Source organism: Solirubrobacter ginsenosidimutans, from assembly GCF_027587205.1.
Genome location: NZ_JAPDOD010000015.1, coordinates 1 through 111696 on the forward strand (window position 1 = coordinate 1; position 111696 = coordinate 111696).

A 111696-nucleotide genomic window follows, 5' to 3' on the forward strand; every position below is an offset into this window, starting at 1 on the left:
GCGGGCGCGTCATACCTCCAGGGTGATTTCCGCACGCGGGGGGTAGATGGAGCTCTCCAGGAGTCCGGCCTCGACGGCACGCTCGATCGCCTCGCTGCGCGACGCGGCGCCGAGCTTTCGGTAGATCGCGACCGCTTCGCTCTTGACGGTGTTGCGCGTGATGAACAGCCGGGTCGCGATCTGCGGGAACGTGAGATGGGTGGCGAGGTAGGGAAGCAGCCGCAGCTCCGCGGCCGTCAGGCTCATCGCCCACGCGCCGGCCGACCCGGAGGTGGCGGCCACGCGCTCGTGTAGCTCCCGCGCCTCATCGACCAGGGAACCCAGATCCGGGCGCAGCTCGAGTACGCGCTCGGTCTCGGCGAGAATCGTGCGAGCGGCGCTCGCGTCGGCGAGCGCGAGGTGAGCGCGCGTGAGCTCGAGGCCGACTTCGACGGCCATCCAGGGCATCCCGTAGTCGAGCATCGGCCGCAGACGGTGCGCGCGCGCCAGCGCCGCGCGCGCCTCGTCGCGTCGCGCCTCGTGGAGGGCGACCCGCGCCGTCGCGGCATGCACGATCGCGGTGCCCGCGTAGTCACCGAGACCCTTCTCGTCGACGATTGCCTGTGCCGCCCGTGCGCGTTCGGCGGCCATGCCCCAGGCCCCGTGCTTGGCCGCGCGGAGCGCGATCAGTGCGTGGGCCACGGGGACATCGTCGCCCCTCGCGCCGAGAGCCTGCGAAGCAGCAATGGACGCGTTCAGGTCATCCAGCTCACGATCGGGTGCGCCGAGCAGCCCGTTCGCAACCCCTCGCATACGGAGCGCGCCGGCGATCCACCAACTTCCCGGTGGAAGCCGATCGAGCGCCAGGTCGGCGTCGGCGAGCGCGCGTCCGACACCGTTCCACATCATGTGCGCGCGCAACGTCGCGATCCATGGCTCGATCGTGGCGCTGCCATCCGCCAGAGGGCCCGTCGGGGTCGCCGCCTGTGCGAGCGCCAGCAACCGCTCAGCATCCTCGGGGCGCCCGGTCAGCACCCGGATCCACGCGCCGTAGACGGCGAGTGAAGGATGCCGCCCCAGCTCTTCCTCGCCGAACCACCCGAACCACTCCTCCGCGGTCTCCAGGCGGCCGTCGAAGTAGAGCGGAAGCATGACGCCCTCGAGCAAGCCCGCGACGGTGTCGGTCTCACCGGCGGCGTGCCCGTAGACGACCGCCGCTTCGGTGAGGTCGTTGGCGATGCACCACGCCATCGCGCGCGCGTTGAGCTCAGGCACCATGTGTGGCTCGCTGCGCTCGAGCTCGGTGCGGAGCAACTCGGCGAACAGGTGGTGGTAGCGATACCACCAGGCTCGCCGATCGAGCGGCACGACGAAACAGTTCGTCCGCTCCAGCGTCTCGAGCGTGCGCGCCGATCGAGTCGTCTGCAAGACGGCATCGCAGAGGCCGCCACACAGGTGATCCAGCACCGACGTGTACTTGAGAAATGTCGCTTCGGCCGCCGGCAGCCGGGACAGCAGCTCGAGGCGGAAATAGTCCGACACGTAGCGATCGTCGCCCCTGAAGCCCGTCGCGCTCGCCGAGCTCGGCGCGCCCGCCTGCAACGAGAGCGCGGCAAGGTACAGGCCTGCGGGCCAGCCTTCCGCGCGCGCGGTCAGGTCCGACAACTCGCCCGCGTCGAGCTCCACGCCCGCTGCCTCCAGCAGCGCTCCGGCTTCCTGCTCGTCCAGGCGGAGGTCGGCGACGCCGATCTCCAGCGCCCATCCCTGCGCCCGCCAACGGGCCAACGGGAGTGCCGGCTCCTCTCGGCTTGCGACGGCGATCTGCGAGCCGGCCGGCACGTACTCAAACAGCGCCCCGAGCACGTCCAGACACGACGGATTGGCGACGGCGTGCAGATCGTCGAGCACCAGCACCAGCGGGCGCTCGAGCTCGGCCAGCGCGCGCCCGAGCGCCGGGACGCGACGTGGCCAGATCTGTCCCGTTGAGCCTGACAGCGCGTCGAACACCGAGGGTGGGAGCCGGTGCACGCTGTGAATCGCAGCCGCGATGTAGCGCAGGAACAGGACGGCGTCGTCGTCTCGGCCGTCGAGTGCGACCCACGCGAACGGACGCGGATCGGCCTCGGCCCACCGGGCAAGCAGCGTCGTCTTGCCGTACCCGGCCGGCGCGACCACAGCCGCAAACGGCGCGGGCGACGCGCACAACCGCGCGACCACGTCGGCCTTCGCCACGGTGCCGGGCCGGATCAACGGCGCCGCGAGTTTGACCTCCATCAGGTCAAACGGCACGTCCAGGACGGGCATCGGTCAATGCTAGGTGGCCGCACACGAGCGCTGTGTCATCCCGATCGGGTGATACGAATGGCGCGAAATCGCCTGCGCGCGTTGCCGCCCGGCCGGCGATCTGAAAGCCCACCGGCAGGCGGTCGGAGAGCCCGTTGCGGCACCCGCGTCCCTTGCCCGGGTCGTCAGGCCCCGTAGCCGGCCAGCCCGAGGTCCAATTGCGCGTAGACGCGCTCGGCCTCGGCGCGCAGATCGCGCGCGACGTCGGCCGGATCCTCGCCCCCGATGAGGCGCCGCATCGCGGCCCGGAAGACCACCCGGTTCGCCCACACGAGCGACCGGACCGCCGCCGCGGCGATGAGGTCGTCCTCGTCGTCGGTGACCGCGGCGGTCAAGGTGGCCGCCTCAAGCTCCCAGGCCAGCATGAGCCGGCCGCGCAGCGCCGGCGAGGCGCGCACGAGCCGGGGGACGGTCATGGCCCGATCGACCTCACCGGCCTCGATGGCATCGAGGAACCGGAGTGTGTCGGCGAGGAACACGCGCGACAGCGGCGTGCCGGGCGACCGCAGGCGGATGGCCTCCGCGCGTTCGAAGAGCTTCTCCTCCGCGTTGGCGAAGACCAGGTCCTCCTTCGTGGCGAAGTAGTTGAAAACGGTCTTCTCGGACACGTTGGCGGCCACCGCCACGTCGACGACGGTCACCGCGTCGAAGCCGCGCTCGAGGAAGAGCGCGAGCGCCGCCGCCGCGATCGCGTCCCGGGTCTCCCGCTTCTTGCGCTCGCGCAGTCCTTCCATGAGAGCCCGGATTGTACATTTCTTTCAGTCGCTGTACTTTTACAGTCACATGATCGAAGTCAACGAACTACGGAAAACGTTCGGAGACGTCGAGGCCGTCCGCGGTGTCTCGTTCTCCGTCGAGCCTGGCGAGGTCTTCGGATTCCTCGGCCCCAACGGCGCCGGGAAGACGACGACGATCAACATGCTCTGCACGCTGGCGAAGCCCACCTCGGGCTTCGCGACCGTCGCCGGTCACGACGTCATGACCGCGCGCGACGACGTGCGCCGCCACATCGGCCTGGTCTTCCAGGACCCCACGCTCGACGGCTATCTGACCGCGGAGCAGAACCTCAAGCTGCACGCCGAGCTCTACGGCGTGGAACGCGCGCTGGTGCCCGGCCGCATGAAGCAGGTGCTCGAGATGGTCGGGCTCTATGACCGCAAGGACTCGGTCGTCGGCACGTTCTCCGGCGGCATGCGCCGGCGGCTGGAGATCGCGCGCGGGCTGATGCACTCGCCGCGGGTGCTCTTCCTCGACGAGCCGACCATCGGACTCGATCCGCAGACGCGCAGCTCGATCTGGCGCTACATCCACGAGCTGCGCGAGCGCGAGGAGATCACGATCTTCATGACCACGCACTACATGGACGAGGCCGAGTTCTGCGACCGGATCGCGATCATGGACCAGGGCGAGATCGTCGCCTTGGACACGCCCGCGGCACTGAAGGCCCAGGTGGGCGCGGATCGCGTCCGGATCGGCACCGAGGACAACGACGTGGCGATCGCCGCGTTGCGCGAGGCTTTCGGGCTGGACGCGACGGTCTCCGAGGGCGAGGTGACGTTCTACGTCGAGGAGGGCGCGCAGTTCGTCCCGCGCCTGTTCAACGAGCTCGACGTCGCGATCACGAGCGTGAGCGTCTCGCGGCCGAGCCTCGATGACGTCTTCATGTCGTTCACCGGTAAGACCATCCGCGACGCCGAGGAGGACTCCTCGAAGATGCGCAACCGGATCATGATGCAGATGGCGACGCGCCGATGAGCACCGTCGCCGACGTCGTTCGCGTCCACGTCCCGCAGCGCTCGTACAAGAGCGAGCTGCGCGCGATCAAGATCGTCTGGTCGCGCGAGCTGATCCGCTTCCGCAAGGACCGCATGCGGATCGTGACCTCGCTGATCCAGCCGCTGCTGTTCCTGTTCGTCCTCGGCTCCGGTCTGAACACCGTGGTCCAGGGCGACATCGACCTGCGGACCTTCATCTACCCCGGCGTGCTCTGCATCGCGGTCATGTTCACCGCGATCTTCAGCGCCGCGTCGATCGTCTGGGACCGCGAGTTCGGCTTCATGCGCGAGATGATGGTCGCGCCCGTCCGTCGCAGCTCGATCGTGATCGGCAAGTGCCTCGGCGGCGCGACCGTCGCGAGCCTGCAGGGCGTGATCCTGGTCGCGCTCGCCTGGGCCGTCGACGTGCCCTACAGCGTGGCGTTCGTCCTCGGCGTGCTCGGGATGATGCTGCTGCTGGCGTTCGCCATGACCGCGTTCGGCGTGATGGTCGCGGTCCGCATCAAGCAGATGCAGGCCTTCATGGGCGTCACGCAGATGGTCGTGATGCCGATGTTCTTCATCTCCGGCGCGCTGTTCCCCGTCAGCGGCCTGCCCGGCTGGCTCGCGGTCCTGAACCGCCTCGACCCGATCACCTACGCCGTCGACCCGATGCGCAAGCTCGTCTTCAGCCGCCTCGACGTCAGCGTCCCGGGCGTGACCTGGTTCGGCTGGCACGTGCCCGTCGCGCTCGAAGTGCTGATGGTCCTCGCACTCGGCCTCGTGATGCTGGGCATCGCGATCTGGGAGTTCTCTACGACGGAGTAAGTCGCCGGGCGTGCACGTCGAGTTGCTTGACCGACATGTGGCAAGAGTTACGATCCGGCACTGATGCGGCTGATGGGGACCGCCGTGCTGCTCGGAGCGTGCCTGCTGACGCTGCTGGTTCCCGCGGGCGCGTCCGCCGACCGGCCGTTCGCGGTCCGCTACACGGTCAACGACGCGGGCTCGATCACGTTCGCGGCGAACACGCTGATGACGTGCCCGGCCGCGGCGACCGGGTGCGCCGCCGCGCAGGCCGGGACCCAGGGCGGGACGCTGGGCAACAACAACGGGTACGCGATGACGCGCGTGGACGTCGACGGCGTGCCTGGAACGTTCGACTCGTCCTCGGCCGATCTGAGCCTGCCGGCGGATGCGCTCGTGCTGTGGGCCGGCCTGTACTGGGCCGGCGACACCGCGGCGGGCTCGGGCGGGGCCGCGGCGCCGAGCCCCGCGGCCAGGAACACGGTGAGCCTGCGCGCGCCCGGCGCGGGCGCCTACACCACGATCACCGCGCAGACCCTCGACACGAACGGCAGCCGCTTCAGCGGCTTCGCCGAGGTGACGGCTCAGGTCCGCGCGGCGGGGGTGGGCGCGTACACGGTGGCCAACGTGCAGGCCGCCACCGGCGAGGACCGCTACGCGGCCTGGGACCTGATCGTGGTCTACCGCGATGCGACCGAGCCGCCGCGCAACCTCACGGTGTTCGACGGGCTCGCGACCATCAGCCGCTCGACGCCCGCCGCGAGCGTCAGCCTGTCGGGCTTCACGACGCCTCCGTTCGGGCCGGTGCGCAGCACGGTCGGCCTGTGGAGCAGCGAAGGCGACCGCACCTCCACGGGCGACAGCGCGACGCTGAACTCGTCGCCGATCTTTGATCCGGCGAACCCCGCGGACAACGTGTTCAACTCGTCCATCAGCCGCTTCGGCGTCAACGTCACCGACAAGAACCCCAACTACGTCAACCAGCTCGGCTCGGACATGAACCTCTTCCGCGAGGACGGGGTGCTGGCCAACGGGGCGACCAGCGCGACGATCCGGCTCACGACCGGAGGCGAGACCTACTACCCGGCCGGTGCGTTCTTCACGACCGACATCTTCGCGCCGGAGATCCGGCCGGTGAAGTCGGTGGTCGACGTCAACGGCGGCGCCATCGAGCGCGGCGACCAGCTGGAATACACCGTCCGGCTGACGAATACCGGGCAGGACCCGGCCGTGAGCCTGCGGTTCTTGGACCCGATCCCCGCCCAGACGGCGTACGTGCCGAACAGCCTCGCGGTCACGCCCGTGACGTCGCCCGGGGGCGCCTGCGGCCTGTTCGTCGCGCAATCGGATGCCATCAACGACGGTCTGGCCGAGTACGACCCGGCCGCGGGACGGACGGTCTTCCGCCTCGGAACCGGCGCGAACGACACGCAGGGCGGGCGGCTCGAGCCCGGGCAGACCGCGTGCGCGCGCTTCCGGGTCGGGGTCGCGCCCGACGCCCAGCTGAGCAGCGCGATCGTCAACCAGGGCGCCGCGGCCTTCGTCGGGCTGACGCTCGGCACCCAGTTCCCCGAGGAGTTGTCGAACGCCACGACGAGCATCGTCGCCGGCGCCGACCTCGTGCCGGCCAAGACGCACGCGGGCGGGGTGTTCGTCGGCGGCCGGGCCTACAACTTCACGATCGGCGTCGCCAACGCCGGCAACCTCCCCACGACGGGCACCGTGACCGTCCAGGACCCGCTCGACCCGGCGCAGTTCTCCTCGGTCAACTCCGCCGCCGGCGCCGGGTGGGCGTGCACGATCGCCGCGAGCACCGTGACCTGCACACGCCCCGACCCGCTCCCAGCCGGGCAGTCGTATCCGCCGATCGTCGTCAACGCGACGGTCCAAGACCCCGCGCCGGCGACCGTCGTCAACACGGCGACCGTGTCCGGCGGCGGCGACAGCGACGACACCAACAACTCGGCGACCGACGCGGGCGGCGCGACGGCGCAGGCCGACCTGACGATCGCGAAGGCCGCGGACCAGCGCGTGGTGCCGGCCCGCGGCGAGGTCACCTTCACGTTGGACGTCCTCAACCGCGGCCCCTCGACGGCGACCGCCGCCCAGGTCACCGACACGCTGACCCCGAACTTCGCCGCACTCGAGGTGACCAGCGACCGCGGCACATGCACCACCGCGGTCGTCTGCACGCTCGGCGCAATGGCGCCGGGGCAGGCGGCGACGATCACGATCCGGGCGCGCGTCCTCGACGCCGCCGTCGCGTCCACCGTCACCAACGCCGCCACCGTCACGGACACCGGAACCAGCGAGGATCCCGCGCCGGGCAACAACCGCTCGGAGGTCGATCTCGACGTGCCGGTGAGCAGCGACCTACAGGTCGACAAGAGCTTCGCCCCGACGCCGAACCCGACCGCCGGCGACCTCGTGACCTACACGATCGCCGTGAGCAACGCCGGCCCGTCGACCGCCCACAACGTCTCCACCCGCGACGTTCTCCCGGCCGAGTTCTACGCGCCGGCGCCCGTCCCGACCGGCACCTTCACCGGCGGCGGCACCTGTGTCTGGTTGCCGTTGGTGCGCAACCTGCGCTGCGCCATCGACTCGCTCGCACCCGGCCAGACCGAGACGATCACGATCGTCGCTCGGCTGGCGCCGGACAGCCGCGGCAAGACCGTGCTCAACAACATCGGCGCGATCTCCGACTCGGTCGACCCGAACCCCGCCCTCGCGACCGACACCGTCTCCTTCGTGCCGATCCCCGCCGCCGACCTCGAGCTGACCAAGGCCGCGCCGCCCGACCCGGTGACGCCCGGCGGCGTGGCGCGCTTCACGTTCCAGGTCGCCAACCACGGACCGAGCTCCGCGCCGGACGTGATGCTCCACGACACCTTGCCCGACGGGCTCACGTTCGTCGCCGACACGGCCGGGGCGTGCTCGGCCGCAGGCCAGGCCGTCACCTGCGCGCTCGGCGCCCTGAGCGCCGGCGGCTCACTCGAGCTCGGCATCGACGTCCGCGTCGACCCGTCCAAAGCCGGGCAGACCGTGCGCAACACCGCGTCGATCGCCTCTGAGCCGGCCGACCCGGCGCTCGCGCCGGCGGAGGTCATCCCCTCGAGCAACTTCGACTCCGCCGCCCTGAGCGTCGCCCCACTCGTCGAGTCCACGCCGCCCGAGCCCGCGCCACCGGTGCCGGTCGCGGCGCCGGCTCAGCCGTCGCCCGCGCAGGTCGTCACGCAGTGCCCGTCGCTGCGGCGATTCACGATCAGGCTGCGAGAGCGAAAGGGGCGTGCCGTGCGGAGCGCCGCGATCCGCGTGAACGGACGCGTCGTCGCGATCATGCGCCGCCGCTCCGATCACCGTCTCGTCGCCGTCGTCGATCTACGCGGCCTGCCGAAAGGCACCTACCAGGTCGAGATCACCGCTCGCCTGCGCAACGGTCGCCGTGCCCGATGGGTGCGCTCCTACCGCACCTGCATCGACCGGCTCCCGCCATCGAACCACCTCACCGATCGCGGGGCGCTGTAGCCGCGAGCGCCCGGATGCGGGCGAGTTCTGCGCGCGCCGCCTGGGCGTCACCTCCGTCGGGATCGTCGGTGGCGGCGATCGCGGCTGCGAGTTCGGTCTCCGCGTCGAGGATGTGCCGGGCGTGGCGAGCGGCGGGCCGGCCGTGCTGCCGGCGGATGCGCTTGAGGTACTCCTTGCGGTCCTTGCTGCGCCCGGTCAGCGCGGCCAGTTCTTCGGCGGTGATCGTCCCGGCCTGGGTGTCCGGTGCGAGCAGCGTGTCGATCCAGGTGCGCTGGCGGCGGTCGGCGAAGCGCCAGACGAGCACGATCCCGAGCGTGCCGGCGATGACCGTGAACGGGATCGTGGCCGCGCCGACCGCGGCCACGGCGTCGAGCGAGCCGTGGAGGACCATGGCGACGGCGAGGAGGCCGGCCGCGACAGCGACGCGATGGCCGCGCGAGCGATCGGTGGCCCCGATCACGTAGCCGAGCCCGGCGCCCGCGATCGCGGTGTAGAGCGCGTGCGACCACGGACCCGTGGCGGCGCGCATGGCGAACACCGTGACGACGTCCTGAACGGGGCTGGCGCCGAAGTTGTTCAGGACGGCGTTGGACATGTACTGGAAGTTCTCGAAGACCTGAAACCCGAGGCCGGTGAACGCGCCGAGCAGCAGCCCGTCATACGCCGAGCGGACGTGGTTGCGCGCGAGCAGGAACAGCAGGATGAGGCCGACGTACTTCGAGCTCTCTTCGACGAACGGCGCGGTCAGCGGCGGTCCCCAGGAGGCGGCGAAATCGACGCCGAACAGCTTCGAGTAGATCGACAGCACCGCGGCGTTGCCGGGCAGGGCCATCACCCAGGTGGCGGCGAGCCCGCCCCACAAGAAGCCGAGCAGCGCGAGCTTGGCCGGCTCGCGCTCGTAGCGGTCGGCATGGGCGATGAACCACACGAACGGCAGCGTGAACAGCGTCAGCAGCGCGACCGAGAGCACGACCGCGGTGGGGTAGGCGCCGACGTCGCCGACCAGGCCGTAGAACGTGAACGCGCCACCCGCGACGAGAAAGGCGTAGACCCAGAAGGCGGGATTGCGCGCCTGCAGGATGCGGACGGGGTAGGCCCAGCCTGAAGCGCTGATCGCTTCCGCGCGGGCGGTGTCGGTCGGCATCATGGCCGTGCCGAGCCGGTGTCGAAGCGGATGCCGGCGATCATCTCGGCGACGTCGCGCGTGTGGCGCGTAACCGCGCCGACGGGGCCTTCGGCGATCGCGGTCACACCCGTGCCCTCGTGGGCGATGGCAAACAGCGCGCCGCTGAAATCACCGCCGTGGATCTCGGTCGCCGAACCGGGGAAACCTTGCCCGGACTGGAACGCCCGCGCATCGCCACGGGTCGTCCAGTCGTCGTCGTGACTCGTGACCTGCGCCAAGAGCTGTTCGGAGCTGCCGTCGAAGCGACCGCTCTGCACGGTGAAGCTGACGCCGTCGGCAAAGAGCTTCACGGACTGCGCGTCCGGGAACGGCGGCTCGTCATAGACCCACCCCTGCGCGGGCGAGAACGTCACGCCCCGGCTGAGCGACACCGTCGTCCCCGCAGGGATCTCGTCCTTGGAGATCGACTCGTCGATCGCCGGCATGACGACCGCCCACAACAGCGCCACCCCGACGACCGCGAGCAGCGCCGGCAGATACCGCCGGTCGAACACGCCCCACACGCGGTGCTCCACCGGCACGCGCTGCTGCAAGTCCCACGCTCCCACCGCACACCCCTACGTCCGCCGCCTCGGCAAAGGTACCGCCGCCGATTCCTTTGAGCGATCAGCGCGGTCTACATCGCCATGAGCCTTCCTTTGACCATGCGCGCCCTGCAGCAGACCTCGTTGAAGGGTCCGCAGGACGTACGTCTGATCACCGACGCACCGGTTCCGAGCCCTGGCGAGGACGAGGTCCTGATCCGGGTCACCGCCGCCGGCGTCAACTTCGCGGACATCTCGAAGTCCTATGGCGCGTTCCTGGGCGGCCCGCAGCCGCCGTACCTGGCGGGGTTCGAGGCCGCCGGCGAGGTCGTGGCGGCGGGTGAGGCGGTGACCGGCCCGCCACCCGGGACGCGCGTCATCGGCGTCGGGGACGGGGCGTTCGCCGAGTACATGGTCCTGCCCGCGGCGGCGGCGATGCCGGTGCCGCCCGGCTGGACGGCCGAGCAGGCGCTGGGTCTGGTCGTGAACTGGCCCACCGCGCTGGCCGCGCTCAAGCCCCTGGGCCGGATCGCCGCCGGGGAGACCGTGCTGGTTCACGCGGCGGCGGGCGCGACCGGCCAGGCCGCGGTGACCGTGGCCAAGCACTTCGGCGCGACGGTCATCGCCACCGCGTCGCCGGGCAAGCACGCGACGGTGCTGGCACTGGGCGCCGACCACGTCCTGGACTCCGTCGACGGCGACCTCGCCGCCGAGGTGCTGCGGCTGACGGGCGGCGCGGGTGCCGATCTGGTGCTCGAGTCGGCGGGCGGCGCCACGTTCCACGCCAGCCTCGCCGCGGCCAAGCGGGTCACCGGCCGGGTCGTCGTCTACGGCGTGGCCGGCGGCGAAGCCGCGATCACCAACTGGGAGCTGGTGTACAAGCACCAGGTCCAGATCATCGGGTTCAACCTCGGCGTGCTGATCGGCGCCGCACCCCAGATCTTCGGCGAGCTCATGGGCGAGCTGTCCGGCCTCATCGCCGCCGGCGTCCTCACCCCCGCTCGCCCCACGGCCTACGACTTGACGGACGGCCCGCGAGCCCTCGGGGAACTCCAAGCCCGCGCCACGATCGGCAAGCTGGCCCTGCTTCCCTAAGCACCCGATGGACGATCGGTTCACCGCCGAGACCGAGCGGTTCCGCCGGGAGCTGCTGGCGCACTGCTACCGGATGGTCGGCTCGGCGCACGACGCCGAGGACCACGTGCAGGAGACGTACCTCCGGGCATGGCGCTCCTACGGCGGCTTCGAGGGCCGTGCGTCGCTTCGCTCCTGGCTCTACACGATCGCCACCAACGTCTGCCTGACCGCGTTGGCGCCGCGCCGGATCCGGGTGCTGCCTTCCGGCCTGACCGGTCCTCAGGACGCGCCCGATCGTCCGCCGATGCAGGTCGCGCCGGGCGAGGTCTCCTGGCTGGAACCGTTCCCGGACCCGTGGACCGCCGCCGGCGGCGACGATCCGGCCGAGACGGTTGTCGCGCGCGAATCGCTCCGGCTGGCGCTGATCGCGAGCCTGCAGCACCTGCCCGCCCGCCAGCGCGCGATCCTGATCCTGCGCGAGGTGCTGGCGTTCTCCGCGGCCGAGACCGCGGACATCCTCGGCACCACGACGGTGGCGGTCAAGAGCGGCCTGCAGCGCGCCCGGGCACGGCTGGGCGAGCTGGAGGCGGCGCCCGAGGAGCTGCTCGAACCGACCGACCAGCGAGCGCGGGCGCTGCTCGACGGCTACATCGCGGCCTTCGAGCGCTCCGACGCGGGCCTGCTGGAACAGGTGTTGCGCTCGGACGCCCTGCTGGAGGCGACGCCGTTCCGCGACTGGCAGGCGGGCCGGGCGAACTGCATCCGCATGCTCGGCGCGTACGTGATGGGCGCGCCGGGCGACTGGCGGATGCTCGCGACCACCGCCAACGGCCAGCCCGCCGCCGTCGTGTACCACCGCGACGCGGACGGCACGCTGCAGGCCAACGGCATCGTGGTGCTCGCCCCAACGGCCACCGGCGTGTCGCGCGTGACCGCGTTTCACGCCGATCCGTCGCTGGTCACGATGTTCGGCTTCCCCGACGCTCTTTCCTAGCGTCGCCTGGGGTCAGCCGGCGCGCCTGCGTTTCGCGCGATAGAGCGCGCCGTCGGCGCGTGAGATCAGCGCTTCGAGGTCGTCGTCGTCGTTGAGCTCCGCAAGCCCGGCGCTGATCGATGCACCGTGGCGGAGCCCGTCGAGGGCGTGTTGGATCGCGGTGATGCGTGTGGTCGCGACGTCGAGCGTGGCGTCGGAAAGGGCGCAGACGAACTCGTCGCCGCCCCAGCGGACCACGACGTCGTAAGCGCGCATGATCGAAGTCGTGGCCGTGGCGACATCGCGCACGAGCGCGTCGCCGGCGGCGTGTCCGTCGACGTCGTTGACGTGTTTGAGGGCGTCAATGTCGATCACGGCCAGGATCAGGGGCCGCTGTGAGCGGCGCGAACGCGCGATCTCGCGCGTGAGGGCCAGCTCTCCTGTGCCGCGCCGGGACACGCCGGTGAGTTCGTCCAGGCCGGCATGGCGGCGGTCCTCGGCGGCTTGCCGGCGATCTGTGGCGGCCGCGACGCGGTCTGCGGCCGCCATGGCCCGCTCGTGCACGGAGCGCTCGTGCAGCGCGACGTCGACGGCCCCGCGATCACGTTCGGCGGCCGTCTTGTCGCGGGCCGCCGCGGTGAGATCGCGGGCCTGGGCCACGTGATCGCGCTGGTCTGCGGCGACCAGCCGATGCTCGGTCTCTCGCGATCGCATCGCGGCCGTGGAGCCGCGGTCCAGCGCGGCCGCGTCGCGCGCGAAGCGCGTGGCCTGATGCGTCCGAGCGGGCGGCGGGGCGGCCGCGGGCTGGTCGTCGTCAGCGGCGGGCTGATCGCGATCAGGCTGCCGCGGGTCGGCGTCGAAGTCGCGTTCGACGATCGCGAGGAAGGCGTCCAGAACGGCTGGGTCAAAGGCGGTGCCGCGGCCTGCGATGAGGTAGCGGATGACTTCAGCGTGCGGGAGCCGCGGACGGTAGACGCGGTCGCGGGTGAGCGCGTCGTAGACGTCGGCGACAGACGCGATGCGGCCGTCAAGCGGGATCTCCTCGCCGGCGAGGCCCCGTGGGTATCCCGCGCCGTCGTAGCGTTCATGGTGCGTCCACGCGATCTGGGCTGCGATCTGGAGCAGCTCTGACCGTGAGCCGGCCAAGATGCGGTAGCCGATCTCGGCGTGTAGCTGCATGGCGCTGCGCTCGGCACCGGTGAGCGGACCGGGTTTGAGCAGGATCTCGTCAGAGACGCCCACTTTGCCGACGTCATGCATCGGACTGGCCGTGCGCAGCAGGTCGCAGTGCTCGCGTGGAAGCCCGAGTTCTCGTGCGATCTGCCAGCAGTGCTCGCTCATGCGGGCGATGTGTGCGGCGGTGTCGACGTCACGCGCCTCGACGGCGACGCACAGTCGCCGGATCGTGTCCTCGCCCATGCCGCTCGGGTCGTCGGTCGCGGCGCGGCGATGCCGGAGCGCGCCGAGGACGGCGATCAGGACGTCGTTGATGCTGAACGGCTTGACGACGTAGCCGTAGGCGCCGATGCGCAACGCGCGGTCGGCGAGCGCGATGTCGTCGAGGCCGCTGACCATCAGCGCGGCCATGCGCTCGTGGCGCCGAACGGCGTCTTCGACGAGGTCCAGGCCAGATTCACCCGGCATCGCGACATCGCACACGATCAGGTCATAGGGCGCGCGCTGCAGCGCCTCGCGGGCGCTCGCGGCGTCTTCGGCGAGCGTGCAGCGATAGCCCTCGCGCCCGAGGATATGTCCGAGCAGCGCCCGCAGCCCCTCGTCGTCGTCGACGACCAGGATCCGCTCCCGGATCGGGCCGACGTCAGGCATGAGCGGCCACGAAGACGATGCCGTCCGCGGCGAGCCCCGGACACTGCTCATAACGCTCCGCAGGCGCGACCTGTACGCCGACAGGCGCACCAGGCGGGCGCATCTACCCAACATAGCCCGCCATGCGTCACTAATCAATAGACCCTGCAAGGACAAAGCTCGCGAGCCCCTCGGCGCGCTTTCTGGTGCGTCGTATAGTAAGGATTTCCACGCCGATCAAGGCCGTGGTTGCGAGTCGAGAGACGCTTGGTTTGAGCGCGTGGACGACACAGTCGTTGCCCGCGTTAACCGGCTCGACGCCTCCCGAGGAAGGAGCACGCGATGCTCGCCGAGGCGATCAAGGCCGGGATGGCCACAGGGCCGGACGGTCGATTGGGAGTGCTTCCGAAGACGCCTACGGGCATCAGCGGCTTGGACGAGGTGACGGGCGGCGGGCTGCCGCGGGGGCGTCCGACGCTGGTCTGCGGCCCTGCGGGGTGTGGCAAGACGCTGCTGGCGATGGAGTTCCTGGTGCGCGGGATCACGGAGTTCGACGAGCCGGGGGTGTTCGTCGCGTTCGAGGAGACGGCCGAAGATCTGATCGCCAACGTGGCGTCGATGGGTTTTGACCTCGCGAAATTCGAGGCCGACGGCCGGATGGTGATCGACCACGTCGCGATCGCCGGTGGAGAGATCGAGGATGCGGGGGAGTGGGACCTGGAGGGGCTGTTCGTGCGCCTCGGGGCGGCGATCGATGCGGTCGGTGCCAAGCGGGTGGTGATCGACACGATCGAGACGATGTTCGGCGCGTTCTCGAACACGGCCGTGCTTCGCTCCGAGTTGCGCCGGCTGTTCGGTTGGCTCAAGGACCGCGGCGTGACGGCGGTGATCACCGCCGAGCGCGGCGACGGGACGCTGACGCGCTACGGCATCGAGGAGTACGTCTCAGACTGCGTGATCGTGCTCGATCACCGCGTGTCCGAGCAGGCCTCGACGCGGCGGCTGCGCATCCTGAAGTACCGCGGCTCGCTGCATGGGACCAACGAGTACCCGTTCCTGATCGGTGAGTCGGGCATGTCGGTCCTGCCGATCACCGCGCACGGCTTGCAACACGGCGTCTGTACCGAGCGGGTGTCGACCGGCGTGCCGCGGCTTGACGCGATGCTCGGCGAGGGCGGTTTCTACAAGGGCAGCACGGTGCTCGTCAGCGGTACCGCGGGCACCGGCAAGTCGACGCTGGCGGCACAGTTCTGCGACGCCGCGTGCAGCCGTGGCGAGCGGACGATGTATTTCGCGTTCGAGGAGTCAGAGGCGGAGATCATCCGCAACATGGCCTCGGTCGGGATGGACTTGCGACGCTGGGTGGACGCCGGCCTGCTGCGGTTCCATTGCTTCCGTCCGACGCTCCTCGGCCTCGAGGCGCATCTGTTCGCGATGCAGAAGTACGTCCGCGAGTTCGACCCTGCCGTGATCGTCAAGGACCCGATCTCAGACCTCGTGCGTGTAGGGACCGGAGCGGACGTGTCCTCGATGCTGACGCGTCAGGTCGACTTCTTGAAGTCCAGGGGCGTCACGGCGCTCTTCACCAGCCTCAACCCCGAGGTGGCCACGGCCCAGGCGGACCAGCAGATCGCGTCGCTCGTCGACACGTGGCTGCGGGTCAAGACGATGGAGGGCAACGGCGAGCTCAACCGGGTCCTGTACGTGCTCAAGTCGCGCGGGGTGGCGAACTCCAACCAGATCCGCGAGTTCATGCTCACGAGCCACGGGATCGAGCTCGCCGACGTCTACGTCGGCCCGCAGGGGGTGCTCACCGGCTCAGCCCGCCAGGCCCAGGAGGCCCAGGAGACCGCGGAGTCAACCGCGCGGTCGGAGGACCTCGAGCAGCGCAAGCTCAACCTCGAACGCCGGCGCAAGTTCGTCGAAGCGCAGACCGGAATGTTGTGGCGCGAATTCGAGGACGAAGCCGCGGGCGTGGAGCGCCTGATCATCCACGGCTCGACGGGCGCTGACGATCGCGCCGGCCAGCGCGCCGCGCAGGGCCGGCTCCGTCGCGCCGACGCTGCCCTGCCGGGGCTCTTCGACCGCCCGAGCGACATCGTCGCCGGTGTGTCATGAGCGAGATCGATTCCGAGCTCGGCGTCATCGCGGACCGCGAGCTCTGGTGCCTGCGCTTGTATGTCGCCGGTCAGTCACCCAAGTCGCTGCGGGCGTTCGCGAACCTCAAGACGCTCTGCGAAGAGCATCTGCCCGGGTGCCATGAGATCGAGATCATCGACCTGATCGAGCAGCCGGCGCTGGCGCGCATCGACGACATCGTCGCGATCCCGACGCTCGTCCGCCGCCTCCCGATACCGCTACGCAGGATCATCGGCGACCTCTCAAACACAGAACGCGTCCTGATCGGACTCCACCTGCGGCCCGAGGCGCCGCTATGACCGCACCCCAACCGCCGTGCGGCGCCTTGACCCTCTACGTCAGCGGCGCTTCAAAGCTCTCGGCGCGCGCGATCGCCGACGCCACCGAATTGTGTGACGTCCTCCTGCGCGGCCGCTATGACCTGGCGATCATCGACGTGCACGAGAACCCCGCAGCCGTCGTGAGCAGCCAGGTGATCGCGGCGCCCACGCTGATCAGGAACCTGCCGCTGCCAGAGCTGAGGCTCGTCGGCGACCTCTCAGACACCGAGAAGGTCCTCGAGGCGCTCGAGCTTCCGACTGCAACGACCGTCGGCTAGGCGCCCCTTGCCCACTTCGCAGACAACACGCTCCGGCGCCGCGGGTCGGATGACGGCGGCCGAAGACGCGCTGCGCGCGATCGGCGCCGGCGAGGTCGACGCCTTCGTCGTCTCCGATGGCGGGTCGGACCCGCGCGTGTTCACGCTGTCGACCGCCGACCGGCCGTACCGGATCTTCGTCGAGAACATGCGCGACGGAGCCGCGACGCTCTCCTCGGGCGGCCTGATCCTGTACGCCAACCACCGCTTGGCCCAGCTGCTGTCATGCCCGCGCGAGGTGATCGTGGGATCCTCGCTCGCGCGATTCCTCGCCGGCGGCCTCCCGATCGCGCCGAAACAGCTCAAAGGTCCCGACGGGCTCGGCGCCACGCTCGAGCTCGATCTCCTCGACGACAACGGTGTCGCCGTATCCGTCCTGGTGGGCGCCTCGCCGCTCGACGTCGACGGCGACCAGCTCACCTGCCTGACCTTCACCGACCTGCGCGCCCAGAAGGCCCAGGAGCAGGAGATCGCGCGGCTCAGCCACGCGCAGGCCAAGCAGATCGCCGACGTTCGGCAGGAGTTCGCGCTCGACCTCGCGGAGTCCCAGAAGCTCGAAGCGCTGGGCGTGCTCGCGGGCGGCATCGCGCACGACTTCAACAACCTGCTGACCGTGATCCTCGGAAACGCCGGCGTGGCACTCAGCACCCTGGCCCCCGAGGCGCGCGAGCGTGGGCCGCTGGCGCAGGTCGAGCTCGCCGCGACCCGATGCGCCGAGCTGGCGCGGCAAATGCTGGCCTACTCGGGCAAGGGCAAATTCGTCGTCGAGATCCTCAACCTCGGCGAAATCTTGAGCGGCCAGGCCGAGCTCATCGAGGCCGCGGTCTCGAAGACGGCCGTCGTGGCGATCGAAGTCGCCCACGACACACCGATGGTCGAAGCCGACGCGACCCAGTTGCGCCAGGTGGTCCTGAATCTGATCACCAACGCCTCGGAGGCCATCGGGGACGCGACCGGGACCATCAGTGTCCGCTGCGGCCCGATCGACGCCGACCGGGCGTTTCTTTCCGACTACGACTTCGCCGGGCAACTTCCCGCCGGGAAATACGCGTTCTTCGAGGTCGCCGACACCGGCGCGGGAATGGACACCGAAACCAAGGAGAAGATCTTCGACCCGTTCTTCACCACGAAGTTCACGGGGCGAGGACTCGGCCTCGCCGCGGTCCAGGGGATCGTTCGCGGGCACGGCGGCGGGATGAAGGTCCGCTCGGCGCCGGGTCAGGGCACGGCGTTCACGCTCATCATCCCTGCGTCCAAGAAGTCCGCATCCCCGGCCGCACCCAGCGCCGCGCCCGTGATCGGACATACGATCGGCACCGTCCTCGTCGCCGAGGACAACGACGCGATCCGACGCATGACGGTGATGATGCTCGAGTCGATCGGGCTCACCGTCGTGTCCGCGTCCGACGGCGCCGAAGCGCTGCACCTGTTCGAGCAGCGCGCGGATGAGTTCGCGTTCGTGCTCCTCGACCTCATGATGCCCGGAATGAGCGGCGAGGAAGTCATAACGGAACTCGGACGCATCGGTACGGCGACCCCGATCGTTCTGACGAGTGGGTACGACGCGCAGGAACTCAGCCAGCGCTTCGTGGGGCGCGGCGTCGCGGCCTTCCTCCAGAAGCCATATCAGTTGAGCCAGCTGCGAGCGACCGTGCTCGAAGTACTCACGGCCCAGGTGCCCGGATAGAGCTGTAGCCTCCCGCCATGGGTCTTACGGAGGGCATTGAACGCACTGACGAGTTCCGCGTTGAAGGCGACCTGCTGACCGACGTGGACGGGACGTTGCCGCTGCCCGTCCTCTCGACGCCGGGCATGATCGGGATGATGGAGTGGGCGGCGACGAGCCTCGTCCGTGACGAGCTGCCGCCCGGCCACGCCACGGTCGGCTTCGAGGTCTGCATCAAGCACGTGGGCGGGGCGCTCGAGGGCGCCCTGTGCACCGTGACCGCGCATCTGCGCGAGGTGATCGAGGAGCGCAAGCTGCGCTTCGACGTCGAGGTCAAGGAAGGCGAGCGCACGATCGGGGTCGGCACGCACGAGCGGCGCGTCATCCCCGTTACCGGCTGAAGTCCTGGGCGCGATCTGCCGATACGCGCGCGTGTCGACGTCGATGCCGCGGGTCCTGTTGTCAGCCTGAAGGTTTTCCCGCTATTTGCCGATAAGTCGGGTCACTGCTCCCGACCGAAAGTGGCTCTTGCCACGAAAGGCAAACCAGCCGTGTCCAGCATCCCCGCATCTCCCGCTCGTAAGGCCCATCGTCGCCGTCTGACCGCGTGGCTCGCCTTCGGTGCGGTCGGACTCGCGACCGGCGCCGTCTGGGCGACCGGCTTCGCGTCGGGCTCCGGCGCCAACGGCACCACCGCCATCTCGCCGGCGCTGACGAAGACCGCGCCCTCGACCGCGACGTCCGCGCTCGCGTCCACGACGTCCGCGGTCACGCCGCTCGCGTTCGACTGGCAAGGTCGCTGGGGCTCGATCGCTGCTGACACGACGATGTTCAAGGTCGACCTCAGCGGGTTCGCGTTCGCGGGCAAGAGCTACAACCTCGCGGTCCTGCTGGCCAACACGTCGGACATGAGCGGCTGGGCCTCGATGCAGCTCAAGCTCGAGCGCGTCGACGTCGCCGCGTCCGGCAGCTGCACCGCGTCGGCCTTCGACGGCGCCCAGCACGCGAAGGTCCTCAACTTCGACGACGAGGACGCGGGCGTCTACTGGAACGCCGTCCCGGGTGACGCGGTCTACTGCCTCGGGCTCGCCGCGAGCACGGGCGACGACGCCGCCGGGACGTTCCTGCGCGCCGCCCAGGACACGCCGCCGACGGCGTTCCCGACGTTCATCACCACCGTCGACCGCGCGTCGTAGGACGCTCCGGCCGGGGCGGGCGTGTGCCTGCCCCGGCTGATTGACCGCCGTACCCCTCCCTCCAGCCATGCCGCCGACCGTCCTCCTCGCAGATCCCGCCATCCGGCTCGCCGGCGTGCGGACCGCTGGGCGTCGCGCCGCCGTCGTGCGGCGACGGCCGGTGCGCTGGGGGCGCGTGTTGATCGGCGCGCTGCTCACGGCGGTCGTGCTCGGACTCGCGTTCCTGCACACGTGGCCGCCGCTGGCGACGGTGATGTCGGGCAGCATGGCGCCGACGATCGACACCGGTGACGTCGTCCTGCTCAAGCGCCTGGATCGGCCGGCGCGTGTCGGCGACATCGTCTCCGTCTCGGTCCCGGACGAGGCGCGCACCCGCTTCGGCTACCCGCCCGTGGTCATCCACCGCATCGTCGTGATCGCGCGCGACGGCGCGATCACGACCAAGGGCGACGCCCACCGGACCCCCGATCCGTTCTCCGTCCCGAGCACGGCGGTGACGACGCGGGTCTTCGCGACCGTCCCGGCCGCCGGCCGCATCGTCGCCTTCCTCGGCAGCACGCTCGGCCTACTCTGGCTCGCGGCGGGCGGCGCACTGCTGCTCGGCCTGCCGCTGCTCGACCGCTACCGCGACGCCCAGCGCCGCGACATGGACGAACGCGAGACCCTGCAGTCCGCGCTCGAGGCGATCACGGACGAGCTGGAGCGTGCGCGAGAGGCTCGCGGGCGCGAGGCCGAGGAGCTTGCGCGGACCCGCGCGGCGCGCGAGCGTGAGACGGAGGAACTGGCGCGCACGCGCGAGGCAGCCGACCGCGAACTGGCGACGCTCGCCGCCGAGTTGCGACGCACCCAGGAAGCGCGCGAGCGCGAGACGGAGGCGCTCGCCGCGGAGCTGGCGCGAACCCGCGAGGCGCGTGACCTCGAGGTCGCGGAGGCCAAGCACGAGCTCCGGCTCGTCACCGCCGCGTTCAACGTCCGCCTGCTGCAGTTGCCGGCGCAGATCGAGCGCGCCATCGCCGAGGCGTTCGCCGCCGCGGGGCAGGTGCCGCCTCCCCCGCCGCCGATCGCGCCCGCCCCGCCCGTGCCCACGCCCGATCCCTTCGCCCGCCGCTTCGTCGCCGCATCCCAGTTCACTCCGACGCCAGACCTGTTGGGCGCGCTCAAACCGGCGCCACCTCCGCTCCCATGGGATGCACCTCCATCAGGTGCGGCGGCCGCGAAGGTTTTCGCCACGTAGGTGTCGATCGGGGCGGGGCCCGTTCGTCTTAACCGCGATCATCCGGCAAGACGAAGGAGGCACCGCCATGAAGTACATGATGCTGATCCACCAGGGCACGACCCCGACGCCGCAGGACCCGGAGGCGTGGGGGAAGCTCTCCAAGGAGGAGCAGGGCGCGGTGTTCGCCGCGTACCAGCAGCTCAACGAGACGCCCGGCGTGACCACGGGCCACGGGCTGCAGTCGCCGGAGACCGCGACCACGGTCCGGGTACAGGACGGCAAGACGCTGACGACGGATGGGCCGTTCGTGGAGCTCAAGGAGGCGCTCGGCGGCTACTTCATCTTCGACGGCGAGGACCTCGACGCCGCGATCGCGGTCGCGGCCAAGGTGCCCGCGGCGAGCATGGGCGGCGGGATCGAGATCCGCCCGATCCAGGAGTGGTAGCGATCCTCGATCGCGTCTTCAGGGAGCAGCGGGGGCAGATCCTCGCCGCGCTGATCGGCTTCCTCGGCGATTTCGACCTCGCCGAGGAAGCCGCCCAGGAGGCGTTCGCGGTGGCGGCCGAGCGCTGGCCGAAGGAGGGCGTTCCGTCCGCGCCGGCCGTCTGGATCATCACGACCGCCAAGCGCCGCGCGATCGACCGCATCCGCCGCGACCAGACGCTCGCGGTCAAGACCCGCCTGCTCGAGCTGCCGCCCGAGGGCGTGGAGGACGAGATGGACGAGACCACCTTCCAAGACGAACGGCTCGAGCTGATCTTCACGTGCTGCCACCCCGCGCTCGCCACCGACGCGCAGGTCGCACTCACGCTGCGCACGCTCGGCGGGCTCACGACCCCCGAGATCGCCCGCGCCTTTCTCGTCCCCGAGCCCACGATGGCCCAGCGACTCGTCCGCGCCAAGAAGAAGATCAAGGCCGCCGGCATCCCGTTCCGCGTGCCGCCGGATCATCTCCTGCCGGACCGCCTGAACGCCGTGCTGGCCGTCGTCTACCTGATCTTCAACGAGGGCTACAGCGGCCGCAACGACCTCGCGGCGGAGGCGATCCGGCTCGGCCGCGCGCTCGCCGAGCTGATGCCCGACGAGCCCGAGGTCCACGCGCTGCTGGCCATGATGCTGCTGCACGACTCGCGCCGTGGCGCCCGCTTCGACGCCGACGGTGAGCTCGTGCTGCTCGCCGACCAGGACCGCTCGCGCTGGAACGCGACGCTGATCGCCGAGGGCAAGGCCCGGCTGGACCGCGCGCTCGCCCTGCGCGGCCGCGGTCCGTACGTCCTCCAGGCCGCCATCGCCGCGCTGCATGCCGACGACGAGCCGGACTGGAGCGAGATCGCCGCGCTCTACGGCGAGCTGGCCCGGCTCACCGACTCGCCGGTGGTCGAGCTGAGCCGCGCCGTCGCGGTCGCGGAGGCCGAAGGCCCCGAGCACGGCCTCGCGCTCGTCGACGCGCTCGACCTCGACGACTACCGCTACCTGCACTCCACGCGCGCCGAGCTGCTGCACCGCCTCGGCCGGACGGCCGACGCCCGCGACGCCTACCGACGCGCGCTCACGCTCGTCCACGACGGCGCCGAACGCCGCCTGCTGGAGCGAAAGCTCGCCGAGCTCTAGCTCGGGGGGTGGAGCCCTTGCTCCGTGCTCTGGAGGCTGCCCCGGAAGTCGGAGATCCAGGTCCCGGTCTCGGCGGCGACGACGTCATTGACGTCGGCCACGAGCTTGCGCGCCAGCCCGAGCAGCACCGCGACCTCCGCGTCGGTCGGCGGGCTCGCCGTGCGCGTGCGCTCGATGTTCCACGCGTACTCGAACTCCTGGCGCAGGTTGGCGATCTGGGTCTCCGCGGTCATGTACCGCATCCAGGCGTTCGACGCCCCGAGATAGCGATCGACCGCGATCAACGCCGCGGCGATCACGAGGGCGACGGACGCCCAACCGGGCGCGAACGCCGGCTTGTCGCCGGTTGTGAAGATCTCCGACAGGATCGGCAGCAACGCCGCAGCCGTCCCGAGCAGCAGCGCCAACACCCGCAACACCCGCCCGGCCACGCGCTTCGGTGGACGATTCGCCGCGTACCAGCGCTCACTCGCGACGGCGAGGCCCTGAGCGTGGACGTAGACCTTCGACAGCGACGCAGCCCGTTCGGCGGCCCCCCAGTCGAGCTCAGGAAGATCGGAGCGTGCGATGTCGCCTGACACGAGCGGCAGTCTGACGCGCTTCGCCGCTGTAACCAAGTTCTCATACAAACGTGCGGATCGGCACGAAGCGCGATACGATCCGCTGCATGGAACCGAACCGGTTCGACGATGTCGACACCCGGATCGTGGAGGAGCCCGCGGAGCGAGTCGCGCCGCGGCGCCGGTGGCGGGTCGGCCCCGCCGTGCTGGCGCTGACGGCGGCGCTCTCGTTGACGGGCTCGCTGGCGGCAGGCGCATCGGCGCTGACCAGCACCGCTCAGGCACCGACGGTCCAGAAGTCTGGGCACGTCGCGAAGCAGGGCCAGCGGTGGGGTCACCGTCACGGGCTGTGCGACAAGGACGACCAGAGCCGTTCGGCTCCGGCCGCCCTGAGCTACTGACTCCTAGGGATTCGTCGTCGACAACGTGAAGGTCAGCGTCCGCGTGTAAGCGCCGGTGCGGAGCGCGTCGGTGGCGCCGATGTGCTGGCGGAACGTGATCGCGACCGCCGCGTTGGACACCGGGCCGGTCCAGGTCGCGGGCGCGATCTCCACCCGCAGCGTCTCTGGCAGCGCGAACGTGCCGTTCATCAGATGGCCGGGATCGCTCACGGTCAGCGCGGCGTCGCCGGCGGTGCTGATGACGTTCGCGGTGGTCGCGGCCGTGTACTCGCGGTCGACGCCGGGCGTGAACGCGCCGAACGTCGCCGGCGCGCCCATCGTCAGTGAGAGCGTGGCGCCGACGGTGCCGCCCGCGCTCCCGCCCGCCTCGGTCACGTAGTCGCGGGCGAGCTTGTCACCCGCCGGCACGAGCTTCGCCGCCGGCGTGGCGACGGTCACGCCGTTGCCGAGGTTGCTGCCCGGCGCGTCGACCACCGGCAGCCGCAGCTGCAGCGCGGACACGCCGATCGACTGCTGCGGCGCCGCCGAACCGGGCGTGCGCAGGTACGTCGAGTCCTGGGCGAGCAGCTCGAGCTTGAGCACGTGGCCCGGCTGGACCGTCCAGGCCTGCGGGTGCAGCTGGAAGACCTGCTGCGTCGGGCCGGCACCCGCGCCCACCGGGCGCTGCACGCCGCGCGCGATCAGCCGCTGGGTCGCGCCGTCGACGTCGTAGAGCCGCGCCGCGACCATGTCGTTGGCGCCCTTGACGTCCAACGTGGCCACGATCGTGGGCGAACCGGCGAGCGTGTAGGCGGTGGTCGCCGCCGGGACCTTGTAGGTCGCGGCGCTCGCGTTGTCCGCGCTCGCCGTCGTCGTGCAGACGTCGCCGGAGGTGAACGCGTTGCTCGGCGCGGTGCCGGGTGCGACGATCGTCTGCGCCGCGCCACCGTCGAGCCGGATCTCCCCCGGCGCGAGCAACGCCCAGGACGCGGCGTGGTAGCGCGTGCCCGCCCCGCTGACCGGGCACTTGGAGGTGAGGATGTCGACGCCGCCGCGCGCATCCGCGGGCTCGGACCCGACGCCGCGCACGTAGTAGTCCAGCCACGCGTTCTCGGCGACCGTGAGCGCGGCACGGTCGGCCGCGGAGATCGCGCCGGCGCGCGGGCTGTGGCCGAAGTCGAGGTGGAACATCGAGATCGGCGCGTTCGGGTACTTCGCGCGGACCTTGTTGTAGTAGCGCAGCGACTCGTCGACCGGGAAGAGGTCGTCGTTCCAGCCGTTCGCCAGCAATGCGGGCGCGGGAGCGACGCTGTCGTCGATGGAGAAGGCCGAGTGGTTCGCGGTCAGTTCGCTCACCATGTCCGCCGCGGCGGAGACGCCGTCGAACGGCCCACCGGTGTCGGTCAGGTTCTTCCAGCCCGTGATGTCGGCGCTGGAATCCGTGCCGACCGGTGCGTAGAAGCCGGCCAGCGCGCCACCGAGGTAGAGCGTGGTGTTCCAGCTCTGCTTCTGCACGCCGACGCGATGGCCGCCGCTCAGGTAGGACGCGTTGGCGACGTAGTCGAGGTTGCTGCCGTTGGGCGTCAGCGCGTAGGCGATGTCGCTCCACGTGTACTCCGGCACCGTCGCGGCGATCGTCATCGGCTTGCCGAGCGGGCTCGTCCAGGGCACGAGCGTGCCGTTGGGCAGCTGCGTGCGGTTGCGCAGCGCGCCGAGCGCGATCGACATGCCGCCGCCGTAGGACCCGCCGGTGGCGCCGATCTTCGCCGGATCGACGACGCCGTCGTCGGCGAGCTGGCCGAGCGCGTACTGCGCGTCACGCACCTCGTAGCCGTTGTGCATGAGGTGGATGTAGCCCTTGCCGACGCAGCGCGCGTCGGTGCGCATCGCCGCGCCGCAGGAGGCGCCCCAGCCGCGGTCGGTCATCGTGAACACGGCGTACCCGCGGGTGAGGGCGCGCTGGGCGTCGGTGCCGTTCAGCGCGAGCTTCGACCCGCCCCACCCGTGGTAGATCCCGATCACCGGCCACGCGCCGTCCGGCGCCGCCTCCGGCGGGAACCCGACGTTGACGTCGAGCGGGATCCCGTCCCAGGACAGGATCGAGCCGCTACAGAACCGCTGCCCGTTCGCCTGGACGGTGCAGTTGAGCGGCGTGGTGGTCTTCGTGAAGACCTGCGAGATCGCGGCGTCCGCCGACGGCGTCGCGATCAGCCCGGCGGCGATGACCGCGACCGCGGACAGCTTCCTGCGCATTTGAGACCCTCCTCCTCCGTGAACCCGCCGCCAATGACAGCACGTCAACAGGAGGGAAACAACTCAACCCCCGCGTAGGTCTGCGATCACCTCGGACGCGATCCGCAGACGCAGGGCGAGGATCCGCGCGAGGTCGCGCAGCATCGCGTTGGCCAGCGCGGGCTCGTGCTCGAGCAGCCGGTCGAACCCCGCGGTGTCGAGCCGCACCACTTCGACGTCCGTGACCGCATCAAGCGTCGCCGAACGCGGCTTGGCGTCGAAGAACGCGAGCTCGCCGAGCACCGACGGCGCGTCGATCGTCTTGAAGGCCCCTTCGTCGCGCGGCAACCGCACACCGACGGTGCCCTCGGTCAGCAGGTAGAGCGCGCGATCCAGCTCACCCGCCTGCACGAGCGCCAAGCCGGCGCCGATCTGGCGGACCTCGGCGTGGGAGAAGATCGCCGCCCAGTCGGACGCGGTCGCCTCGGGCAGGAACAGCAGGTCGGCCGAGTTCTCGTGGGCTTCCTCGGCGAAGACGATGAAGGGACCGGCGTGCACGGCCCCAACGTACAGGGTCAGGCGGAGAATGCGGCCAAGCGCGCGGCCTCGGCCTCGACCTGCTTGCGGTGCTTCGCGCTCAAGTCCGCAAACGGCTCGATCGTCCCGTCCGGCCGCCACGCGCCCGCCACCGCGCCGTCGACCAGGAACGTCCCGACCGACTGCGGCATCTTGGTGTTGAAGATCCGCGGCCGGTGGGCCTCGGGCAGGATCAGCGCGCGCCGCGCATGGACGAGCAGGCAGGCGTCCCACGTGCCGAGGAAGCGCACCGGGGCGGACGTGTCGGCGTCCGGGAGCGGGAGGTCCGGCAGGTCGAGCAGCTCGGTGCCGTCCTCGGCCGCGAAGCGGCGGAGCTCCAAGCGCCCCAGCGCCGGCTCGACGTCCTTCGCGGTCATCCCGGCCCAGTTGGCGATCTCCGCCTTCGCCGCTGGCCCGAACCCGGTCAGGTACCGCGTGACGAGGTGGTCGAGCGCTGCCTCGGGATCGATCGGCGGCCTCGGGACCCACTCCTCAGCAAGCCCGTAGAGGTCCGCGCGGCGGCGCTCCCACGTGCCCGACGGCGGCACCCGCACCATGTCCACCCACAGCCCGATCCCATGCGCGACCGGCTTGCCCAGCAGCTCGTCGATCGCTTTCTTGCGCAGCGGGCCTTCCCGCAACGCGGCGCGCAGCGTCTCCGCCGCCGCCTCCATCTCAACGTCGCTCGGCCCCTTGGTCGCGCGCGACCACCACGTGCGGCGGGCGGCGCGGACCGGGAGGGTCAGCGGCCAGTAGTCCGCGCGCGAGCACAGATGGATCGTCACCCGCATGAGCGTGGCCTGGACCACCTCGCGCTCCTGGAGCGCCCGCGTCAGCGAGTCCCGCTCGAAGCCGGCGAGGCGCGACCACAGCCCGACGTACATCGACGGCGCATATTGCGCCTGCAGCGTGCCCATCGCGTCGAGCATCTCGGGGATCGAGCGCTCGGTGCGCTCGAGCAGCCCCTGGCGCGCGAGCAGGGCGCGATTGAGCTCGCGGGCTTTCAGCGTGGGGGGCATCCGGGTAGCTTCCCCGACCATGGCACTCGAACGTCCGCAGGCACCGGATCCGTACGACCACCTGCCGTCCAAGCCCGAGTTCACGCTCGAGAGCGACGAGGTCACCGACGGCGAGTTGATGGACAAGAGCTTCATCGCGCCGATGGCGGGGGGTGAGAGCGACCATTCGCCGCAGTTGCGCTGGTCGGGCTTCCCGGAGGAGACGAAGGGCTTCGCGGTCACCTGCTTCGACCCTGATGCCCCGACGCACAGCGGGTTCTGGCACTGGGTCCTGATCAACCTGCCCGCCTCGACCACGGAGCTCGCGAGCGGCGCCGGCAGCGGCGGGGAGCTGCCCGCGGGCGCCTTCCACGTGCGCAACGACTTTGGCGAGAGGGCGTGGGGCGGGGCGGCTCCGCCCGAGGGCGACCCGCCGCACCGCTACGTGTTCGCCGTCCACGCGCTCGACGTGGAGACGCTGGAGGGCGTGACCGAGGACGCGACACCGGCGATCGTCGGCTTCAACCTCGCGTTCCACACGCTCGCTCGCGGCGTGATGCGACCGCTCTTCGCCGCTTGATCACGCAGCGCGAGGCGTCTGGCGCAGGCCTCGCGCTGACCGTCTGGGGCCGGCGACGGCTGATCGCCGCCGCCGCGCTCGCCCTCGCCGCCCTGGCGTTGTTCGTCAGCGTCCCGGCGTACTCGGCGTTCGACTCGATCTACTCGCTCGCGTGGGGCCAGGAGCTGCTGCACGGCCGGCTCCCGAGCTTCGACGCCTACCGCGCACCCACCCAGCACCCGCTCTGGGTCGCCATCACGACGGTGCTCGCGACGCTGGGCGAGGACGGCAGTCGCGCCGTCGTCGGCGTGTGCGTGGCCGCGTTCGTCGCGCTCGTGATCGGCGGCTTCCGCCTCGCCAACGCACTCTTCGGTGAGGTCGTCGGCTGGATCTTCGCGCTGCTGTTGCTGTCGCGGCTGGACTACGGGTTCCTGGCGGCGCGCGGGTACGTGGACGTCCCGTTCCTCGCGCTCGTGGTGTGGGCGGCGGCGCTCGAGGCCGAGCGCCCGCGGCGTGGCGGCGCCGTCTGGCCGCTGCTCGCCTGCGCGGGTCTGCTGCGGCCCGAGGCGTGGCTGCTCAGCGGCGCTTACGCGCTTTATCTCCTGCTGGCCGACCGCCGGCTCCCGCGGCTCTCCGAGGTCTTTTGGGTGCTCGTGGCGCCGGTCGTCTGGACCGCCTCGGACTGGCTGGTGACGGGCGACCCGCTGTACTCGTCGAATTACACGACGCGCTCGGCGCTCTCGCTCGGCCGCCGCGTGCCGATCGAGCGGCTCCCCGAGCGCCTCGTGCACTTCATGAACGACCTGACCAAGCCGCCGGTGCTGATCGCGGGGGTGATCGGCATCGGCCTCGCGTTCGCGCTCGTCCGCCCGCGGGCGCGCCTGGCGTTGCCGAGCTTCCTGTTCGTCTTCGGCATCGCGACCTTCCTCGCGCTCTCGATCCGCGGGTTCGCGGTGATCAACCGCTACCTCGTCGTCTCAGCGCTCGCGCTGACGCTGTTCGCCGCGTTCACGCTCGGCGGGTGGTCGGTGCTGCGCACGCGGGCGCGCTGGATCTGGGCGGCGGGCGCGGGGCTGGTGATCGTGCTCGGCGCCGGCTGGACGGTCTCGCGCTTCCACTTCGAGCACATCCGCTGGGAGTTGCACAGCCGGCAGGTCGTGCACGCCGACATGGTCCGCCTGCTCGCGGACCCGCGCGTCGTCGCCGGCCGCCGCTGCGGCCCCGTGACCGTCCCGAACCACAAGCTCGTCCCCGACGTCCGCTATCTGCTCGACGCGGGCGTGGACGACGTCCTCCCGCGCACCCGCCTGCCGCATGCCGGGCAGACGACGCGCGGCGTGGCGCTGTTCGTCACCGGCGGACGCCGCTTCCTCGTCCACCCCGCCTACGGCCCGTTCGACCAGCTCGACGACGACCCGCTGATCCAGGTCCCCGGCCCGGACTTCCAGCTCGTCGCCCGCGGGACCTACCTCGCGGCGTACGTGAGCTGCGCCTGACGCACCCGCCGCCGGGCGGGCGCCTCGACCAGCCGCCAGGACGCGTAGCCGGCGGCGAGCGAGCCCGCGACCCCGGCGAGCAGCAGCACCACGAAGTCCCGGTTCGTCCCCCGCCCGAACCCCAGCGTGTTCAGGCAGAAGAGCATGACCATGAAGTGGAAGAGGAAGACGCCGAACGAGACCTTCCCGAGCCAGCGCGCGACCGGGTTGTCGGCCCACTTCACGTTCGCCCCGGCGGCCGTCAGGACCAGCGCGCCGAACGCGGCGGGGGTCGCGACGGCCAGCCAGAGCGACTGGCGCGCACCGAGCCGCGCGGCGTCGGCCGTGGCGGCGCCCGAGGCCCACAGCACGGCCAGCGCCGCCGCCAGCGCGACCACGGCCATCCAGCCGCGGATCGTGACGCCGCGCGCGTAGAGCCACGCACCCGCCATCCCCGCCGCGAAGTCGGCCGCGTACATCGGCGGGAGCGAAAGCAGACGGTCCGCGGTGGACGTGTCGGCGAGGTGCAGCGCCAGCGCCCGGAGCACGACGGTGCCCGCGACCGCCGCGACGAGCCACAGCAGCGGCCGCTTCAGGAAGGCGATGACCACGAACGGCAGCGCCACATAGAACGCGACCTCGACCGACAGCGTCCACAGCGGCGGGTCCACGCGGAAGCCGAGCGTGCCGTCGTAGCCGGGGATCAGGCGCGCCTCGACCTGCAGGAAGCTGAGGTGGGCGAGCAGCCCGTCGACGGTCGGCGGGCGCCGGTCCGCCGCCGGGCCGGCGAGCGGGTGAAAGAGGATCAGGGCGGTCGCCAGCGCGACGTAGTAGGCCGGGACGATCCGGGCGGCGCGCCGGATCGCGTAGTCCCGCCAGGCGCCGAACTCGCCGCTCCGCGCCGCGGGGAGCGTGAGCACGAACGCGCTCAGGACGAAGAACAGGTCGACGGCGAGGAACCCGCCTGAGAGCACTGCGCGTCCCCCGCCGAGCAGCGGGCCGCCGGTCAGCACCCACGCGTGGTAGACGACCATCAGGAGGGCCGCGTACCCGCGCAGCCCTTCAAGGGCGCCGACGAACCTCACCGCGCCGCGGCGGCGATGATGTCGACGACGGTCTCGTTCGAGAGCGCGGTCGAGTCGATCACGAGGTGGTAGAGCGCCGGGTCGCGGGAGTCGCAGCCGTAGAAGTGGCGCACGTAGGCCTCCCTCGCCCGGTCCCCGCTCTTGCGTAGCCGCGTCGCGTCCTCCGCCCCCAGAGCCTCCAGCCGCATCGCGTTCGCCTCACGCCGCTCGGGAGGGCCGTCGAGCCGGACGTGCAGCGCGTCGGGATGATCGCGCAGGATCACCGCGCCGGCGCGCCCGAGGATCACGGCGCCGCCCTCGGTGTGCTCCCGGATCAGCCGCTCGGTCTCGCGCCGGTAGTCCTCGCCCGCGACATAGCCCGCCTGGACCATCGCGCCCGCCAGCTCCGGCAGCAGCGCGAACGTCGACACGAGCCGGCCGATCGCGTCGCCGAGCGACTCGTCGTGGGCGAGCGCCTCGTCGAGCGGGACCTGCAGCCGATCCGCGACCCGCGTCGGAATCGCGCGGTCGAGGAACTCGACCCCGAGGCGCTTGGCCACTGCGGGGCCGATCTGGCTCCCGCCGGCCCCATAGGACGCGGAAATGGTGACGAGCGGCGGCGTGCGCGGAGGTTAGCTGTGCCAGATGACAGTGGGCGTTCCGGGGAGGCGGGCGGCTTCCGCCTCGGCGGCGTCGCGGTCGACGGCGGCGAACGGCTCGATCGTCACCGTGTCCCCGTCGCGGGCCCACACGCCCGCCATCACGCCGTCCACCAGCAGGACGGGAGAGAACCAGCCGCCGGGCCGGTAGATGCGCTCGGGTGCCGGCGTCGCGCGGTCATCGCGCGGCGCGGCGACGACGTACTGGTCGAACGCGGGCAGCAATCTGACCACGCCTTCCGGCTCGGCCGCCTCGCAGGCGGCGACGTCGGCGCCGAGCATCCACCCGAACGCGGTCTCGGTCACCTCGGCGCCGAGCGCCTTGATCCAGCGGCCGGGCGCGGCGGGTGACGGCGCGCCGAACCACTTCGCGAAGTCCTCGCGCGTGGCCGGGCCGTAGCGCGTGAGGAAGCGACGGGCGAGCTCCTTCGTCGCCGCCTCGACCGGCATCCGCTCGAACGGCTTTGGGAGCGCGAACCGCACGTTCTGGCCGGCGGACTCGGCGAAGATCAGGTCGCCGCGGAACGCGACCGGCTTGAGCAGGTCGCCGTACCCGCGGCTCAGGCCGGCGTGGACGCGGTCGCTGAGCTCGTCGCGGGTGAGCGGGCCGGCGCGCAGCGCGTTCGGGACGTCGACCAGGATCGACTGCGCCTCCTCAGCCGTGAGCTCGAAGTGCCTGAGCCACGCGTTCTGCTCGTACCGGGGCTTCAATCCGCCCTGCGCGCCCACATAGAGCGGCAGCTCGTCGGTGCGCAGCAGGTGCAGCGTGCCGCGCATCGCCCAGGTCTTGACGAGGCGCTGCGGGTCCTTCCAGAGCAGATCCTCGACGTCCGGCGGCTCCTGCACCCGCGCCCACAACGTCAGCTGGGCGGAGGACAGCACCTGGGCGTGCAGGCCGCAGATGTCGGAGATGACCTGCAGCGGGTCGGTGGAGCGGCGGGCGAGATGCTGGCGGGCGACCCGCCAGGCGAGGACCGACTCCCAGCGCACCGGCTAGGCGGCGATCGAGGCCTCGAGGCGGTGCTCGGCTCCCACCAGCGCCTGGATCGAGGTCGCACCGGCGGTGTGGGCGCGGCGGGCGAGCTCGTCGTTGAGGCGCTTGGGCCAGAGCGGGCCGCCGTAGACGAACCCCGTGTAGCCCTGGACGAGCGTCGCGCCGGCGAGGATGCGATCCCACGCGTCCTGGGCCGTCTCGATCCCGCCGACGGACACGAGCGGCAGCTCGTCGCCGACGCGGGCGTACAGGCGCCGCAGCACCTCCAGCGAGCGGGCCTTCAGCGGCGCGCCGGACACGCCGCCGGGCAGTCCGGGGTCGGTGGTGAGGCCGTCGCGTGAGATCGTCGTATTGGTGGCGATCAGCCCGCCGACCTTGCGGGCGACGGCGAAGTCCGCGACCGCGTCGAGCTCGTCGTCGCCGAGGTCGGGCGCGATCTTGATCAGCACGGGCTTGGAGAGGTGCAGGGCGGCGAGCTCGGCCTCGACGGCGTCCAGGAGCTCACCGAGATGCTCGACGGTCTGCAGCTCGCGCAGACCCGGGGTGTTGGGCGAGCTGACGTTGAGGACGATGAAGTCGGCGAGCGGGGCGAGTTGGGAGACCGTCGCCCGGTAGTCGGCGGCGGCCTCGTCGAGCGGCGCGACCTTGGACTTGCCGACGTTGACGGCGACGATCCCCCGCGGGCCGCGGCGGGCGAGGTGCTGGGCGGCGAGTTTGGCGCCCGGATTCGGGAAGCCCATCGCGTTGAGCAGGCCGCGGTCCTCAATCAGCCGGTGCACGCGCGGGCGCGGGTTGCCTTGCTGCGGGACCGCCGTGATCGTCCCGATCTCGACGAACCCGAAGCCGAGCGCATTGAGACCCTCGAACGCCGTGACCTCCTTGTCCATGCCGGCGGGCACGCCCAGCGGGCTCGCGAAGGACAACCCGAACGCCTGGACGCGGAGCACCGGGTCGCGCGGCGCGAGCGCGCGGCGCATGAGCCCGAGGACCGGCGGGAATCTCGCGGTGAAGGCCAGCGCGGACATTCCGAGGCGATGCGCCGATTCCGCGTCCAGCCGCCGGAGCAGGTGCTTGAAGAGGAGCTCGTACGGGCGCACGCAAGGTCAGCGTATCGGCACGCTGCCACCCTAAGTGCGGTGCTCCGCCTCCGCGTCGCGCTGGTCGCCGCCGTTCTCGCCGCCTGCGTGGTCATCGCGCTGGTCCTGCGCCCGACCACCAAGGGAGACGAGAACGTCCCCGTCATCCCGACCCCTCCCGGCGCCAAGAACGGGCGGGCGGTGTCGGACCCGTTCGCGTGGACTCAGAACCGCTCGGCCGACCTTTCCGCGCGCGCCGCCGCGGGGACCGCGCACCTGCTCTACACCCGCTCTCCCAACGGCGCGGCGGTGACCGCGGAGCGCGTCGCGCGCTACCGCAAGCCGATCGAGCGCGCCGCCAAGGCCGCGGGCGTGGACCCGAACCGGCTCGAGGCGCTCGTGTTCCTGGAGAGCGCCGGGCGGCCCGAAGCGCAGGCGCCGGGCGGCGTGCAGAGCGCCGCGGGGCTGACGCAGATCCTCGCCGAGACCGCGACGGGCCTGCTCGGAATGAAGGTCGACACGGTGAAGAGCGCGAGCTACACGCGGCGGTTCAACCAGGCGCTGCGCGACGGGAACTTGCCGCGAGCGGCGGCCTTGAACCGCGCGCGGCGGCGGGTCGACGATCGCTTCGATCCCGCGAAGGCTTTGGCCGGGACGGCGCGCTACCTGAAGATCGCGCGGGAGCGGTTCGGGCGCCAGGACCTCGCGTTCGTCTCCTACCACATGGGGATCGGGAACCTCGAGAACGTCCTGAAGGCGTTCGGCGGCGGCCGCCGCTCGTACGCCGAGCTGTACTTCGACTCGACGCCGTTGCGCCACGCGAAGGCGTACGCGAAGCTGGCGAGCTTCGGGGACGATTCCTCCAACTACTACTGGAAGCTCTCCGCCGCGATGCAGATCATGCACCTCGCCCGCACCGACAAGGACCGCCTCGTCCGGACCGCGCAGCTGCAGACGGCCGACGACAGCGCCCGCACGCTCCTGCTCGACGGTGCACCACAGGGCGATCTGCGCTCGCTGCCCAACGTCACCGCCGACACATCGCTGGCCGCCGCGCCCGGCGTGAAGCTGCGACCGGAGGCGCTCGGCGCCGCGCTCTACGCCGCGGCGCAGGTGCGCGAGATCTCCAAGGCGCCGACGCTCCGCGTGACCGGCGCCGACGACGGCGGCTGGACCTTCCGCGTCTCGCGCACGTACTCGTCGCCGGAGCAGGCGCAGGCCTTCCAGTTCGCGCTCGACCGCCTCCAGGTCCTCAACGTGATCGCGTGGTCGCGCGCGGCCAGCTCGATCTCCATCACCGCCTCCCGCGACGCGAAGGTGCTCGAACCGCTGCTCGACCGACTCGGAGGCAAAGCCAAGTGACCGACGCCATCCGGACCCCCGACGTCCTGCTCGACGGGCTGGACGGCTTCGACTGGGCGCCGGCGTTCCGCTCGTGGGACGGCCTGCGGCTCGCCCACGTCGACCTCGGCGACGGCGCCCCCGTGGTGATGCTGCACGGCGAGCCCACGTGGAGCTACCTCTGGCGCAACGTCGCCCCGCCGGTCGTCGCCGCCGGGCACCGCGTGATCCTCCCGGACCTGGTGGGCTTCGGCCGCTCGGACAAGCCGATCGACGAGCGCTGGTACTCCTACGACCGCCACACCGCGGCCATCGGCGCGCTCCTCGAGCACCTCGACCTGCGCGACGCCACGTTCGTCCTGCACGACTGGGGCGGCCCGATCGGCCTCCGGCTCGCGGTCGAGCACCGCGCGCGGGTCTCCCGCCTCGTGCTGATGGACACCGGCATCTTCACCGGCCAGCACGGGATGAGCGACGCCTGGCACCGCTTCGCGGACTTCGTCGACCGCGTGGACGAGCTACCGGTGGGCCTGGTGGTGCGCCGCGGGTGCGCGGTCGACCCGGGCGACGAGGTCGCCGCCGCCTACGACGCGCCGTTTCCGTCGGAGGCGAGCAAGGCGGGTGCGCGGGCGTTCCCGGGGCTCGTGCCTTTGACGCCGGCCGATGTGGGTGCGACGACGGGCCACGAGGTCTTGACCGCTCTGCGGGACGATCAGCGGCCGACTTTGCTGCTCTGGGGTGCGGAGGACCGGCCGCTGCCTCTGTCGGCGGGTGAGCGGTTTGCCTCCGAGCTCGGTGTCCCGGCGCCGCGGGTGATCGCGGGTGCCGGACACTTCCTCCAGGAGGACCGGGGCGACGAGGTCGGCGCGATCATCGCTGACTGGCTGGTGGGCTGAAAGGCCGAACGTGCGCGTTTAAGGCGCGCATCTTGGGTTTCGATCAGGTTCGCACCGTATCCCAGCACGACATTTCGAGCCGACTGAGCCGCGCACCGAGCGAACACACGGCAGGCAGCAACGAAGGGCGCGCCACTCCCCCTCCCCCACCCGGCGCAGTTGACTTTCGTCCCTACGCCGCGTCCTCGAGCAACACTTCGTCCGCCCCCGGAGCGCTCGCATTCGCCCGCGCCTCGTACGCCGCCCGCGCCCGCGGATCCGTCGCCACGACCCGGTTGGAGTTCATCCCCCGCGACACCGCCTCGCGCCACGTGCGCGGCAGCACAGCGCCGAGCCACATGATCGCCGACAGGCGGCGCGGCGCCCAGACGTCGAAGCGCGGGACCTTGATCGCGGCGATCGTCGAGGCGGCGATCTCCTCCGGCGTGACCCGCTTGACCATGCGCAGGTCCGGGACGCCGGAGGCGAGCTCGGTCTTGGCGAAGCCGGGCATGACCACGGTGACCTCGACGCCGGTGCCGCGCAGCTCGGCGCGGACGGATTCCGAGAGGCCGATGACGGCGTGCTTGGTCGCGACGTAGGTGGCGAGGCCCGGGGCGGCGGCGCGGCCGGCCAGCGAGGCGATGTTGACGATGTGGCCGGTGCCGCGCGGCTTCATGCGCCGCATCGCCTCCTGCGTGCCGTGGATGACTGCATGCAGGTTGATCTCGAGCTGGCGGGTGATGCTCGCGTCGGTCTCTTCGTCCAGCGGCGTGACCATCATGATCCCGGCGTTGTTGATCATGATGTCGAGCGGGCCGAGACGGCGCTCGACCTCGTCGAGGAACGCGGTGAAGCCGGGACGATCGGTGACGTCGAGGGCGAGGCCGATGGAGCCGTTGCCGAGCTCGGCTGCCGCGGCGGAGGCGGCGCCGGCGTCGAGGTCGCCGATCGCGACGACGACCCCCTCTCGTGCGAGCGCGCGGGCCAGCGCCTGACCGATGCCGCGGGCGCCGCCCGTGACGACGGCGACCTTGCCGCTCAGCGAGCGGGGAGATTTGGACATGACGTCAATTATGGAGGCCGATTTGGCCAATCAGGGGCAACTTGTGTCGAGACTCACAGGAAGGCGCCGCTCGGCAGATAGGGATGGAACCCGCCGACGTCACCGCCCAGGAAGAGCAGGCCGTTCGCGCCCCTGACGTCGAGACCGGCCTCGAGCAGCACGGGTACCGCCCACTGCTGGGCCGCGTCCAGGTAACCGACCCGCGTCTGACCGGTCACGCGAGAGAGCACGCCGCGCAGCACCGCGGCCGCGCTGTCCTCGTCGAGTGCGGCCATCGTGCGCAGGGACTCTTCGCCGAAGAAGGCGTACCCGCGCTCGGGCAACACATACAGGGTCTGGCCCATCGCCAGCAGCGTCTCGATGCTCGAGCGGCGCGCTCCGCCGCGGGCGAAGCGGTCCACGGTCTCGCAGAACCCGATGTCGTCGGCGGTGCCGACGCGGAACCCGGCAGGCGCCGTCACGCCCTTCGGAGTGCCGGTGGCCAGGAAGCATGGGTGCAGGTCGAGCCCGAGGCGCGAGTAGGCGCGGACCGCGCGCGCGTCGGCCGAGGAGAGGATGATCCGGCCCTTCGCGTCGCTCGCGTACGCATGGGCGCGGCGCAGGAGCTCGGAGCCGACGCCGGCGGACTGCGTCCCGGGGCGGACGATCAGGAGCGAGAGGCCCCAGATGCCCTCGCGCTTGGTCGCCAGCGCACAGCCCGCGAGGCCCTGCTCGTCCTCGGCGACCCACGAGCCTTCAGGGTCCTGGGTCACGAACATGCGGTAGCGCAATGCGGCCGCGTCCAGGTCCGGCGGAGGCGGTTCGGGCTCCTCGCCCATGCGCCGTGAGAGATCGTCGAACGTCGCACCGGTCAGCTCCATCGCGGCACGGACGTCATCCAGGGTCATCGGTCGGATCACCGGCATGCGGCCTAGCCTAAAGACGATGAGCAGCTTCTCGCTCGACGGCCAGCGTCTCGCCTATACCGTCCACGGCGAAGGCCCGCGCCTGACGATCCTCCTGCATGGACTGCTGTTCTCGCAGTACATGCACGAGTCGCTCGCACAGTCATTGGCGGAGCGCGGGCACCGCGTGGTCACGCTCGATCTGCTCGGGCACGGCGAGTCCGACCGCCCGACCGACAAGTGGCGCTACTCGATGCCGGCCTTCGGCGCCCAGATCGTGGCGCTGCTCGACCACCTCGGCGAGCCGGAGGCGGTCGTGATGGGCACGTCGCTGGGCGCGAACGCGGCGCTGGAGGCGGTCGCGCGCGCGCCGGAGCGCTTCCGCGGCATGGTCATCGAGATGCCGGTGCTCGACCACGCGCTGCTCGGGGCCGCGCTCGCCTTCACGCCGCTGATGCTCGCGCTGACCGCGGGAGAGCCGGCGATGCGGCTGCTGGCACGGGCGGCGCGGCTCATCCCGCGGCGGACGCTGCCGTGGCAGGCCGACATCCTGCTCGACTGGATCCGCCAGGACCCCGAGCCGAGCGCCGCGGTGCTCCAAGGCCTGTTCTTCGGCCGCACCGCGCCGCCGCGCGAGGAGCGGCGGAAGCTGGAGACGCCGGCGCTGGTGATCGGCCACCAGTACGACCTCATCCACCCGTTCTCGGACGCGGGTATGTTGGTCAGCGAGCTGCCCAACGCACGGCTGTTGGAAGCCAGCTCGCTGCTCGAGCTCCGGGTGGCGCCGCGCCGTCTGACGGGCGAGATCGCGGGTTTCGCCGAGCAGTGCTGGCGCCCGCGCGCGGCGCGTTCGCGCGCTCGCGCGTCGTAAACACAGAATTCGTCGCTACCCTCACGCACCGGATGTCGAGTCGCCAAGAGGAGAAGGAGCGCCGCAAGCGCGAGCGCCAGGAACGCGAAGCCGCCGAACAGGCAGGCGCCGCCCGACGCAAGCGGATGCAGCTCGTATTCGGCGGGGTGCTCGGCTCCGTCGCCGTGATCGCGGTCGTGCTCGTCCTCGTCTTCGTGGTCGGCAACAGCAGCAGCGACGATCCCGCCGCCAGCGTGCCCAAGGGCTCCGCGGCGATCCCGGCGCAGCAGATCTCCGACATCAAGAAGGCCGCCGCGGCCGCCGGCTGCACGCTCAAGGACGCCCCCAACGAGGGCGCCGGGCACATCGAGAAGGAATTCAAGCCGTCGGACTACAAGCAGAACCCGCCGACGTCGGGCAACCACTTCCCCGAGTGGTACCAGGACGGGATCTACAACCCGGGTGACACGCCGGAGCTCGGCAAGCTCGTGCACACGCTCGAGCACGGCCGGATCGACGTCCAGTACGCGCCCGGCACGCCGGCCACGACCGTGGCCCAGCTCGAGACGTTCTTCAAGGAGAACGAGGACGGCTACCACATGCTGCTCTTCCAGAACGGCACCAAGATGCCGTTCGCGGTCGCGGCCACCGCGTGGGATCACCAGCTCGGCTGCAAGACCATGAACCCCAAGGTCTTCGACGCGCTGCGGACCTTCCGCGAGACCTACATCGACAAGGGTCCCGAGGTCGTGCCGTAGGGACTACTGGCGCCAGCCACCGGTCTCGCCTCGATAGAGGCCGTGACCGGTGAGCGCCATGCGGGCCGAGAGGTAGAGGATCCGCAGGTCGAGCCGCAGCGACGCGTGCTCGAGGTACCAGATGTCCAGCTCGATCCGTTCGGGCCAGGGCAGTGACGCGCGGCCGTTGACCTGCGCCCAGCCGCCGAGGCCAGGGCGCACCGCGAGCCGCCGGCGCTGCCGGTCGGTGTAGGCGTCGACCTGCTTGCGCAGCGTCGGGCGCGGCCCGATCAGCGACATCTCGCCGCGGAGCACGTTGACCAGGTTCGGCAGCTCGTCGATCGACGTCCGGCGCAGCAGCGCGCCCACGCGGGTGATGCGCGCGTCGCCCTCGTCGACCGCCATCCCCGCGCCGATGTGCTCGGCGCCGGAGACCATCGTCCGCAGCTTGATGACCTCGAAGTCGTGTCCGTCCTTGCCCACCCGCGGCTGGCGGTAGATCGGGTGGCCGTGGGACTCGAGCCTCACCGCCGCCGCGGCGAGCGCGATGACCGGCGCGGCGACGAGCAGCGCTCCACCCGAGAGCGCCACGTCGAGCGCGCGCTTGCGGCGCGAGTACAGGTATGGCGCGACCGTCACCGCGTGCCCTCCGGCGCGTCCCACCCGGCGGGCGTGCCGTGGCGCAGCCAGTCGTACAGGCCGGCGGCGAGCGCCGCGGTCGTGAGCACGTAGTAGCGGGCGACCAGCGTCGGCTTCGCCTTCACTCCGGAGAAGGCGGCGAGCACCAGCGCCGCCTGGGCCGCCGCCGCGAGCCGGTAGATGCGCCCTGAGCGCAGCAGGGCGAGCGTCGCGAGGCCCGTGAGGAGGTGCAGGAACGGCGTGCCGTAGCGCAGCAGGCGGTGGCTGACGATCATCAGCGCGTAGAGCGGCGAGTAGCCGCGCGGGTCGGCGAGGCCGCCCTTGATCACGATCGGCCAGCCGTGGGACATCATGCGGCGCTTGCGCGCCCACTCGCCCTCGATCGACGGGACCATCTTCTCCTCCGCGCGCGCCGCCGGCTGGTAGACCGCCCGCCAGCCGTTCTTGACCATCCGGAAGGGGAACGAGAGGTCGTGGCCCATGATCGGGTCGACCTCGACGTAGGCCTCCTTGCGCACCGCGTAGATCGCGCCGTTGCCCCCCGTGACCGACGCCAGCGCGGACTCCTGCGCGCGCAGGAACATCTCGTAGCGCCAGTACAGGCCCTCCTGGTTGGTCCCGGCCTCGTTGGTGAATGTCACCTGGCCGCAGACGTAGCCGACGTCCGCGTCCGCGAACGGCTTGACCAGCTGCGTGAGGGCGTCCGGCGCCCACAGCGCGTTGGCGTCGCCGAACGCGACGACCTCCCCGCGCGCCGCGCGCACCGCGGCGTCCTGCGCGCGGATCTTGCCGCCCCGGGGGAGCTCGAGCACGAGGTCCGCGCCGGCCGCGCGGGCGCGCGCGGCGGTCGCGTCGCTCGCCCCGTCGACGGCGACGATCACCTCGAGCCGCTCTCGCGGCCAGTACAGCGCGAGCGCGTTGGCGACCTTCGCCGCGATCACCGACTCCTCGTTGTAGGCCGCGACCACCAGCGAGACCGAGGGTTCGAACTCGCCGGTCGGCGCGACCGGCGGCGAGCCCTTCAGGCGGCGCAGCAGCGCCAAGGCGGGTGCGTAGAGCACCTGCGTCCAGGCGATCAATCCGGCGGAGATCCAGAACAGTGCGCGCAAGGCGGCGAGCATGGTGGCAGGTGCGGCACAATCCCCGCTGTGCTGACCGACGGCGTGATCACCCTCCGCCCGCCCCGCGACGACGACGCGGAGGCGCTCTTCGTCGCCTGCCAGGACCCCGAGATCCAGCGCTGGACCGGCGTCCCCAAGCCCTACCTGCGCGAGCACGCCGACGCCTACCTCGCGCGGGTCGTCGCCGAGCGCGAGGCCGGGAAGTCGCACGCGTTCCTGGCGATCGGCCAGGACGGCGCCCTGCTGGGCAACATCAGCGTGATGGAGCTCGACCGGGCGCCCGGCTACGGCGAGCTCGGCTACTGGGTCGCCCGCGACGCGCGCGGCAAGGGCGTCGCGTCAGCCGCGGTCACGCTCCTGCGCGACTGGTCGGCCGCCGAGCTCGGGCTCGAGCTGATCGAGCTGCTGATCGACATCGAGAACATCGGCTCGCAGCGGGTGGCCGAGAGCACCGGGTTCCTCGACACCGGCGAGCGGCGCCCCGCCCCGCGCCAGACGGAATCTGCCGAGCCGACCCACGCGGTCTACGCCTGGAGCCCCGCGTAGAGCTCCAGCGTGCGCTGGGCGATGGCGTCCCAGCCCAGCGGGCCGTCGGCCGCCGCGCGTGACGCCGCGGCCATGCGGTCGAGCTTCGACGGATCCGCCAGCAGCGCGGTGAGCGCGGCGGCGAGGGCGTGCGAATCGCCCGGCGGGACGAGCTCGGCGCCGTCGATCTCCGGGAACCCGCCGACGGACGTCAGCAGCAGCGGCTTGCCGAAGGCCAGCGCGGTGAACAGCACGCCGGACTGGTCGATCTCGCGGTACGGGAGCACGACGAGGTCCGCGGCCTCGAACGCACCCGCCAGCTCCGCCCCTGAGACGAAGCGCAGCGCGGTGCGCACGTTGGGGCCGTGGATGAACGAGGCATCCATGCGCGGCATGCCCACCACCCACAGCTCGGCGTCCGGCGCCGCCTCCCGCCACGCCTCCAGCAGCACGTCGAGGCCCTTGTAGGGCCGGATCAGGCCGAAGAAGAGCACCACCGGCTTGGTCTTGGCGAACAGCGGCTCGGGCGCGGTGCGCGCGAGGTTGTCGAGCACGCCGTGCGGGATCACGTGGACCTTCCCCGGGTCGAGCCGCAGCTCGTCGCGCAGCCGCGCGGCGCCGTGTTCGGAGTGCACGACGATCGCGTCCATCCGCTCATAGAGCCTGCGCTGCCCGCTCAGCTGGCTCGGCTTGGGCTCGCGCGGGAGGACGTCGTGGGCGGTGAGCACGCGCGGGCGCCTGCGGGGGAGCAGGTGGGCGTCGAGCGCCTGCACGGGCAGCCACTGGAAGTGCACGACGTCGGCGCGTGCCGCGCTGCGCCGGTAGCGGAGCATGTCCGGCACGTGCTGCGCCAGCCGGGCGTAGCGGCGGCCGGCGGGCGGCGCCCAGCGGTAGAACGCCTCGCGCACGGTCACGCCTTCGGCCTCCGGCACGTCGCCGTAGCCGAAGCGGCTCGTGATCAGCTCGACCTCGGCACCTGCGCGGGCGAGCGCCGACGCGAGGGCCCGGTCGTAGGGCGGCGTGAAGGCCGCCGGATCGACCAGGTGGACGCGCACGGGTTCCAGACTACGAACCCGTCAACATGAGAACGTCCGCATGTCAACAGGGGCCCCGTACGGCAAGATGCAAACCGCCTTGTCCGTCGAGATCAGCTTCTGCGTCGTCAATACCGAGCAGCGTGGCCTCCTGCGCTACTGCCTCGACGCGATCGCGCGCGAACGCGCGACGGTCGACTTCGAAACCGAGGTCCTGGTGCTCGACAACGCCTCACGGGACGGCTCGGCGGACGTGGCGCGCCAGCACCCGGTCACCACGGAGGTGATCGCGCTCACCGAGCGCCGAGGCAAAGGCGTCAACGACTCAGAGCTCCTGCGGCGCGCCCGAGGGCGGTTCTGCCTGCTGCTCAACGAGGACTCCGAGCTCGAACCGGGCGCGACGGTCGCGCTGCACGCCGCGCTCGCCTCCGACGAGCGTGCCGGAGCGGCGGGGGCGATGCTCGTTCGCCCCGACGGCGAGCAGCAACCCTCGGCCTGGCGCTTTCCCTCCCCGGGCAGCGCGCTGATGACGGCGATGTTCCTGCACAAGGCGTTCGTGGTGCAGAGCACGGGCGAGGACGTGCGGTCGGTCGACTGGGTGCAGTCGGCGGCGATGCTCGTCCGCCGCGAGGCCGCGGTCCAGATCGGCTACTTCGACCCGCAGTTCTTCGTGTACTCCGACGAGGTCGACTTCTGCCGGCGGCTGGCCGGCGCCGGCTGGCACACGCTCTACGTGCCGAGCGCGAGGGCCGTGCATCACGAGCAGCTCTCGACCGGCAACGTCCCGACGCGCCGGATCGTCGAGTTCTCGCGCAACCGCGACCGCTACATGCGCAAGCACCACTCCGCGGTGTCGGCGGCGCTGGTGCGCTACCTCACGGCCTACGCGTACGCGCTGCGGGCGGCGGGTGCGCTGGTCCTCCCGGGGCACGACCCCAAGCGCTACGCCAAGCACGTCACGGCGACGCTGCGCCCGAATCGCGGCGAGGGCCTCGCCGAGGGCGCGGAGGAGTTCAACCGGCAACTGAAGCCCGGGCCCTGAGCACGAGCTTGCGGGCGGCCAGCAGTTCGCCCGGGCGGAAGAAGCGGGCGGCGTAGAGGACGGGTGGGATGGCGGCGAGCGCGAGCGCGCGGGTGATGAAGCCGACGGCGCCGCTCGTGGGCAGCAGCAGTTCCCCCGCGACCGCGATCCCACCCGCGACGAGCGTGAAGCGCGCCAGCCGTCCCCACTCGAACGCGACCGGGAACAGGTTCCGGATCAGCGCCCACATCACGACGAGCATCACCACGTAGGCACCGGCGAGGGCGATGCCGGCGCCGGCGATGCCCAGCGGCGGGACCAGCAGGGCGAGCAGCGCGACGTTCACGATCAGCCCGACGAGGGCCGCGGGCGCGTTGCGGACCGTGACCTGCGCGCGCCCGGCCATCGCCACGAGGACCAGGAACAGGCCATAGAGCGCCCAGCCGAGGCTCACCCAGGGCAGAGCCTCATGCGCCTGGAAGTACTCGGGAGCGGCGAAGACGCGCACGAGCCAGCGGCCGAGAAGGACGAGACCCGCGACGACGACGCCCGTGAAGAGCACGTAGTAGGTGGTGATGCGGGCGTAGACGCGGCTCGCCTCGGCGTCGTCCTCGATGCTGTAGGCGAGTGGGGGCCAGGCGTACTGGAACGCCCTGACCGTGAAAACGACGATGCCGGCGAGCTTGACCGAGATCGAGTACAGACCCGCCTCGGCGGCGTCCTCGAAGCGGAACAGCCAGAAGCGGTCGATGAAGAACAGCGCGAAGACCGAGACCTCCGCGGGAACGGTCGGGAGCCCGAAGCGCAGCATCGGGCCGAGCTGGGCGCGATCGATTCCGCCCGGCCGGAAGCCGAAGGCGTCGCGCTGCGTCCACCACAGGCCGATCACGACGACGGCGCTGGCGACGTAGTTGCCGAGCAGGAGGCCGACCGCGCCTTCGTCGCGGATGACCACGAGGTAGATCGTGAGCAGGACGGTCAGCGCCACGTTGATCAGCGAGGCGGTCGCGAACGCCCGCGCGTTCTCCTCCACCCTCAGCAGCGCGTACGCGAGCTCGAGGTTCGTGAACGCCCACAGGCCGAGCGCCGCGGCGCGGATCACGCCGGGCTGGTCGGTGTCGAGCAGCGCGTGGCTGATCGGGTCCGCGAGCAGGCTGATCGCGATCGCCGCGAGGGTGGTCGCGATGAACAGCGAGCCGGTGGCGGTTCGCGCGAGCTTGCGGCGCCGCTCCGGATCCGTGTCGAGGAAGTGGAAGCGCACCAGCGCCTCCCCGAGCCCCAGGCGCAGGATGATGCTGACGAGGATGATCGTCGTCAGCATCAGCTCCGCGGTGCCGTAATCGGCGGGCGTGAGGTGGTGCGTATAGATCGGCAGCAGCGCGAGCGCGACCACCTTCGAGACCGCGTCGGCGAGCTGGTACGCCGCCCCGGCGCGCAGCAGCCGTCGCAGATAGCTCGTCATCGCGCTGCAAGACGCTAGCGTCAAGGCATGACCGACCCCGCTGGCGGCTTCGGATGGCGTGCCGGCAGCACGCCCTACACGCTCGGCGGAATCGCCGAGCGGGCCGCGCGCGCGACCGGCGAAGAGCCGCCGCTGATCTGCGTCCTGCTGCTCCCCCGCCAGCTCGAGCACTTCATCCTGCGCGACCAGGCGCAGGACCTGCTCGACGCCCCGGGCGTGGTCGCCGTCGAGCCCGCCCGCGTGCCTTACGGCGCCTACTTGCGGCTGCCCGCGTCAGTCGCCGACGGGCTCGCCGCGACCCAGGCCCGGCGGCTGCGCCTCCCGGGCGTGCCGCGCGCGATCGTCATCTTCCACCCGCTCCAGTACCCGCTCGCCCGCGGCCTGATCGCCATGCATCCCGACGCCGAGCTCTGGTACTGGCGCTGGGACCGCTACGAGGTCGCCTACGACGCCTCCCCGCGCCAGCGGGCGCGGCTGGAGGAACTGCACCTGGCCGCGTCGCTGCGGGCGGCCGTGACGGTCGTAGTGTCCGAGGCTCTGGGCGACCTCGCCCGCGAGGAGGGCGGGACGCCGCTGCTCGTCCCGCTCGCCGCCGACTCCTTTCCAGCACCCGCGCCGGGCTCGGCGGTGGTCGCCGTGTCGCTCGGGCACCTCGGCCACCGCACCGACTGGAAGCTGCTGCGCGAGATCTCCGAGGCGATGCCCGAGCTCGTCCTGCTGCTGATCGGCGAGTGGCACGAGGACGAGTCCGGCCGCGACCCCGACTTCCAAGCGTGCCGCCGAGCGCCGAACCTCGTCTGGCTCGGCCGGCGATCCGACGAGGAGGCCGCGCGCCTGATCCTGCTGGCGGACGTGGGGATCGTGCCGTTCGAGCGCTCCGAGTTCAACGACACCGCCCTGCCGTACCGGATCCTCAAGTACGCGCGACTCGGGCGGCGGACGATCTCGCCCGACCTGGCGGGGGTGCGGACGTGGGAGCGGGCGGTGACGATCGCGTCGTCCGTCGACGAGTGGGTGGTCGCTTTGCGGGCGTGCGCGGGGGTGCGCACGGCGCCTGACCTGGAGTTGCGCGAGTGGGCGTTTGCCCAGTCGGCGCATACGCAGAACAAGCCGCTGTGGGAGCGGATGGAGGCGCTGGGGATCGAGAGTGGGCGGTTGGGGTCTGAGCGGGTGTGAGTGGGTGAAAGTCAACTGCGCCGGGTGGGGGAGGGGGAAGTGGCGCGCCCTTCGGGTCTGACTCCCGTGCACCACACCTTGTCCGCCTGCCCACGCTGAGACGCCGCGCCGGGACACCGACAGTTACGGGCGTGGTGCTGACACCCCCGTCCGCGCCGGGCCTTCCGGTGATCGGTTACGGCGAGCAAAGAAGTCATGCGCGAGGGGGTGATGAACAAATGCGTCCTGTGAGGACTCAATTGTTCGTCACCCCTACCAGCGCGCCAACTCGACCAGTGCGAACCTGATCGAAACCCGCGATCTGTCCCTCAAACGCGCACGGTCAACCACGGCGACCGGGACAACCGCGAGTGCGGGACACACTGACCAGCCCACGCCCGTAACTGTCGGTATCCCAGCACCACACTTCGACCCAACAGAGCCGTGCCGCGACCCGGACTCACGGCGAGTCAGACCCGGAGGGTGCGCCACTCCCCCCTCCCCCACCCGGCGCAGTTGACTTTCGTCAACACCGCCGATACGCAGCCAACAGACCGTGCCGCGCCACCGGCGAGAACCCGGGACTCGGCAGGTTCACCGACGGCGACGTCCCCGCCGCGAACCCGTACCGCATCAACGCCTTCTGGCCCAGCGCGAAGACCTCCACGCCCGACGACCGGCGCTGCGCGGATCGTGCCCCGACGACGGCGTCCGGAAGATGCCACTTCGAGTCCGGCACCAAGCGGTAGGTCGGGAACGTCAGCGGCCCGCAGCGCAGCCCCGCCCGCACCTGCGGGTCGTCGAGCGTGGCGATCAGGGAGTCGTGGGTCGCGCGGATGAAGCGCAGCTCCTCGCGCACGTTCGACAGCGACGGCGCGAGGATGAGCAGGCCGATCGCGCCCACGACCGTCGCCGCGGCCGACCCGCGCGCCCACCACAGCCGCCAAGGATGATCGTGCGCCAAAGCCGTGAACCCCACGAGCGCGTAGCCCGCGAACAGGCACAGCGCGACCGACGGGACGGTCAGGTAGCGCGGGAGGATCGAGAGGCCCAGGGCACCGGTGCCGACGAACGTGATCACGCCCGCCGCGAACAGCGCCAGCGGCACCCGCATGCGCTCCCACCCCATGATCCGCCACGCCAGCACGAAGCCGATCGGCGCCAGCGCCGCGACCGGCGGCCGGACCGTCGCGCCGACGAACGAGACGAACGAGCCGGGGACGTGCTGCAACCCGCGCACGCGCCCGAGGTCGTCGGCGAGGTCGGAGGTCGCGTGCAGGGAGTGCAGCGGGTCGCCGGTGACGATCCAATCCGACAGCGCCCAGACCACAGGCGCGAACACCACGGCCACCGTGATCCACACGCGCCGCTCTGACCCCCGCACGTACCAGAGCCAGGCCAGACCCGCCAGCACCCACGCCTCGGGCCGCAGCAGGCCCGCAAGGACCAGCAGGACCCACGGCGAGCGGTCAGTCGCCGCCAGCACACCCGCCCAGACGACCAGGGCGAGGAACGGCGCGTCGACGTACCCGCGCGCCGCGTAGAGCAGGAACGACGCGCTCGCGGCGACGAAGAGCGCCGCGACGAGCCCGCTCCAGCGCCCGAAGACCGCCGCGCCGAGCCGGTAGGTCCCGAAGACCAGCGCCGCGTGCGAGAGCAGGCACACGAGCACCAGGGCGCGATCCGCGCTCTCGCCGAAGACCAAGCCCAGCACGGCGCCGAGCGCCACGTAGAGCGGGTGCTGCGTCGGCGCGGCGTACGCGGTGAAGGTCGGCTCCATCCCGTGCAGCAACTGCCGCCCCCACACCAGGTGGTAGTAGGAGTCGTAGTTGGGATAGGTGCGCGTGATCGCCCACACGAGCACCGCGACGCCCACTGCCAGCGCCGCCGCCGCGTACTCGACCGGCCGCGCGAAGCGGCTGCCGGTCACTGGAGCGAGCGCGCCACGACCGCCGGCTCGCGTCGGTGGCCGTTGAGGGCCGCCGCGACGTCCTCGTCCGCCTCGCCTCGCTCACCGGGCGGGAACGCGAGGGCGGTGCCGAGGGCGAGCAGTGTCCACGTCACCGGATCCTCGAGGAACGCGGCGTAGAGCCACGTGTGCAACACCAGCGCGGCGAAGCCGGCGGCGATCGCCGCTCGGACGGGCGACCCCCGCGCGCCCCGCAGCAGCCGGACGAACGCGAGCGCCAACAGCGCCACGTAGGCGAGGAAGCCGACGATCCCCTGCTCAGCCGCGACCGTGATCGGGATCGTGTGCGACGCGGCGACCGCCTCGCGGCCGGAGCTCTTCTCGTGACCGCGGTACTCGGCGGCGAACGACCCCGAGCCCCAACCGAGGAGCGGCTTCTCGCGGGCGAGGTCGATGCCGCCGCGCATCAGGTCAAAGCGCCCGGAGGTCGCCTTGTCGACGGACCCCGAGTCGCCGAGGTCCAGCCGCAGCGCGTGCGGGAACGCGAAGACGATGACGGCGCCCGCCACGACCGCCACCGCCACCGGCGCCGCCACGACACGACCACCCCAGCGCAGCCAGGCCAGCACCGTGAGGCCCAGCAACAGTGCCGCGAAGCTCGACTGCGAGAGCGTCGTGATCAGCCCGCCCCACAGGATGACGAGCGCCACGATCGTCAACCAGATCGACCGCGCCCGCTTGGCCCAGATCAGCACCGACGCCAACCCGATCATCACCAACGCGAGGAAGCGCCCGTAGATGTTCGGATCGAAGAACAGCGAGTTGACGCGGAAGTACTCCTCCACCTGGTTGGAGGCGATGACCTTCGGGTTCAGCAGCAGGCTGCGCGTCTGGAACTCCCAGAAGCCGATCGCGGTGAAGATCAGCGCGAGCGCCACGAGCGCGCCCCCGCCCCAGGCCAGTTGCTGCGGCGTCCACGGCAGCCCGCGCAGGAGCGCGAAGAGCAGCATGAACGGCACGTAGAAGAACACCACCTGCTCGAGCGCCTTGGCCGAGTCGTCCGCGTAGACGCTCTGCAACGCGTAGAGCACGATGCCGCCGACCAGCACCCACTCCAGCGCTCCGGCCCGCTCCGCCGGCACCTCACCCGCCCGCCGGGTCCCGAGCCGCGGTACGAGCCACGCCACCGCGCCCGCCCCGATCACGACGTAGAGCGGCACCAGGAGGTTCGACGTCGACCCACCCGACTGCACGGGCACGCGGAACGGCAAGGCCGCCAGCGCCGCCACGCCCAGCACCCCCGGGCGACGGGCGAACAACCACGCCAACGCGCCCATGCACGCCAACCCCACGCACGCCGCCACCAGCGCCAGCGCGCCACGGTTGCGCACGGACTCAAGCTGCGGCGAGTTCCAGATCTCCGAGAGCAGCAGGACCGGCGTCAGGACGAGCGCGCCGAGCATCGCCCACGCGCGCCCGCGCACCGTCCGTGCGACCACGGCACCCGCCGCGCACGTGGCCGCGAGCACCATGCCGCCGACGAGCACCCCGTCGCTGAAGGCTGCCGTATCGCTCATTTGGTCGACCGGATCCGTGGTTGCACGCCGCGCAGGATGTCGATGATGTTGCGCGTCACCTGTGAGACATTGCTGTCAGCGAGCTTGGATGTCCACTCCGGCAGGCCGACGCGGATGACGACGCCCTTGCCGAGCTGGGTCGCAGCCAGGGCGGGGCGGATCTCTCGCGGGTCCTTGCCCGAGGACACCGACGCGGCCTCTTCCTCCGGCGTCAGCGGCTGCCCGACGGACGCGAGGTCGGCCTTGCCGTCCACCAGCGTCGACTCCTGCAGCACCTTGAACCCCGGCAGGTCGTTCGCGCCCTCCATCAGCCCGTACTCCGTCGAGCCGTCGAACTGCGAGAGCGTCGCCGGCGCCGCGAGCGTGCGCGTCTTGCCGATCCGCGCGCCGAAGGGATCCGTCGACGTCGGCTGCGTGGCCCGCGACAGCGTCCCGGAGTCCTCGGCGTCGAACACCCGCAGCCGCACGCCGCGGAGCATCGTGTCGCCGCCGAAGAGCGCGACGTGGCCGCCGTCGGTCACGTAGCGGCGCAAGCGCTTCGCCAGGGTCCGCGTGATCCAGCGCTCGCTGCCCGCGAACAGCACGCCCGGGCGGTCGGAAGCGCGGGGATTGCGCGTGAGGTCGAGGTCCAGGTCACTCGTGAGGTCGTAGCGGATCCGCTGGCGATCGAGGAAGACGAGCAGCGGCGCGATCTGCGTCGCGAAGCCGGCCGGGAGGCCGTCGTCGCCCACGAACGCCCGCGGCCAGCGAACGGTGCCGCCGTCGGTCAGCGTGTTCGGGAGCCCGTCGAACGGCCGGTCGTCGACCTTGTCGGTGCCCAGCCACGACACCGCGGGGACGACCACGAGCACGCTCGAACGCTTCTCGGCCTGGACCAGGAACGGCACGGTCGTGTGCCAGCGCCCGGCGCGCAGCTCGAGCAGGTACACGCCCGACGGACCCTTGGGTGCGCGGAACGCGAGCACCGGCGCGGTCTCGGTGCCGCGCTTGCGGACCGCCGAGTCGCCTACGCGGCGCACACGCCAGCGATAGGCGGCGCCGCGCGCGTCGACGTGGACCTCGACCCGCTGCCCTTCGGTCACGGGCCGCAGCGGCGGCTGGGCGGCCAACCCGCGCACGGTGATGCCCGGGCGGCCGCGGATCGCGCCCACCGCGAACTCGGCGGGCGAGACGCCGACGTTGCGCGCCGTGTCGCGCACGCGCACCTGCACCAGATAGGTCCCCGGGGGCAGCGGCTTGCCGTCGACCAGCCCGTCCCAGACCTTGCGGTTGAACCCGCCCTTGAGCGGCGGCAGGTCGGCGATCTTGCGCGGCTTGCCCTCGTCCGTGCGGTAGAGCGAGAAGCGCGTCGGGAAGCGCGACACACCGCGGACGTAGATCAGCACCCGCCGGTCGCCCTGCGAGATGACGTTGCCCATGTGCTTCGTGTCCGAGCACTTGAACCCGATGCAGGCCACGGGGTCCGGCGCCTTGGTGTCGACCGTCATCGTCTTCTGGATCGTCGCCGAGCGCCCCTCGTTGCGCATCGCCACCCGCAGCCGGTAGCGCCCGTCGGGCACGCGCCCGCCGGCGTCGTCGGTGCCGTCCCACTTCAGGCGCAGCGGGCGATAGCGCTGCACCGCGACGTTCTCGGCCAGCCGCTTGACGCGGTCGCCGTCGAGATTGACCACGTCGACCGTGGCGTCATCGGCCACGCGCAGCGTGATCGAGAACTGGTTGACGTCGCGCTGTCCGTCGCCGTTGGGCGAGAAGTAGCGATCGACCGAGGCGGCCTCGATGTACGGAGGCGTGCTCTTGAGCCGCTGCGCCACGAAGAAGGCAGAGAACGAGGCGCCGACGAGCACCAGGAAGGTGACCCTGGCGACGAGCGTCACGACGCCCTCACGGGGTTAATTCGTCTTGTCGCTGCCGACGATGACGACCACGTTCCACTTCTTCGGCGCGTTCGCGATCAACGTCTGGGTGGCCTGGTCGAGCTGCTGCACGGCGTTGATGCCGAGCGACTCCGCCACGCCTTGTGCGGCGGTCTTGGCGCCGCGGCGGTACATCACGACCGAAGTGGTGCGCTGCTGCTCGGGCGGGGCGGTATCCGCGCCGAGGTGGTTGTCGGGGTAGCCGTCCGTGCGCAGCTGGTCGCGGATCGTCCCCGCCAGGCCGTCCTGCGAGGTGCCGTTGTACACGGCGATCAACGCGGTCGCCTTCGTCGGCGCGGCCGTCTGCGTAGGCGTCCTGGTCGCCTTGGCCTCGGGCGTCGCGGTCGCGATGACCTTGCCCGTCGCGGGCGCCTGGTTATCGTCGCCGCCACCGCTGCGCAGGACGAAGAAGAGGGTGCCGCCGACGACGATCACGCCGATGATCGCGACGACGATGACCGCGACCATGCTCGACCCCTCACGGCGCGGGGGCGGCGGGGTCGGGCGGCGGCCCTGGACGGCGGCGCGACGCGGCGGAAGTGGCGGAGGAGGCGGAACGTCGGCGCGGCGCGCGGCGGGCGTCGCCGGTGCGGGCACGGCGCGCGAGCCGTTGCCACCGCCGTTGAGGGCCTGCGCGGCGGCAGGCTCGCCCGCGGCGACGGCGGCGCCGGCAGCGGCGACCTCCGTGGGCGGGGCGGCGACGGCGGCGACCGGATGCGCCTTCGGCTCGTGCGGCTCGTGGACGCCGGCGGAGCGCGCGAACGCGAGCGCCGCGACCTCTTCAGGCTTGAGCTTGACCGCGCCATTGGTCGCGGCCACCGCGACCGACTGCGAGAGCGGCTGGGCGACGGGCTGCGGCCGCGGGACGGGCGTCACGGGCGCGCGCCGGACCTCCTGCGCATGCTCGGCGACGGCCATCTCGAGCTCGGCCGCGCGCTCGGGCGCACGGCCCGCCCATTCGCGCAGGCGTTTGACTTCGCGCGCCTGGGCGAAGTAGAGCAAGGAGAGAATGGCCAGGCCGAAGAAGGCGCCGATGCCGACGTAGGCACCGTACTTCTCAACCTGGTCCTGGAGCGAGAACGCGATCAGCACCATGGAGCCGAGCAGAACAGTCTAGGAGGCCGGATGAGCCGGGGACTCCGCGGAAGCTTCGACAACTGCCCGGCGACCCCCTGCAAGCTCTTCGACGGCGGCCGCCAGGCTGACCGCGTCGCCCTCGCCGACGAGCATCCCGATCTTGTCGAAGACATAGTCCACCCACGCCGGGTCGACGGCCGGCCGCGCGGCGCGCAGGATCTTCTTCGCCGCCGTCGTCTCAGGCCGCTCGTAGGCGTTGAAGAGCTCCTCGTGGAGCTTCTCGCCGTGACGCCTGCCGACGATCTCGATCGCGATGTCGCGCCCGGGCTCCAAGCCCGAGAAGCTGATCATGTCCTGGGCCAGATCCATGATGCGGACGGGGTCGCCCATCTCGAGCGCGTAGACCTCGCCGCCCTGGGCGAGCGAGCCGGAGCGGATCACGAGCTGAACCGCTTCAGGGATCGTCATGAAGAAGCGCGTCATCTGCGGGTCGGTCACCGTGACCGGGCCGCCCTGCTGGATCTGGCGGCGGAAGATCGGGACGACCGAGCCCGAGGAACCGAGCACGTTGCCGAAGCGCACGGCACAGAACGCCGTCTTCTCATAGCTCGAGTCGGCGGCCTCGACCGCCCACTCGGCCAGCGCCTTGGACGCGCCCATGACCGTCGCCGGGGCGACCGCCTTGTCGGTCGAGACGAGGACGAACGCCCGGACGCCGTAGTCGCCCGCGACCGCGGTGAGCGCCCGGGTGGCCAGCGCGTTGTTGCGCACCGCCTCGATCGGGTTGTCCTCCATCAGCCCCACGTGCTTGTACGCGGCGGCGTGGAACACGACCTCGGGACGGAAGTCGGCGAAGACCTCGCGCATCCGCTCCTCGTCGCGCACGTCGGCCATCACGGCCTTCGTGAAGCCGATGTGGCGCTCACCGACGAGCTCGCGCTCGATCTCGAAGAGGTTCGCCTCGCCGTTGTCGACCAGGACGAGGACGCTGGGATTGACCCGCGCGATCTGGCGGCAGAGCTCGGAGCCGATCGACCCGCCCGCGCCGGTGACGAGCACGCTCGAGCCGGTGAGATAGCCGCCGACGGACTCGATCTCCATCCGCACGGGATCGCGGCCCAGGACGTCCTCGATGCGCACCTCGCGCAGCTGCCGGGCGAGCGCTCCGCCCGTCTGCAGCAGCTCGAAGACCGTGGGCATGGTGCGCACGGTGATGTTCCGCGCGCGGCAAGCGCTGACGACCTTGGCGCGCAGGGCGCCGGGGGCGGACGGGATCGCGATCAGGACCTCGTCGGGCTCGACGTCCTCGAGCACCTCCGCCAGGTCGTCGGTGGTGCCGAGCACCATGCCCTTCTTCTTCGGGTCGTCGTCGATGAACCCGACCGGGCGGTAACCGAGCTCGGGACTCTTGCGCAGCTCGTGCAGCAACTGGTGGCCGCCGTCGCCGGCGCCGACGATCAGCACCGAGCGGGCGTCGCGCCGCGTGCGGAGATTGTTCAGGCCCTGCCCGTAGGCGAGGTGCACGAGAAAGCGCGTGCCGGTCAGCATCGCGCCCAGCAGCAGCCCGAAGAGCGTCAGGACGCCGGTCGGGATCGAGCGGGCGACGAACCCGGAGCCGGTGGAGATCAGCTGCGGCTGGACGACCGCGACATACCCGATGAGCGCGAGGACGGCGAGGAGCACGCCCTGCGCGATCTTGAGGTACTCGCGCTGCGACGAGTACCGCATCCAATGGCGGTACATGCCGACGCCGATGAAACACAGCAGCGACCCGACGATGGCGAACGCGATCGTCCGCCAGAACAGGTCCATGTACACGGTCGGGATGCCACCGTCGAACCTGAGCCGATAGGCCAGGTAGTAGGCGAGCGCGACCAGCCCCGCGTCCAGCGCCAGCTGCGGAAGCGCGTGGCGATGGATCGGAAAGGCCGCAGTGCGAAGCCGGCGGCGCATCCGGGGCAGTGTATTGGGCTCGGCGGCGCGAAGACCCGCGCCTAACGCGCCTTCACGAACAGATCCGTGAAGACTGCCGGGTCGCGGCGGACCCGTTCCGGCGCCGTTGCGCCGTTATCGCGGTGTTCGAGCACCACGTCGCCGGCGCTCATGAGCCGGTGCATCCGGCCGTCGGCGATCAGGCGCTCGTCGACCGCGCCGAGCTGTCCCTCGAACGTCGTCCAGACCGGCGTGCCGAGCGCGACCGCCTCGCGGTTCATCGTTCCCCCGCCGGAGATGACGAGGTCGGCGAACGCGATCAGCGACTGCGCGTCGATCGCCTGCTCGGGGACGATGAACCCGCCCTCGCGGGCGAGCTCGGCGCGCTGCTCGTCCGTGCGCGGGAGCACGACGACCTGCTCGCCCTTGAGCTTGTGCAGCACCTCGGTGAACACCGGCGCGTCGAAGCGGTGATAGAGCGAGACGGCAGGGGGCGTGCGCACCACGGCCAGCGGGCGCTCGCGCGTGAGCCCGAGCTCGCGCAGGACCGCCTCGTCGGGCTCGAAGTCCGCGAGGTAGTACTCCTCCTTGAGCCCCTCGTACGGGCGCAGCTTGGCGGGCGTCATGCCGTAGCGCGCGACCCGCTCCGGCGGGATGACGTCCGGCAGCACCACCCGGGTCGCCAGGTGGCCGTTGATCGTGTGCTGCACGCGGGCGAACTCGTAGTCGAAGGCGGTCGCGCTCGGGATCCGCAGCAGCTTGGCCGCGACCGAGATGTCGTTGGAGCCGTGGCCGAGCGCGACGTCGATCCTGCGGCCGCTCGCCCAGCGGGTGAGCGCGCCCGAGCGCTGGGCGAGCCCGAGCCCCTTGGCCGAGAGCCGGCCGCCGCGGTGGTGGCCGATCGCGGTGTGGTCGATCTGGAAGCGCTCGAGCAGGCCGAGCGTCTGCGCGAAGTCACGCGCCGTGACCAGCACCTCGTCCCCGCGGGCGCGCAGCACGTCGATGACCGGCCGCATGACCAGGACGTGCGGCGAGTTGGTGAGGTCGATCCAGACGCGCAAGGTGCAGCAGGCTACTTAGGACAAGTTTTCCGGCGCGTCGTCGTTCGTGCGGATATGCGCAAGACCCTTCTCATCGGACTCGTCCTCGCCGCATCGCTCGGGGCCGCGTCCTCCGCCTCCGCCTGGGCCCCGGCCTCGACGGCCGCCGTGCACCCGGGCGTCATGACCTACACCGCCGGCGCCCAGTGCACGGCGAACTTCATCTACACCGACGCGTCCGGCGCGGTGTACATCGGCCAGGCCGCCCACTGCTCCGGCACCGGCGGGCAGACCGACACCGACGGCTGCACGACCCAGAGCCTGCCCAACGGGACGCCGGTCGAGGTCACGGGCGCGTCCAAGCCCGGCACGCTCGTCTACAACTCGTGGACGGCGATGCAGGCCGCCGGCGAGACCGACGCCGACACCTGCGCCTACAACGACATCGGGCTGATCAAGCTCGACCCGGCCGACTACGCCAAGGTCAACCCATCGGTCCCGACCCTCGGCGGCCCGACCGCGCTCGGCGAGACGACCGCGCAGCTCGACGACGTCTACACCTACGGCAACTCGTCGCTGCGCCAGGGCATCACGGTGCTCTCGCCCAAGCTCGGCAAGAGCCTCGGCGCCTCCGGCGGCGGCTGGACGCACCTCGTCTACACCGTCTCCCCCGGCATCCCGGGCGACTCGGGCTCGGGTTTCATGGACGCCCAGGGCCGCGCGTTCGGCGTCCTGAGCACGCTCCAGCTGGCGCCGGTCGTGCTCTCCAACGGCGTCTCCGATCTGCGCAAGATGCTCGCCTACATGCGCTCCCACGGCGGTCCGGACGTCACCCTCGCCGCCGGCACCGAGAAGTTCACGGGGTCGATCATCGGTTGATCGGTCAATTGCAGGCTTGACGGGCTCGCGGCGTGGGAAATATCTTCTGTACCGCGCCGCGCGTTCCCGGTCCAGCCCATGTTCACCTCTCAATCCTTGCGTGCCGTAGCCAAGCCAGGCTCGCTGGCCTTCCGTGAGCACCGGCTGGACGACGTCGTGCACCAGATCGAGGTGACCGGGGCGTTGAACGAGAGCGGGGAGCTGCGGCGCCGAGTGGAGTCCGCGCTGGACGGCGGCGTGCGCTGGCTGATCCTCGATCTCGCCGAGGCCTTCGACATCACCGACCCGGTGCTCGGCGCGCTCGTCGACGTCGCGGCGGCGCTGCGGGCGCGCAAGGGCGAGCTGATCGTCGCGGGCGCGACGCAGTCCGTCGCCCAGCGCCTCGCCGCCTACGACGTGGCCCACCGCCCGGCCGTCGCCGCCAACGTCGACCAGGCCGTGATGATCCTCAAGATGCTGCGGCCCAAGACGGATATCCGGCGCCCGCCGCAGCGTGCAAAGCAGCGGATTTCTTCACTGACTTTGCCGCGAATCGAACCACAGCCGTAACTTCGCGGCTACCGTAAAGCGCCGTGCTCTTCGGATCCATCACGGACCCGCTGGTCCAGTTCGCCGTCGATGTGATCGACAAGCTGGGCCTCGTCGGCGTCTTCCTGCTCATGGTCGGCGAGAGCGCCTGCCTGCCGATCCCCTCCGAGGGGACGATGCTGTTCGCCGGCTTCAACGTCGCCAACGGCGAGTACTCGCTGCTGACGGTCGTCACCGTCGGCGTCGTCGCGAACCTGATCGGTTCCTGGATCGCGTACGGGATCGGCTACTTCGGCCGCGTGGACCTGCTCGAGAAGCACGGCCGCAAGGTGTTCATCAAGCCGCACCACCTGCACAAGGCCGACGACTGGTTCGAGCGCTACGGCGACGCCACCGTCTTCTTCTCGCGCATGCTCCCGATCGTGCGGACGTTCATCTCGCTCCCCGCGGGCGTGGCGCGGATGCCGTTCCTGCGCTTCACGGTCTTCACGGTCCTCGGCTGCATCCCCTGGGTCTTCCTGATCGCGTTCATCGGCCAGCAGGCCGGCGACCGCTGGGAGGATTGGAAGGAGCACCTGCACTACGTCGATTACGTCGTCGTCGTGGCGATCGCGGTCTGCGTGGTGTGGCTGTTCGTGCGCTACCGCCGGCGGCGCGGGTCGGAACCCGCCGCCGTCGATGCCGCCTGAGTCGCTGCAAGTCGTCGCGCTCGGGCTGATCCAGGGCGCGACCGAGCTTCTGCCGGTCTCGTCCTCCGCCCACATCGCGGCGATCCCGCAACTGCTGGGCTGGTCGGTGGCGTCGTGGCCCGACGAACGCCGCAAAGAGCTGGAGGTCGCGCTGCACGCGGGAGCGTTGCTGGCGCTCTCGCCGTCGTTGTGGCGGGTGCGGCCGGACCTGCGGACGCTGGTGCTCTCGCTGGCCCCGCCGGTGATCGTGGGCTACGCACTGGAGAAGCCGATCGAGGCGCGCCTGGGCGGGCCGCGCGGGTTGGCGGCGGGGCTGCTCTTCGGCGCGGCGGCGCTGGCGACCGCCGATCGCGCGGGGGGTGCCACGTCTGACTCTCGCGGAGCGACACTTTCCCGGGGCACCCCCGGCCTCGCGCTCGGCGCGGCGCAGGCCTGCGCGCTCTTCCCCGGCGTGTCGCGGACCGGAGCGACGCTCGCCGCGGCGCGGGCGCTCGGCTACGACCGGGCCGGCGCCTCGCGGCTGAGCTTCGGCGTCGCCGGGCCCGTGCTCGCCGGCGCGACCGCACTCAAGGCCTGGCGGGGGCGCAGGGACGCGGACCTGCGGCTCGTGGCCACCGGCGCGGGCGCCGCGTTCGCCGGCACGGCCGTGGCACTCAAGCTCCTCGGCCTCGAGCGCCGGCGGCCACTGTGGCCGTACGCGGCGGAGCGGGTGGCGCTCGCGGGCGGCATCCTCGCCTTGCGCTACCGTCGAGCGCCGTGAGCACTGACGCGTACGCACGGTCCGGCGTGGACCAGCACGCCGCGGATCGCGCGGTCGCCGCGCTCGTCGGCGTCCTCAAGACCATCGACACCGGCAAGGCCAGCCGCTCCGTCCTCGCCTCCGGCCACTACGCGGCCGTGCTGGAGATCGCGCCCAACCTCGGCATCGCCGTCGGCACCGACGGCGTCGGCTCCAAGCTGATCCTGGCCGAGCAGACCGGCCGCTACGACACCGTCGGCATCGACTGCGTGGCGATGAACGTCAATGACGTCGTGTGCGTCGGGGCGGAGCCGATCGCGCTGCTGGACTACCTCGCGGTCGAGCAGGCCAACCCCGAGGTGATGGAACAGATCGGCCGCGGGCTGAAGGCCGGCGCCGAGCTGGCCGGCGTGGAGATCCCCGGCGGCGAGGTCGCGATCCTGCCCGAGCTGATCAAGGGTCACCCGTCGCCCAACGGCTTCGATCTGACCGCGACGTGCTTCGGCACGGTCGCGCTGGACCAGATGATCACGGGCACGAAGATCGCCCCGGGCGACGCGCTGATCGGCCTCCCGAGCAGCGGCCTGCACTCGAACTCCTATTCGCTGGCCCGCCGCGCGACGCAGGATCTCCCGCTCGACGGCGCCTTCGAGGACGGCACGCTGGCCGACGCGCTGCTCGCGCCGACGGTGATCTACGTCCGCGCGGCGCTCGAGCTGATCCGCTCCGGCATCCCGGTGCACGGCCTCGCCCACATCACCGGCGGCGGCCTGCTGAACCTGCTGCGCCTCAACGAGGCCGCGGGCTTCGCGATCACCGACCCGCTGCCCGTCCCGCCGATCATCGACCTCGTGCGCGAGCGCGGGGCGGTCTCCGACGCCGAGGCGTGGGCGGTCTTCAACATGGGCTGCGGCTTCGTCGCCGTCGTTCCCGAGGCGCACGCGGACGCGGCGACCGCGCTGCTCGCCCGCCACCACGCAGGCACGCGCCGGATCGGCATCGTCACCGACCAGGCCGGGCACGTGAGCGCGCCCGGCGTCACCGGCACCGCCGAAGGCCTGAAAGCCGTCTAGTCGGTCTCGTCGGGCTCCGGGGGCGGGAGCTCAGACCCGGACTCGCCCCGCGGCGCGCCCTGCGCGCCCGGAACCTTGTCGTCGGCCTTCTTGCGCTCCCAGTCCTCGCGGGCCTCGGCAATGTCGTCGCCGACCTGCTCGGAGAGCTCCTGCAACTCGTCGGCCTGCTGTTCGTGCTCGGTCACGGGCAGGGCCTACCCGTTTTCGTCCTCCGAGCGCGCACGCTCGGCCAGCTTCTCTCGCAGGTACTCGTGCTTATCGGCACGGCGCTCGTGGGTGCGCTCCTCGGGCGGCAAGTCCGCCTCGTCGGCCTGCTTGCGCTCGGCGAGCTCGCGCTGGACCTGCTCGAGCTGGAGCTCTTTGGTCTCGGGATCCGCCATACACGGAGGCTACCCCGCCGTGACGGGGCTCAGCCTCAGCGCCGCGTGCGCTTCTTGCTCCCGCCGGAGCGCTGGCGCGGTGGAGGCGCGGACGCCTTCGAGCGCTCGGCCATGATCCCGAGCAGGCGCTGGTCGAGTTGCTCGCGCAGCTCGGTCAGGTCGCGCTCCGGCGCCAGCTCGCCCAGCCGCATCAGCGCCTGATAGCGCATCGCCGCGTCCTGGACGACCGTGTAGACGTCGCGGTCGTGCTGGTTGTGGTAGCGCTCGCGGCCCTGATCGAAGTACCCGATCGGCTCGCCGGCGACGTACAGGACCGGGTGGCGCAGGGCGATCTGCATCGACGCCTGCCAGTCGGAGACGAACGGGTGGTGGCCGAACTCGAGGTTCGCGACGACGTCGCGATGCACCAGCAGGCCGACGGGCCCTCCGAGCCAGTTGCCCTGGACCGCGAAACGCTCCGCTGACTCGACCGGCTGCACGACCCGCGTCTCGGGCAACGAGCAGAACGGCACGACGACGCCGTCGGCCCGGCGCCAGTCGTACTGGAAGGAGATCAGCTTGATGTTCCCGTGCGCAGCGAGCGCGCGGTCCAGGATGCCGGCGGCGCCCGGCAGCAGCCCGTCGCCCGCGAACACCCACTTCATCCACTCGGCGTCGGTGCGCTCGAGGAACGCGTTCGCCGCCCGGGCCCAGTTGTCGACGCGCCCGACCCGCTCGGTCTCGCGCACGACGTCGGCCCCGCGCTCGACCAGGATGTCCGCCGTCCCGTCGTCGGACGCGTTGTCGATGACGAGGTGCCGGAACCCCGGCTCGGGCTCGAACGTCTGCGCCCACGCCGCCTGGTTGAGGACCGGCGTAACCGCGACGTAGCGCGCGAACTGCTCGCGCAGCCGGTGCGGCGCCGAGGCGCCCGCCCCGAGCAGCCGGTCGCTTTCCGGCACGTCGGCGGGCACGCTGCCCGTGTAGATGACGATGTCCGGCAGCCACGCCCAGCGTTCGACGATCCGCGGCGTCGAGCGGGCGAGGGCGACGAAGCGCTCGCCCGCCTCGGCCTCGGTCAGCGCTCCGGCCGTGACCGCCAGCTCCACGGGGTCGCCGTCGCGGATACTCCGCAGGTAGGCGGCGAGCGCGTCGAGACTGGCCTGCGGCGCGTCCCAGTCGAACTCGAGCCAGAGCTTGCGCTTGCTCACGACGACACCTGCTCCGCACCGGCGGCGCGCCGCGAGATCGGGAGCGAGACGAACTGCTCGTAGTCGGCGGGGATGCCGAGCCCGTACATGCCGTCTCCGACGGAGCCGACGTTGTCGATCCCGATCCGCGCGCCCGCGGCGATCAGCTGGTTGTAGACCGGAGCGACGTAGAACTCGCCGTTGACGCGCTCGTCGGCCGCGATCATCGCCTTCGCGGCGCGGACGAAGTCGCCGCCGCGGGCGAAGGTGTAGATGCCGACGGTGGCCTCGTCGGAGATGACCACCTTCTCGACGACCTCGGTGACGCGGCCGTCGTCGCCCAGACGCACGAACGACCACTTCGGGTCGTCGGCCGTCATGGTCATGATCAGCCCGTCGAGGTCGTCACGCCGCAGCGCGGCGAGGTGGACGTCCATCGTGCGATCGACCCACTGGTCGCTGTTGGCGATCACCAGCACGTCGTCGGGGTCGATGACTTCCTCGGCGAGCAGCACCGTGCACGCGGCCCCTTCGGTGATGCCGTCGACCGGCACGATCTCGCACCCGGGCGCGGCCTGGCGCAGGTCCGCCTCGAACGCGAACGTCCGCAGATGCTCGGCCTGGCAGAGGAAGACGAAGCGCGCCGGCTCGCTCGGGGCGAGGTTGCGCACGACGACCTCGATCATCGGCACGCCGTGGATCGGGATCAGCGGTTTGGGCAACTCGTAGCCGGCGTCGGCGAAGCGGCTGCCGCGCCCGGCCATCGGAATCACGATCGTCAGCACGAAGGTCAGTCCTCCACGAGGTACTTGTCGCCGGCGACGGCCGGCAGCTTGACGGCCACGACGGTCGCGTCGGTCAGGGCAAGGAAGTCGCTCGGCTCGCCCGGACGCAGCTCGGCGATGTCGCCGGGCCCGAGCTCGACACCGTCCATCCGCACGCGGCCCGTGACCACGGCGGTCAGCTCGGTCGCGATCTTGTGCACGTGACGCTCCTCGCGCTCACCCGCGACGTAGGACTTCACGGCGACCTCGACCTCCGACGTGCGGTGGACGGCGGGCTCGAAGTCCCCGACGAACCAGCCGCGGACCATCCCGTCGAGCTTGTGGACGTTCACGACGCCACCGCTCCCCGGCGCACGTTCGCGAGGTGCTCCTCGTACGCGTTGACCCCGTGCATCGAGGAGAGCGAGAAGTAGCGCTCGCGGTCGACGTGATGGATGCCGATCGACAGCCCGTTGAGGATCATCTCGTTGTAGGCGGGGCAGACGTAGAACGCGCCCTCCACCGAAGCGTCCTTGCGGATCATCTCCATCACCGAGTCCAGGAAGTCGCCGCCGCGCGCGAACCAGTAGATGCCCGCGGTGGCGTAGCGGCTGATCGGGCGCTTCTCGGCCGCCTCGAGCACGAACCCGTCGGCGTCGACGCGGACGTAGGACCAGCGCGGGTGGACCGCGTCGAAGGTGATCACGCCGCCGTCGAGCCCGGCCGCCTCGAAGCCGGCGAGGATGTTCGGCAGGTCGTCGTCGAGCACGTGGTCGCCGTTGAAGACCAGCAGCGGCTCGTCGCGGTCGATGTGGCTGATCGCGTGCAGCGCCGTGCACGCCGCGCCGCTGGCCAGCGCGGGGACGCCGAGCACGGTGGCGTCCGGCGCCAGCAGGCGGATCACGTCGTCGGTGTGATGGCGCCGGTTCTCCTCCTCGCGCACGAGGAAGATGGCCTCCGAGGCGGTGTCCATGACCTCGCCGAGGCCTTCGATCACCCGCTGCACCAGCGGCTTGCCGTCGATCTCGACGAGGTTCTTCGGGTACTTGAACCCGGCGACCTCGAACAGCGCGCTGTCACCGGCCATCAGGACGAGCAGCCTCACGCGACCACGCTCCCCTCGACCGCCGCGATCCGCGTCGTGACGCGTTCGAGGTTCACGTCGCCCGGATCCTCCACGACGAGGACGTGCGCGCCTGCGGCCGTGGCGGCCTTGATGCCGTTCTCATTGTCCTCCACGATCAGCGTCTGCTCCGGCGCGACGTCGAGCATCGACATCGCCTTGACGTAGATCTCCGGGTCGGGCTTGCCGCGGGAGACGTCCTGGTTTGAGACCATCACGTCGAGGTAGCGCGCGAGGTCGGAGCGCTCCATCATCTCCTCGACCGTCCGGCGCACGGAATTGGAGGCCACGCCCAGCGCGTACCCGGCCTGCGCGAGGCGGGCGAGCATGTACTGGTGCTGGAAGACCGGCTTGCAGCGGGTGGCGACGAACTCGAGCGTGTACTGCTGCTTGAGGCCGTTGAGGAACGAATGCAGCTCCCGCGGCAGGCCGTGCTCCACACTGAGCATCTCGAGCTTGCGACCGGTCGGCAGGCCGTCGTAGGCGCTGAGGTGCTCGTAGCGGGTGATCTCGTAACCGAGCAGCCCGAGCGCGCGATTGAGGGCTTCGTAGTGCCAGTCGCGCGCGTCGATGAGCACGCCGTCCATGTCGAACAGCACGGCTTTGATCATGCGAAGACCTCCTGCGCCTCCAGCGGATGGTCGGTGCACAGGTGCACGCGCGGATCGGCCCAGACGTCCCAACGGGCCCACTGCTCCCACGTCTCGCGATGCTCGCGGCGGTGCAACTCGGGCGAGACCACGGCGACGTGCTTGCCGGCGGCCAGGTGCGCGGCGATCTTCGGCTCGTCGATGAACCCGCCCGCGAAGTCGTCCAGCCAGACACCGCCGGCCGCGTCGTAGAGCGACGGGTCGGCCTCGAGGTCGCTGTGGCGGGTGTAGAACGGGAGCGCCGACTGCGCGTAGCCGCGCGTGTCCGGCACCGACATGTCGAAGGCGAACCAGCGCTCGGCCGGCACGCGCGCCAGCGCCTCGGTCAGCAGCGCATGCAGGCCGTCGGCCTTGACGTTGACGGCCAGCAGGCCTGGTGTGCCCTGCGCCAGGTACTCGTCCAGGACCGCGTCGAAGCCCAGCGCGCCGGCGACGGGCGGATCGTGGCTGACCACGAGCTCACCCGCGAGGTCGCGAACGTCGATCTCGATCCCGAAGCCGTTGACGAAGGCGTCGCGAAACGCCTCGAGCGTGTTGCGCTGGCTGGCCACGACCCAAAGGCCGCGATGAGCGAGCAAAGTCATGAGCCGCTGCGCACCTCTCGGCGCATGCTAACTCAGCCGAGCCGCACGTAGCCGATAGCCGGGCGCTGGCCCGGGGCGTACGAGCGCCGCGAGACCTGATCGGAGGAGTTGCCCTCGATCGTGTTGATGGTGCCATCAGTGCCGACGGACTCGACGACGCCGATGTGCTCGTCCCAGACGATCAGATCGCCGGGCTGGGGCTTGACGTCTGCGCCCGTGTTCGGGATCGCCTTGCCGGCCTTCTGCGCCCACGCGTACACGTCGTCGACGCGGCCGAAGCCCTGACCGTTGTCGCCGAGCGGGACACCCGTCTCGCGCGCCGCCCACGAGGTGAAGTACGCGCACCACGGGCCGACGCCTGAACCGGCGGTGGCCTGGCGGTACTGAGCGATGCGGGGGGAGTCGTTGGAGCCGGGAGGCTGCTCGGCGACGCCGACCTCGTTGCTGACGAGGTTGACGATGGCCTGGCCGGCGCTGGAGGCGGGCTGCTGCGCCGCCGTCGTGCCCGCGAGCGTGGCGGTCCCGGCGCTCTGGAGCGCGGTCGAGAAGGTCGTCGTCGACGCGGGAGGAGTGGTGGCGGTGGCGGCCGGAGCGGCTGCCGCAGGAGCCGCGAAGAGCGATTGCAGCTGGGCGATCCGGGCGAGGGCGACGTCGTAACTCATGCACGGTCTGCTTCGACACTCGTCCAGAGAAACTTGAGGTCTTAACGCAGACGGGCGGCCTCGTAAGAGGCCGCCCGTTAGCGATCCGTCCCTCGGTGGGGTATGTGTGGGTTGCCCTCCAGCAACCCGTATGTACCTCGAACTACGAGAGTGGGAGGGGGCGGGGATGCCCTGTATGGCTCCTACAGTCGCCGTCCTTGGCTAACCGTGGTATTCGGCAGCCGCAGATGAACCTGTAGGAACTTCTTCAGGCCGTGACCGGCGCGAACTCCATCAGCACGTCGCGCCAGGCCTCCGCCGTCACCTGGACGCGGCGGTGCTCGGTGACGTAGGCGCGGGCCTGGGCCCCGATGCGCTCGCGCAGCTCACGGTCGTCGACCAGCTCGAGCAGCGCGGCCTCGGCCTCGGCCGGCGTGCGCGCGTGCATGCCGGTGACGCGGTCCTCGATCTCGGGGTAGACCTCGGGATCGGCGATCAGCGGGACGCCGGCGGCGCTCGCCTCGAGCCAGCGCAGGTCGCTCTTGCCCCGGAACAGGTTGTTCTCGGCCGACGGCGCGATGGCCATGTCGAACAGGCTCAGCGTCGCCGGGTAGACCTCGAGCTTGGCCGGCAGCACCGGGATCGCCCGCTCGGCCCCGAACTCCTCGATGTACTCCAGCGCGGCGAGGTGACCCGCCGACATGAAGCGGGCCTCCGGGCGACTGCGCAGCACGGAACGGAGCGCGGGCTCCCAGCGCGCGAGCGAGGCCTTGTGGCCGACGCCGCCCGACCAGCCGATCGTCACGCCTTCGCGCTCGATGCGGGGATGCGAGTAGCGCGGCAGGTCGATGCCGTTGGGGCAGGTCCACGTGCGCGGGTTGTGCGCCCGGTAGCGCCGGGCGAGGTAGTCGGTCGAGCAGATGATGCCGTCGGCGACGTGCATCGAGAGCTCCATCTGGCGCACGAACTCCGCGTCGAGCGTCTCGCTCATCTCGTGCGACTTGATCTTGCGCGCGGACTGGACGTAGTCGTCGATCTCGTAGAGCACGGTGACGCCCGCGTCCTGCAGCTCGCGGATCAGCTTCAGCCAGACCTTGCCCCGCGCCTGCTGCACGACGACGACCTCGTAGTCGAAGAGGTCGTCGAGCTGCGGCGGAGTGGCGTCGAAGCCGGTCACGAGGCGAAGGGCCGAGACCTTGATGTCAGAGACCCAGGCCGCGTAGTCGGCACCGAGCGCGACCGCGGGCAGGAAGCACCGGTAGTACGAGATCATGTCGGGTCCGTACCCGACGAACATGGTCTTGGGCAGCGGCTTCATCAGATGATCTCCGCGACCCAGGGCCGGAAGTCGGTGGTGGCGTGCTTGGAGCGCAACAGGCCCGCGCTGGTCGTCCCGCTCTTGGGCTCGACATCGACGACGACGAGCGACTCGGCGCGGACGCTGTGCTCGAGGATGCACTCGCCGCCGGCCTGGCTGACGCGCAGGCAGTAGTCCAGCGCGGCATCGGAGCCCTCGAGCTGCTCGTCGAAGAGCCCGACCGGGTTGATCCACTCGCGGCGGATCAGCTGCAGGTCGGTGCCGACCGGGCAGAGCACCGGCTTCTGCACGTCGAGCAGCTGGCGCGGCACGTTGCGCAGCCGAGCGCTCCACGAGCGGCGGAAGAAGGAGAAGAAGTAGCCCGCGTGGCGGATCATGCCCTCTGGGTTCACGACGGCGCCGCCGACCACGGCCGCGGGGCGACCGTCGGTGCCGGTGCGGGCCTTCAGGCGGGCGAGCCAGCCCGGGGAGTCGAGCACGAGGCCTTGCCCGACGAGGCACACGTCCATGCCGTGCTCGGCCGCGGCGATCAGGCCGACGTTGAACGCCGCTGAAGTGCCGCTGCCGTCCTGCTGGAGAACGTACGCGCAGCCCAGCTCGGACGCGGCGACCTCGATCATCTGCGCGAACGGCGCGGGTGAGCGGTCGTCGACCACGAGAACCATCGACTCGGCCGCGGTCGTGGTGAGGGAGACGAGCGTTTGGAGGAGGGGCTCGATCTCTTCGTCGCTTTCCGCGCGAGCGGGCACGACGAGTAGCGTTGGGACGGATTCCACGTGGGCTGTATCGGCACCCCACCCACGCGGCTTTAGGCCGTCACAACGACGAACGCGGGGCCTCGTCGCCGAGGCCCCGCTGGTCGCGAATCGCTGCTTAGCGCAGGAGCGAGAGAACGCTCTGCGGGGCCTGGTTGGCCTGCGCGAGCATGCTCGTGCCGGCCTGCTGCAGGATGTTGAGCTTCGTGAACTTCGTCATCTCCTCCGCCATGTCCACGTCGCGGATACGCGACTCCGAAGCGGTGAGGTTCTCCTGGTAGGTCGCCAGGTTGTTCAGGCGATGCTCGAGGCGGTTCTGCACGGCGCCGAACGCGGCACGCGCGGTGGAGACGTCCTTGATGGCGTTGTCGATGTCGGAGACCGTGACGGCCGACAGCGCGGCCGCGTCGGACGCGCCGAGGACCACCGAGACGGCCGAGCCGCCGGCCAGGTCGATGGCGCTGGCGGCGATGGTCTCGCCGTCGTTGGCGCCGACCTGGAAGTTCAGCGTCGAAGCGGCGTTGAGCAGCTTGGTGCCGTTGAATGCCGTGTCGGAGCTGATCGCCGTGATTTCGGTGCCGAGCTGGTTGACCTCGGCGGCGATGGCGTCCTTGTCCTCGGTAGCGAGGGTGTCGTTGAGCGACTGGACCTTCAGGTCACGGATGCGCTGCAGCATCGAGTGAACCTCGGTCAGCGCGCCTTCCGCCGTCTGGACGAGCGAGACGCCGTCCTGGGCGTTGCGCTGCGCCTGGGCGAGGCCGCCGATCTGACCGCGCATCTTCTCGGAGATCGCGAGACCCGCGGCGTCATCGGCGGCGCGGTTGATGCGGTAGCCGCTGGAAAGCTTCTCCATCGACTTCGACGCGGCGGACGCCGTGGCCGTCAGCTGACGGTGGGTGTTGAACGCTTCGACGTTGTTCTGAATACGAAGGCCCATGATTCAACGCTCCTTGTTGATCGGGTGAAGGGCTGCCTCGAGGCGACTCCATGTCGCCTCAATCACGGTGATCGGCCCGCCGGCCGCGTTCTTTAATGCGGACGGGCGGCCAGTGGCCGCCCGTCGAGGAGGGAGGAGTGCGCGCTAGCGCTTTACTGGCGCAGCAGCGACAGGACGCTCTGCGGGGCCTGGTTGGCCTGCGCGAGCATGCTCGTGCCGGCCTGCTGCAGGATGTTGAGCTTCGTGAACTTCGTCATCTCCTCCGCCATGTCCACGTCGCGGATACGCGACTCCGAAGCGGTGAGGTTCTCCTGGTAGGTCGCCAGGTTGTTCAGGCGATGCTCGAGACGGTTCTGCACCGCGCCGAAGGCCGCGCGGCCGGTCGAGACGTCCTTGATGGCCGCGTCGATGTCGGAGATGGCGATCGCCGAGAGCGTGGCCTGGTCGGATGCGCCGAGGACCACCGAGACCGACGAGCCGCCGGCCAGGTCGATCTTGGACGCCGAGATCGACTCGCCGTCGTTGGCGCCGACCTGGAAGTTCAGGGTCGCGGTGCCGTCGAGCAGGGTCGTGCCGTTGAACGCGGTGGTGGTGCCGATCTTCGTGATCTCGTCGCTGAGCTGGCCGACTTCGGCCGCGATCGCGTCCTTGTCCTCAGAAGCGAGCGTGTCGTTGAGCGACTGGACCTTCAGGTCACGGATGCGCTGCAGCATCGAGTGAACCTCGGTCAGCGCGCCTTCCGCCGTCTGAACGAGCGAGATGCCGTCCTGGGCGTTGCGCTGGGCCTGGGCGAGACCGCCGATCTGACCACGCATCTTCTCGGAGATCGCGAGACCCGCGGCGTCATCGGCGGCGCGGTTGATGCGGTAGCCGCTGGAAAGCTTCTCCATCGACTTCGAAGCAGCAGCGCTCGTCGCGGAGAGCTGACGGTGTGTGTTGAAGGCTTCGACGTTGTTCTGAATGCGAAGGCCCATGGCCAAGACTCCTTGTAAGGAACGGCCGCTCCATGCGGCCCGGACGGATACGGGAAGTTTCGGCAGCCCAATCGAGCGGCTTTAGCGCTTAAACGCGTCCGGGTCCGTACCCGCCAGGCCGAAGCCTGGAGAACACGGACCCGAGAAGGCGTTTAGCGGGGTCTGCCTAGCGCAGGAGCGAGAGAACGCTCTGCGGGGCCTGGTTGGCCTGCGCGAGCATGCTCGTGCCGGCCTGCTGCAGGATGTTGAGCTTCGTGAACTTCGTCATCTCCTCCGCCATGTCCACGTCGCGAATCCGCGACTCGGAGGCGGTGAGGTTCTCCTGGTAGGTCGCCAGGTTGTTCAGGCGATGCTCGAGGCGGTTCTGCACCGCGCCGAACCCGGCGCGAGCGGTCGAAACGTCCTTGATGGCCGCGTCGATGTCGGAGACCGTGACCGACGACAGCGACGACGCGTCGGACGCGGTGAGGACCTTGGAGACGGCCGAGCCGCCGGCCAGGTCGATCTGGCTCGCCGTGATCGTCTCGCTGTCGTTGGCGCCGACCTGGAAGTTCAGCGTGCCCGAAGCGCTGTTGAGCAGCTTGATGCCGTTGAACGCCGTGTCGGAGCTGATGGCCGTGATCTCGGTGCCGAGCTGGGAGACCTCGGCCGCGATCGCGTCCTTGTCCTCAGAAGCGAGCGTGTCGTTGAGCGACTGGACCTTCAGGTCACGGATGCGCTGCAGCATCGAGTGAACCTCGGTCAGCGCGCCTTCCGCCGTCTGAACGAGCGAGATGCCGTCCTGGGCGTTGCGCTGGGCCTGGGCGAGACCGCCGATCTGACCACGCATCTTCTCCGAGATGGCAAGGCCGGCAGCGTCGTCCGCAGCGCGGTTGATGCGGTAGCCGCTGGAGAGCTTCTCCATCGACTTCGAAGCGGCGGTCGCCGTCGTGGTGAGCTGACGGTGAGTGTTGAACGCCTCGACGTTGTTCTGGATACGAAGGCCCATGATTCAACGCTCCTTGTTGATCGGGTGAGAGGGCTTACGACGAAGCGACTCCATGTCGCTTCAGCCAAGCTAATCGGCGCTCGCCGATGAGACTTGAGGGAGTTGCTTAGACCGTTCGGGCCTGGCGCTCGGCCGCTTCGCGCTCGCGCTCTTCGCGCTGGGCCTTGAGCTTCTCTTCGCGCTCTTCCTCGAGCTGGCGCACCTCGGAGATGACGATGTGGCGCCAGATGACGATCGCGAAGCGCCAGACGACCACGTTGGCCACGATGCCGGCCAGCAATGCGCGCCAGACGGCGTCGAACAAGTCCTGGTCGCCGACGATGTTCAGGGCGAGGACGAGCGCGAAGACGATCAGCGCCGCGCGCGTGCGGGCGCGGCGGATACCGGCCTTCGCGCGCGGGTGCGCGGCGATCGACACGACCAATTCGGGCTTCTCGCCCTTCTCGGACTTGCCCTTGCCCTTGTCCTTTTCCTTGGCCATCAGCCTCGGGAGGCCCGCAGCGCTTTGACCTCGCGGTCGCGGATGTAGCGCATCAGACGATCCTCGTCGGGACGCGACACGCTGTCAAAGCGAATGCCCTTCTGGTGCTCATCGGAGCCGACGCGCACCACACGCCCAAGGGCTTCCAGCGGCGGGCCGTCCGGCATCTGAAGCACGATGCGGACGTCGATCTCCAGCGGCAGGCTGAACTTGTCGGCGATGCGCATACCGCGGCAGGAGAGATCGAGCGTGGTCGTCTCGCCGCCGACATCCTCGTCGATGCCGCGGATCGTGACATCCAGGTGCGCCGCGACGCGGACGAACTCGCGCCGCTGGATGCGTTCGACGTCGCCGCTGAGCGCGATGGTGAGCGAGCCCGCCTTCTGCGCGGAGAGCGCGCCGGTGTAGCGGTGGATCCCGCGCCCGGAGGTGATCTCGACCGCGATCTCGTGCCCGACGAGCCGTTCGATGCGGTCGTCCTTGACCGCCAGGGCGACGGTGACCGACGCCGCGTCGGCCTTCTCGATCGTCGCCGGGAGGATGCCCACGTGGACGTTGCGCACGATCACGTGCTGGCCCGGGGTCAGGGTCGGCGCTGAGGCGGGCACGGAGCTCATGTGATCAGGGAAGCAGCTGGGCCGCCAGCTCGGCGGGATCGGCGGGGCTGACGCCCGAGCGGGCGCAAATATAGGACAGCGGGTGCCCGGCCTTGAGCGCGAGCTCGATCGGGGCGCCCGGGCGCTTGGTCTCGTCGGCGTGCGAGAGCACCACGTGGGTCGCGCCGAGCGGGGCGAGCGCCTCGGAGAGCTCTTCGGCGGCGGCGGCGCTGAGCGTCGCCGGCAGCGCGAGGTGGACCTCGTTGACGTCGAGCAGCTTGAGCTCCGCCGCGAGCGTCTTGATCTCCGCCGGGGAGCTCGACAGACCGACCGCCGGGGTGTCGATCAGCGTGATCAGCGGGCGGGCGGCGCCGAGGCGCTTCTTGGCCTGCTCGCCGTCCTTGGCCTGGATGACCGCGACGCCCAGCGGCTGCAGGCGGGCGGCGAGCGTCGTGTCCCCGCGCAGGGAGATCACCGCGACGTCGGCGCCGACGGCGACGTAGGACGCGGCGATGTAGGCGACCGTCGACGTCTTACCGGCACCGCCGCCACCCACCAGCGCGATCGTGCGCGGCTCGGTGCCGAGCTTACGGAACACGTCGATCCGTCCCGCGAGCACGTTGCGCACGAGCTTCTTGATGTTGCGTGGCGAGGTGAACGGCAGGCCGTGCACGACGGCCTCGCGGACGACGTCGGCGGCGAGCGCCTGGCTCAGCCCGGCGGCCACCAGCCGCTGCTCGGCCGCGTCGGCGGCCTGCGGGCGATCGGGCAGCAGCGGGTCCGAGCCCGGCCCGGCCGGGCGCGGCGCCTGCGGGATGGCGAACCCGGTGGGCGCGTCGAAGGTGAACGCGGGCGCGTCCGGCTCCGCCTCGGGCTCCTCGAGCTCGGGCTCGGGCTCCTCGTCTTCGAGGACCGGTTCGGGCTCAGGCTCCGGTTCCGGCTTGGCCTGCACGGGCACGACGGGCGGCTCGGGTACGGCCTCGGGCTCCGGCATCGGCTCGGCGACCGGCGGCTTGGGCGCCGCGCGGCGGATGGCGTCCTGGTTCGGCTGCGGGCCGTAGAGCCCGGTCGGGCCGGAGATGTTCGCCGGATCGAAGAAGTCCTCGTCGAACGAGACGGCCGCTTCGCCGCGCGGCGGGTCCAGCCGGCGGTCCTCCGAGACGGTCGCGGAGAAGAAGTCATCCTGCGGACTCGTCCCGCGCGCGGCGGCCGCGAGCGCGTCGGCGAACGGCGTCGCCTGCTCGAACAACGCCTGAACGGCCGGGGACGAGAGTCCCTCGGCCGTGGCACGGTCGTTGCGGATCTCCAACGCGCGCTCCTCCCCGAGTGGACCGCGCGCATCGACCTCGACGTAGGGGCGCTGGAAGAAGCCTCCGACTCCACCGGTCAGACCCTCGCGCCGCCGGAGCACGATCGCGTCCGGCCCCAGTTCCTCCCTGATCTGCGGGAGGATCTCCTCCAGGCTGCGCCCGCGGAAGGTCTTGACGTCCGGATCGTTGCTCGTGGAGGCTTCCATTCATGCGCTCCTAGTTGTCGGACACTAGGCGGCCACGGCCTGCGCCGCGCCGATCACTCCAGTGGTCTCTACCCCGATTCCCGGGCTGATCTCGTTGTACGAGCAGACCGCCAACTGTGGCAGCCGCTGCTCGCACAACTGTCGCAGATGCCGGCGGACTCGCGCCGAGCAGAGCAGCACCGGACGGCCGCCCGCGGCGATCGCGTACTCGACCTGTTCGGCCGCTGACTCGACGACCTGCGCGGCCAGATTCGGGTCCATCGCGAGGAACTCGCCGTCGGCGGTCTGGACGAGCGCTTCGGCCATCGCCTGCTCGAGCGACGGGTCGAGCGCGATGACGCGCAGCGTGCCCTCCGCGTCCAGGAACGGGGCGGTGATCGTGCGGCCCAGCGCCTGCCGGGCGTACTCGGCCAGCATCGAGGGATCGCGGGTGAGGCGGGCCTTGTCGCCGATCGCCTCGAGCACGGCGCCCAGGTCGCGGATCGAGACGCCCTCGCGCAGCAGCGACTGCAGCACGCGCTGGACCTCGCCGAGCGACAGGACGTCCGGCACGATCTCCTCGACGACCGCCTGGTTGAACTCCTTGAGCTGGTCCAGCAGGTGACGCGTCTCCTGGCGGGTGAGCAGCTCGGAGGCGTGCGCGCGGATCATCTCGGTCAGGTGGGTCACGACGACCGACTCGGCGTCGACCACGGTCCAGCCCAGCGCCTCAGCCTCGGCGCGGCCGGACTCCGGAATCCACACCGCGGGCAGGCCGAAGGCCGGCTCGGTGGTCGGGATGCCCGGCAGCTGACCCATGGCGTCGCCGGGGTTCATGGCCATATGGTGCCCCGCCATCACGCCGCCGCGTGCAACTTCTGAGCCACGCACGCGCATGACGTACTCGTGCGAGTCCAGGCCGACGTCGTCGCGGATGCGGACCGGCGGGATGACGACGCCGAGCTCCGAAGCGATCTGGCGGCGGATCGTGCCGACGCGGGCGAGCAGCGTTCCGCCCGCGCCCTTGTCGACGAGCGGCACCAGGCCGAAGCCGATGGCGAGCTCGAGCGGGTCGACGGCGAGCGCGTCCAGTGCAGCGTCGCGCGGCGCGGGCAGCTGCCCCTGGTCGGGCGCCGCGGCGGCCGCGGCCACGTCGAGGACTTCCTGCTGACGGGTGTTCGGCTTGTTGCGCAGGCTCCAGCCGACGGCGAAGAAGATGCCGCCGATGACGAAGAACGGCAGCTTCGGCAGGCCGGGCACGAGGCCGAACGCGATGATCATGACGCCCGCGACGAGCGGCGCCTTGCGCTGGTCGAGGATCTGCTTGGAGACCGTCGAGCCGAGGTCCTGATCGGAGCCCGCGGAGCGGGTGACGAGGATGCCCGTGGCGACCGAGATCAGCAGCGCCGGGATCTGCGCGCAGAGGCCGTCGCCGATCGAGAGCAGCGAGAAGTGGTGGCCGGCCTCGGCGAACGGCATGCCCTGCTGGACCACGCCGATGACGATGCCGCCGAGCAGGTTGATGCCGGTGATCAGGATGCCGGCCATCGCGTCGCCCTTGACGAACTTCGAGGCACCGTCCATCGCGCCGTAGAAGTCCGCCTCCTGGGCGACCTCCGCGCGACGCTTGCGCGCCTCCTCGTCGGTGATCTGGCCGGTGTTGAGGTCGGCGTCGATCGCCATCTGCTTACCGGGCATGGCGTCGAGGGTGAAGCGCGCCCCGACCTCGGCCACGCGGCCGGCGCCGTTGGTGATGACGACGAACTGGATCACGATCAGGATCAGGAAGACGACGAGGCCGACGACGATGTTGCCGCCCACGACGAAGTTGCCGAACGCCTCGACCACGTGACCCGCGTCGCCGTGGAGCAGGATCAGTCGCGTCACCGACACGTTGATCGCCAGGCGGAAGAGCGTGGTCAGCAGCAGGATCGTCGGAAACGACGAGAAGTCCAGCGCCCGCGGCACGTACATCGTCGCGACGACGATCATCAGCGCCGCGGAGATATTCAGGGTGATGAAGAAGTCCAGCAACACCGGCGGCAGCGGGATGATCAGCATCGCCACGATCAGGACGACGCCACCCGCGGCTGCGAGATCGGCATGCTTGCCGAGCTTGGACAGGACGTTGTTCATGCTGCAACCTTCCGGGCGCCGGCGACGCGGTAGACGTAGGCGAGGAGCTGCGCCACGGCGTGGAACATGTCCTCGGGGATCTGACGCCCGATCTCGACGTTGGCGTACAGCGTGCGCGCCAGCGGTGGGTCGGGGACGATCATGACGCCGGCGTCCTTGGCGGCTTCACGGATCTTGAACGCGAGGTTGTCGACACCCTTGGCGACCACGATGGGCGCCGAGCTCCCGCTCGAGTACTTGAGCGCGACGGAGTAGTGGGTGGGGTTCGTGACGATCACGTCTGCGGTGGGAACTGCGTCCATCATGCGTGCGCGGGAGAGCTCCATTGCCCGTCTGCGCTGCGCAGATTTGATTTCGGCAGGGAGGCCTTGCTGCTTGAACTCCTGCTTGATCTCCTCCTTGTCCATCTTCAGACCCTTGTTGTGCTTGTGCTTCTGGTACGCGTAGTCGATGGCGGCGATCAGCAGGTAGGCGATCGCGGCGCGGGTCGCGATGGTCATGACCATCGAGCCGACCAGCGGGATCAGCTCTTGCGGCGGCATCCCCACCAGCGCGGCCATCTCGTCGAGCTTCGGGAAGACCGCGAAGGCGGCGATCGCGCCGACGATCGCGGTCTTGATCAGGTTCTTGCCCGACTCGAACGCGAAGTGCTGCGGGTTGAAGAGGTTCTTCAGGCCTGAGGCCGGGTTGAGCTTCTTGAAGTCGGGCTTGATCGCCTGCGGCGTCGGCTTCAGGCCGACCTGGGCGGTGGCGGCGACGAGGCCGGCGACGAAGCACGTGCCGACGATCGGCAGGATCGCCAGGCCGATGTGCTGCCCGACCATCATGAAGAGCGTTCCGACGCCCTGGCGGTCGACGACCTGCGGATGCGCCATCAGGTCGATGACCTGCGTCATCGCGATCTTCATCTGCTGCATGGCCTTGGGGCCCGCGGCGGAGAGCGCGATCAGGCCGGCGAGGAGGATCGCGGCGCCGTTGATGTCGGCGGACTTCGCGACCTGGCCCTTCTTGCGCGAATCCTCCTTCTTCTTGGGTGTTGCCTTCTCGGTCTTGTCGTTGGCCATGGCGCTAGGCGGCCTTCAAGAAGTGCAGGGCCTCGACGACGGAGTCGTGCAGCGAGCCGATGAAGAAGTTCGAGACGAAGGGCAGCGACGCCCCCAGCAGCACCAGGCCGACGATCATCTTGGCCGGGAAGCCGACCGCGAAGATGTTCATCTGCGGCACGACGCGCGAGACCACGCCGAAGGCGGCGTCCGTGATCGTCAGCGCGATGATCACCGGCGCGCCGATCATGAACGCGGAGGCGAAGATGCCCGAGAACGCGATCTGCGCGCCCTCCACCATCGAGCCGATGGCCGGCGCGTCCAGCAGCGGGACGGCTTCGTAGGTGCGGCCGAGGCCCCTGATGATCCAGGCGTCGCCCCCGATCGCGATCAGGATCGCGACGCCGAAGAGTGAGTACAGCTGGGCGATGACGGTCGACTGGTTGCCCGTGACGGGGTCGACCAGCGAGCCGAACGAGAACCCGATCAGCGTGTCCAGCAGCGAGCCCGCGACCTGCAGGCCGGCGAACATCGCCGCAAGGGCGTAGGCGAAGGCGAGACCGACAACGACCTCCTTCACGATCAGGCCGCCGTAGGCGAGCGGATCGAGATCGATCGTGCCGTGCTTGACGACCGGCATCAGGCCGACCGCGAGGCCGACGGCGATGATCGAGCGCACGCGCCCCGGGATCATCTTGCTCGAGAACAGCGGAGCGAGGATGAAGAGCGGGGAGACCCTGGCGAGGACCAGGAAGAAGGCAGCGACCTGCTGCTCGGAGAACCGAGCGAGGAGTTCATTGGCGGTCATCCGTCAGCTCCCGACGTAAAGCGGGATCTGCTGCCACAGCTCGGTCGTCCAATCGACGATCGTGCTGAGCATCCACGGGCCGGCGATCGCGATGACCGCGACGAGGCCGAGGATCTTCGGGATGAAGGAGAGCGTCTGCTCCTGGATCTGCGTCACTGCCTGCAGGATCGAGATCAGCAGGCCGACGACCAGGCCGACGAGGAGCATCGGGAGGGCGATCTTCATGGTGACGCCCATGGCGTCGACGATGAGGGAGACGACCTTGTCCTGGCTCATGACATGTGGAAGCTCTGAACGAGCGACGAAGTGACGAGGTTCCAGCCGTCCACGAGGATGAACAGCAGGATCTTGAACGGCAGGGAGATGAAGACAGGAGGCAGCATCATCATCCCCATCGACATCAGCGTGGACGAGACCACGAGGTCGATGATCAGGAACGGCAGGAAGATCAGGAAGCCGATCTGGAAGGCCGTCTTGAGCTCGGAGATGATGAACGCCGGGATCAGGACCTGCGTCGGGACGTCGGCGCGAGTCTTGACGTTCTTGGTGTCGGAGAGCTTGACGAAGAGCGCGACGTCTTTGTCGCGGGTCTGCTTCCACATGAAGTCGCGCAGCGGCAATTCGGCGCGCTTGAGCGCCACCGTCTGGGAGATCGAGCCCTTCTGCAGCGGGTCGTAGGCGTCGTGCTTGATCGTCTTCAGCGTGGGGCTCATGACGAACAGCGTCAGGAAGAAGGCGATGCCCACGAGGACCTGGTTCGGCGGTGCCGTGGGCGTGCCGAGGCCGGTGCGAATGAAGCTGAGGACGATCAGGATGCGCGTGAAGCCGGTGACCGTGAACAGCAGCGCGGGGACCAGCGAGATGCCGCCGACGAACAGCAGCAGCTGGACCGCGTTGGAGCCGTCGGTCTTCACTTGACCACCGTCTTGGAGCGCAGCGCGTTCATGAAGCCCTTGGGGGCCGCGGCGGGCTCGAGGCTGGCGAGCGTCGCGCCCATCGGCACGGTGACGGTCGGCGGGCCCTCGATCAGGCCCAGCGCGCGGGCCTCGGCCTCGCTGTAGCGGCGGATCGGGGCGATCGCGTTCTCCGCGGTGCCGAGCAGGACGATCTCGCGGCCGGCGCGCACCAGGTGCAGCGACTTGTGGGCGCCGAGCGGCAGCGTGGCCAGCGTCTCCAGACCCTCACCGGCGGAGGCGGTGTCCTTGGAGCTCTTGACCTGCTTGAGCACCCAGTAGAGGCCGTAGATGACGCCCAGGACGACCGCGAGGCCGATGATGGTGCGCACGAGGCCGCCGCTGGAGTTCGCGGTGTGCGAAGTCGTGTCCTTGGCGGTCGAGCTGAACGCTTTCGGGTCCAGCGTGGTGTTCTCACCGGTGCCCGCCGCGAACGCGGCAGGGGCGGTGAGCAGGCAGCCGAAGACGGCCGCGGGAAGAATGGCGTGGAGGGTCCGCATCTTTACCGAGGAGGTGGAGGTGAGCCCGGATCAGGCTCACGGCTCGTATCGGCCGGTGGGTAGCGAAACTTGAACGTCGACTTCCGGTCGTTTGACTCAGGACATCCGGGCCGATGCCGACCACGCGCGTAACTGATGGCATGCGCGGATGGCTGAAACTACGTCGTCTCATTCGCGTCCTCCGACGCATCGGACCTATCCCCGCGTGCCCGCGAAGCCGGGGTCGGTGATGGAGCGGCGGGTCGAGACTTGGCAACGCGCGGTGCCGGCAAGTCGACGGTTCCCCCGCTCGAGCGCACCCGTTCAAACCGCAGCTCGTTGATCACCGCGCCGGCGAGCACCACGAGCGCCAGCACGTAGAACCAGACGAGCGCGATCAGCACGAAGACCGCGCTCGTCCCGATCCGCAACGTCGAGACGTTCGAGAGATACAGCGGGAACGTCGCGTCGACCAGACCCATGGCGAGCGTCGCGCTGATCGCTCCCGGCCACACGCACGACCACGGGATCGCGCCCTTGGGCACCGCCGCGTACGTGATGCACAGCGCGAGGAACAGGACCAGCAGGCCGACCGCGATCCCGCCGGAGTAGACGAGGTCGCGGCCGTCGCCGAGGCCGAACGGCAGGTCCTTGGCGCCTGAGGCGGCGATCGCCTGCACGGTTGGCACCGCGACGCTCGCGGCGATGAAGATCAGGACCACGAACAGCATCCCGAAGCCGAACAGCTTCTGCCGGACCCACGAGCGGCACGGCAGGTGGTAGATGCGGCAGAACGCGGTGTCGAGCGCCCCCCAGAAGGAGGCGCCGACCCACAGCGATGAGACCAGGGCGACGATGCCGACCGTGGTCGAGGACTGCTGCAGCCGGCGGACGCCCTCCACCAGCGTGCTCTGCGCCGCGGTGGGAAAGATCGTGCGTGCGTCGTTGATGACCGACGCGGCCAGCTCGGGGCTGCGCAGCACCCGCCCGGCGACGAACAGGGCGATCAGCGCGAGCGGGAAGATCGACAGCAGCAGGTTGTACGCCACCATCGCGGCGAGGCCGGTCAGACCGTCCTCGTACGCCTTGCGCCAGAAGGAAGCGACGGCTCGGGCGGCGCGATGCACACCGCCCGTATACCGCGTCTCGCCAGGTTTAGGCGTCGTGGGCGGCTTCCGCCGCCTCGGTCGCGCTCTTGGGCGCGAGCACCTCGGTGACCCGGAGGCCGAATTCCTCGTCGATCACGACGACCTCGCCGCGGGCGATCGGCTTGCCGTTGACCAGCAGGTCGACGGGCTCGCCGGCGAGCCGGTTGAGGGTCACGATCGACCCCGGGCCCAGCGCGAGCGCCTCGCGGATCGTCATCTGGGTCCGGCCGACCTCGACCGCGAGCTCCACCGACACGTCGTGCAGGCGGGAGAGCTCTTCGGCCGTGACCGGGTGCGGAGCCGCAGGCGGCTCCACGGGCCCGGCCGTGGTGGTCTCGAAGGGTGCGTAATCGACGGTTTCAGCCATGGGGTCTCTACTGAACGGTTAGGTCTGAGAACAGGACGTGCTCGACCTTTACATCGGTGTACTTCTTCAAGGACTTGAGGATCTTCTCCTTGAGCTTGTCGCGACCGCTCTCACCGATGAGGTCCTTGTCGGTCGCGTCGGTCAGCTCAGCGGTGATGAGATCGCGGACGATGCCCTCCTGGGACATCGCGCCGTAGCCCTCGGGCGGCGTCGACGTCTCGTGGCCGCCCGCGGCGACGGTCGAGGTGTCGTCGTGGGCGAGGACGAGGCCGATCTGCATCTTGGCGAAGCGGCCGTCGGCCAGGTTGATCAGGAACTCCTTCTGGAGCATGTAGACCGTGCCCTGGACGTGCGGCTTGGGCTCCGCCTTGGCCGGCTTGGCGAGGACGAACTTGTACACGCCGCCGAGCACGGCGAGCAGAGCGATGACTGGGACGATTTTCTTGACCATGGAATTAGCGCCTCCATGCGCTAGGGAGTTGACTCCGTGTCGGTGCTGCTTGTGTGGATCCGGGAGAGGACGATCTCCACCCGCCGGTTCCGGGCACGGCCTTCCGCCGTGGAATTCGTGTCGATCGGGATCTGGCTGCCGAAGCCCTGCACGGTCATCCGGTTCGCGAGGACGCCGATCTCGGCGAAGTCGTTGACCACTGCGGCGGCGCGATCGCCGGACAGGTTCCAGTTGGACTGGTAGCGCGAGTTCGAGATCGGCTGCGAGTCCGTGTAGCCCTCCACGACGACGGGATGGCTGTGCTCGTCGCGCACGATCTGGCCGATCTTGGCGACCAGGCGGTGCGCCTCGGGGTGCAGGACCGCCTCACCCGAGGAGAAGAAGACCTTGTCCGTGAGCAGCTGGATCACCAGGCCGCGCCGGCGCACGGTCACATTGACCTTGCCCGAGACGCCGGCCTCCTTGGCGAGCTTGTCCACGCGCCGCTTGAGCGCGCGGAAGTCCTGCTCCTCCTGCTTGGCCAGCTTCGCTTCCTCGGCGACGTTGTGCTGGCGACTCGTGTTGTTGATCGCGGTCAGCGGGCGCAACGACGGCAGGGGCGGCTCAACCGCGGACTGCTTGGTCTTCTTCTCGTCCGAGCCCGAGTTGAGCATCGAATGACCGCCGTCGAGCACGGCCCCCGAGAACGCGTCCTTGAGGGACTTCTGGAGCGCCTCGAATTTGGACGTGTTCACGGAGGAGATCGCGAAGAGCACCATGAAGAGGCAGAACAGGAGCGTCATCATGTCCGCGAAGGACACGAGCCAGCGTTCCTCGTTCTCGTGCTCCTCCTCATGGTGAGCCCGCTTCTGTCGCTTGTGCCCAGCCATGACGGACTACGCGGCCGCCTTCTCGGCGTTCGCGGCCTTGGCCGCTTCCGGATCGACGCGCAGCGCCGGCGGGACGAAGGTGATGAGCTTCTCCTGGACCACGCGCGGGTTGTCGCCGGCCTGGATGGACAGGATGCCCTCGACGATCAGCGCGCGGGCGTGAAGCTCTTCCTGGGAGAGCTGCTTCAGGCGCGAGCTGATCGGGAGGTAGAGCACGTTCGCGGACGCCACGCCGAGCAGCGTGGCCACGAACGCCGCGGAGATCGACGGGCCGAGGGTCGCCGGCTTGTCGAGGTTGGCGAGCACGTGGATCAGGCCGAAGACGGTGCCGATGATGCCCATGGTCGGGGCGTAGCCGCCGGCCTTGTCGAACGGCTGCACGCTGGCGATGTGACGCTTGCGCATCGCGTCGTTCTCGGACTCGAGGATGTCGGCGACGAGGTCGGGGTCGGTGCCGTCGACGACCAGCTGCAGGCCCTTGCGGGTGTAGGGGTCCTCGATCGTGGACGTGACCTCGTCGAGGGCAAGCAGGCCGTCGCGGCGCGCGGCCTCGGCGTACCCGACCAGCTCGGCGACCTTCGCGTTGAGGTCGTGCTGGGGCGGGTTGAACGCCTTCATGAACATCTTCGGGATGTTCGTGATGCTGGCGAAGCTGGTGCCGATGATCACGGCACCGAGCGTTCCGCCGAGCACGATGCTCATCGCGGAAGGGGACAGGACCGCCATGGGGTTGGAACCCTCCATGGTCGCTCCGAGATACAGGCCGACGATCGCGACGACCAGGCCGATTGCGGATGAGGCCTTCATCGGTCGCTCTCCTCGTCATGGTTGATGGGTGGATTGGCGGCGGTCGCGGCGACGAGCGTGAGGCCCGCTTCGCTGCGGCGCTTGGGGGTGCTGGGCATGGCGCCGGCGAGGATCGAGGAGCGCCACTTCTGGATGGCGGCGACGACGTCGTCGGCCTTGTCGGCCACGAGCACCTTCTGATGCGTGGTCAGGGTCACCACCGTGTCCGGCGTCGAGTCGATGGCGACGATCAGGTCGGGGTTGAGGTAGAAGACCTCAGCCCGCGCGGATAGGCGGTGGAGACGGATCACACCCCTAAGATCGGCATATGTCCTAGGGTCTTAAACGGAAAAGGCTCCCCGAGGGGAGCCTTTCGCCGTGGAGTCAGGACTGCGACCAGCGCGGTTAGCGCTTGAGGTTGACCAGGTCCTGCAGCATCTCGTCGGCCGTCGAGATGACGCGCGAGTTGGCCTGGAAGCCGCGCTGCGCGGTGATCATGTTGGTGAACGTCGACGCCAGGTCGACGTTGGACATCTCGACCGCGCCGGCGGTCGTGGTGCCGAGGCCGTTGATGCCCGGGGTGCTGATGGTCTTCTGCCCCGAGTTGGCCGAAGTGACCCAGCGGTTGCCGCCCTCGCGCTCGAGGCCGGCGGAGTTCGAGAACGTCGCCAGGGTGATGCGGTACGGGGTGACGCGCGTCTGGGACGTCGGGTCGATGTAGGACACGCCGCCCGACTGGTCGATGGCGACGCCGGTCGCGCCGGCCGGGACCTTGATCGCGACGTCGGTCGGGATCGGGTTGCCGGTGCCGTCGAGCGCGTAGCCGGTCACGTACTGGCCGGTCTGCGTCGTCAGGAAGCCCTTGTTGGAGATCGAGAAGTTGCCGGCGCGCGTGTAGGCCGTCGGCGTGATCGGATCGTTCGTGCCCGACGGGTTGCCCTCGCCGATCTGGAAGAACCCGTCGCCCTGGATCGCGACGTCGAGCGGGTTGCCGGTCGTCTGGACCGCGCCGCTGGTCATCAGGTTGTCGATCGAGCCGAGGCCGACGCCGAGACCGACCTGGGCGCCGTTGGAGCCGCCGGTGGCGGTCGTCGCGCCGGCGGCACCGCGCTGGAGCTGGTTCAGCGAATCCGAGAACGTCACGCGCGCGGACTTGTAGCCGATCGTGTTGACGTTCGCGATGTCGTTGGCCGTGACATCCAGCATGACCTGGTGCTGCTTGAGGCCGCTGATGGCGGCGAACATGCCTCGCATCATGAGGGGGAGTGCTCCTTGTTAGGGCGCCGCCGGATCAGGCGACTTCGGTGATGGTGGAGGGATCGATGCCGGTCTGGCCGGCGACGGTGATGGTCGAGACGCCGTCCTTGGACGTCGCGACGCGCTCGACCTTGCCCGTGTGCGGCGCCTTGTCGGTGCCGGTGTAGGTCACCGTGCGACCGATCAGGCCGACCGCGGAAGAGGTGTTCAGCGACTGGGCGATCTGCGTGTTCGTGGACGCCATGTTCGTGATCTGCTCGACCATGGAGAACGACGACATCTGCTGCATCGACTCGTTGGAGTCCATCGGCTTGGTGGGGTCCTGATGCTGCAGCTGGGCGATGAACATCTTCAGGAAGCCGTCTTTGTCCAGCGCCGCCTTGGGGTTCGAGACGTTGGTCGAGCCCGTCTGGGGCCCGGCCGTGGTCGTCATGGGCGGAACGGTCGTCGTGTCAGGCATTGGAGAGGGTCCGATCGGAGGGTGTGTCAGGCCAGGACGTCGACGTGGACGCCGTCAGGAAGGACAAGAGTGGTTTCGGCATTGGCCGGCGCATCCATGAGGAGAGCGCTCTCATTTGCGCTGGAACGGCGGGTGTTCTGACCGAATCCGGGCTTGTAGCGGTCATCGCCGAAGCCGTCCGTGCTGAAGCCGGCGGGCTGGTCCTGACGCTTGTCGGACGTCGAGACGTCCAGCGAGAGCAGGGTGACGTTCTTGTCCTCGAGCTGACGCTTGAGATCGTCGCCCGCCGACGCGAGCATGCGCGCGGCCTCGGGGGAGTCGGCGACGAGCATCGCGTGGAGGCCGGCGCTGGTGCTGCGCAGCCGGACCTCGATCCCGCCGAGCTCGGCCGGCTTGAGGTTCAGCCGGGCGTGCTCGACGCCCTTGCTCGACATCATGTGGACCATCACGCCCGTGGTCGCGACCGCGCGGCTGAGCGGCACGGCGCGCTGGACGCTGGGCGTCGAGGGCATCGCGGGTGCGGCGTTCGGAGCGATCGGGCTCGTGGTGATCGGCTGGGGCGCGGAAGGCGCGGGGGCTTCGGCCGGCTTGGCGGTGTGCTGCGCGGGCGTGGCCGGCTGCGCAGGCGCCGTGTCCTGCGGCTGAGGCTGGGACTGCGCGTCGTCCGGGTTCTGCTGCGGCTGCGACGCCGCGTCCTGCGCCGGGGCGGCGGGAGCGTCGGTCGCGGGCGCCTGGACCTGCGGCTTGGTGAGGTCGATGCCCGCGGGCAACGTGGTGTCGGCGGTCGCCTCGGCCGGGAGGCCTTCGAGCGCGATGGCGCCCGGTGTGGCCGTCGCGGTCGTGGCCGTGGCCGCCGCGTCGGCAGCGGTCGTAGCCGCGGTTGCGGTCGCATCGGCCGCGGTGGCGGCGATCGCGTCGACGGTGCCCGAGAGGGTCGCCTGTGCGGTGGTGGCCGCGGCGACCGAGGCGGGGACCTGGCCGGCGAAGGCCGGAAGCGTGGGTCCGGTGGCGGGCGTCTCAGCCGCGGGCGTGCCCTGCGGAGGCAGCGGGGAGGTGAGCTGCAGCGCGAAGAGGTTCGGCGCGATCGTCACCGTCGGCTTCTGCTCGGTGTTCGCGTCCTGCGTCGCTTCGTCGGTGGGCGCCGGTGCGTCGGCCGGCGGCGGCGCATCGTCAGTCTGGTTGGCCGGCTTGCGCTTGTCGCCCGCGCGGTGCGCGTCGTCGCTGCGGCGCTGCTTGTCGATGTGCCCGTGGTCGTCGTCGCGACGGTTCGCCGGGTTGTCGTCGCGACGGACGGGCTGGTCGCCCTTCTTCGGCGTCGCGGCGCCCAGGAGCGCGGAGAACATGTCGGTCGGCGGAGCCGGGGTGCGTCCCGCGGCCGAAGCCGGGCGGTCAGCAAGTGCCGTGCTGCGCGAGGGCGCAGCGGTGCGGTCGGTGGTCATGGGCCTCTAGATCTCGGAGGGGAGCGCGCCGATGGAGCCGGCGGTGGAGGGGGACGGAGTCGGAGTCGTTTCGGCACCGGCGCGGTAGGCCGCGGCGTTGGCCTGCACGATGCGGACGTAGTTCTGGGTCTCGGCGTACGGCGGCACGCCGCCGAAGCGCTGCACCGCGCCCGGGCCCGCGTTGTAGGCCGCGAGCGCCTTGGTCACGTCGCCGCCGAAGGTGTCGAGCTGCTGCTTGAGGTACTTGGCGCCGCCGTTGAGCGACTGCACGGGGTCGAGCACGTTGCTCACGCCGAGGCCGGAGGCCGTCGACGGCATCAGCTGCGTGAGGCCGCGGGCGCCCGCGCCGGAGCCGGCGTTGGGGTTGAAGCCGGACTCCTGCTTGACCAGGCCCGCCAGCAGGGCGGGATCGACGCCGTTGGCGGTCGCGGCTGCCGTGATCTCGGCGGCGTAGGGCGTGCCAGCGGGGAGGCTCGAGCTGCTCGAGATGGCGCTCGCCGTGGTGGCGGCGGGTGTGCCCGTCGCGAGCGAGGAGAAGGCCGTCGGGGTGGCGCTCGTCGTCGCGTTCTGCAGTGCCGTCGAGAAGCTGGTGGAGGTCGGGGTGGTCGCGGTCGTCGCGGCCGGCTGCGGGCTACCGGAAGCCAGCATCGCTTGCAGCTGGCTGACACGGCTGATCACGGCTTCGATACTCATGCGGCGAGGGCCCCTCCACGTCGGTGAACGGCGAGCGCGAGCTCGTCCAGGGTGTTTTGGGACTTCCTTGCCCACTCTGCGTCGTGCTCGGCCTTCTGGCGTTCCTTGAGCTTGTCGATGGCCTGCCGGTCGCGGGCGGCGGCGGCGAGCACCTCCCGGCGCACGGCCACTTCCGCCTCACGGCGCGCCAGCTCGATCGACGCGTCGATCCGCAGGCGTTCGGTCCGCTCGATGAAGGCCTGCGCCGAGAGAAAGTCAGATGAAGAGAGCCGCTGCGACTGAACGGTCGCGCGAGAGTGATCGCGAGCGGCGATCGCGGCGTCGGTGGCCTGCTCGAGCATGGCTTCACCTTCCGCGCGTACACGCAGTTCGTTGCTGAGGTTCTCGCGGGCGCGATCTTCCGCGCGTTCACGGATCGTTCGGACTCGCTCGAGCCGGAACGTGAACGAGGGCGTCTCCACGAAAGGAGCTATCGGCACATGGGGTCCAGACCTGAAGTGGCCACCGACAAGCGTCCAGCCGTGCTGCATCTCGCGCGCGCTCGCGCGCGAGGACCTCTCGGGCGGCGCGGATCGTAGTTCGGGCGATGCGCGTCTGCGCGACCCTCCTCCTGAGTGCTCTGGCGCTGCTCGTCACTCCGGCCGCACCGGCGGTCCCGCCGCCGAGCAGCCGCGTGCTGTCGGCCGACCTGCGGGTGAGCGCGCCCACGTCGAAGCTGATCCTGCGGGTGCCGCGCGTGGGACGCTGGACCGCGACCTGCCCGGCGGCGTCCGGGACGGTCGGCGTGCGCTTCGTCGCCGACCACCTCTTGGCGACCTCCGACATCGTCGTCGCGCGCTCCTCCGGACCGCCGCTCGGCCTGCGCGTCGACGCGGGCGACACGGTGCTCGCGGAGCCACCCGCCGCCGTGCTCTCGCAACGCTGGCAGATCGCTCCCTTCGCGTCCGCCCAGGTCCACGTGACCGCGGCGACGGTCGTCGCGCGCCGCGTGGACGAGTCGCAGTGCTCCGCCTCCGTCGTCGCGGTGATCGGCCCGGACCAGGGCGCGACGGTGACGGGATGACCGCGCGCCGCGCCCTGACCTGCGCGGTTTTGGCGGCCGCCGCCGCGACCGCGCCGCTCTCCGCGGCCGCGCGCCCGGCCGCAACGACCCTCGCCACCCTCGCGCCCCACGCCGCCGCCACGCTGCTCACCGCCCCCACGCGCCGTCTCGCGGCGTCACTCGCCGCGCCGACGCGCGCGGCCCCCACGCCGCCCGCCGCCTCGGATCCCGCCGCGGGGCTGAGCTGGACGCTTCCCGCCGGGTGGGAGCCGGTGCGGTCGCAGCTCACCGCGCTCGTGCAGCCGGTGCACCGGCTCGCCGCCGCGACCTTCCCGTTGCGACAGGACGCGCCCGATCGGGACTGCGGGCCGGAGACGGCGCGGGCGCAGATTCCGGCCGGTGGGGCGCTCGTGTACCTGCTCGAGGATCGCGAGGCCGAGGCGAGGCCGAAGCGGCTCGCCCACTATCCGGCGCGGCCGCGGCACTTCCGGGTCGCCCGCGCGCGCACGTACGAGTGTCTGGGGCTCGGCGCGATCGTGTGGTGGACCGAGCAGGGTCGCGCATTGCAGGCGCAGGTCGTGCTCGGGCCGCGCGCGGGCGCCGCCCGCCGGCACCAGGTCGAGGCGCTGCTGGACTCGCTCGTCGTCCAGGCGATCGCTCCTCCCGCGCCACCCACCGGCTGGCGCTCCGTGGTCTCGGGCGCGTACGACTCGATGCGCGTCCCGCCCGGCTGGCAGGCGCATGCGCTCAAACGCGTTCACACGACGCCACGCTCGCGCCGCCTGTTCCGGGTCGCCAACCCCGCCGACACGGTCGTCGTGCGGGTCACCGAGCAAACGCGCGGGCGGCCTTCGCCGGCCTTCCCGCCCGCCGCGTCCGCGCTCGTCTTCGACGCCCACCGCCGCGCCGGCCTCAGCTTCCGCGGCTTCCGCTTCTCGATCCGCATCTTCACCCGCCCGGGGTCGAGCGCGAGCGACCTCGCGTGGGCGGAGATCAGCGCGCGCTCACTGGGCGTGTCGGGTGTCGGACGGGGTTAGGCTTGCGATGTCGACCGAGGAGCACGCGGTGCAGGATGTGGTCGCCGGGAGGTTGCGTGTGGCGCGGCCACTGAGCCGCCGCGGCGACGCCGCGCTCGTGCGCGCCGCCCAGGGCGGTTCCGCCGAAGCCGTCGAGGAGCTGTTCCGGCGCCACTGGCCTTCGGTCCACCGCTCCGCCTGGCTGGTCGTGCACGACGCCGCGGCCGCCGAGGACATCGCGCAAGAGGCGTTCGTCAGCGCGCTGCGGGCGCTGGACCGCTTCGATCGCCGCCGGCCGCTCGCCCCGTGGCTGCATCGCATCGTCGTCAACCGCGCGATCGACTGGTCGCGCGCCCGCGCACTGCGCCCCGAGACCGGCGCCGACACGCTGCCCGAGCCGGTCGCACCGGAGACCTCGGTCGAGCTCGGCGACGAGCTCGTGGCCGCGCTCGCCGACCTCGGGCCCGAGCATCGCGCGGTCGTCGTCCTGCGCCACCTCCTCGGCTACACGCCGGGTGAGATCGCGACGATGCTCGACCTCCCACGCGGGACCGTGAACTCGCGCCTGCGCCGCGCCCTGGACGCGCTCTCGCTCGCGCTGGAGGAGGAGCGATGACCCGCGACCAGGTCGACGCCCTCGAGCGGGCGCTGCGCGAGGCCGAGCCGCCCGACGCCGGGCCCGCCCGCGAGCGTGCGCGCCGGACCGTTCTCGCCGCCCACGACGCCACGCGGACGCGGCGGCGGGCGCGGCGGGCGGTGCCGCTCGTCTGCACGGCGCTGGCGGCGATCCTCGCGGCGCTCTTCGTCACCCAGCGCGACAGCGGTCCCGCGCAGGCGGTCGAGCGGCTCGTGCGCGAGATCGTGCGCGAGCCGAAGGCCACGCCGGTGCCGGTACCGAAGAGCGAGTTCGCGCTCCCCGCCGCCGGCCGGCTGCTGGTCAGCGGCGCCGACGGCCTCTTCGTGGTCAGCCGCAACGGCCACCGGACCGCGCTCGGCGACTACGAAGACGCCGACTGGTCGCCGCGCGGATGGTTCGTCGCCGCGACCAACGCCCGCACGCTCACCGCGCTGAACCCGGCCAACGGCCACGTGCGCTGGAAGGTGCAGCCTGGTGGCCCGGTCTCGCTCCCGCGCTGGGCGCCGGACGGCTTGCACATCGCCTACCGCGCCGGCCACACGCTCCGGATCGTCTACGGCAACGGCGAGCATGACGTCATCGCGGGCCGTGACATGGCCGCGGTCGCGCCCGCGTGGCGGCCGAACACGCCCCGCACCGTCGCGTGGGCGGCCGGCGACGGCACCGTGACGGTCGAGGACGCCGACACCGCGAAGGTCCTGTGGACGTTCCGCAGCGGCGCCGTGCGCCACCTCGCCTGGTCCGACGACGGCCGCACACTCCTGATCGCGGGGCGCCGCCACGGCACCGTCCGCGACCTCGTTGCCGGCACCAGCACGCCCCTCCGGCTCGACGGCGACCTGCTCGCGGTCGCCGCCGCCCGCGGCCGGTTCGCGTTTGCGGTCCGGCGCGGGACGCGCACCGAGATCCGCCTGCGCGGCACGGTGCTCGTCTCCGCCGCGGGCCGCCTTGACGACCTCGCCTGGTCGCCGGACGGCCGCTGGCTCCTCGCGGGCGACGCTACGACGGGAGAGTGGCTGCTCGCCCGCGCAACGGGACGAGCGTCCGTGTCCTCGCTCAGCGTCGCCCCGCGTTTCGGCTCCGGAGCGAGGACCCGGGGGTGGTGCTGCTAGTGGATCGCCGGGTCCGCGCCGAGGGCGACGCGGCCGACGAGGTCATAGGCGCGGTTCGCGCCGAGCGGGTGCATGAAGGCACCGGCGCGGACGTCGCGATACGCGCGGGCGAGCGGGTGACCGCTCCGATAGCCGGCGCCGCCCGTCAGGGTCAGCGCGCGGTCGACGACGCGGCAGGCCGCGTCGTTGGTGAAGGTCTTCGCCGCCTGTGCCTCGGCGAAGAGCGCCGCGATGTCCTCGCGGCGTTCGTCGACGAGCTGCGCGGCTCGGGAGAGCGCGCCGCGCGCCGCCGACAGGTCCATGGCGCTCTCGGCGACCAGCGCACGCGAACGTGCGTCGTCGCTTCGGCGAGCGGCCTGGAGCGCCTGGTCCTGCGCCGCCTCGGCGATGCCGAGCGAGGCGGCGGCGTGGAACAGGCCGGCATTCAAGTTGCGGGACATGTAGCCATCGGCGTCACCCACGGGGAAGCCACCGCGCAGGGCTGCTGCGGGGAGCGCTACGGCGTCGAACGTGACGGAGTGGCTGCCGGAGGCGCGCATGCCGAGCGCGTCCCAGTCGCCGTGCACGGTGACGCCTGCGGCGTCGGCCGGCACCATCGCGTAGCCGTAGCGCTCCCCGCCGTCCTCCCCGGCGAACGAAACCGAGGTGTAGAGGACGGTCGCCGCGGGTGAGCCGGTGCAGAACAGCTTGCGGCCGTCGATCCGCCAGCCGTCCGGCGTGCGGGTCGCGACGGTTCCCGGACGGGTGAGGTCCTGCCCGGGCTCGCTCACCGCCGCCGACATGCGCACGCCGTCGCGGGCGATCCGCTCCAGCGCGGGCGCGAGCTTCTCCGCTCCACGCTCGTACATCCGCACCATGTTCAGCAGCGCGGCCATGTGCATGTTCACGCCGATCGCGAGGGAGGCGTCGGCACGCGCCAGGCGGCTGTTGCCCACCACGACGTCGTGCAGGCAGCTCGCGCCCATCCCGCCGAGGTGCTCCGGGATCGGCGCCGCGTAGTAGCCCGCGGCGGCGAGGCGGTCGGCGCCGGCGTGCGGGTAGCTGCCGTCGCGGTCGTGGGCGGCCGCGTGCGGAGCGATCTCCGCCGCCAGCGTCTCGGCCAGCGCCACGAGGCGCTCCCCGGGCTCCGTGCGTGCGGTCAGGGCGAGCGACATCGGTGGTTACTCCGCCACTGCCTCGATGGAGATCGGCACGCCGTTGCGCACCATGTCGTAGACCGCGGAGCGCTTCTGGGCGTTCTCCACGATCGCGCGCAGCTTCTCGGCCGGCGCATCGCCCTTGATGTGGAACGTCGCGCGGATCTGGGTGAAGCCGTTGCGGAAGGCGTCGTCGATGCCGAGGCAGCCGCGCACGTCCATGTCGCCCTCGAAGGTCGAGGAGACCTCGGTCAGGCGCACCTTGCGCGCCGACGCGCTGTACACGAGCGTCGTCGTCAGGCACGCGGCGAGCGCGTGCAGGAGGTACTCGGCCGGGTTCGGGCCGGTGTCGGTGCCGAGCAGCACGGCGGGCTCGCCGGCGTCGAGCAGGAAGGCTTCGGTGCGGGTCGTGTCCTCCCCGCCGGCGCCGAAGAAGCCCTTGATGGTCGAGCGGTTGTGGGCGCCGTTGAGCCACTGGTTGGTGGCGCGGAAGGTGAACGCGCCGAGCTCGGGCTGGGCGCCGATGGCGTCCAGCGTCCCGAACATCTGCTGCGTGTCGACCCCGTTGCGGATCGTTGAGGCGAGCGTCGTCATGGCCGGTAGGTTCCGGCCGAGCGGTTCACCGCCAGGGGTCCTTCGAGTAAACGGCTGGTAGGTGCGGCTCGTACTACCGGGTCACGGCGAACAGCCGCCACTCCCGCGAGGTCCCGGCAGCGCGACGGCGCCCCGCTCCTCGAAGGCGACGCCCGAGAGCGCGACGAGGTCGTGCACGGTCGAGGTGGCGAGGATCTCGCCGGGGCGCGCGGCCTCTGCGACGCGCACCGCGATATCCAGCGCGGGGCCGGTCAGCGTGCCGTTGTGGCGCTCGCACTCGCCCGTGTGCACGCCGGCGCGCAGCTCGGGCTGGACCTCGGCCAGCGCGGCCGCGCAGCGGACCGCGCGTGCGGGACCGTCGAAGCTCGCCCGCACGCGACCCTCCGGGGCGGGGAGCGTGTCGCCGCGGAAGCGGGCGACGACCGCGCGGGTGAACCCCCTGTCGAGCGCCGCGCGGCCCTCGGCCTGCAGGCGCTCGAAGCGCACGACGTTGATCAGCTCCGGGTCCACCTCGAGCGCGTAGCCGGGCTGGCGGGTCTGCAGCGTGCCGGCGGGGAGCGCCTTGCGCAGCGCCGACACGTGGATGTGGACCATCTTGACCGCGGAGTCGGGGACGTCCTCGCCCCACAGGTCGTCGACGAGCCGCTCCACCGACACCGTGCGGTTGGCGTCCAGCAGCAACCGGGCGAGCAGCGCGCGCGGTTTGCGACCCCCGAGCATGAGTGGTTTGCCGCCGCCGTCGAGTACCTCGAGCGGGCCAAGAACGCGGTAGTCCATTGCGGATCGCTCACGCTATCCGACTGCCAGGCGTTTACCCCAGGCCTACCGAGCGTTGGCGCGCCACCCGTTCACTGCCTCCATGTCCGACTCCTTCATCAATGCCATGGGCGCGGCCGTCACCGGTGTCACCGTGGTCACCACGGTGGCGGAGGGCGCGCCGATCGGGCGCACGGTCAGCGCGATGTGCTCCGTCTCCGCCGAGCCGCCGCTCCTGCTCGTCGCGATTCGCACCGAATCGCCGCTCGCCGCCGCCATCGCGTGGCGCGGGGAGTTCGCCGTCAACGTCCTCGCTGACCATCAGGCCGCTCTGGCCGAAACCTTCGCCGGCCGCGGTGCTGCCCCGCAGGCGTTCGACGAGCGCGACTGGTGGCCGCTCTCGAGTGGCTCGCCGCCGCTGCTGCACGGCGCCGCCGCGCGCTTTCGCTGTGACGTGACATCGATGACCGTCGCCGGCACCCACACGCTCGTCCTCGGCGCCGTCACCCGCGCGGAGCGCGGCGCCACCACTCCCCTCGCCTACACCCGGCGCGGCTACGTCGCGCCCTTGACCACCGAAAGGCTCGCCGCATGAACTCGCACCTGCACGCCCAACTGCACGCCCATGGCATCCTCGTCGTCGGCGACGTCGACCTGCCCGCTCCCGAGGCGCATGCACGCCTGCGCGACGCGCTCCGGCGCCGCTATCCCGCCGGCCTCGGTTCGTACGTGTTCTGGCGCCGGGCGGAGCCGGGCGAGCTGCACGTCTCTGACGCGAGCGTCGCCGCGCTGGTCAGCGCAGCACGCTGAACAGCCGCAGCTCGCCGAGCGATCCGCGCTCGTCGAACTCGATCCCGGAGCCGGCGACGAGGTCCTGCACCGTCGAGGTGGCGAGGACCTCTCCGGGCTGGGCGGTGCTGGCGAGATAGGTGGCGACCGCGAGGGCGGAGCCGCTCAGCATCCCGTCGCGCAGTTCGCACTCGCCCGTGTGGATGCCGGCCCGGAGCGCGGGCACGTTGTCGGCCAGCGCGGTCGCGCAGCGGACCGCGCGGGCGGGGCCGTCGAAGCCCGCTCGCACCTTCCCGGGGGGCGCGTCGAGCGCGCGACCGCGGAAGCGGCTGAGCACCGAGTCGAGCAGCGCTCCTTCCGACGCGGGGAGATCTGCCTCGAGCACGGTCGTCAGCACCATGCCCCCGTTCGTCGGCGGGGCGCCGTTGACGCCGCCGAGGAAGAGCTCGATCTGGTCGAGCACGGCCTTCTGGTCGCCCTCCCAGGGCAGATGGTCGACGCCGGGGACCGCGACGACCCGCGCGCCGGGCAACCGCGCGCCCATGTACTCGCTCGCCTCGCGCAGGTACTCGTGCTCGCGGTGCAGGACGAGCGTCGGCACGCGCACGGTGGGCAGCACCGGCCGCACGTCGATCTCCTCGTTCATGTCGGTGATCGCCGCGACCGCGCTCGGGCTCGCCCCGCGCACGAGATAGGACGTGTACCACTCGATCGCCTCGGCGTCCTCCGCGATCGACGGCGCCCGTTCGGCGAGGAACCGCCGGGCCGCGTACTCGCCCCACTGCTCCGCCGTCGGCCGCAGCCAACCGTCCTGCTCCGTCCGGCGCCCGATCGTATAGTCCGGCGCCCAGTTGCGGCGCGCGTAGGAACCCATCGTCACCAGCGCACGGGTGCGGTCGGGATGCGTCGCGGCGAAAAGGGCGCACATCGGCCCGCCCTCGGACACGCCCACCACGGCGGCGCGCTCGACGGCCGCGGCGTCCATCACCGCGCGCACGTCATCCATCCGCTCCTCGAGCGATGCGATCCCCCACACCCGATCCGACAACCCGGTTCCCCGCTTGTCGAACAGGATCAGCCGCCCCATGTTCGAGAGGCGGGTGTAGAAGGACGCGAGCGCCGGCCACTCCCACCCGGGCTGGAACGAGCACACCCACCCGTGCACGAAGACGATGTCCAGCGGGCCGTCACCGACGACCTGATAGGCGATCGAGTAGCCACCGACGGACTCGACGTAACGAATGGGCTCCATGTTGTGCGCAGAACGCTACATGGACGGTGAGGTCCGTCCTAGCCGAGGATGAGCCCCAACCTAAAGAGGGTCTGACCCCCTTTACATAAACGGGGTCAGACCCCCTTTAGAAACGGGGCGAGATCGTGGGTGTGGCGCCTAGAGAGGACATGGCACGTCAACTGCGCATGGACTTCGAGCCGGGTGTTCACCACGTGTGGGCGCGCGGCAATGGTCGGCAAGTGATCTACCTGGCCGACACCGACCGTCACCTGTACTTGGGCCTGTTGGGCCGCTGCATCGACCGGATGGACTGGTCCTGTCTGGCGTACTGCCTCATGGACAACCACCTCCACCTGCTGATCGAGACCCGCAAGACGAACCTCAGCGCGGGTATGCAGCGGCTCCACGGCAGCTACGCGAGCGACTTCAATCGCCGCCACCGGCGGAGCGGGCATTTCTTCCAGGGTCGGTTCGGCAACGAGCCGATGGCCGACGAGGAGCAACTCGTCTCCACCCTCGGCTACATCGCCGCCAATCCGGTCGCCGCCGGGCTGTGCGACACGCCCGACGAGTGGCGGTGGAGCAGTCACGGCGCGCTCGTTCGCGGCGCCGCGCCACGCTGGCTCGACCAGCCCGCCGTCTACCGCTACCTCGCGGCCGGCGGCGGAGATCCCCACGATCGCTACCTCGAGCTGATCAAGACCCGCGCGAACCTAAAGAGGGTCTGACCCCCTTTACATAAACGGGGTCAGACCCCCTTTAGATAACCGGCTAGGAGGGGATGTGGAGCGGGGGGATGGCGTTGTGCAGCGGCATGCCCGCGTGGTCGGGCGGGAGTTCGAAGACGCCGTCGACGATGGGGGCCTCGAAGGAGCCGCTCAGGGTGGCGAGTTGGCCGAGGGTGGCGTCGGCGTGTTCGGCGGAGGAGGGTTCGGTGACGCCTTGCTTGAGGAAGGCGTCGATCGGGCCGCGGGCGGAGATGGCCGCGTCGACCAGTGGGTCTGTGCCGGCCTGGTAGGCGCCGATAGCGATCAGGTCGGCCTTCTCCTTGTAGGTCGCCATGAGCTTGCGGACCTCGTTGCCGGCGGCGCGAACCTCGGGGGAGACGATCTCGCCGACCAACCGCGAGACCGAGGCCAACACGTCGACCGCGGGGTAGTGACCCGCGTGGGCGAGGTGGCGCGACAAGACGATGTGGCCGTCGAGGATGCCTCGGACGGCGTCGGCGATCGGCTCGTTCATGTCGTCGCCGTCGACCAGCACGGTGTAGAGGCCGGTGATCGAGCCAGAGGGGGAGGTGCCGGAGCGCTCGAGGAGCTTCGGGAGCATCGCGAAGACCGACGGCGTGTAGCCGCGGGTGGCGGGCGGCTCGCCGATCGCCAGGCCGACCTCGCGCTGGGCCATCGCGAAGCGGGTGACCGAGTCCATCATCAACAGCACGTCGCGGCCCTGATCGCGGAAGTACTCCGCGATCGCGGTGGCCGTGAACGCCGCCTTCAGGCGCACGAGAGCGGGCTGGTCGGACGTCGCGCAGACCACGACCGAGCGGGCGAGACCTTCCTCACCCAGGTCGCGCTGCATGAACTCCAAGACCTCTCGGCCGCGCTCGCCGACCAGGCAGATCACGTTGATCTCGGCCGAGGTCGAGCGGGCGATCATGCCCAGCAGCGACGACTTGCCGACACCGGAGCCGGCGAAGATGCCGAGGCGCTGCCCGCGCCCGCAGGGGACCATGGCGTCCAGTGCGCGCACGCCCAAGGAGACGCGCTCGTCGATTCGCGGGCGCGACAAGGGGTCAGGCGGGGCGGCTTCGGCCGCGCGCCACATCAAGTTCGGGATCGGGCCCTTGCCGTCCATAGGACGACCCAGCCCATCCAGCGCGCGGCCGAGCAGTGCATCGGACACGTTGACCGACAGCGGCTGACCCGACGCGGTCACCCGCGCGCCCGGGCCGATGCCCGCGGCCTCGCCCAGCGCCATCAAGAGCGTCCGGCCGGCGCGGAAGCCGACGACCTCGGCGGGCACGGACGGACGGCCGCGGCCGGTCTCGATCGTGCACACCTCACCCACCTCGGCCTCGAGGCCGGTGGCTTCGACGATCAGGCCGATCAGGTCGACCACGCGGCCGGTCCGCCGGTGCAGATCCGCGTCGCGGATCGCCAGCGTGGCCTCTGAGAGCAGGTCTTCGTTGGCGTCGACCGCGTCGAGCGCCGCATCCATCACCGAGAACACAGAGGTCTTATCGGCAGCGAGCCGGAGATCATGAGCGGCCGAGCGCGGCGGCGACGACCTCGCCCGCGCGCTCGAGCTTGGTCTCCACGCGCGCGTCGACGTCACCCACCGGCGTGCGCACGATGCACCCGCCGCGAGCCACGCGCCGCTCGGCCTCGACGATGCAGTGCTCGATGCCGCCGAGCGAAGCCCGCAGGCCGTCCATCGCCTCGCGGACGATCTCGAGGTCGTCCGGGTTCACCAGGACGGTGATCCGGTCGCGCTCGACGATCCCGCGCAGCGCCATCTCGACGGCCCCGACGACCTTCTCCGGCTCCAGGCCGAGCGTGACGCCGACGATCTTCTTCGACAGCGCCAGCCCGAGTTCGACCGCACGGCGCTCGAGCTCAGTCGCCATCTCGGCCTGCTGCGCGCGGACGTCGGCGATCGCCTGCGTCAGCGCGGCGAGCGCCGGCTCCAGCGAAGCGATCGCGTCGGAACGCCCCGAGGCGTAGCCCTCGTTGCGCGCCTCCTCGCGGATGCGTTCCGCGTCCTCGCGCGCCTCGGCGAGGACGTCCAGGACGGCCTCGGCGTCCGAGACCGGAGCGCGCGGCGGAGCCAGCGGCTCCAGCGCCTTGAAGTCGAACTCGGCGATCAGCCCGCTCATCTAGACCAGCGCGTCCTCTCCACCCGCACCGCGGGAGATGACGATCGCACCGGCCTCCTCGAGGCGGCGCACGACGCCGACGATGCGGCCCTGCGCCTCCTCGACCACGCGCTTGCGCTGCGGCGGCTGGAAGTCGATCTCCTCGCGCAGCAGCTCGGCGCCACGCTCGGACATGTTCGAGAAGATGCGACCGCGAACGTCCTCGTTGACACCGCGCAGGGCGATGGCGAGGTCCTTCTGGTCGACCTCCTTGAGCACCATCTGGATCGAGCGGTCGTCGAGCTTGACGACGTCCTCGAAGGTGAACAGCAGCAGGCGGATCTCCTCGGCGAGCTCGGAGTCGGCCTTGGCCAGCTCGTCGAGCACGTTGCGCTCGGTCGTGCGATCGGCGCTGTTGAGGATGTCGGCGAGCGACTTGACGCCGCCGGCGACCGCGTACTCCTGGGCGCCGACCGCGGACAGACGCGAACGCATGACGCTCTCGACCTGCGCGACGACCTCCGGGCGGGTCTCGCCCATCATCGCGATCCGCAGGGCGACGTCGGCCTGGATCTCGGTGTCGATGTTCGAGAGCACCTGCGACGCCAGCGTGGTGTGCAGGTTCGAGACGACCAGCGCGACGGTCTGCGGCGACTCGTTGCGCAGGAAGACGACGATCTGCTCGGCCGGCGTGCGGCGCAGGAACTCGAACGGGCGGCGCTCGATCGTGGCCGCGAGGCGGCCGATGATCTCGTCCGCGCGGTCCTCACCCAGCGACCGCATGAGCACGCTGCGGGCGAAGTCGACGCCGCCTTCGGCGAGGTAGTCCTCCGCGAGCACGGACTCGACGGCCTCGGTGATGACGTCGCGACAGACCTCGGTCGGGATCTTCTGGGCCTTGGCGAGCTCAAGCGAGAGCGCCTCGACCTCGGTGTCACCCAGGAACTTGAAGATCTCGCTCGCCCGCTGCTCGCCGATCGCGACGAGCAGGGCGGCGGCCTTCTGGACTCCCTTCAGGGACGACTTGGTGACGGGTGCGTCGCCGGTGGTGGCCAATGCGGTGCTCATCGTCCTAGTCCTCCGCCATCCAGGCCTTGACCTGCGCGGCGACGCGCTCGGGCTCGCGCTCCATCAGCTGGTCGAGCTGATGCAGGCTGGCGTCCGGCACGCGCGGCGGCAGCATGGCCGAGGCGGCGGTGTCGAGGTAGTTCGGCTGCGTGCGGGCTTCGAGCTGCGCCAGCGACATCGGCTCCTCGATCGTCGTCAGCCAGGCCGGCGTGCCGAGGTTCTCGCTCTCGCGCTTCTTCAGCCCGCGGGTCATGAAGAAGAGGAAGAGCAGGCTGGCGAGGCCGAGGCCGACCCACTTGAGCGGGCCGAGCATCGTCGTCGGGACCGGGCCCGCCTTGGGCGTGACCGGCTTGGCGAACGCCATCTGCTGGGCGGTCATCGTGTCGCCGCGCGCGGTGCTGATGCCGGCCGCGGCGGCCACGGTCGACTTCAGCTGGGTGAAGACGGCCGGCGGGACCGACTTGTCGACGATCAGCGCGACGTCGAGCTTGTTGATCGCGCCACCGGCCTTCTTGGTGTCGGTGACGGTCTTGTCGACGCCGTACTGCGTCGAGCCCTTCTTGGACTTGTAGTTGCCCGTGCCCGCGGCGTTGGCGTTGCCGTTGTTGGAATAGGTCGGGACGTTGGAGCCCGTGCCCGCCTTGCCGGCCGCGTTGGCCGCGCCGGTGCCGGTCAGCGTCTCGTTGTCCACGGTCGTCGAGAGCGGAACGGTGTTGGTGCCGTACTTCAGCGCCTTCTCGGTCGTCTCGTCCATGTTGAGGTCGGCGTTGACCTTGACCTGCGCCTTGCCCGGGCCGAGCGTTCCGGCGAGCATCGCGTTGATCGTGGCTTCCTTCTGGCGGGCGAAGCGCGCCTCGGCGCTCTGCTTGCTCGAGCCGCTTCCGTCGCCGCCGGCGTCGGCGGACGGCCAGAGGATGGCGCCGGTCGCGTCGGTGATCGTCACGTTGTCGGTCTTGAGGCCCTGGACGGCGCCGGCGGCGAGCTGCGCCATGCCGCGCACGGCACCCGGCTGCAGCGTGTCGGCGGAGTTGCCGAGCATGATCGACGCCGTCGCCGGCGAGGAGGTGTCGGCGAACAGGTCGTCCTGCGGCATCACGATCTGCACGCGCGGGCTGGAGACGCCGTCGATGCCCGAGAGCGTCTTGGCGACCTCACCCTCGAGGGCGCGCTGCGCGGTCTTCTGCTGCTGGAACTGCGAGGCACCCAGCTTGGACTGGTCGAGCAGCTCGTTGCCGGGCTGCGTGCCGCCGCCCGAGACCGAGACGCCCTGGCCGGCGAGCGCGATACGCGCCTGCGCCGTGGAGGCCTTCTCGACGGCGAGCGCCGTTCCATTGTTCCGGAGCTCGTAGGCGACGCCCTGCGTGTCCAGCGCGGCGGTGATCTTGCCCGTCTGAGCGGGGTCGAGACCGGTCGCGATCAGCGCGTAAGACGGAGCCGTGGCGATCTTGAGCATGACGAACGCGATCGCGAGGATCGCGACGGCCGACACGCCGAGCACGGCTTTCGTCTTGGCCGGGAGGGCGAGGAGGTTTTGGAGGAACGGCGGCATGGTTCAGGTCAGACCTGGGTGTGGAAGATTTCCTGGGCGGCCTCGACGGCCTTGGTGCGGATCTGGCCCGCGAGCTGCATCGAGAGCTGCGCGCGCTCGACGGCCATCACGACCGCGGTCGGATCAGAGGCCTGCCCGGTGGCGAGCGCCTGGGCCTGGGCCGACGCGTCGTTCTGCGTCTTGGCCAGCGCCTCGATGGAGTCGCCGAGCATCGAACCGAAGCTCGAACCCGACTCACCGGTCGGCGCGGTGGCCTCGACCGGCTGGATCTGCCATTCGGCGCCGGAAACGGCGAGGGACGGGTCAACGGTCATCGGAGGATCTCCAGGGTCTTGGCGAACATCTGCTTGGAGGCCGACATCGCGGTGACGTTGGCTTCATACGAGCGCTGCGCGTCGATCAGGTCCACCATCTCGGTGACCGTGTCGACGTTCGGCATGCGCACGTAGCCCTGCGCATTGGCATCCGGGTGGCTGGGGTCGTAGACGAGCTTGCCGTCGGTCGCGTCCTCGGTGATCGCCGTGGCCTGGACGCCGCCGGGCGCGACGCCCGACCCGCTGCCCATGGCCTTGCTCAGCGCCGAGCCGAAGCCGTCGCCGCTGCCGACCGCCTCGAGGGTGACCTCCTTGCGGCGGTAGGGCGTGCCGGCGGCCGTCTTGGTGGTCTCCGCGTTGGCGAGGTTCTCAGCCGTCACGTTCATCCGCAGGCGCTGCGCGGTGAGCGCGCTCGCGGAGATCTCCATGCCACCGAACATCGACATCAGTTGACACCCATGGCCGCACGCAGGATCGCGTTGCGGGTCTTGGCGACCGAGACGGCGGCCGACTGCTCGAGCGCGTTGGCCGACAGCTTGGCCGACTCGTTCTCGACGTCGATCGAGTTGCCGTCGGCCTGTGTGGCGCCGACGGTCGGATCGGCCTGGGTGGTGAAGCTCGTCGCCTTCACGGCGCTCTTGGCGTCCGAGGAGCCGAGTGCCGCGGCCAGCGCGCTGTGGAAATCCACATCAACACGCTGGTAACCGGGCGTGCTCGCATTGGCGATGTTCGCCGCGAGCGCCTCATTGCGCTGTGACGCGCCTGAGATGCTGCGCTCGAGCGCCAGCTGGGTGGTATCGATCAGCACGGGACGGAAGGGCTCCTGGAGGGAAGAGGGGGCGGCCCGTCCATGAGCCTGTCGGCGTCCCGTCCTTGGGTCGCACTCTCCCTATCGGCCCTCGCCAGATCGACCTTTAGGGTCAAGACCTGACATTTTTGGCCGCACAGGGCGCTTAACGGCCGATGGCCGCGCTTAGGCGCGGCCGTCGATCGAGGTGGCGGCGGGGCGGCGGTAACCGCCGCTGTAGCCGACCAACGCGGTGTGTCCGCGTTCGAGGTTTCCGAGTTTCTGCTGGGTGAACGCCCGAGCCGTCGCGACCCCCGCGTGGATCTCACGCTGGAGCTCGAGCAGGCGCTCGAGCTGTGGTCGCGCCTCGGCCGGAGGAGCGCCGAGCGCCTCAGCGGCGGTCAAGCGCTCCGCGGACGCCGCCGGGAGCTCATCCCAGCGGCCGTCGCGGACCAGCGCAAGTTCGTGTTCGGCGAGTTCAACCAGCGCGGCCCAGGGGGCCTCAGGCTTCACTGCCGGCGATCTCTGCCCAAGCCTCGCGGAGCTCGGACAGCAGCTCCGAGACCTCCTCGATCTTGGTCGGGTCCTGCTCGGCGGCCGCCTCCATCAGGTGCCGGCGGCAGAACGCGTAGATGCCCTGCAGGCGACTGGCGATCTCGCCGCCGCGGTCATGGTCGAGCGTGACGGTCAGCTCGTCGATGATCGCCTCCGCACGACGCATGCGGTCCTGCGACTGGCGGCGATCACCTTCGCGCATCGCGTAGGCGGACTGAAAGAGGAAACGGAGGCAGCCGTCGTAGAGCATCACCACGAGGCGCCCGGGGGGTGCCGTGAGGATGCTCTGCTGCTTATAAGCGGCAGATTGGTTGCCGGCGTAGGTGGCCAACGAAGGCTCCTGAGTCGGAGGGAGGGACTGGATCGGACGGTTGAACAGCGGCTGAGCCGAGTGCTTCAGGCTCATCTGAGGGAGGGCAGCGAGGAGATCTGGCTCGTGAGCCAGGCCTGCTGGGTCTGCGATTGGTTGAGCGCGGTCTCCATCGCGGTGAACTGCGCCTTCAACCGGGCCTGCGTGCTCGTCATGCGGTCGTTGAGCTTGGTGATCTGAGCGGTGAAGTCCTTCAGGGTCGTGTCATCGCTCGCCATCCGACCGGTGAGGACGCCGCTGGTGCTCGTCTGCTTGTCGACGAAGCCCGTCAGCAGCGACGAGACGCCCTTGGTCGCGCCCTTGCCCGTGAACAGGTCGCGGACCTTGGTCCAGTCGGTGTTCAGCGCGGTGGTGAGCACCGTGGAGTCGAAGGTGAGCTTGCCGTCCTTCGCCTCCTGGGTCACAGCGGCGCCCGTGGACTTGGGGATCGTGATGCCGATGTCGGCGAGGCTGGTCAGCCCGAGGCCGGTGACGACCTGGGTCATCTGGCTCTTCATCTGACCGAGCATCGAAGTCAGCCCGGAGTCGCCGAACAGCGAGCCCGCCTGAAGGCCGGACGTCGTCGTCGCCTTCGGGTCGTTCTTCTCGGTCAGCTGCGCGCGGGTGGCGGTGACGACCGCGTTGTACGCGTCGACGAGCGCCTGGACCTTCTTGCCGACGCCGGCGGTGTCGATCGCCGCGGCGGTCGTGGTGACCGACATCGGGGACGCGGTGATGCCCTTCAGCGTCAGGCGGACGCCGGGGATCGCGTTATCGACGATGTTGGATTCCGAGGTGCGCGCGACGGCCTCGCCGTCGAGCTTGAAGGAAGCGTTGAGGGTCGTGCCCGTGCGCGAATACGTGCCGTCCTCGACGATCGAGCTGCCGGCGCCCATGGCGGCCGGGTCCACCGTGAAGTCCGAGCTCTGCCCGGTCTTGCGCGAGGAGAAGACGATGCGCTCGTTGTTGGACGCGTCCTTGATCACCGCGGCGTAGACCGGGGCGTTCTCGTTGGCGTTGATCGCCGTCGCGACGTCGGACGCGGTCGCATTGGCGGCGACCGAGACCGTCACCTTGCTGGCGCCGGTCGCGAGCGGGTCGGACCCGTAGTAGAGGTCGAAGCTGCCGGCCGTCGCGCTCGGGGTGTAGGTGAACCCGTGCTGCGCGGAGGAAGCGAGCTTGTCGATCTGAAGCGTGTGGCCGCCGATGCCGGCGCCGCCGAGCAGCGCGACGTCGAGCTTGGTCGGGTCCGCGGACGACGTCGTCTGCGTGGCCTTCCAGGTCGCCGTGTCGCTCAGTGCGGCCGCGGCGGACTTGAAGGCGTCGAGCTTGGTCTTGATCGCGGAAAGGTCGTCCTTGTGGGCCTGGACCTTGACCTGCCGCATCTGGACGGCGACGACCTTGTTCTGCTCCAGCGCCATGAGCTGGGAGATGATCGAGTCGGTGTCCAGTCCGGACGCCATACCAGTCAGCGAAATGCCGGCCATCGTGGGGACTCCTTAGAGCTCTGCGCCGGACATGATGTCCAGCGCCTTCGCGGGCGGGATGGTCTTGATCACGTTGCCGTCGAGGTCGCGGACCTCGATGACGACACGATTGGACGCCTCGTCGCGCGAAAAGTGGAGTTCGCGGTTCTGCTTGTGCAATTCCTGCACGCGCTCCGCTGCCTGATCCACCATCTCGCGCGCCTGGGCCGTCGGGGCGGGGGGCACATCGCCGAGGATCGTGTCCTTGGTGTGGTCGACGTCGGTCGCTGCCGGATTCACCGCGTGCAGCGGCGAGGGCGGCATGACGGCACCGACGGACGCTGTCGCCGGGGCGGCGACCTGTTCGTACGGGGATGGGGTGAAGCGACCGATTTGCATCTCAACCCTGGTATCGGCGATCGTCGCTCGAGCTTGAATGCGCCGACTCAGCCGACGGCTGAGAAGAGCACCGCGTCATCGCTCAGTTGTTGCTTGAGCGTGCGCTTGAGCTGGGAGTGGATCTGGCAGATGCGGCTCTCCGAGACACCCATGACCTCGCCGATCTCGCGCAGGGTCAGGTTCTTCACGTAGAGCAGGACGGCCACCTCGCGCTCGCGCTGCGGGAGTGTGTCGAAGGCGCGACGGAACTTCTCCTTGGCCTCCGTGTTGGCGGCCTGGTGCTCCGGGTCCAGGCGGCTGTCGCCGTCGGCCAGCGTGTCGATGCGCTCGACGGTGGTCTCGTCGTCGGAGATCACGAGCGTGTTGAGCGACGTGACGTCAGAGACGGCGATGTCGTCCTCGCGCCGGCGAAGGTCGTCGACGGAGATCGAGAGCGCGGCGGCGAGCTCCTCACGCGCCGGGCGGCGACCGTGGATCGTCGTGAACTGATCACGCGCCTTGGCGATGTCGCGCTCCCACCGGCGCAGCGAGCGCGGGGCCCAGTCCTGACGGCGGAGCTCGTCGAGTACGGCGCCGTGGATGCGGGTCCACGCGAACTGCTCGAGCGTCGCGCCCTTCTCGGGGTCGTAACGGTCGATCGACGCGATCAGTGCCTCGAGGCCACAGGAGATGAAGTCCTCGACCTCACACCGCGCGGGGAGTTCCCGGACCTTCTTGAACACGATGTACTTGACCAGCGGCGCATAGGTCATCACCAGGCGATTGCGCACCTGGAGATCTCCTGTGGCCTTGTACTCGCGCCACAACGCGAGAGCATCCTCCGCGGAAACGCGGCGGCGGGTGCCTGGGGACGAAGTCGGCTTCATTGCAGGAACTGCGCTCCTAGAGGGAGGGACGATCAAACGGACGAAGGCTGTATCGGGCGCAGGCCCCACAACCTTCATCACCGATTTGGGGTAGGTCCCTTTCCAGACAAGCCATACGCCCACGCCAGGACCTCGGCCACGGCGGTCCACATCGCCTCCGGAACCTCCTGCCCGAGCGACAACTGCGCGAGCATCGACGCGAGCTCCGGATCGCGGTGCACGGGCACTCCGGCCTCACGTGCGCGCTCGAGAATCGAAGCGGCCAGATGTCCCTTGCCGGCGGCGACGACCTGCGGGGCGCCGTCACCGGTGTATTTCAGCGCCGCGGTCACCCGATTCTCAGGCATAGAGATCCAACGGCTCATTTCGGGGGCGGATCTTCACCGTTGTCTCCAAACCTGCGGCCTCCAATCTGGCGCGTAGACGCTCAGAGGCATCGCTGGCAATGGCGTGTGGCCGGCCCGCCGGCGTCGTGACCTCGGCGAGCAATCGCTCACCGCGCAGCTCTAGGCGCAGCTCGAGGCGGCCGAGCGTCGGCGAGTTGAACGCGAGCGAGACGACGTCCGCGGGCTCGCCGTCGGCGCCGCGGCGCCGTGCGGGCGGCTCCTCCACCTCGACCTTGGGCGGCTGCAGCTGCATCGCCGCAGCCAAGGTCGGGACCATCGGGTTCTGGGCGATCGGCGTCGCCGCCTGGGCCTGCGCCGGCTGGGTGGGCGGGGCGGGTTCGGTGGCCTGGGTCGCCGGCGCGGCCTGGGGGGTCTGCGCCGCTTCGTGCGCCGGTCCCGGCTGCGCCGGCTGTGGCGACGGTTGGGCGGTCTGCCCCGACGGGCCGGGCTGCGCCGGTTGGGCCGCTTGACCTGGCTGCGCGGGCTGTTCCGGTTGGCCGGGCTGCGCCGCCTGTCCCGGTTGCGCCGCCTGACCCGGTTGGCCGGGCTGCGCCGCCTGTCCTGGCTGCCCCGCCTGACCCGCTTGGGCCGGTTGCGCGGGCTGACCGGGCTGGCCCGCTTGACCGGGCGGCGCCTGCTGACCCGGCTGCGCGGCCTGACCGGGCTGCGCAGCCTGGGTGGGTGGGGCCGCCTGCGCCGGCTGGCCCGGCTGGGCGGTCTGGCCGGGCAGCGCCGGCTGGGTCGGCACCGCCCGTCCCGCCTGCCCGGCGGGCGGCGCGTACGTCGCCGGGCCCGCCGGCGCCTCCGGTGCGGGCTTGGCCGCCGGGCCTGCCGTTCCCGGCTGCTGCTGCGGCGCGATCCGCAGCGTCACCCGCTCCGCCGTGACCTCTTGTACCTGCAGCCTGAGCGTCGCGCCCGCCTGCACCTCGGGCGGGAGCTTCGCGGTGACGGGCACGCCGGCGATCACGATCACGGCGCCTGCCTGGCCCGTGGACGCCACACGAGCCATCAGGCTCGCGCCTTGACGGATCACGAAGCCGGGGATCTGGTTGCGCAGGAGCGCCGGGGTGACCGCGATCGGATCCATGACCTCAAGGATCTCAAGCGCAGCGCCGATGGGGTGCCCAATGGATCGAGGCCTCTATCTCGCAGCCTCCGGCATGCTCGCCGAGCAGCTGCGCCAGGACCAGATCGCGAACGACCTCAGCAATTCGTCAACGTCGGGCTACAAGGCCGAGCGCACGACGCAGCAGTCATTCGGGAACCTGCTCCTCACCAACTCCGTCACGGGCGCCACCATCGGCTCACAGAGCACCGGCGTCCAGGTCACGAACACGGTCACCGACTGGACGCCGCAGGCGCTCAAGGACACCGGCGAGCCGCTGGACATGGCCATCAACGGCGACGGCTTCTTCGCCGTTCAGACCGCCAAAGGCGTGCGCTACACCCGCAACGGCGAGTTCTCCTCCGATGCGCAGGGCAACCTCGTGACCGCGATGGGCGACCCGGTGCTCGGCCGCAATAACCAGCCGGTCAAGCTCGGCGCCGACGGCAAGGTCGATCCCCGCAACCTCAACGTCGTCCTGCTCACCAACCCCGAGAAGGTCGGCGACAACTACATCACCGGCACGCCCGGCACCCCGGCCGGACAGGTCGCGGGGTCGGTCCGCGCGGGTGCCCTCGAGGGCTCCGGCGCCAACGCCAACCAGGCGATGGTGGACATGATCGAGTCGATGCGGGCCTACGAGGCCGGCCAGAAGGTCATCCACACGATCGACGAGACGCTCGGCAAGGCCGCGTCCTCCGTCGGATCCGTCAGCAACTAAAGCCCTCCGTCCTCTCCGCCGATCTAGGTACCAATGCTCGAAGGACTCCGAACCGCAGCGGCCGGCATGCAGGCCCAGCAGCAGAAGCTGGATGCCGTCTCCAACGATCTCGCCAACGCGAACACCGACGGCTACAAGCGCCTCCGCACCGGGTTCTCGGACCTCCTGTACGAGCGCGGCGGCCGGCCGACGACCTCGGCCAACGCCCAGCTCGGCTCCGGCTCGCGCCTCGTCAACAACGGGCGCACCTTCCAGCAGGGCAACCTGCGCGAGACCGGCGAGCCGCTCAACGTCGGCATCGAGGGCGAAGGCTTCATCAAGATCAAGCTCACCGACGGACGCCAGGCGCTGACGCGTGACGGCGACCTGCACGTCGACGGCATGGGCCGCCTCGTGACCAACTCGGGCGCGTTCGTCCAGCCGCAGATCACGATCCCCAAGGGCGTCGGAGCGAGCCAGATCTCGATCGCCCAGGACGGCACCGTCCTCGCCGCCGGCCAGAACGTCGGCAAGATCGCGCTCGCCAGCGTTCGCTCACCGGCGAACCTCGAGTCCGTCGGCGGCACCAACGCCTTCGTCCCCACCGCGAAGTCGGGCGCCGCCATCGCCGCGCCCGCCGCGACCGTCCTCAAGCAGGGCTCCGTCGAGGCCTCCAACACCGACGTCGCCTCGTCGATGACGGACATGATCGAGGCCCAGCGCGCCTATCAGCTGACGTCCAAGGCGATCCAGACCGCCGATCAGATGATGGAGATCGCCAACGGGGTCAAGCGATGAGCCTCCCCGTCGTCTCCAACGCCGCGCTGCCCGCCGACGTCCGCAACGCCGGCCCCCAGGCGCAGAAGAACTACCAGGCCGCGCTCAGCTTCGAGAAGGTCCTGGTCGGCGAGCTCGTCAAGGAAATGGTCCCGAAGGACAGCGAGCTGTCGGACAGCCCGTACGCCTCGAACATGCAGGACACGCTTTCGACCGCGCTGGTCGGCGGACAAGGGCTGGGCCTCGCCCGCCAGCTTTACAAGGAGATGCAGTCGTCGTGAGCACGATCCTCGAGGCTGAGCTGCTCGTCCACCTGGACACGCAGACCAACTCCGCACGCCATCTCCTCAAGCTCGTCCTCGCCCAGGGCGCGGCCATCCGCGAGCGCGACACCGACGCGGTGCTCGCCCGCCTCGCGGACATCCAGTCCGAGATGGTCCGCCGCGGCAGCCTGGAGCAGGAGCGCGCACGGCTGCTGCAGCGCGCCGGCTCGGCCCTCGGCGTCTCCGCCACCACCGTCACGCTCGAGCGGCTGTGCACGCTCGTCACTCCGGGTGCCGCCAAGGCGGCCATGGAACGTTCGGCCGAGCTTCGCGGACTGCTGTCCGAGATCGCTCGCGAGCACGGCATCAACCGCGCCCTGATGCGTCAGGAGCTCACGTTCCTCTCGCACCTGACACGGCTGATCGGCCAGGAGCCCGAGGCCGGCTACTCCCGTCCCGGGTCAAACCCCAACGCATCCGCCCCCGCCGCGCCAGCCGTCTATCGCGCGCTCGACCTACAGGCGTAACCCCTCCAAATGCCTATTTCTTCTTTCTACGGGATGCAGACGTCGCTGCGCGGCTTGATCGCGCAGCAGCGAATGCTCGACACCACCGGCCACAACATCGCGAACGCGTCGACGGTCGGCTACTCGCGCCAGGAGGCGCTGCTCTCGGCCTCGATGGCCCAGCAGGTCACCGTCTCCGGCTCGTCCGTCGCCGTCGGCTCGCACCTCGGCTCCGGCGTCGACGTCCAAGGCTTCCGCCGCATCCGCGATCAGTTCCTGGACGCGCAGTACCGCGCCCAGAACACGAACCTGAGCGACTGGAAGTCGCGCGCCGAAGGCCTCGACTCCGCCGAGCTCTCGCTCAACGAGCCCTCCGACACCGGCATCCAGGCCCAGCTGACGAAGTTCTGGGGCGCCTGGTCGGACCTGTCGAAGTCCCCTGACGACCAGGCCGCCAAGCAGGCGCTGGTCCAGCAGGCGGGCGCGCTGACCGACGCGATCCACTCCGTGCGCTCGCAGATGTCGGACGCGCAGGCCGCAGCCACCACCCAGTACGACCAGATCGTCGGTCCTGGCGGCGAGGTCGAGAAGATCTCGACCGAGCTCGCCGGCCTTAACAAGACGATCAGCTCGTTCATCACCAACGGCGACAGCCCGAACGACCTGATGGACCGCCGCGACCTGCTGATCGATCAGCTCTCGACGTACGGCCAGGTCTCCGTCGACCAGCTCGCCAGCGGCTCGACCAACGTCTCCTTCGTCGATGGCACGACCGGGACCAAGTACCCGATCGTGACCGACCAGTCCGCGGACTGGGCCGGCCCTCCCGGCGGCGGCTGGTCTCCCGGCGGCCAGATGGGCGGCCTGCTCGCGATCGGCAAGTCCGGCGGCACGATCGACGGCTACCTCCAGAGCATGGACGACTTCTCGAACTCGCTCGCCACCGCGGTCAACAACGCGTACGGCGGGCAGTTCTTCGACGTCGGCTCGCCCGCGGGCGCCACGATCAACGTCGCGGCCCCGATCGCGGCCGCGCCGGCGAGCATCGTCTCCGGCACCGGCGCCTCGGGCTCCAACGACCTCGCCATGGCCGTCTCGCAGCTGCGCGGCAACGCCGCGATCGACGGCGTCTACAAGGCGTTCGTCGCGAAGGTCGGCGGAGACCTCAACGAGTCCACCCGCATGCAGGCCAACGCCCAGGTCCTCGCCGACTCCGTCGAGGATCGCCGCCAGAGCGTGGCGGGCGTCTCGATGGACGAGGAGATGTCCAACCTCGTGCGCTTCCAGCGCGCCTACCAGGCCTCCGCACGCGCCATGTCAACGATGGACGAGATGCTGGACGTCCTCATCAACCGCACCGGAAAGGTCGGTCTGTAGTCCCATGCGCATCACCACCTCCATGGTCCAGCGCAACGTCCTCTCGGACCTCAACACGCTGCAGACCGCACTCGCCAAGACGCAGTCCAAGGCCGCCTCCAACAAGGAGATCACGCGCCCGTCGGACGATCCGTTCAAGGCCGCTCAGGCAATGGGCATGCGGGCGAACATCGGCGCCAACGAGCAGCTGATCCGCAACATCCAGGACGCTCAGGGCTGGCAGGACTCGACCGAGTCCGCGCTGGACTCGATCACCCAGTACGTCAACCGTGCGCACGACCTGCTGCTGCAGGGCGCCACGGACACCGCCGACGCGGACTCCAAGATGGCGATCGCCAAGGAGATCGATCAGATCATCCAGGGCGTCAAGGAGACCGCGAACGCCAGCTACGGCGACAAATACATCATGTCCGGGACCGCGACCTCGGTCGCGCCGTACCTGATGGGCGACGACGACACCTACCAGGGTGACCTCGGCGGCCTGGACCCGGCCACGCCCGGCATCGTGCGTGAGATCGGCCCCGGCGTGACGATGACGATCAACTCGGTCGCGGTCGAGATCCTCGGCGACGGTCGCACCAACCCGACCGACGGCAAGCTGCTCAACCAGCTGCGCGACATCTCCGATCACCTCAAGGCCAACGACGGCGCCGCCCTGCGCGGCGGCGACATGACCGGCCTGCAGAACCGCCTCGACGGGCTGCTCGAGATCCGCGCCCGCAACGGCGCGCAGACCAACCGGCTCGAGGCCGCTCACACGCGGATCGATCAGATCAACGGCACCCTGACCGACCAGCTCTCGCAGACCGAGGACGCTGACATCGGCAAGACGCTGATCGACTTCAACTCGCAGTCCGCCGCCTACCAGGCCGCGCTGAAGGCCGGCGCGAACATCGTGCAGGCGTCGCTCATGGATTTCCTCCGCTGAGCCGATACGGCCACTAGATCCTTTCTCCACCCTCCAGGAGACCCCTGTAAGCATGTCCACCCTCACCATCGACTCTTCGCGCTTCGGCACGCTCGAGATCGCGTCCGCCGACGTGATCGAGTTCCCGGCCGGCCTGATCGGGCTCGGCGGGCGCCAGTACGCGCTCGTCACCCAGGACGGCGACAGCGCGTTCTGCTGGCTGCACTCGATCGACGACCCGTCGATCGCGCTGCCGGTCACGAACCCGTGGAACTTCTTCGCCGACTACTCGGTCGACGTCTCCGACGAGGCGTCGCAGGCGATCACGTCCGACGCGGCCGACGTCGCGGTCTTCGTGACGATCCGCGCCGGCGCCGAGCTCTCGGACTTCTACGCCAACCTGCGTGCACCGATCTTGATCGCCGACGGCCAAGGCCACCAGGTCATCAATGAGTCCCCGGACGCTCCCGTCCGCGCCCCGCTCTTCCCGGCCATCGTCGCCGCGGCCTAACCCGACCAGCTGAATCCAAGGAGGAACCATGCTGCTCATCACCCGCCGCGCAGGCGAGAAGATCATGGTGGGCGACGACATCGTCGTCCACATCAAGGAGATCGTCGGCAACACCGTCCGCGTCGGCATCGAGGCTCCGCGCTCGACCCCGATCTACCGCGAGGAGATCTGGCACGCCGTCCGCGAGGAGAACCGCGCAGCCGCCCAGGCGCCGTTCGAGCTACCGACAGCCACTCCCGCCGCCTAGCTCCCAAGGCCGCCCACCAGGGCGGCCTTTGTTTTTTGCCCGGGCGGGTAGCGTCTGCAGGTATGAACCTTGCCAAGACCGCCCGCAACGCCGCGGTCGCCGATCTCGCGATCGCCTTCGCGCGTGACCGCCTCGCGGCTCAACTTCCCGGTGTGAAGCCGCGCAAGCGGCGCCCCGGCAAGAAGACGCTGCTGATCGGCGGCATCGCCGCCACCGCTGCCGCCGCCCTGCTGCTCAAGCGCGACAAGGTGACGGCGCTGTTGCCCGGCCGCAGCGACGAGCCGTCGCCGTCGGAGCCGAGTTACACGCCGCCTCCTGTCTCCAACTACGACGCTCCTGGTCCGGTTGCGAACACCGCGACCCCGGTGCCGGCGCCACCCGCGTTCGCGTCGCCGACCATCGACGAGGCCGAGGAAGAGGCCGCCGCCGCGGCCGAGGCCGCCAACATCGGTGGCACGGTCTCCGACTACGCCGGCCCTGCCGGCGAGTACGCCACCGACGCGGAGTCGCCGCTCGCGGAGGCCGGCGAAGGCGAGTCCGAAGGCGAGGAGCAGACCGATCTCGAGCTGCGCGAGGCCGCTGAAGACGACGAGGACGGCCTCAGCCCCGAGCAGGCGCAGATCGAGGAGGCGATCGACGATGCCGCGAATCCGCTCGCGGGCGAGGAGGCCGACCCCGGCCGCCCGGGCGGCGACCCGGAGTGGCGGACCTGGTCCGGCCGCACCGAGCAGTAGGCGTGAAAGTGGGGCGGGAGACCGCCCCGACGCGCCGAAGTTAACCCGCGCCTTGCCCGCATCGGCCACAATAGGAGCGAGTTCTCGATGAGCACGCTCGTGGGCATGCAGCTCAGTGGCCGCTACCGGCTCGACGCCCAGATCGGCGCCGGCGGTATGTCGACGGTCTACAAGGCGTTCGACGTCAACCTCGAGCGCCGCGTGGCCATCAAGCTCCTGCACCGGGAGATGTCCGCGGACTCCGATCAGCTGGAGCGCTTCAGGCGCGAGGCGCGGGCGGTCGCGCAGCTCTCGCACCCGCACATCGTGGGCGTGATCGACGCCGGCGAGGACGAGAACCGGCCCTACATCGTCTTCGAGTACGTCGAGGGCGAGACCCTGAAGGACCGGATCCGGCGGCTCGGGCGGCTGCCGGTGGACGAGGCCCTGGCCTACGCGATCGAGATCGCGCGAGCGCTCGGCTGCGCGCACGCGCACGAGATCGTGCACCGCGACGTCAAGCCCCAGAACGTCCTACTGGACCCCGAAGGCTCGGCCAAGGTCACCGACTTCGGGATCGCCCGCTCGCTGCGCGACGACGGCCTGACCGCCGACGGCCGGGTCCTCGGCACGACCGACTACGTCTCGCCCGAGCAGGCGCTCGGCCACGACGTCGACGGCCAGTCGGACATCTACTCGCTGGGCATCGTGCTCTACGAGATGCTCACCGGGGACGTCCCCTTCCACGGCGAGAACCAGATCTCGGTCGCGATGAAGCACGTCCGCGAGGACATCCCGGACATCCAGCGCATCCGCCCCGAGGTGAGCGCCACCACCGCGGCGGTGCTGGACC

At 70.6% G+C, this 111696-nt stretch carries 123 protein-coding genes (1 of these 123 only partly in view); 46 read left to right on the plus strand and 77 right to left on the minus strand.

Annotation, left to right across the window (positions count from 1 at the left end):
- Positions 1–9: 9 nt before the first annotated feature.
- Together OM076_RS16420 and OM076_RS16425 are read right to left on the minus strand one after the other, a co-directional pair.
- Positions 10–2283, minus strand: coding sequence for a winged helix-turn-helix domain-containing protein (locus OM076_RS16420; RefSeq protein WP_270041093.1), 2274 nt, complete (start codon positions 2281–2283; stop codon positions 10–12).
- 164 nt (positions 2284–2447) lie between these two features.
- Positions 2448–3056, minus strand: a complete 609-nt coding sequence (locus OM076_RS16425) for a TetR family transcriptional regulator (protein ID WP_270041095.1) — start codon at positions 3054–3056, stop codon at positions 2448–2450.
- A 49-nt stretch (positions 3057–3105) separates the two neighbouring features.
- On the opposite strand from OM076_RS16425, the gene OM076_RS16430 reads away from it, so the two are divergent.
- The 3 genes from OM076_RS16430 to OM076_RS16440 all read left to right on the plus strand — a co-directional run bounded on the left by OM076_RS16430 (position 3106) and on the right by OM076_RS16440 (position 8411).
- Entirely contained in the window at positions 3106–4077 is a 972-nt protein-coding gene (locus tag OM076_RS16430) for an ATP-binding cassette domain-containing protein (RefSeq protein WP_270041096.1), read from the plus strand.
- Positions 4074–4904, plus strand: a complete 831-nt coding sequence (locus OM076_RS16435) for an ABC transporter permease (protein WP_270041098.1) — start codon at positions 4074–4076, stop codon at positions 4902–4904. The genes OM076_RS16430 and OM076_RS16435 overlap by 4 nt, the downstream gene beginning before the upstream one ends.
- Before the next feature lie 63 nt (positions 4905–4967).
- A complete protein-coding gene (locus OM076_RS16440) occupies positions 4968–8411 on the plus strand; it encodes a hypothetical protein (protein WP_270041099.1) in 3444 nt (1147 codons plus the stop codon).
- Here OM076_RS16440 and OM076_RS16445 read toward each other — a convergent pair.
- On the minus strand, positions 8389–9558 hold the full coding sequence (locus tag OM076_RS16445) for a PrsW family intramembrane metalloprotease (RefSeq protein ID WP_270041101.1): 1170 nt from the start codon (positions 9556–9558) through the stop codon (positions 8389–8391). The two genes, OM076_RS16440 and OM076_RS16445, sit on opposite strands and share 23 nt — an antisense overlap.
- On the minus strand, positions 9555–10145 hold the full coding sequence (locus OM076_RS16450; RefSeq protein ID WP_270041102.1) for a hypothetical protein: 591 nt from the start codon (positions 10143–10145) through the stop codon (positions 9555–9557). Before OM076_RS16450 ends, OM076_RS16445 begins: the two co-directional genes overlap by 4 nt.
- Positions 10146–10223: 78 nt before the next feature.
- Here OM076_RS16450 and OM076_RS16455 point away from each other — a divergent pair, with 78 nt between their 5' ends.
- Positions 10224–11216, plus strand: a complete 993-nt coding sequence (locus OM076_RS16455) for a zinc-binding dehydrogenase (protein ID WP_372518048.1) — start codon at positions 10224–10226, stop codon at positions 11214–11216.
- Positions 11217–11223: 7 nt separating this feature from the next.
- Positions 11224–12192 carry an RNA polymerase subunit sigma-70 gene (locus OM076_RS16460; RefSeq protein ID WP_270041105.1) on the plus strand — a complete coding sequence of 323 codons (969 nt, stop codon included), beginning with the start codon at positions 11224–11226 and terminating at the stop codon, positions 12190–12192.
- Positions 12193–12204: 12 nt separating this feature from the next.
- On the opposite strand, the gene OM076_RS16465 is transcribed toward OM076_RS16460, so the two are convergent.
- Positions 12205–13998 carry an HD domain-containing phosphohydrolase gene (locus OM076_RS16465; RefSeq protein ID WP_270041107.1) on the minus strand — a complete coding sequence of 598 codons (1794 nt, stop codon included), beginning with the start codon at positions 13996–13998 and terminating at the stop codon, positions 12205–12207.
- A gap of 321 nt (positions 13999–14319) precedes the next feature.
- On the opposite strand from OM076_RS16465, the gene kaiC reads away from it, so the two are divergent.
- From kaiC to OM076_RS16510, 9 genes are all read left to right on the plus strand, one after another.
- A complete protein-coding gene (kaiC, locus tag OM076_RS16470; protein ID WP_270041109.1) occupies positions 14320–16095 on the plus strand; it encodes a circadian clock protein KaiC in 1776 nt (591 codons plus the stop codon).
- Positions 16092–16415 carry a circadian clock KaiB family protein gene (locus OM076_RS16475; RefSeq protein ID WP_270041110.1) on the plus strand — a complete coding sequence of 108 codons (324 nt, stop codon included), beginning with the start codon at positions 16092–16094 and terminating at the stop codon, positions 16413–16415. The genes kaiC and OM076_RS16475 overlap by 4 nt, the downstream gene beginning before the upstream one ends.
- Entirely contained in the window at positions 16412–16714 is a 303-nt protein-coding gene (locus tag OM076_RS16480) for a circadian clock KaiB family protein (RefSeq protein WP_270041112.1), read from the plus strand. Before OM076_RS16475 ends, OM076_RS16480 begins: the two co-directional genes overlap by 4 nt.
- A gap of 49 nt (positions 16715–16763) precedes the next feature.
- Positions 16764–18440: a hybrid sensor histidine kinase/response regulator gene (locus OM076_RS16485; protein ID WP_270041113.1), complete on the plus strand. Its 1677-nt coding sequence runs from the start codon at positions 16764–16766 to the stop codon at positions 18438–18440.
- Positions 18441–18457: 17 nt separating this feature from the next.
- A complete protein-coding gene (locus OM076_RS16490) occupies positions 18458–18820 on the plus strand; it encodes a thioesterase family protein (RefSeq protein ID WP_270041114.1) in 363 nt (120 codons plus the stop codon).
- 150 nt (positions 18821–18970) lie between these two features.
- Positions 18971–19615, plus strand: a complete 645-nt coding sequence (locus OM076_RS16495; protein WP_270041116.1) for a hypothetical protein — start codon at positions 18971–18973, stop codon at positions 19613–19615.
- Between the two features lie 67 nt (positions 19616–19682).
- Positions 19683–20849, plus strand: coding sequence for a signal peptidase I (locus tag OM076_RS16500; protein ID WP_270041119.1), 1167 nt, complete (start codon positions 19683–19685; stop codon positions 20847–20849).
- Positions 20850–20916: 67 nt separating this feature from the next.
- Positions 20917–21276, plus strand: a complete 360-nt coding sequence (locus OM076_RS16505; RefSeq protein WP_270041121.1) for a YciI family protein — start codon at positions 20917–20919, stop codon at positions 21274–21276.
- Between the two features lie 2 nt (positions 21277–21278).
- Positions 21279–22442 carry an RNA polymerase sigma factor gene (locus OM076_RS16510; protein ID WP_270041295.1) on the plus strand — a complete coding sequence of 388 codons (1164 nt, stop codon included), beginning with the start codon at positions 21279–21281 and terminating at the stop codon, positions 22440–22442.
- On the opposite strand, the gene OM076_RS16515 is transcribed toward OM076_RS16510, so the two are convergent.
- The gene (locus OM076_RS16515) at positions 22439–23023 is read right to left on the minus strand and encodes an SLATT domain-containing protein (protein ID WP_270041122.1); all 585 of its coding nucleotides are present in this window, start codon (positions 23021–23023) and stop codon (positions 22439–22441) included. The genes OM076_RS16510 and OM076_RS16515 overlap by 4 nt on opposite strands.
- A gap of 86 nt (positions 23024–23109) precedes the next feature.
- On the opposite strand from OM076_RS16515, the gene OM076_RS16520 reads away from it, so the two are divergent.
- Positions 23110–23403 carry a hypothetical protein gene (locus tag OM076_RS16520; RefSeq protein ID WP_270041123.1) on the plus strand — a complete coding sequence of 98 codons (294 nt, stop codon included), beginning with the start codon at positions 23110–23112 and terminating at the stop codon, positions 23401–23403.
- 3 nt (positions 23404–23406) lie between these two features.
- On the opposite strand, the gene OM076_RS16525 is transcribed toward OM076_RS16520, so the two are convergent.
- The 3 genes from OM076_RS16525 to OM076_RS16535 form a co-directional block, all read right to left on the minus strand.
- Positions 23407–25635 (minus strand): acetylxylan esterase, encoded by a 2229-nt coding sequence (locus tag OM076_RS16525; protein WP_270041124.1) that lies wholly within the window; start codon positions 25633–25635, stop codon positions 23407–23409.
- A 63-nt stretch (positions 25636–25698) separates the two neighbouring features.
- On the minus strand, positions 25699–26172 hold the full coding sequence (locus OM076_RS16530) for a Crp/Fnr family transcriptional regulator (protein ID WP_270041125.1): 474 nt from the start codon (positions 26170–26172) through the stop codon (positions 25699–25701).
- 17 nt (positions 26173–26189) lie between these two features.
- The gene (locus tag OM076_RS16535; RefSeq protein ID WP_270041126.1) at positions 26190–27209 is read right to left on the minus strand and encodes a winged helix DNA-binding domain-containing protein; all 1020 of its coding nucleotides are present in this window, start codon (positions 27207–27209) and stop codon (positions 26190–26192) included.
- A 19-nt stretch (positions 27210–27228) separates the two neighbouring features.
- Here OM076_RS16535 and OM076_RS16540 point away from each other — a divergent pair, with 19 nt between their 5' ends.
- On the plus strand, positions 27229–27768 hold the full coding sequence (locus tag OM076_RS16540) for a YbhB/YbcL family Raf kinase inhibitor-like protein (RefSeq protein WP_270041128.1): 540 nt from the start codon (positions 27229–27231) through the stop codon (positions 27766–27768).
- The gene (locus tag OM076_RS16545) at positions 27765–29243 is read left to right on the plus strand and encodes a glycosyltransferase family protein (RefSeq protein WP_270041129.1); all 1479 of its coding nucleotides are present in this window, start codon (positions 27765–27767) and stop codon (positions 29241–29243) included. Before OM076_RS16540 ends, OM076_RS16545 begins: the two co-directional genes overlap by 4 nt.
- On the opposite strand, the gene OM076_RS16550 is transcribed toward OM076_RS16545, so the two are convergent.
- Genes OM076_RS16550 through OM076_RS16565 form a run of 4 tightly spaced genes read right to left on the minus strand, consistent with a single transcriptional unit; the run spans position 29213 to position 33036 of the window.
- Positions 29213–30307 (minus strand): acyltransferase family protein, encoded by a 1095-nt coding sequence (locus tag OM076_RS16550; RefSeq protein ID WP_270041131.1) that lies wholly within the window; start codon positions 30305–30307, stop codon positions 29213–29215. The genes OM076_RS16545 and OM076_RS16550 overlap by 31 nt on opposite strands.
- A complete protein-coding gene (locus OM076_RS16555) occupies positions 30304–30891 on the minus strand; it encodes a cytidylate kinase-like family protein (RefSeq protein WP_270041296.1) in 588 nt (195 codons plus the stop codon). The genes OM076_RS16550 and OM076_RS16555 overlap by 4 nt, the downstream gene beginning before the upstream one ends.
- Before the next feature lie 27 nt (positions 30892–30918).
- Positions 30919–31935 (minus strand): winged helix DNA-binding domain-containing protein, encoded by a 1017-nt coding sequence (locus OM076_RS16560; RefSeq protein WP_270041132.1) that lies wholly within the window; start codon positions 31933–31935, stop codon positions 30919–30921.
- A gap of 3 nt (positions 31936–31938) precedes the next feature.
- Positions 31939–33036: a quinone-dependent dihydroorotate dehydrogenase gene (locus OM076_RS16565; protein ID WP_270041133.1), complete on the minus strand. Its 1098-nt coding sequence runs from the start codon at positions 33034–33036 to the stop codon at positions 31939–31941.
- A 39-nt stretch (positions 33037–33075) separates the two neighbouring features.
- Here OM076_RS16565 and OM076_RS46130 point away from each other — a divergent pair, with 39 nt between their 5' ends.
- Entirely contained in the window at positions 33076–34377 is a 1302-nt protein-coding gene (locus OM076_RS46130; protein WP_270041134.1) for a transglycosylase SLT domain-containing protein, read from the plus strand.
- Complete coding sequence (locus OM076_RS16575; RefSeq protein ID WP_270041135.1) at positions 34374–35252, plus strand: haloalkane dehalogenase; 879 nt, start codon at positions 34374–34376, stop codon at positions 35250–35252. Before OM076_RS46130 ends, OM076_RS16575 begins: the two co-directional genes overlap by 4 nt.
- Before the next feature lie 172 nt (positions 35253–35424).
- Here the strand turns inward: OM076_RS16575 and OM076_RS16580 are convergent, their stop codons facing one another.
- Together OM076_RS16580 and OM076_RS16585 are read right to left on the minus strand one after the other, a co-directional pair.
- Complete coding sequence (locus OM076_RS16580; RefSeq protein ID WP_270041136.1) at positions 35425–36297, minus strand: SDR family oxidoreductase; 873 nt, start codon at positions 36295–36297, stop codon at positions 35425–35427.
- A 53-nt stretch (positions 36298–36350) separates the two neighbouring features.
- Positions 36351–37202, minus strand: coding sequence for a GNAT family N-acetyltransferase (locus OM076_RS16585; protein WP_270041137.1), 852 nt, complete (start codon positions 37200–37202; stop codon positions 36351–36353).
- A gap of 19 nt (positions 37203–37221) precedes the next feature.
- On the opposite strand from OM076_RS16585, the gene OM076_RS16590 reads away from it, so the two are divergent.
- Together OM076_RS16590 and OM076_RS16595 are read left to right on the plus strand one after the other, a co-directional pair.
- On the plus strand, positions 37222–38052 hold the full coding sequence (locus OM076_RS16590) for an alpha/beta fold hydrolase (protein ID WP_270041138.1): 831 nt from the start codon (positions 37222–37224) through the stop codon (positions 38050–38052).
- A 32-nt stretch (positions 38053–38084) separates the two neighbouring features.
- Positions 38085–38789 (plus strand): DUF3105 domain-containing protein, encoded by a 705-nt coding sequence (locus OM076_RS16595; protein WP_270041139.1) that lies wholly within the window; start codon positions 38085–38087, stop codon positions 38787–38789.
- 3 nt (positions 38790–38792) lie between these two features.
- On the opposite strand, the gene OM076_RS16600 is transcribed toward OM076_RS16595, so the two are convergent.
- Positions 38793–39407 carry a sugar transferase gene (locus tag OM076_RS16600; RefSeq protein WP_270041140.1) on the minus strand — a complete coding sequence of 205 codons (615 nt, stop codon included), beginning with the start codon at positions 39405–39407 and terminating at the stop codon, positions 38793–38795.
- Positions 39404–40516 (minus strand): glycosyltransferase, encoded by a 1113-nt coding sequence (locus OM076_RS16605; protein ID WP_270041141.1) that lies wholly within the window; start codon positions 40514–40516, stop codon positions 39404–39406. Before OM076_RS16605 ends, OM076_RS16600 begins: the two co-directional genes overlap by 4 nt.
- Positions 40517–40555: 39 nt before the next feature.
- Between OM076_RS16605 and OM076_RS16610 the strand changes: the two genes are divergently transcribed.
- Positions 40556–41074: a GNAT family N-acetyltransferase gene (locus OM076_RS16610; RefSeq protein WP_270041142.1), complete on the plus strand. Its 519-nt coding sequence runs from the start codon at positions 40556–40558 to the stop codon at positions 41072–41074.
- On the opposite strand, the gene OM076_RS16615 is transcribed toward OM076_RS16610, so the two are convergent.
- Positions 41053–42108: a glycosyltransferase gene (locus OM076_RS16615; protein WP_270041143.1), complete on the minus strand. Its 1056-nt coding sequence runs from the start codon at positions 42106–42108 to the stop codon at positions 41053–41055. The genes OM076_RS16610 and OM076_RS16615 overlap by 22 nt on opposite strands.
- Positions 42109–42187: 79 nt before the next feature.
- Between OM076_RS16615 and OM076_RS16620 the strand changes: the two genes are divergently transcribed.
- Entirely contained in the window at positions 42188–43129 is a 942-nt protein-coding gene (locus OM076_RS16620; protein WP_270041144.1) for a glycosyltransferase family 2 protein, read from the plus strand.
- Here the strand turns inward: OM076_RS16620 and OM076_RS16625 are convergent.
- Positions 43101–44570, minus strand: coding sequence for a lipopolysaccharide biosynthesis protein (locus OM076_RS16625; RefSeq protein ID WP_270041145.1), 1470 nt, complete (start codon positions 44568–44570; stop codon positions 43101–43103). The genes OM076_RS16620 and OM076_RS16625 overlap by 29 nt on opposite strands.
- Before the next feature lie 27 nt (positions 44571–44597).
- Here OM076_RS16625 and OM076_RS16630 point away from each other — a divergent pair, with 27 nt between their 5' ends.
- Complete coding sequence (locus OM076_RS16630; RefSeq protein ID WP_270041146.1) at positions 44598–45746, plus strand: glycosyltransferase family protein; 1149 nt, start codon at positions 44598–44600, stop codon at positions 45744–45746.
- 505 nt (positions 45747–46251) lie between these two features.
- Here the strand turns inward: OM076_RS16630 and OM076_RS16635 are convergent.
- From OM076_RS16635 to OM076_RS16660, 6 genes are read right to left on the minus strand one after another with little or no spacing between them, the layout of a single operon-like run.
- Positions 46252–47655 (minus strand): hypothetical protein, encoded by a 1404-nt coding sequence (locus OM076_RS16635; RefSeq protein WP_270041147.1) that lies wholly within the window; start codon positions 47653–47655, stop codon positions 46252–46254.
- Entirely contained in the window at positions 47652–49211 is a 1560-nt protein-coding gene (locus OM076_RS16640) for an O-antigen ligase family protein (protein ID WP_270041148.1), read from the minus strand. Before OM076_RS16640 ends, OM076_RS16635 begins: the two co-directional genes overlap by 4 nt.
- Positions 49208–51085: a N,N-dimethylformamidase beta subunit family domain-containing protein gene (locus OM076_RS16645; RefSeq protein ID WP_270041149.1), complete on the minus strand. Its 1878-nt coding sequence runs from the start codon at positions 51083–51085 to the stop codon at positions 49208–49210. The genes OM076_RS16640 and OM076_RS16645 overlap by 4 nt, the downstream gene beginning before the upstream one ends.
- Before the next feature lie 15 nt (positions 51086–51100).
- Positions 51101–52219, minus strand: coding sequence for a LytR C-terminal domain-containing protein (locus OM076_RS16650; protein WP_270041150.1), 1119 nt, complete (start codon positions 52217–52219; stop codon positions 51101–51103).
- Between the two features lie 18 nt (positions 52220–52237).
- Entirely contained in the window at positions 52238–54154 is a 1917-nt protein-coding gene (locus tag OM076_RS16655; protein WP_270041151.1) for a polysaccharide biosynthesis protein, read from the minus strand.
- Between the two features lie 41 nt (positions 54155–54195).
- Positions 54196–55194 (minus strand): DUF354 domain-containing protein, encoded by a 999-nt coding sequence (locus OM076_RS16660; RefSeq protein WP_270041152.1) that lies wholly within the window; start codon positions 55192–55194, stop codon positions 54196–54198.
- Between the two features lie 54 nt (positions 55195–55248).
- Between OM076_RS16660 and OM076_RS16665 the strand changes: the two genes are divergently transcribed.
- The 5 genes from OM076_RS16665 to purM all read left to right on the plus strand — a co-directional run bounded on the left by OM076_RS16665 (position 55249) and on the right by purM (position 59081).
- Positions 55249–56052, plus strand: a complete 804-nt coding sequence (locus OM076_RS16665) for a serine protease (protein WP_270041153.1) — start codon at positions 55249–55251, stop codon at positions 56050–56052.
- 96 nt (positions 56053–56148) lie between these two features.
- A complete protein-coding gene (locus OM076_RS16670; RefSeq protein WP_270041154.1) occupies positions 56149–56601 on the plus strand; it encodes an STAS domain-containing protein in 453 nt (150 codons plus the stop codon).
- A 23-nt stretch (positions 56602–56624) separates the two neighbouring features.
- On the plus strand, positions 56625–57269 hold the full coding sequence (locus OM076_RS16675; RefSeq protein WP_270041155.1) for a DedA family protein: 645 nt from the start codon (positions 56625–56627) through the stop codon (positions 57267–57269).
- Positions 57259–58029, plus strand: coding sequence for an undecaprenyl-diphosphate phosphatase (locus OM076_RS16680; RefSeq protein ID WP_270041156.1), 771 nt, complete (start codon positions 57259–57261; stop codon positions 58027–58029). The genes OM076_RS16675 and OM076_RS16680 overlap by 11 nt, the downstream gene beginning before the upstream one ends.
- The gene (gene purM, locus OM076_RS16685) at positions 58026–59081 is read left to right on the plus strand and encodes a phosphoribosylformylglycinamidine cyclo-ligase (RefSeq protein ID WP_270041157.1); all 1056 of its coding nucleotides are present in this window, start codon (positions 58026–58028) and stop codon (positions 59079–59081) included. Before OM076_RS16680 ends, purM begins: the two co-directional genes overlap by 4 nt.
- Here the strand turns inward: purM and OM076_RS16690 are convergent.
- The 34 genes from OM076_RS16690 to fliJ all read right to left on the minus strand — a co-directional run bounded on the left by OM076_RS16690 (position 59078) and on the right by fliJ (position 85286).
- Positions 59078–59266, minus strand: coding sequence for a hypothetical protein (locus OM076_RS16690; RefSeq protein WP_270041159.1), 189 nt, complete (start codon positions 59264–59266; stop codon positions 59078–59080). The two genes, purM and OM076_RS16690, sit on opposite strands and share 4 nt — an antisense overlap.
- A 9-nt stretch (positions 59267–59275) precedes the next feature.
- A complete protein-coding gene (locus OM076_RS16695) occupies positions 59276–59461 on the minus strand; it encodes a hypothetical protein (RefSeq protein WP_270041160.1) in 186 nt (61 codons plus the stop codon).
- Positions 59462–59496: 35 nt separating this feature from the next.
- The gene (locus tag OM076_RS16700) at positions 59497–60651 is read right to left on the minus strand and encodes a glycosyltransferase family protein (protein ID WP_270041161.1); all 1155 of its coding nucleotides are present in this window, start codon (positions 60649–60651) and stop codon (positions 59497–59499) included.
- Positions 60648–61415: a glycosyltransferase family 2 protein gene (locus OM076_RS16705; protein WP_270041162.1), complete on the minus strand. Its 768-nt coding sequence runs from the start codon at positions 61413–61415 to the stop codon at positions 60648–60650. The genes OM076_RS16700 and OM076_RS16705 overlap by 4 nt, the downstream gene beginning before the upstream one ends.
- A 5-nt stretch (positions 61416–61420) precedes the next feature.
- Positions 61421–61747, minus strand: a complete 327-nt coding sequence (locus tag OM076_RS16710; protein ID WP_270041163.1) for a hypothetical protein — start codon at positions 61745–61747, stop codon at positions 61421–61423.
- A complete protein-coding gene (locus tag OM076_RS16715; RefSeq protein ID WP_270041164.1) occupies positions 61744–62499 on the minus strand; it encodes a glycosyltransferase family 2 protein in 756 nt (251 codons plus the stop codon). Before OM076_RS16715 ends, OM076_RS16710 begins: the two co-directional genes overlap by 4 nt.
- Positions 62496–63128 carry an HAD family hydrolase gene (locus tag OM076_RS16720; protein ID WP_270041165.1) on the minus strand — a complete coding sequence of 211 codons (633 nt, stop codon included), beginning with the start codon at positions 63126–63128 and terminating at the stop codon, positions 62496–62498. Before OM076_RS16720 ends, OM076_RS16715 begins: the two co-directional genes overlap by 4 nt.
- Positions 63125–63751, minus strand: a complete 627-nt coding sequence (locus OM076_RS16725; protein ID WP_270041166.1) for a PI-PLC domain-containing protein — start codon at positions 63749–63751, stop codon at positions 63125–63127. The genes OM076_RS16720 and OM076_RS16725 overlap by 4 nt, the downstream gene beginning before the upstream one ends.
- A gap of 32 nt (positions 63752–63783) precedes the next feature.
- Complete coding sequence (locus tag OM076_RS16730) at positions 63784–64413, minus strand: CHAP domain-containing protein (protein WP_270041167.1); 630 nt, start codon at positions 64411–64413, stop codon at positions 63784–63786.
- A gap of 247 nt (positions 64414–64660) precedes the next feature.
- Positions 64661–65710, minus strand: a complete 1050-nt coding sequence (locus OM076_RS16735; protein ID WP_270041168.1) for a glycosyltransferase family protein — start codon at positions 65708–65710, stop codon at positions 64661–64663.
- A complete protein-coding gene (locus tag OM076_RS16740) occupies positions 65710–66459 on the minus strand; it encodes a glycosyltransferase family 2 protein (RefSeq protein ID WP_270041169.1) in 750 nt (249 codons plus the stop codon). The genes OM076_RS16735 and OM076_RS16740 overlap by 1 nt, the downstream gene beginning before the upstream one ends.
- Positions 66460–66583: 124 nt before the next feature.
- Positions 66584–67402, minus strand: coding sequence for a flagellin N-terminal helical domain-containing protein (locus OM076_RS16745; RefSeq protein ID WP_270041170.1), 819 nt, complete (start codon positions 67400–67402; stop codon positions 66584–66586).
- Between the two features lie 152 nt (positions 67403–67554).
- A complete protein-coding gene (locus OM076_RS16750) occupies positions 67555–68376 on the minus strand; it encodes a flagellin N-terminal helical domain-containing protein (protein WP_270041171.1) in 822 nt (273 codons plus the stop codon).
- 166 nt (positions 68377–68542) lie between these two features.
- Positions 68543–69364, minus strand: coding sequence for a flagellin N-terminal helical domain-containing protein (locus OM076_RS16755; protein ID WP_270041172.1), 822 nt, complete (start codon positions 69362–69364; stop codon positions 68543–68545).
- A 106-nt stretch (positions 69365–69470) separates the two neighbouring features.
- Positions 69471–69845, minus strand: a complete 375-nt coding sequence (locus OM076_RS16760) for a hypothetical protein (protein ID WP_270041173.1) — start codon at positions 69843–69845, stop codon at positions 69471–69473.
- A complete protein-coding gene (locus OM076_RS16765) occupies positions 69845–70462 on the minus strand; it encodes a flagellar brake protein (protein WP_270041174.1) in 618 nt (205 codons plus the stop codon). The genes OM076_RS16760 and OM076_RS16765 overlap by 1 nt, the downstream gene beginning before the upstream one ends.
- A gap of 4 nt (positions 70463–70466) precedes the next feature.
- Positions 70467–71957, minus strand: a complete 1491-nt coding sequence (locus OM076_RS16770) for a hypothetical protein (RefSeq protein WP_270041175.1) — start codon at positions 71955–71957, stop codon at positions 70467–70469.
- 24 nt (positions 71958–71981) lie between these two features.
- Complete coding sequence (flhA, locus tag OM076_RS16775; RefSeq protein WP_270041176.1) at positions 71982–74072, minus strand: flagellar biosynthesis protein FlhA; 2091 nt, start codon at positions 74070–74072, stop codon at positions 71982–71984.
- Complete coding sequence (gene flhB / locus OM076_RS16780) at positions 74069–75136, minus strand: flagellar biosynthesis protein FlhB (protein ID WP_270041177.1); 1068 nt, start codon at positions 75134–75136, stop codon at positions 74069–74071. Before flhB ends, flhA begins: the two co-directional genes overlap by 4 nt.
- A 4-nt stretch (positions 75137–75140) precedes the next feature.
- Entirely contained in the window at positions 75141–75923 is a 783-nt protein-coding gene (gene fliR / locus OM076_RS16785; RefSeq protein WP_270041178.1) for a flagellar biosynthetic protein FliR, read from the minus strand.
- 3 nt (positions 75924–75926) lie between these two features.
- Positions 75927–76199, minus strand: coding sequence for a flagellar biosynthesis protein FliQ (gene fliQ / locus OM076_RS16790; RefSeq protein WP_270041179.1), 273 nt, complete (start codon positions 76197–76199; stop codon positions 75927–75929).
- Positions 76196–76837 carry a flagellar type III secretion system pore protein FliP gene (gene fliP / locus OM076_RS16795; protein WP_270041180.1) on the minus strand — a complete coding sequence of 214 codons (642 nt, stop codon included), beginning with the start codon at positions 76835–76837 and terminating at the stop codon, positions 76196–76198. The genes fliQ and fliP overlap by 4 nt, the downstream gene beginning before the upstream one ends.
- Positions 76834–77376 (minus strand): FliO/MopB family protein, encoded by a 543-nt coding sequence (locus tag OM076_RS16800; protein WP_270041181.1) that lies wholly within the window; start codon positions 77374–77376, stop codon positions 76834–76836. The genes fliP and OM076_RS16800 overlap by 4 nt, the downstream gene beginning before the upstream one ends.
- A 158-nt stretch (positions 77377–77534) precedes the next feature.
- On the minus strand, positions 77535–78482 hold the full coding sequence (locus OM076_RS16805; RefSeq protein ID WP_270041182.1) for a YihY/virulence factor BrkB family protein: 948 nt from the start codon (positions 78480–78482) through the stop codon (positions 77535–77537).
- A 28-nt stretch (positions 78483–78510) separates the two neighbouring features.
- Entirely contained in the window at positions 78511–78870 is a 360-nt protein-coding gene (fliN, locus tag OM076_RS16810) for a flagellar motor switch protein FliN (RefSeq protein WP_270041183.1), read from the minus strand.
- A 7-nt stretch (positions 78871–78877) separates the two neighbouring features.
- Positions 78878–79321 (minus strand): flagellar basal body-associated FliL family protein, encoded by a 444-nt coding sequence (locus OM076_RS16815; protein WP_270041184.1) that lies wholly within the window; start codon positions 79319–79321, stop codon positions 78878–78880.
- A gap of 20 nt (positions 79322–79341) precedes the next feature.
- The gene (locus OM076_RS16820) at positions 79342–80190 is read right to left on the minus strand and encodes a flagellar motor protein MotB (protein ID WP_270041185.1); all 849 of its coding nucleotides are present in this window, start codon (positions 80188–80190) and stop codon (positions 79342–79344) included.
- A 6-nt stretch (positions 80191–80196) separates the two neighbouring features.
- Positions 80197–80997 carry a flagellar motor protein gene (locus tag OM076_RS16825; RefSeq protein WP_270041186.1) on the minus strand — a complete coding sequence of 267 codons (801 nt, stop codon included), beginning with the start codon at positions 80995–80997 and terminating at the stop codon, positions 80197–80199.
- Positions 80994–81287, minus strand: a complete 294-nt coding sequence (locus OM076_RS16830; RefSeq protein WP_270041187.1) for a flagellar FlbD family protein — start codon at positions 81285–81287, stop codon at positions 80994–80996. Before OM076_RS16830 ends, OM076_RS16825 begins: the two co-directional genes overlap by 4 nt.
- A gap of 94 nt (positions 81288–81381) precedes the next feature.
- A complete protein-coding gene (locus OM076_RS16835; RefSeq protein WP_270041188.1) occupies positions 81382–82221 on the minus strand; it encodes a flagellar hook-basal body protein in 840 nt (279 codons plus the stop codon).
- Positions 82222–82267: 46 nt separating this feature from the next.
- On the minus strand, positions 82268–82666 hold the full coding sequence (locus tag OM076_RS16840) for a flagellar hook capping FlgD N-terminal domain-containing protein (protein ID WP_270041189.1): 399 nt from the start codon (positions 82664–82666) through the stop codon (positions 82268–82270).
- Between the two features lie 53 nt (positions 82667–82719).
- On the minus strand, positions 82720–84132 hold the full coding sequence (locus OM076_RS16845; protein WP_270041191.1) for a flagellar hook-length control protein FliK: 1413 nt from the start codon (positions 84130–84132) through the stop codon (positions 82720–82722).
- Positions 84133–84138: 6 nt separating this feature from the next.
- Positions 84139–84825, minus strand: coding sequence for a lytic transglycosylase domain-containing protein (locus OM076_RS16850; RefSeq protein WP_270041192.1), 687 nt, complete (start codon positions 84823–84825; stop codon positions 84139–84141).
- Positions 84822–85286, minus strand: a complete 465-nt coding sequence (fliJ, locus tag OM076_RS16855; protein WP_270041193.1) for a flagellar export protein FliJ — start codon at positions 85284–85286, stop codon at positions 84822–84824. Before fliJ ends, OM076_RS16850 begins: the two co-directional genes overlap by 4 nt.
- A gap of 125 nt (positions 85287–85411) precedes the next feature.
- Between fliJ and OM076_RS16860 the strand changes: the two genes are divergently transcribed.
- From OM076_RS16860 to OM076_RS16875, 4 genes are read left to right on the plus strand one after another with little or no spacing between them, the layout of a single operon-like run.
- Positions 85412–85888: a hypothetical protein gene (locus OM076_RS16860; protein ID WP_270041194.1), complete on the plus strand. Its 477-nt coding sequence runs from the start codon at positions 85412–85414 to the stop codon at positions 85886–85888.
- Entirely contained in the window at positions 85885–86904 is a 1020-nt protein-coding gene (locus OM076_RS16865) for a hypothetical protein (RefSeq protein ID WP_270041195.1), read from the plus strand. The genes OM076_RS16860 and OM076_RS16865 overlap by 4 nt, the downstream gene beginning before the upstream one ends.
- Before the next feature lie 7 nt (positions 86905–86911).
- Positions 86912–87499 (plus strand): RNA polymerase sigma factor, encoded by a 588-nt coding sequence (locus OM076_RS16870; RefSeq protein ID WP_270041196.1) that lies wholly within the window; start codon positions 86912–86914, stop codon positions 87497–87499.
- Complete coding sequence (locus tag OM076_RS16875) at positions 87496–88632, plus strand: WD40 repeat domain-containing protein (protein ID WP_270041197.1); 1137 nt, start codon at positions 87496–87498, stop codon at positions 88630–88632. The genes OM076_RS16870 and OM076_RS16875 overlap by 4 nt, the downstream gene beginning before the upstream one ends.
- Here the strand turns inward: OM076_RS16875 and OM076_RS16880 are convergent.
- From OM076_RS16880 to OM076_RS16890, 3 genes are all read right to left on the minus strand, one after another.
- Positions 88629–89786, minus strand: a complete 1158-nt coding sequence (locus tag OM076_RS16880; RefSeq protein ID WP_270041198.1) for an acyl-CoA dehydrogenase family protein — start codon at positions 89784–89786, stop codon at positions 88629–88631. The genes OM076_RS16875 and OM076_RS16880 overlap by 4 nt on opposite strands.
- Positions 89787–89792: 6 nt before the next feature.
- Positions 89793–90362 carry an OsmC family protein gene (locus OM076_RS16885; protein WP_270041199.1) on the minus strand — a complete coding sequence of 190 codons (570 nt, stop codon included), beginning with the start codon at positions 90360–90362 and terminating at the stop codon, positions 89793–89795.
- Between the two features lie 81 nt (positions 90363–90443).
- The gene (locus OM076_RS16890) at positions 90444–91139 is read right to left on the minus strand and encodes an AfsR/SARP family transcriptional regulator (RefSeq protein ID WP_270041200.1); all 696 of its coding nucleotides are present in this window, start codon (positions 91137–91139) and stop codon (positions 90444–90446) included.
- A gap of 82 nt (positions 91140–91221) precedes the next feature.
- Between OM076_RS16890 and OM076_RS16895 the strand changes: the two genes are divergently transcribed.
- On the plus strand, positions 91222–91713 hold the full coding sequence (locus OM076_RS16895; protein ID WP_270041201.1) for a flavin reductase family protein: 492 nt from the start codon (positions 91222–91224) through the stop codon (positions 91711–91713).
- Positions 91710–91928, plus strand: a complete 219-nt coding sequence (locus tag OM076_RS16900; RefSeq protein WP_270041202.1) for a hypothetical protein — start codon at positions 91710–91712, stop codon at positions 91926–91928. Before OM076_RS16895 ends, OM076_RS16900 begins: the two co-directional genes overlap by 4 nt.
- On the opposite strand, the gene OM076_RS16905 is transcribed toward OM076_RS16900, so the two are convergent.
- On the minus strand, positions 91912–93159 hold the full coding sequence (locus OM076_RS16905; RefSeq protein ID WP_270041203.1) for an alpha/beta fold hydrolase: 1248 nt from the start codon (positions 93157–93159) through the stop codon (positions 91912–91914). The genes OM076_RS16900 and OM076_RS16905 overlap by 17 nt on opposite strands.
- A 149-nt stretch (positions 93160–93308) precedes the next feature.
- Between OM076_RS16905 and OM076_RS16910 the strand changes: the two genes are divergently transcribed.
- Positions 93309–93869, plus strand: a complete 561-nt coding sequence (locus OM076_RS16910) for a transposase (protein ID WP_270041204.1) — start codon at positions 93309–93311, stop codon at positions 93867–93869.
- Positions 93870–93912: 43 nt separating this feature from the next.
- On the opposite strand, the gene OM076_RS16915 is transcribed toward OM076_RS16910, so the two are convergent.
- The 14 genes from OM076_RS16915 to OM076_RS16980 form a co-directional block, all read right to left on the minus strand.
- Complete coding sequence (locus OM076_RS16915; protein ID WP_270041205.1) at positions 93913–95361, minus strand: FliI/YscN family ATPase; 1449 nt, start codon at positions 95359–95361, stop codon at positions 93913–93915.
- 40 nt (positions 95362–95401) lie between these two features.
- Positions 95402–96019, minus strand: a complete 618-nt coding sequence (locus OM076_RS16920; RefSeq protein WP_270041206.1) for a FliH/SctL family protein — start codon at positions 96017–96019, stop codon at positions 95402–95404.
- Positions 96020–97066 carry a flagellar motor switch protein FliG gene (gene fliG, locus OM076_RS16925; RefSeq protein ID WP_270041207.1) on the minus strand — a complete coding sequence of 349 codons (1047 nt, stop codon included), beginning with the start codon at positions 97064–97066 and terminating at the stop codon, positions 96020–96022.
- A 4-nt stretch (positions 97067–97070) separates the two neighbouring features.
- The gene (gene fliF / locus OM076_RS16930; RefSeq protein ID WP_270041208.1) at positions 97071–98615 is read right to left on the minus strand and encodes a flagellar basal-body MS-ring/collar protein FliF; all 1545 of its coding nucleotides are present in this window, start codon (positions 98613–98615) and stop codon (positions 97071–97073) included.
- 8 nt (positions 98616–98623) lie between these two features.
- The gene (gene fliE, locus OM076_RS16935) at positions 98624–98929 is read right to left on the minus strand and encodes a flagellar hook-basal body complex protein FliE (RefSeq protein WP_270041209.1); all 306 of its coding nucleotides are present in this window, start codon (positions 98927–98929) and stop codon (positions 98624–98626) included.
- Entirely contained in the window at positions 98926–99375 is a 450-nt protein-coding gene (gene flgC / locus OM076_RS16940) for a flagellar basal body rod protein FlgC (RefSeq protein ID WP_372518049.1), read from the minus strand. The genes fliE and flgC overlap by 4 nt, the downstream gene beginning before the upstream one ends.
- Positions 99375–99737, minus strand: a complete 363-nt coding sequence (flgB, locus tag OM076_RS16945) for a flagellar basal body rod protein FlgB (protein ID WP_270041211.1) — start codon at positions 99735–99737, stop codon at positions 99375–99377. Before flgB ends, flgC begins: the two co-directional genes overlap by 1 nt.
- A gap of 165 nt (positions 99738–99902) precedes the next feature.
- Positions 99903–100229 carry a flagellar protein FliT gene (gene fliT, locus OM076_RS16950; RefSeq protein ID WP_270041212.1) on the minus strand — a complete coding sequence of 109 codons (327 nt, stop codon included), beginning with the start codon at positions 100227–100229 and terminating at the stop codon, positions 99903–99905.
- On the minus strand, positions 100219–100602 hold the full coding sequence (fliS, locus tag OM076_RS16955) for a flagellar export chaperone FliS (protein ID WP_270041213.1): 384 nt from the start codon (positions 100600–100602) through the stop codon (positions 100219–100221). The genes fliT and fliS overlap by 11 nt, the downstream gene beginning before the upstream one ends.
- A gap of 71 nt (positions 100603–100673) precedes the next feature.
- Positions 100674–102083, minus strand: a complete 1410-nt coding sequence (gene fliD / locus OM076_RS16960) for a flagellar filament capping protein FliD (RefSeq protein ID WP_270041214.1) — start codon at positions 102081–102083, stop codon at positions 100674–100676.
- Between the two features lie 36 nt (positions 102084–102119).
- On the minus strand, positions 102120–102485 hold the full coding sequence (locus OM076_RS16965; RefSeq protein WP_270041215.1) for a flagellar protein FlaG: 366 nt from the start codon (positions 102483–102485) through the stop codon (positions 102120–102122).
- A 47-nt stretch (positions 102486–102532) separates the two neighbouring features.
- Positions 102533–103291 carry a sigma-70 family RNA polymerase sigma factor gene (locus OM076_RS16970; RefSeq protein WP_270041216.1) on the minus strand — a complete coding sequence of 253 codons (759 nt, stop codon included), beginning with the start codon at positions 103289–103291 and terminating at the stop codon, positions 102533–102535.
- Between the two features lie 137 nt (positions 103292–103428).
- On the minus strand, positions 103429–103683 hold the full coding sequence (locus OM076_RS16975; RefSeq protein ID WP_270041217.1) for an EscU/YscU/HrcU family type III secretion system export apparatus switch protein: 255 nt from the start codon (positions 103681–103683) through the stop codon (positions 103429–103431).
- A gap of 7 nt (positions 103684–103690) precedes the next feature.
- Positions 103691–104824, minus strand: coding sequence for a hypothetical protein (locus OM076_RS16980; RefSeq protein ID WP_270041218.1), 1134 nt, complete (start codon positions 104822–104824; stop codon positions 103691–103693).
- Positions 104825–104864: 40 nt separating this feature from the next.
- Here OM076_RS16980 and OM076_RS16985 point away from each other — a divergent pair, with 40 nt between their 5' ends.
- From OM076_RS16985 to OM076_RS17030, 10 genes are all read left to right on the plus strand, one after another.
- Entirely contained in the window at positions 104865–105563 is a 699-nt protein-coding gene (locus tag OM076_RS16985) for a flagellar hook-basal body protein (RefSeq protein WP_270041219.1), read from the plus strand.
- 33 nt (positions 105564–105596) lie between these two features.
- Positions 105597–106340 carry a flagellar hook-basal body protein gene (locus tag OM076_RS16990; RefSeq protein WP_270041220.1) on the plus strand — a complete coding sequence of 248 codons (744 nt, stop codon included), beginning with the start codon at positions 105597–105599 and terminating at the stop codon, positions 106338–106340.
- Positions 106337–106600, plus strand: a complete 264-nt coding sequence (locus tag OM076_RS16995; protein WP_270041221.1) for a hypothetical protein — start codon at positions 106337–106339, stop codon at positions 106598–106600. Before OM076_RS16990 ends, OM076_RS16995 begins: the two co-directional genes overlap by 4 nt.
- Positions 106597–107109 carry a flagellar export chaperone FlgN gene (gene flgN / locus OM076_RS17000; protein ID WP_270041222.1) on the plus strand — a complete coding sequence of 171 codons (513 nt, stop codon included), beginning with the start codon at positions 106597–106599 and terminating at the stop codon, positions 107107–107109. The genes OM076_RS16995 and flgN overlap by 4 nt, the downstream gene beginning before the upstream one ends.
- 9 nt (positions 107110–107118) lie before the next feature.
- Complete coding sequence (gene flgK, locus OM076_RS17005; RefSeq protein ID WP_270041223.1) at positions 107119–108465, plus strand: flagellar hook-associated protein FlgK; 1347 nt, start codon at positions 107119–107121, stop codon at positions 108463–108465.
- A 4-nt stretch (positions 108466–108469) separates the two neighbouring features.
- Positions 108470–109393, plus strand: a complete 924-nt coding sequence (locus tag OM076_RS17010) for a flagellin N-terminal helical domain-containing protein (RefSeq protein ID WP_270041224.1) — start codon at positions 108470–108472, stop codon at positions 109391–109393.
- A gap of 52 nt (positions 109394–109445) precedes the next feature.
- Positions 109446–109883 (plus strand): flagellar assembly protein FliW, encoded by a 438-nt coding sequence (gene fliW / locus OM076_RS17015; protein ID WP_270041225.1) that lies wholly within the window; start codon positions 109446–109448, stop codon positions 109881–109883.
- 28 nt (positions 109884–109911) lie between these two features.
- Positions 109912–110130, plus strand: coding sequence for a carbon storage regulator CsrA (csrA, locus tag OM076_RS17020; protein ID WP_270041226.1), 219 nt, complete (start codon positions 109912–109914; stop codon positions 110128–110130).
- A gap of 62 nt (positions 110131–110192) precedes the next feature.
- Positions 110193–110864, plus strand: a complete 672-nt coding sequence (locus OM076_RS17025) for a hypothetical protein (RefSeq protein WP_270041227.1) — start codon at positions 110193–110195, stop codon at positions 110862–110864.
- Positions 110865–110951: 87 nt separating this feature from the next.
- Positions 110952–111696, plus strand: partial view of a protein kinase domain-containing protein gene (locus OM076_RS17030; RefSeq protein WP_270041228.1) — the 5' portion only. It continues 779 nt past the right edge of the window; 745 of the gene's 1524 nt are visible here — the first part of the coding sequence; the start codon lies at positions 110952–110954; its stop codon lies beyond the right edge, outside the window.

Bases quoted from the DNA above. Each gene is read 5' to 3' on its own strand.
- OM076_RS16420 (WP_270041093.1), bottom strand. From the start codon at position 2,283: ATGCCCGTCCTGGACGTGCCGTTTGACCTGATGGAGGTCAAACTCGCG.
- OM076_RS16425 (WP_270041095.1), bottom strand. From the start codon at position 3,056: ATGGAAGGACTGCGCGAGCGCAAGAAGCGGGAGACCCGGGACGCGATC.
- OM076_RS16430 (WP_270041096.1), top strand. From the start codon at position 3,106: ATGATCGAAGTCAACGAACTACGGAAAACGTTCGGAGACGTCGAGGCC.
- OM076_RS16435 (WP_270041098.1), top strand. From the start codon at position 4,074: ATGAGCACCGTCGCCGACGTCGTTCGCGTCCACGTCCCGCAGCGCTCG.
- OM076_RS16440 (WP_270041099.1), top strand. From the start codon at position 4,968: ATGCGGCTGATGGGGACCGCCGTGCTGCTCGGAGCGTGCCTGCTGACG.
- OM076_RS16445 (WP_270041101.1), bottom strand. From the start codon at position 9,558: ATGATGCCGACCGACACCGCCCGCGCGGAAGCGATCAGCGCTTCAGGC.
- OM076_RS16455 (WP_372518048.1), top strand. From the start codon at position 10,224: ATGAGCCTTCCTTTGACCATGCGCGCCCTGCAGCAGACCTCGTTGAAG.
- OM076_RS16460 (WP_270041105.1), top strand. From the start codon at position 11,224: ATGGACGATCGGTTCACCGCCGAGACCGAGCGGTTCCGCCGGGAGCTG.
- OM076_RS16465 (WP_270041107.1), bottom strand. From the start codon at position 13,998: ATGCCTGACGTCGGCCCGATCCGGGAGCGGATCCTGGTCGTCGACGAC.
- kaiC (WP_270041109.1), top strand. From the start codon at position 14,320: ATGCTCGCCGAGGCGATCAAGGCCGGGATGGCCACAGGGCCGGACGGT.
- OM076_RS16475 (WP_270041110.1), top strand. From the start codon at position 16,092: ATGAGCGAGATCGATTCCGAGCTCGGCGTCATCGCGGACCGCGAGCTC.
- OM076_RS16480 (WP_270041112.1), top strand. From the start codon at position 16,412: ATGACCGCACCCCAACCGCCGTGCGGCGCCTTGACCCTCTACGTCAGC.
- OM076_RS16485 (WP_270041113.1), top strand. From the start codon at position 16,764: ATGACGGCGGCCGAAGACGCGCTGCGCGCGATCGGCGCCGGCGAGGTC.
- OM076_RS16490 (WP_270041114.1), top strand. From the start codon at position 18,458: ATGGGTCTTACGGAGGGCATTGAACGCACTGACGAGTTCCGCGTTGAA.
- OM076_RS16500 (WP_270041119.1), top strand. From the start codon at position 19,683: ATGCCGCCGACCGTCCTCCTCGCAGATCCCGCCATCCGGCTCGCCGGC.
- OM076_RS16505 (WP_270041121.1), top strand. From the start codon at position 20,917: ATGAAGTACATGATGCTGATCCACCAGGGCACGACCCCGACGCCGCAG.
- OM076_RS16520 (WP_270041123.1), top strand. From the start codon at position 23,110: ATGGAACCGAACCGGTTCGACGATGTCGACACCCGGATCGTGGAGGAG.
- OM076_RS16525 (WP_270041124.1), bottom strand. From the start codon at position 25,635: ATGCGCAGGAAGCTGTCCGCGGTCGCGGTCATCGCCGCCGGGCTGATC.
- OM076_RS16535 (WP_270041126.1), bottom strand. From the start codon at position 27,209: ATGCCCCCCACGCTGAAAGCCCGCGAGCTCAATCGCGCCCTGCTCGCG.
- OM076_RS16540 (WP_270041128.1), top strand. From the start codon at position 27,229: ATGGCACTCGAACGTCCGCAGGCACCGGATCCGTACGACCACCTGCCG.
- OM076_RS16580 (WP_270041136.1), bottom strand. From the start codon at position 36,297: ATGTCCAAATCTCCCCGCTCGCTGAGCGGCAAGGTCGCCGTCGTCACG.
- OM076_RS16585 (WP_270041137.1), bottom strand. From the start codon at position 37,202: ATGCCGGTGATCCGACCGATGACCCTGGATGACGTCCGTGCCGCGATG.
- OM076_RS16590 (WP_270041138.1), top strand. From the start codon at position 37,222: ATGAGCAGCTTCTCGCTCGACGGCCAGCGTCTCGCCTATACCGTCCAC.
- OM076_RS16595 (WP_270041139.1), top strand. From the start codon at position 38,085: ATGTCGAGTCGCCAAGAGGAGAAGGAGCGCCGCAAGCGCGAGCGCCAG.
- OM076_RS16625 (WP_270041145.1), bottom strand. From the start codon at position 44,570: ATGACGAGCTATCTGCGACGGCTGCTGCGCGCCGGGGCGGCGTACCAG.
- OM076_RS16630 (WP_270041146.1), top strand. From the start codon at position 44,598: ATGACCGACCCCGCTGGCGGCTTCGGATGGCGTGCCGGCAGCACGCCC.
- OM076_RS16640 (WP_270041148.1), bottom strand. From the start codon at position 49,211: ATGAGCGATACGGCAGCCTTCAGCGACGGGGTGCTCGTCGGCGGCATG.
- OM076_RS16650 (WP_270041150.1), bottom strand. From the start codon at position 52,219: ATGGTGCTGATCGCGTTCTCGCTCCAGGACCAGGTTGAGAAGTACGGT.
- OM076_RS16655 (WP_270041151.1), bottom strand. From the start codon at position 54,154: ATGCGCCGCCGGCTTCGCACTGCGGCCTTTCCGATCCATCGCCACGCG.
- OM076_RS16665 (WP_270041153.1), top strand. From the start codon at position 55,249: ATGCGCAAGACCCTTCTCATCGGACTCGTCCTCGCCGCATCGCTCGGG.
- OM076_RS16680 (WP_270041156.1), top strand. From the start codon at position 57,259: ATGCCGCCTGAGTCGCTGCAAGTCGTCGCGCTCGGGCTGATCCAGGGC.
- OM076_RS16695 (WP_270041160.1), bottom strand. From the start codon at position 59,461: ATGGCGGATCCCGAGACCAAAGAGCTCCAGCTCGAGCAGGTCCAGCGC.
- OM076_RS16720 (WP_270041165.1), bottom strand. From the start codon at position 63,128: ATGATCAAAGCCGTGCTGTTCGACATGGACGGCGTGCTCATCGACGCG.
- OM076_RS16725 (WP_270041166.1), bottom strand. From the start codon at position 63,751: ATGACTTTGCTCGCTCATCGCGGCCTTTGGGTCGTGGCCAGCCAGCGC.
- OM076_RS16730 (WP_270041167.1), bottom strand. From the start codon at position 64,413: ATGAGTTACGACGTCGCCCTCGCCCGGATCGCCCAGCTGCAATCGCTC.
- OM076_RS16735 (WP_270041168.1), bottom strand. From the start codon at position 65,710: ATGAAGCCGCTGCCCAAGACCATGTTCGTCGGGTACGGACCCGACATG.
- OM076_RS16745 (WP_270041170.1), bottom strand. From the start codon at position 67,402: ATGGGCCTTCGTATTCAGAACAACGTCGAAGCGTTCAACACCCACCGT.
- OM076_RS16750 (WP_270041171.1), bottom strand. From the start codon at position 68,376: ATGGGCCTTCGCATTCAGAACAACGTCGAAGCCTTCAACACACACCGT.
- OM076_RS16755 (WP_270041172.1), bottom strand. From the start codon at position 69,364: ATGGGCCTTCGTATCCAGAACAACGTCGAGGCGTTCAACACTCACCGT.
- OM076_RS16760 (WP_270041173.1), bottom strand. From the start codon at position 69,845: ATGGCCAAGGAAAAGGACAAGGGCAAGGGCAAGTCCGAGAAGGGCGAG.
- OM076_RS16765 (WP_270041174.1), bottom strand. From the start codon at position 70,462: ATGAGCTCCGTGCCCGCCTCAGCGCCGACCCTGACCCCGGGCCAGCAC.
- OM076_RS16770 (WP_270041175.1), bottom strand. From the start codon at position 71,957: ATGGAAGCCTCCACGAGCAACGATCCGGACGTCAAGACCTTCCGCGGG.
- flhA (WP_270041176.1), bottom strand. From the start codon at position 74,072: ATGAACAACGTCCTGTCCAAGCTCGGCAAGCATGCCGATCTCGCAGCC.
- flhB (WP_270041177.1), bottom strand. From the start codon at position 75,136: ATGGCCAACGACAAGACCGAGAAGGCAACACCCAAGAAGAAGGAGGAT.
- fliR (WP_270041178.1), bottom strand. From the start codon at position 75,923: ATGACCGCCAATGAACTCCTCGCTCGGTTCTCCGAGCAGCAGGTCGCT.
- fliQ (WP_270041179.1), bottom strand. From the start codon at position 76,199: ATGAGCCAGGACAAGGTCGTCTCCCTCATCGTCGACGCCATGGGCGTC.
- OM076_RS16800 (WP_270041181.1), bottom strand. From the start codon at position 77,376: ATGCGGACCCTCCACGCCATTCTTCCCGCGGCCGTCTTCGGCTGCCTG.
- fliN (WP_270041183.1), bottom strand. From the start codon at position 78,870: ATGGCTGAAACCGTCGATTACGCACCCTTCGAGACCACCACGGCCGGG.
- OM076_RS16815 (WP_270041184.1), bottom strand. From the start codon at position 79,321: ATGGTCAAGAAAATCGTCCCAGTCATCGCTCTGCTCGCCGTGCTCGGC.
- OM076_RS16820 (WP_270041185.1), bottom strand. From the start codon at position 80,190: ATGGCTGGGCACAAGCGACAGAAGCGGGCTCACCATGAGGAGGAGCAC.
- OM076_RS16825 (WP_270041186.1), bottom strand. From the start codon at position 80,997: ATGAAGGCCTCATCCGCAATCGGCCTGGTCGTCGCGATCGTCGGCCTG.
- OM076_RS16835 (WP_270041188.1), bottom strand. From the start codon at position 82,221: ATGTTCGCCGCCATCAGCGGCCTCAAGCAGCACCAGGTCATGCTGGAT.
- OM076_RS16840 (WP_270041189.1), bottom strand. From the start codon at position 82,666: ATGACGACCACGGCCGGGCCCCAGACGGGCTCGACCAACGTCTCGAAC.
- OM076_RS16845 (WP_270041191.1), bottom strand. From the start codon at position 84,132: ATGACCACCGACCGCACCGCTGCGCCCTCGCGCAGCACGGCACTTGCT.
- OM076_RS16850 (WP_270041192.1), bottom strand. From the start codon at position 84,825: ATGAGTATCGAAGCCGTGATCAGCCGTGTCAGCCAGCTGCAAGCGATG.
- OM076_RS16860 (WP_270041194.1), top strand. From the start codon at position 85,412: ATGCGCGTCTGCGCGACCCTCCTCCTGAGTGCTCTGGCGCTGCTCGTC.
- OM076_RS16865 (WP_270041195.1), top strand. From the start codon at position 85,885: ATGACCGCGCGCCGCGCCCTGACCTGCGCGGTTTTGGCGGCCGCCGCC.
- OM076_RS16870 (WP_270041196.1), top strand. From the start codon at position 86,912: ATGTCGACCGAGGAGCACGCGGTGCAGGATGTGGTCGCCGGGAGGTTG.
- OM076_RS16875 (WP_270041197.1), top strand. From the start codon at position 87,496: ATGACCCGCGACCAGGTCGACGCCCTCGAGCGGGCGCTGCGCGAGGCC.
- OM076_RS16880 (WP_270041198.1), bottom strand. From the start codon at position 89,786: ATGTCGCTCGCCCTGACCGCACGCACGGAGCCCGGGGAGCGCCTCGTG.
- OM076_RS16885 (WP_270041199.1), bottom strand. From the start codon at position 90,362: ATGACGACGCTCGCCTCAACGATCCGCAACGGGGTCGACACGCAGCAG.
- OM076_RS16890 (WP_270041200.1), bottom strand. From the start codon at position 91,139: ATGGACTACCGCGTTCTTGGCCCGCTCGAGGTACTCGACGGCGGCGGC.
- OM076_RS16895 (WP_270041201.1), top strand. From the start codon at position 91,222: ATGTCCGACTCCTTCATCAATGCCATGGGCGCGGCCGTCACCGGTGTC.
- OM076_RS16900 (WP_270041202.1), top strand. From the start codon at position 91,710: ATGAACTCGCACCTGCACGCCCAACTGCACGCCCATGGCATCCTCGTC.
- OM076_RS16905 (WP_270041203.1), bottom strand. From the start codon at position 93,159: ATGGAGCCCATTCGTTACGTCGAGTCCGTCGGTGGCTACTCGATCGCC.
- OM076_RS16910 (WP_270041204.1), top strand. From the start codon at position 93,309: ATGGCACGTCAACTGCGCATGGACTTCGAGCCGGGTGTTCACCACGTG.
- OM076_RS16915 (WP_270041205.1), bottom strand. From the start codon at position 95,361: ATGGATGCGGCGCTCGACGCGGTCGACGCCAACGAAGACCTGCTCTCA.
- OM076_RS16920 (WP_270041206.1), bottom strand. From the start codon at position 96,019: ATGAGCGGGCTGATCGCCGAGTTCGACTTCAAGGCGCTGGAGCCGCTG.
- fliG (WP_270041207.1), bottom strand. From the start codon at position 97,066: ATGAGCACCGCATTGGCCACCACCGGCGACGCACCCGTCACCAAGTCG.
- fliF (WP_270041208.1), bottom strand. From the start codon at position 98,615: ATGCCGCCGTTCCTCCAAAACCTCCTCGCCCTCCCGGCCAAGACGAAA.
- fliE (WP_270041209.1), bottom strand. From the start codon at position 98,929: ATGACCGTTGACCCGTCCCTCGCCGTTTCCGGCGCCGAATGGCAGATC.
- flgC (WP_372518049.1), bottom strand. From the start codon at position 99,375: ATGTCGATGTTCGGTGGCATGGAGATCTCCGCGAGCGCGCTCACCGCG.
- fliD (WP_270041214.1), bottom strand. From the start codon at position 102,083: ATGGCGTCCGGACTGGACACCGACTCGATCATCTCCCAGCTCATGGCG.
- OM076_RS16965 (WP_270041215.1), bottom strand. From the start codon at position 102,485: ATGCAAATCGGTCGCTTCACCCCATCCCCGTACGAACAGGTCGCCGCC.
- OM076_RS16980 (WP_270041218.1), bottom strand. From the start codon at position 104,824: ATGGATCCGATCGCGGTCACCCCGGCGCTCCTGCGCAACCAGATCCCC.
- OM076_RS16985 (WP_270041219.1), top strand. From the start codon at position 104,865: ATGGATCGAGGCCTCTATCTCGCAGCCTCCGGCATGCTCGCCGAGCAG.
- OM076_RS16990 (WP_270041220.1), top strand. From the start codon at position 105,597: ATGCTCGAAGGACTCCGAACCGCAGCGGCCGGCATGCAGGCCCAGCAG.
- OM076_RS16995 (WP_270041221.1), top strand. From the start codon at position 106,337: ATGAGCCTCCCCGTCGTCTCCAACGCCGCGCTGCCCGCCGACGTCCGC.
- flgK (WP_270041223.1), top strand. From the start codon at position 107,119: ATGCCTATTTCTTCTTTCTACGGGATGCAGACGTCGCTGCGCGGCTTG.
- OM076_RS17010 (WP_270041224.1), top strand. From the start codon at position 108,470: ATGCGCATCACCACCTCCATGGTCCAGCGCAACGTCCTCTCGGACCTC.
- fliW (WP_270041225.1), top strand. From the start codon at position 109,446: ATGTCCACCCTCACCATCGACTCTTCGCGCTTCGGCACGCTCGAGATC.
- csrA (WP_270041226.1), top strand. From the start codon at position 109,912: ATGCTGCTCATCACCCGCCGCGCAGGCGAGAAGATCATGGTGGGCGAC.
- OM076_RS17025 (WP_270041227.1), top strand. From the start codon at position 110,193: ATGAACCTTGCCAAGACCGCCCGCAACGCCGCGGTCGCCGATCTCGCG.